Below are 85,415 nucleotides of genomic sequence, written 5' to 3'. Positions count from 1 at the left end.
CAGGCTGCGCAATCCCGCCCAAAATTATTTCTTCCCTAAAAGAAAACGTAGTGCCTACGTCTGCCTGAAATCAGCTAATTACTTATCAAATAAAGAAATTTATTTTCGAGGTGTCAAAGTTCTGTCAGGCCTAATTATTAAAGCCCCAGTATCTTGTTTGTTTTCGCCACAATTTCGTCAGGGTCAAAAGGTTTGGTGATATATTCGTTTGCGCCGCAATCCACCCCTTTCTGGCGGTCGATTTCCTGGCCTTTGGCTGTAAGCATTATGACATGGACATCCATGAGATTATGTTTTTTCTTGAGGGCCTCGCACATTTCATAACCGTTCATCCTCGGCATCATTACATCGAGAAAAATCAGGTTTGGTTTTTGGGCCAGTGCCAGTTCCAGTCCTTTTTCCCCGTTTTCCGCGATAAATATATCAACCCCTTTATCGCCTATTTCTTCAAGAGTTTCTTCCAGCAAAGACCGGATATAGGGTTCGTCGTCAACAATTAAAATAGTTTTTTTGTTTCCCATTAATATGACCTTTCTATAGAGCCTGTAACACAATTATCTTCTACTGCAAACGTATCTTTTGGGCTGTGACTGCGTCGAATTTCGCAAAAAGTGCTCAACGTAGCACCGTGGCTACGCTTCTGCGCTTTTTGCTCATCCTTCTTGTCTCGCTCCAAAATACACGTTTTCGTAAACGAACATAATTTTGTTACAGGCTCTTAAAAGCTCCCTCACGCGGATAATTAGTATAACATAAAATTTAAAAATGACAAGCAATAAGAGAACATAATTAGCTGGTGGCCTATATAATAAAAGAATTGCTGTTTTTCTTTAAAGCGGTGCGCCCGGGTATACATCAGGAAAAAAGAAAAAACAAGCCCTGATAAAAGAATCACTGTCTGGGAAAGATTAAGAAGAGAAAAGGAAAAAATTTTTTCGGTACCTAAAAGATTGGCGTCAATGTTTACTTTCGGAACAATTGGAATATATTTTAATTGGAGGCTTACATTTGCCGCCAGGGCCAGGGGAATATATGTATTTAAAATGTTTAAAAAATTATGAAAATTATTTTTTCTGCCGGGCCCGAGGAAAATGTAATTTGTAATCCAGATTATAAGCCCCATTATAACCGGAAGTGTCCAGAAGAAAACTGTAAAATTAAAAAAGGAATAGTAATGCTGAAACCTTTTTGATTCAGAGATTATAATTGCGTAAGGAACACTAAGCAAAACAGCGATTAACAGCGATGTTTTATGCCCGAGGTTTTCGCAAGATGCGATGTCCCAGCCGGGAAGTCTGAGGTTTAACTGCGGGGAATCGTTTGGGCATAAGCGGACACAGCGTAAGCAGAGTTTGCACAGGAGATTGGTATCGATGAATTGAGGATGAAGAAACATGGGGCATCCTTCAATTTTTTCGCTGCCTTTGAAGCAATCGTGGGTTTTACATTTATTGGCGCAAATATTGGGATTTGACCTTAATTCAATAACCGAAAAAAATGAAAACATCCCGGCAGCCCACCCAAGGGGGCAGATATAGCGGCAGTAGGTATGCCTGGGGAAAAGTATGTTTGTCAGGGCCGCAATTGAAAATATTGTTCCCATGATAAGTCCTGTGCGGAACGCTGAATATCGCATAACAAAAACTTCTTCGACCCAGATAATCAATAAAAACCCGATTATTATAAAATAATGAGTATTGTTTTTGATAAAAGAAGGTATTTGCAAATTGAAATGTTTCACTTTTCTTAAAAAAATTCCATATTCATTGATAGGACAGATACTGCACCAAAGCCTTGCGAAAAAGAAAAATGAAAATATAAAAAACGGCCACCAGAGCGACCACGCGAAAAATGTCCCGGGATTTTCAGTAAATTTATTCTTTGGGAAAAAAGCAAAGTAATAAATCATAAGGACAAAAAGGGAACTTATATAAACAAATGGACGCGGGAAAAACCCTTTTTTAACAAGGTAATTGAAAGGTTTAATGTTAAGAAGATTAAAACAAAATTTAGTCTGGGCGGCGGGCAGGCCCAGGAATATGTACTCGCTTGGGATAATATTTGTTTCTGTTAAAATGCACGCGCGTTCTATTATCTGTTTTAATTCCTTTATATTGCCGAGCTGGTAATGGTAATTCAAGAGTTTTTCATAACCTTTGCTGTCCACGCCTTCTATGTTTTTGCCAAGATACGCTGAATATTTTTTTATGAAATATTCAGTTAATTTAATAATGTCTTTTTTCCTTTCTCTTAAAGGGGATATAAATATGGTGTTCAGACTTAGAATTTTGAAAAGCCTGAGGTCGAATTCGCCTTTTTCAACTTTTTTATCCAGGGATATGGATGTTTCTGCGGCGATTCTTATATCTTTAGAATTAATGAATTCGCATAATTTTTCTCCAAGTTCCTTCGGGAGCCTGTCCACATTCTGCAGGAAAAGCGTCCCGCCTTCCGCGAGTTCCAGGTAGCTGAAATCAACTTCCGATTTTTTTTGTTTATAGCCTGTGTTTGATCCAAAAAGAAGCTTGTGGCTCAGCGGCGATGAAGAAAAGATTGCGCAGTCAACAGGGATAAAGGGGCCTTGGACCCTTTTGCTTTTACGGTGGATGTCCCGTGCCAGGAGTTTTTTGCCGACGCCGTATTCGCCGCAAATAAGATACGGGACAGGGTCCTCCGGTATTTTACTTGTAAATGCCGGAGTCTGGAACGACAGGCTGACATAATCTTTGTATTCTTTTTCCTGTTCCTCGTTTACTATTGTTTTAAGGGCCAATTGCCGTTTATTTCCCCAGTTGATTTTTTCAAGATAATAATTTTCTATTGCGATAGCCGCTTGTGTGGCAAGGCTGAATAAAAGCTTTTCGTCGCGCGCCGTAAAATGATTTTGCCTGCCCGAACTTAAAATTATTACTCCATAAACTTCTTCTTTTGTTTTTAAGGGAATACCTATTATTGAATTTATGCCGCATTGACAGCCTTTGATTTTTTGTTTTTCTTTTATATCGTTAACGATCTGGGGTGTCCCGGTTTTCACTACCATGCGGGCAATTATTTTATCCGGGTGCGCCTGGCCGGAAGACGGGCATGGATTTCCCAGGAAGGCCTTTGTCTGCAATATGTTTGTTTTTTTATCAAGGAGCTGGATGGCGTAAGTATCCGCGGGTATGATATTCCTGCTTTCTATCAGGACATTTTTCAGGACATCATCAAGGTCGAGGTGAGCGCTGATGTTCCCGCCGAATTTATACAATAAATTTATTTCCCTGTAATTACTGAGAATTTCCTGCAATAATTCTTTCTTTTCAACTTTTAATTTAATAATTTCATTTAAAAGATTTTTAATCGCGGCGGAAAGATTTAATATTTTTTCTTTCGGGAAAGAATCTTTCCGGATAAAAATAAATCCAAGCGGATTTTCCCGGTATTTAAATTTAAAAATTAATCCGGTATCATTTTCAAAATGATCGGCCTGATCGGATAAAAAATCCAGAGCTACATTAAATTTTGAAGGCTCTATTGAGGTAGAAGCGGCAAGGTGTATTTCATTATCATATAAAGATATCTCGCTTTCAAAAGAAAGCAATTTGGCAGTTTCTTTTAAAAGAATGGCTATATTTTCTTTTTCATCCTGAAGCAGCCGTTTCAGGTTAAATTTTTCCTTTACGGGTGTTTTTGTTTCCATGATAAAGTTCTTAAAACTATTGCATTGTTAAATTAATTATTAATAGACTCGCATAAGAGTTATGGTGGTTTGGATTTTACGGCATTAAAGGGACAAGATTTAGTATCTGTGCGAAATGAGCAGATGATATGCGGAGATACACCCCGTTCCGATTACTATCGGAATGGGGGATGGGGGGCGCATATCACTGCGAAATTGAGCTACAGATACTTAAGCTTGAACCTTAGCCGAAAAATTCAGACCACCATAACTCTACTAAAAATTAATTTAGCAGAGCGCTATTTGTCTCTAGTAAGAATAACTATATTTGATTTCTCTGTCTCCTTGAATGATTTCAGGGTTTTTAAGATTTCATAATCATTGGATTTGGAGATTAAATCGTCAATTATAATTAAATCAGGGCTTTCGATTTTTACCTTTTCGAGTCCCTCTTTACTTGTGTAAGCGGATATGACCTGGTAACCTTTTGATTTCAAGACATCATGGACGGCATTGGAAATCGCTTTATCTTCTTCAATAAGAAGGACCTTTTTATTCCGTGTTTTTTTACCTTTCCCTGACAAAAGATCGGAAACAGATTTTATTAATTTTTCAGTATTGACTGATTTGGTAATATATTCGTCCGCACCGAGTTTATACCCTTTTTCCTTGTCCTCGTATATTGAATGGATAAGTATGGGAATGTCAGAAGTGTTTTCATCTGTTTTAAGAAGAGTAAGGACATCAAAACCGTTTAACCCGGGCATTAATATATCGCAGATTATAAGGTCAGGTTTTTCCTTACGGGCCGTAAGAAGCGCTTCGTTGCCGTTTACTGCCTCCAGGACCTTGTAGCCTTCATCCTCGAGCTCCTGTCTTAACAGGTTTCTGATATGTGTCTCGTCATCAACAATCAGGATAAGATGGCCTTTTTCTTTCCTGCTGATTTTGTCAATAAATTTACTTATTGTTATAGGAGCATATTCCAGGGATGTGTCTTTTGCTTTGGACGGGGCGGTTTCTATGAGTGCCGGCAGTGTAAATATAAAAGAACTGCCTTTTGTAAAAACACTTTCGACCCAGATCTTGCCGCCAAGCGCCTCGATTATTTCTTTGCATATGGTAAGCCCCAGGCCCGTTCCCTTGGGTTTATCGCTTACAGTGTCTCCTTCCCCGACTTGTTTGAATTTTTCAAAAACTTTTCCAATATCTTCAGGCCTTATGCCTATACCGGTGTCTTTTATGCAAATCTCTATTTTATCCGCTGTTTTTCTGATGGTGCAGGTAACCGCGCCGGTATTTGTAAATTTGATGGCATTGCTGAAAAGATTAGTAACTACCTGGATTAACCTGTCTTTATCGACATTTACCATCGGGAGGTTCTCATCAGCGTCAAATTTTATGGCAAGTTTTTTATGGTCCGCGAGTGAAGAAACCGCATACATTGCTGTTTTACATATGTCCTCTATTCTGGACGGTTCAATCTTCCATTCCATTTTCCCCGCTTCTATTTTTGCAAGGTCCAGGACATTATTAATAAGGCGTGCCAGCCGTTCTCCCTCCGAAGTGATAATTTTAAGATTTTCCTGGATTTTATCAACGGATTCGGAAATTTTCGCTTCTTGAGTATTCATGGCAGGGATAATCTCTTTGATAAACCTTCTTTGAATCATCTTCGCGAAACCGAGGATAGAGGTCAAGGGGGTCCTCAATTCATGTGAAACAACGGATAAAAAATCGGATTTCATCTGGTCTATCTTCTGGACTTCTTTTATCTTCTGTTCCAGCTGCTTGTTTGTTTCCCTTAATTTTTTTTCAAGCTGTTTTTGTTTGCTGATATCTTTGCTGATGCCCACGGTACCGATAACACAGCCTTCTTTATCTTTCAACTGGGAAAGGCTTAAAGATATGTCCAGCAGTTTTTTTCCTTTTGTCCACAATTTTGTTTCATAATTTGCGACCTGCTCCTTTTTTTGAAGTTTCTCGAGGATCTTTCGTCTTTCCTCGGCATGGCGGTAGAATTTTTCAACAGATGTTCCGCACACTTCTTCTTTTTTATACCCGAGCATTCGCTCGCCCGCGGGATTAAACTCGACTATCTCCGCGTTTGAATTTGTGGTAATAATCATGTCCGCGGAATTATCGAGTATGGCTTTCATATATTCGGTGGTTTTTATTAATTCATGGTTTTTCTTTTCTAATTGTGTGAGCAGTTTGATTTTTTCTATGCCGAACGCGGCCTGCATGGCCAAAAGAGAAAGCTGGGCAATTTGTTCCGGCAGGAAATTCCTTGGTACAAAATCGTCCACATACAGGATCCCTACAATTTTTTCTTCGCAAAATAAAGTCTGGGCAATCAGTGAGCTTACTTTTTCTTTCAACATCATCGGGTTGTTAAAAGAAGGCTGGCTGGCAATATTGTTTACCACAATCGGCTCTTTTTGCTTCAAGATATGTTCGGTCATCCCGCCAGGCCGGACAGGGTATTTTTTTACCTCTGAAAATTCGGAGCTAAAACCTTTTGCGGAAACAAGGTTAAGCGTGTTTTCTTTTTCATCATACAGGCTGATACTCCCGGCGGGTGTTTTGGTCAGGGTCATAGCGCAATCCAGTATCGTTTTGGAAATTTCTTTTATATTTTTCTCAGAAGTGAGTTTTACTCCAAGGTCTGATATTTTTTTTTGGGCGGAAATACTGTTTGCGAATTCATTTTTTAACTCTTCAATCTCTTTAAGCAGTTGTTTAAAAAACTCATGGTTATTTTTATCTGTTAAGGAAATGCCCGGTGTTAAACCCGTCCCTGGTTTCCCGGGGATTTTTCCATTAAGCACACTGGATAATTTGTCAATATTGGTCATTATGTCCTCCAAAGTTAAAAAATTTGTTTAAACGGTTCAAACAGTTTAAACTGTTCTAACGGTTTGAATCATTTTATATGATACTCCTAAATTTAATTTTTACAAATAGATTTTTTAACAAAAATACTTATTAATTTTTTTGAATTTACCGATAAAAATATCATATGCGTTTTTATAAATTAAGCTTATTTATTCTTATGTTATTCAATTTTGTATTTTTAAATAAATATTATTGCAGGGAAATTGAAATTATTTATACAAATAATACGTATGGGTTTTTACAGCCGTGCAGTTGTCCCGGAGCCCCCTATGGAGGATTAAACCGCAGGGGGACAGTCCTCAAAGAGATAAGGCGGGATGTCCATGGTTCTCTCCTGCTTGACGCCGGCGATTTATTTTCTCATATTAATGAAGAAGAGAAAAACCGGGCGGTTTTGGATATATACAGGCATTTTAACTACGATGCTGTAAATATCGGCGCGAATGAACTCAATTCCGGTATTGAATTTCTGAAAGAAAAATCTGGAATACTACCGTTTATTTCCAGCAATATTGTTTCCACGCGGGACCAAAACCCTATTTTCAGAAATTTAGTTATAATTGAGAAAAAAGACGTAAAAGCGGGAATTTTTGGAATAATGGGAAAAAATTTAAATAATATTATTTCCCCGGACAAAAATATGTCCGATTTAAATGACTTGGGTATTTTTATTTTGGATCCAATAGATGTTTTAAAAAAAAATATTAAAGAATTAAAAGAAAAAGTCGATTTTATTGTAGTTCTAAGCAGATTGTCTTTTGAAGAGAACATTAAACTTGCGGGAAACGTAGATGGAATTAATCTTATTATAGGCGGTTTTGATTTTAAACCGAATGAAGAACCGTTAAAAATAAAAAATACTATTTTGGTACAGGCCGGTACCAAAGGCCATTATATAGGAAAAATTACCTTGTCAAAAGAACCGGATTTTCGCCCGTCGAATAAATTATACACGCTGGATACTTCGGTGAAAAATGACCCGGAAATCCAGAAGATGATTGATGAATGTGAGGAAAAATCAGCGGACAGGCAATTAAAAAGGCTCCAGGTCAATAATAAGCATCTCGGCAGTGTTTATTGCAAAGGCTGCCATGAAAAAGAATATAATCAATGGGAAACCACGAGGCACGCCAGGGCGCTTGAGAGTTTAAAAAAAGAAGGGAAAGACAGGGTGCTCGGCTGTTTATCCTGCCATACACTTGGTTATAATCTGGAAGGGGAGACAGGCGTGCAATGCGAGCAATGCCACAAAATATTTACAAATCACGACAAAATTCAAAAGGAGCCGGCTGGCGTCAGCAGGCATATCTGTATAAATTGTCATACAATTGAGCAAAGCCCCGGATTTGATTACATTGAATATTTAAGAAAGGTGATACATTAAAAACTTATGAAACCGCTTATAGACAATTTATTATTTTTGGCATATATAAATTAATGTAAAGGTTCGGAGGAGGGTTTAAATATAACTTTACAAATAAATAATAAAAAAATGAAAGGAGGAGGTGCGTATGTTTAGAAACAGGATATTTAAAACATTTATAGGCTTAGGCCTGGTGCTTGTGTTTTTTATCTGCGGGGGGCCGAATTGTATTCCGCAAGGCGATGACCCGGGGACAGGCCCCACAACAGGAACAGTAACAGTGACGGGAACGGGAACTTATATACCACCGCCGCCGCCGACAGGGGGAGGGACAGGTGGCAATTATAATACTCCGCCGTGGGTTACTATTATTGCAGACAGGATGAGTGTAACCACAAATGAAATGATAACTATCAGGGCTGATGCGGGAGACCCTGACAATGATCCCTTGGTTTTTGACTGGTTTGTCAGCCAGGGGGCATGGTATCCTGAGCCAGGCGGCAGGTCAATCAGATGGACCGCTCCGGGCTATGGGACAGGCGTAAATGTTGCTGTAAAAGTAAGGGATTCAAAAGGCGCGGAAAACAAGGCCGAAATATTTATTAATGTTATGATGTCAGGCTATGTCCCGCCGCCGACTATGCCGAACCAGCCGCCGTTTTTTACAGATGTTCATTCCGATATGAATACTGTCGGGCCCGGTGGAGTAGTCCGGCTGTTTGCCAATGCCATGGATCCTGATTATGATCCTATTACTTACCGCTGGAAAATGGTAGGTCCTGTGGCAGGATATTTCAGCAATCCCGGACCGGATGCTCAAAATTGCGATTGGATCGCGCCAAATACTTCCGGGATGCAGTCATACGAATTTGCCTGTGAAGCAAGAGATACAAGAGGCGGTTTTCAGGAATCATATCATATTTTTGTTTATGTGAATTCCAGTTCAGGGTATAACACTCCGCCGTATAACTTCTTTATTACTGCCTCAAAACAGTATGGCTTAGTGGCCGGTGAGGAAATATCTTTAACAGCGCTTGCGTATGATGCGGAAAATGATCCATTGGTTTATTACTGGGAATCGATACCTGAAATGGGAGGTCTGCCTATCGGTATGTTTGTCCCGTCTCCGAACGGTCAAAATATAAAATGGCAGGCGCCTTACATAAGCAAGGCGAGTGTCTGGGACAAGCCGTCGGTATGGTTTAATATTAACTGCAAAGTTGATGACGGGAATGGGCATTTCGATTTCAGGTCGCTTTCTATTGAAGTTATGACCCAGTGATATAGTAAAAGCATGTGTTGCACTGGAAAGGGAGGGGAATATTTCCCCTCCCTTTTTTATTGTGGAAAAGTATCTGGATTTTGTGTATAATTTATAAATTGAGAAAGGAAGGGCGAGGTGAACAAATTAAAACTGGGCTTGCCTGCGGGGAGCCTGAAAAATTCCACATTTGAAATATTTAAGAACGCGGGGTTTAAAATACATTGTCCTGAACGGTCATACTTCCCATCTATTGACGATGAGGAAATTGAAGCGATTTTAATACGCGCGCAGGAAATCCCGAGATACATTGAAGAGGAAGTCCTTGATATGGGCTTGACAGGGAAAGACTGGATAACGGAAACCAAAGCCGATGTTGTTGAAGTGGCTGAATTAATTTACGCAAAAGAAGGGCTTCGTCCTGTCCGGCTTGTTCTGGCGGTCCCGAATAATTCACCTGTAAAAACTGTTAAAGACCTGGAGGGAAAACGGATCGCGACTGAACTTGTGGAAGTGACAAGACAATATCTTGCGAAAAATAATGTCAGGGCTGATGTTGAATTCTCATGGGGAGCGACAGAGGTAAAACCTCCAAAACTTGTTGACGCGATTGCGGAATTGACAGAAACAGGGAATTCCCTCAGGGCGAATAACTTAAGGATTGTTGAAACCATTCTTGAATCCACAACAAGGGTTATTGCGAATAAAAAGGCGTGGAAGGACACGTGGAAAAAACAAAAAATTGAAAATATTGTTACACTTCTTAAAGGGGCGCTCAGGGCGGAAGGAATGGTCGGGTTAAAAATGAACCTGCCGGAAAAAAAGCTCCCGGAAATAATTAATATAATCTCAGCTTTAAAAAAACCGACTATTTCGCCTTTAACTGAAAAAGGCTGGATCGCGATAGAGATTATCATTAATGAGCATGAAGTCAGGGAACTTATTTTGAAGCTTAAGAGCGCGGGCGCGGAAGGGATTGTCGAGTATCCGCTGAATAAAATAATTCTTTGACAATTATCTTGTCAGACTGTATAATTATTGTATAAAAGGAGTTTTATGTCTCAAACAACACCCTTAACGGAAATTGAATTATATGAAATTTTAAAGAGCAAACTGGGAGATAAAGAAGCTAAAAGTGTAATAGAATATGTTGAAGCTAAAGTCGATAGGAAGTTTGCAGATAAAAGCGATATTTTAGCTACAAAAGAAGACCTTGCAAATTTAAAGGCTGAAATTATTAAATGGATGTTTCTTTTCTGGGTTGGGCAAATAGCTTCACTTATTGTTGTCCGAGTGTTTTTTAAATGAGAATCGGTTTAGGCTATGACATTCATGAATTAAAAAAGAGAAGAAAACTTGTTCTCGGCGGAGTGGAAATCCCTTTTTCTATGGGTCTATCAGGCCATTCCGACGCGGATGTCCTTTTGCACGCAGTTTGTGACGCCCTTTTAGGTGCCGCGGGGTTGGGTGATATAGGTATCCATTTTCCAAATACAGACAAAAGATATAAGAATATTTCCAGTTTAGTTTTGTTACAGGAAGTATTCAATAAAATAAAAAAATCCGGTTTCAAAATTGCTAATATTGATACGGTTATTATTGCCGACCGGCCAAAACTCACGCCTTATTTTTCTGAAATTAAAAAAAATATCAGTAAAACATTAAATTTATCTTCAAGTCAGATTAACATTAAAGCTACCACTTCTGAAGACTGTCTTTTTCCACCTAAAAAAAAGGCAATAATTAGTTATGCCGCTGTTATCCTCGAAAACAGACCCCAATAGAAAATTATTTAACGTGACGGAAGAAAATACATCTCCGGCTGAATTAACTGAATTACCTGAATTTTCTAACGGGGCAGGTAAACAAGGTGAAAATACATTTTCGGTTTATGAACACCTGTCGGAACTCCGTAACCGCCTTTTATGGTCGCTCGGGGCGGTAATTTTTTTTACCGCTGTTTCATCATTTTACAGCGGTGATATTCTTGGAATCCTGAAAAAGGCCGGGGGATTGCCTGAAAAATTGGTTTATTTCAGCCCGCATGAAGGATTCCTTATTTATTTTAAGATATCGTTTTTTTCCGGGCTGGTCATTGCAAGCCCCTTAATTTTTTATGAAATATGGATGTTTATCTCCCCCGGATTATACGAAAATGAACGGAAATTAATACTGCCATTTGTGTTTTTTTCCAGCCTTTTTTTTATATCGGGCGTTATTTTTTCATATGTTACCGGTATCCCGTTTTTGATAAAATTTTTACTCAAATTTGGAAGTGAGATTAATTTATCTCCAAAATTAGGGGTGGATGATTATCTAACCTTTATTTTATCAATTGGTTTTGCTTTCGGATTAATATTTGAATGGCCGGTATTTGTGTATTTCCTTGCCGAAATGGGAATTATTTCCACGTTTACGCTGATAAGAAAGAGAAAATACGCGGTTATTTCAGTCCTATTGATTTCCGCGCTGATAACCCCTGGCGATGTTTTAAGCATGTTCATTTTCGCGGTACCGCTCTACCTGCTTTATGAAACCGGGATTTTAATAACAAAATTCGTAAAATTCTAACTCCCCTTATGGATTTTCGCGTGAAGATCTTTTATTAAGTGAAACATAACATTTTACGATAATAATACAATGGCATGTATATGATAAAGGGGGAATTTTATGATTAATAAAAAAAAGATAATTTTAACCGCAGGTGTATTTGTTTTAATATTCCTGGCGGTTATTTTTTTAGGAAAAAAAACAGATTTCCCGGTTAAGAAAGAAACCTTAAAAGCAGGCGAAATCGACAAAACGAGGCCTGTTTTACGCGCCGCGGTGGCGGCGATGCTTTCGCCGAAATCGACACGCGAATATTATGATGATTTGTTGACTTTGGTCGGCAGAAAAGCAGGATTTTCCACAGAAATTGTCCAGCGCCAGACATACAGCGAAATCAATGAGTTACTGGAACATAATGAATTGGATGTGGCATTTGTGTGTTCCGGCCCGTATGTTGAAGGCCGTAAAAAGTTCGGGATGAAATTGCTGGCTGTCCCGGTCGTCCGCGGAGAAAAAGTTTACCGTTCATATATCCTTGTTAACATTGAAAGCCCTGTCAAATCCTTTAAAGAATTAAGAGGGAAAAAATTCGCCTTTGTGGACCCGCATTCAAACACGGGTTTTCTTGTTCCGAAATATATGCTCGCGAAAATGAATGAAACCCCAAAGTCTTTTTTTAAAGAGACATTTTATACCTACAGCCATGATAAATCCATGGAAGCGGTCGCGAATAATTTAACCGACGGCTGCGCGGTGGACGGGCTTATCTGGGATTTTATGAAGAACGCAGGCTCGGAAATTACCTCAAAAACCAAAGTTATCGAAAAATCTCCCCCTTATGGAATTCCTCCTGTAGTTGTAAATCCATCCATTAAGCCTGAACTGGAAGAAAAACTCCGCGGTTTATTTTTAACCATACATGAAGATATGGAAGGCAAGAAAATTTTGGCGGAACTTCAAATTGACAGGTTTGAAGAAGGTTTTGACACGATGTATGTTTCCGTGAGTGAAATGCAGGATTGGATTAACGCGCAGGAAAAGGAATAAGCCTGAAAAACGCTAAGAAACATTGAAAAAATAAAAAAGGGGACATAAAAATGAAAATTGCGAGGATTTTATCTTGTTTGTTTTTTGGGATTTATTTTGCGCAGGCAAGTTACGCCGGGCCTGCTGAGTCAAAAGAAACAACAGTAAAAAAGAAGATACTTGTTGTAAGCAGTTACCACAGGGATTACCTCTGGTCGCAGGACACAAATGCGGGTCTTTGCGATGCGATGGTAAAATTCGGGTATTTTGACAATAAAGAACAGGCGGAGGAATACACAAAAAACGATTACGTGGAAACGTCAAGGGCAATAGTCCGAAAATTATGGATGGATACAAAGCGGAAAAAAAGTAAACCCGAGATGGCAGGAGTTACAGTGGAAATAACCAAAATCGCGGATGAATTCAAACCGGACATAATCCTTTTGGGAGACGACCCCGCGGCGGAATATATCGGCGGCCAGTTTCTGGACACAAAGATCCCTGTTGTTTTCTGGGGGGTAAATAACACCCCTGTCAAATACGGGCTTGTGGACAGTGAAAAAAACCCCGGCCATAATGTTACCGGTGTTTACCAGGCGGGATATTATAAGGAAAGCCTGGAATTTTTGAAAACCGTCAAACCAGGCATAAAAACCTTCGCGCTTGTTGGAGATGACAGTTCCACTTCGAGGTCTCATATAAAAGAGGTGGAGTACCTGGCGCGGGAAAAGAAGATACCGCTGGAACTGGTTGAAACAATTATAACCGGGGATTTTGGCCAGTTTAAAGATAAAATTATGGCTGTGAAAGGCAAACCCGACGCTTTTTTTATCGCGCAGTATTCTTCTTTGAAAGATGAAAAAGGCAATTATGTGACGCCTTCCGAAGCGGCCGGGTGGTATTTAAAAAATGTGGATGTCCCCGAAGCCGTAAACCAGTCGCAGTTTGTCAGGGAGGGCATGTTATGCTGTGCCGACGATTCCGGATATAACCAGGGTTATGAGGCGGTTGTTATTGTCAATGATATATTAAGTAATGGAACTTCTCCTTCAACATACCCGTGCCGCGCGCCGGGAAGAGGCAAATTAATGGTAAACGTGAAAAGGGCGGAGGCGCTGAAAATTACCCTGGACGGGAAAATGGGGATTGAAGAGTTTGTTGGAAAATGACCCGGTCATTTGATTAAATGAAAACAAAATTAAAAAATCTATCAATTTTCACCCAATTGATTATATTGTTTCTCGGCCTCGTCGTGTTTGTTAACGCTTCGTTAACAATCATATTTTTCTTTTTTAACAGGAAAATTGTCCGGGAGCATGTTAACGAGAGTATCCAGCAAAAATATCTGTCCCTGGAAAATAATTTTGAATATGTAAAAAGTAATTTACTGGAGGAACTCGGGCTTTTATCGGAGAATCCGGTCCTGGATGATTATATTATGTCCTCGGAGGCCGAAAAAATCATTTATGGCAAAAAAGTAAAAAATATATTCCTGAACTATATCAAGAACAATAAGGAATATGAGTGTGTATGTTTCAAGGATATTTATGGGAACGAAAGAATTGACGCAAGGAAAGAAGGACGGGACGATGAAATAGTATCGGAGCAGGAAAATAAGCTTTTTAAAAGCCTTAACAATATGCCTGAAGGTAGTTTTTATTTTGTAGGACCTTATAAAGACCGCGCCGGGAAAATTTTGTTTTCCATTGAAACCGTAAAAACCGACCGGGACATCGGAAGGTTCGGCGGCGTGGTGGGAATTACTTATAATTTCAGCGTTTTCATTAATTTTATTAAAAATACAAAAATCTTCGGGGAAAATCCCATCTGGATTTTTGTTTCCGGCGGGGACATTTTATACAGGCCTGCAAACGAAAAATATACTTTTAACCCTTCGGGTTATATCCAGGATGAAATAAACACGAACCCCGGGGTATTCCCGGTGAAAGACGGCATGCTCGCTTACAAGGATTTTTTCCTTATAGAAGATAAACCGCTTTTAAGGGTTGTTTTCGCTGTTTCTTCCAAACTTATCGATAAGGGCGCGGAGAAAACAATTGGATTTTTTACCTTGATTTTTATTATTTCCGTGATTATTTCTTTCGCAGTTGTCGCGTTTATATCAAAACATTTCTCAAGACCGATTGTTGAACTGGCCGACATCTCAAAGGACATTGCCAGGGGGGATTTTTCCAAAAGAATACGGATTTATGCCGCGGGCGAACTGAATTATTTGATTGAAAATTTTAACCGTATGACGGAAACTTTGCAGAATACCACGGTATCCCGTGATGCCCTGGTTAAGGAAGTCGAGGAGCGGAAGAAAATAGAGGATAAATTAATAGAATATACCAAAAAGATCGAGGATATAAATAAGGAACTGGATGATTTCACGTATATCGTTTCGCATGATTTGAAAGAACCTTTAAGGTCGATAAACGCGTTCGCCAAATTCGTGACAGCTGATTACAAGGACAAGCTTGATGAAGAAGGCCGGAACTACCTTGAACGCATACAGGCGAACGCGGTGATTATGCAGAAACTGATAGAAGACCTTTTGGAGATTTCCCGCCTCGAGAGGAGAAAAAACCCTTTTGAAGATGCAAACACCGGAAATATGCTGAATGAAATTAAAATACGGATGGAGCACACGTTGACCGAAAAGAAAGTCGAAATGGTTATAAGCGAAAAAATGCCTGTGGTATTCTGCGACAGGGTGAGGGTGACGGAGGTTTTCGCGAATTTGATTTCAAACGCCGTAAAATACAGCGATAAAACCCATCCCCGTGTGGAGGTGGGGTATAAAGACACGGTGGCTTTTTATGAATTTTACGTGAAGGACAATGGCCCGGGGATACCGGAGGAATATCACGAGAAGATATTCAAAATATTCCAGAGACTGGGGAAGAAAGAGGAACACGAAGGGACGGGGGTGGGACTTACGATAGCCAAGAAAATAGTTGAGATGCATAAAGGCAGGATATGGGTGGAATCCAAAGTCGGCGAAGGCACGGTGTTCTTTTTTACCATACCGAAGAGCAGGGATGTAATACTTGGGAAAAAGAAGCTTGGAGAAATCCTGGTCGAGAAAAAAATCGTGGATGGGGACACGATCAAAAAAGTACTGGAGGAACAGAAAAAGCGGGAGATTTAATATGAGAAAAGAAGATTTTTTAGAAAAATGGATTGGATTTATATTGATAATTATTATCGGTTCAATCGCGTATAAAGTTGCAAAATTAAATAAGGCTTTAGACCCTTTAGTTTTGGGCATTGTGTTTGGGATGCTGGTAAGAACTGTTTTCAGTACAAAAACAAACCTTTTTATTGATTTAAAGTATTCTTATAAAATATTTATTCCCGTAGGGATCATTTTATACGGGGTTAACCTGCAGTTCCATAGATTAAGCCATGTCCCGGTTGTTGCGTGGTTTGAACTTATAATGGGAATTGTGATAGTATTTTTTGTATCGATATATTTAGGAAGAAAACTATCTCTAAAAAAGGAACTTTCGTTTTTGATTGGTATTGGAACGGCAATTTGCGGCGCGTCAGCTATCGCTATCGCTTCACCTGTAGTGAACGCAGAATCAGAAGAAACAGGAGTTAGTTTAGTAACTATTACCATCTGGGGGATGATCGGTGTGCTGGTTTATCCTGTATTTTTGACTTTCTTAAATATTCCGAAAGTTGAGTATGCGTTTCTCTGCGCGACTACACTGCATATGACAGGATTTGTAAAAATTGCCGCCGGGGCCCTTGGCGATAGTTGTGTTAACCTGGCGCTTTCGATAAAGATGGCAAGAACGGCTATGATAATCCCGATAATCTGGTTTTTATGCTGGCATAACGCGATGGAAAAAGGAACAGGGGAAAAAAATATTTTGTTTTATGTCCCATGGTTTTTATGGGTTTTTATTTTAATGGGGCTTTTGACTTCTTTTTTGCCGGTGTTAACACCGGCAATTAAACCATTGAAACTATGCGCGGAAATTATTTTTACTATCGCATTAACCAGTATCGGTTTGAATGTTGACCTTAGAAATATATTGGATATAGGCGGGGGAGCTTTAATCACGGGATTAATAACCTGGCTTTCCCTGATTTGTGTTTTTGTATTATTTAAAGGTTTTATTTTTTAAATAGCTATTAATATGGAAAATAGAGTAGGTTTGCATAATAAAATTATAACTACATTGATTTTTGTTATTTTATTTTTTGGTATATCTATTATTTTTACAATAAATACAATTTTTTCAAAAAAATATAAAGATGAAGCTATTCAAAAAAGTGTTTCTTTCGCCCAGCATTTAACGGTTACGGAAATGAATTATATTACAGAACGGGATGCCCTTACGCTGAAAAAATTAATTGATATAGAAAAAAATATGAATAGTGAAACTATAGGGTATATTTTTATAACTGATCCGCGCAATAATGTTTTGGCTCATACCTTTAAGGGTGATTTTCCGGCAGAATTAAAAGCAGCTAATTCGAATACAACCGGTAAAATCTATAATATGAAAACTATTGACATGGAGGAAGGTCTTTTTTATGATATTGCCGTTAATGTTTTTGAGAAAGGCAGTATTATTGGTATTATCAGAATAGGCCTGAAAGACAGAGGTATCCAGGGCTCTATCAATAAAATTTTAGGGGTATTGCTGATAATAATGTTTTTAAATTTAATACCAAGTTTTATAATCGGCTTTTGGCTTTCAGGTTGTATTGTGGAGCCGGTTAAAAAACTGCAGCATGTCACTGAAGAAATGGCTAAAGTGAACCTGGAGGTCAGAGTGGATATACAAACTAAGGACGAGTTAGGCCAGTTGGGCGAAGCTTTTAATAAAATGGTTAATAATTTGCAGAATACCACGGTATCCCGTGATGCCCTGGTTAAGGAAGTCGAGGAGCGGAAGAAAATAGAGGATAAATTAATAGAATATACCAAAAAGATCGAGGATATAAATAAGGAACTGGATGATTTCACGTATATCGTTTCGCATGATTTGAAAGAACCTTTAAGGTCGATAAACGCGTTCGCCAAATTCGTGACAGCTGATTACAAGGACAAGCTTGATGAAGAAGGCCGGAACTACCTTGAACGCATACAGGCGAACGCGGTGATTATGCAGAAACTGATAGAAGACCTTTTGGAGATTTCCCGCCTCGAGAGGAGAAAAAACCCTTTTGAAGATGCAAACACCGGAAATATGCTGAATGAAATTAAAATACGGATGGAGCACACGTTGACCGAAAAGAAAGTCGAAATGGTTATAAGCGAAAAAATGCCTGTGGTATTCTGCGACAGGGTGAGGGTGACGGAGGTTTTCGCGAATTTGATTTCAAACGCCGTAAAATACAGCGATAAAACCCATCCCCGTGTGGAGGTGGGGTATAAAGACACGGTGGCTTTTTATGAATTTTACGTGAAGGACAATGGCCCGGGGATACCGGAGGAATATCACGAGAAGATATTCAAAATATTCCAGAGACTGGGGAAGAAAGAGGAACACGAGGGGACGGGGGTGGGACTTACGATAGCCAAGAAAATAGTTGAAATGCATAAAGGCAGGATATGGGTTGAATCGAAGGTCGGTGAAGGGACAACATTTTATTTCAGTATTCCTAAAAGCAGGGATTACATCCTGGGAAAGAAAAAGATTGGTGAAATCCTTGTGGAGAAAAAAATCGTGGACGAGAACACGATTAAAAAAATACTGGAGGAACAGAAAAAAAAGGAGGCGTGATATGGGAAACAGCAAAGTGATTGATATCCTGCTGGCTGAGGATAATCCGGATGACATTGAGATAACAAAAAGAGCGTTTAAAGAGGCAAAACTGATAAACCGCCTTTATATTGTCCGTGACGGACAGGAGGCAGTTGATTTTCTTTATCATAAAGGCAGGTATGAGGATGTTAAAAACACGCCGGTCCCCGGTCTTATACTTCTTGACATAAATATGCCGAAATTAAACGGACTGGAAGTCCTGAAAAAGATAAAAGAAGACAAAACACTTAATAAAATACCCGTAATAATGCTTACAGTTTCCAGGAGGGACGAAGACATTGTTAAAAGCTACAGCTATGGATGCAATAGTTTTCTGCAGAAGCCGGTTGATTTTGACAATTTTGTTTCGCTTGTTAAAGAAATAGGTTTTTACTGGGGTGTCCACAATGTCACGGTGCAGTAAAACTTTGTCTAAAATTCATTAAAAGGAGATGATTATGGGGAAAAAAACTTTCCGGTTTTGTCTGCTGTTTTTGATTAATATCGGTTTGGTCTATGCATCAGGTGAAAAGGAAGGCATTGAAAAACTCCAGACGCCTGCGGTAATTTCATCAAAACAGGTAAAATCGGTTAAACTGGGCGGCAAACTCGAGATAAGATACGAAGACCCTCAAAGTAAAGCGGGGACTTTGAAAATGTATAAATTTGAACCTTTCGTTGAGGCTGAAATCAATGATAATATCACGATGAAAGGACAGGTGTTCTTCGGTACAGAGAAAACAGAGGTTAATGACGGATGGATACAGTATAAAAAATTCCCTCTTGTCGGCGGTAGTTTAAAAGCCGGCAGGTTCCGCCGGAAAAGTTTTGGATTGCCCCAGGATGAGGAAGGAAGGGTTTCCATAGACTATTCTTTAACGGGAAGGGCATTTACAGGCGACAGGCAGGTGGGTCTGGAATATTCCGGGTCTTTTGGCAGTATTGTTAATATTAATATGGGAATGTTTAACGGTTCATTGACAGGTGACCGTGAGGCGGGAGAGGTGGACACCGCTTCAACCACTGCCGCTAAATTTGTAGCGGACAAATCAGGCAACACCGATACAAACCAGAACAAGGATATCGCAGTAAGAGTTACCGTAAACCCTCTAAAAGGGCTTCAGGCAGGCGGTTCTTTTCTATCGGGGAAACTGAGTCCTGCGGACATTTCCAAAATTAACGGATATACCGCCGCCTCTTACACAAGTGACAAAAAAGAACGTATGTCCGGCGACATAATGTATAAATCAAATATTTTTGATTTTAAAGCCGAATATATTCAGGGCAAAACGAGCGATTTAAAAGTGAATTCATGGTATTCTCTTGTGATATTGAAAGGCGTGTTCGATGAATTTGATATTTACGCAAGATATTCGGAACTCAGGCCCGACATAGATTTGAATGAGGCAAAATCCTATACATGGCGTTTATATCAAACCACAACAGGCTTAATATGGAATTTAAACAGTTTCACTAAACTGCAGGGTGATTATGATTTTAACCATGAAGGATTGAGCAGTAAAATAAAAAATGATATCCTGAGAGTGAGATGGATTACAAATTTTTAAATTAGTGATAAGCAGATATATGAAAATAACCGAATTAACGTCAATATTTATTTTTCTTTTTTTTCTTTGCGCAAACAACGTGAATCTTGCCGATGAAACAATAATTATCGCGGGCACGGGAGACAGCGTGGACATCCTGCAGATCCTGTCGTTTGAATTTATAAGGAATAATCCCGGGGTAAAAATAATTTTGCCCGACAGTGTCGGGAGCGGCGGCGGGATAAAGCTGGTATATGAGGGGAAAGCGGGGCTTGGAAGGATTGCGAGAGAAATCAAGGATGGAGAAAAAAAATACGGCTTGAATCACGTGTGGTTTGCTTATTCCCCTGTTGTTTTTGTCGTAAATTTCAGCGGGAAAGGAATTGATAACATAACTTATCAAAATATCGTTGATATTTATTCAGGGAAAATCGCTTTCTGGAATGAAATGGGAGGGGGAAGCAGGAAAATTTACGTGGCAAACAGGGAGGACGGTGATTCTTCCAGGTTAATATTGGAAAAAATCATTCCCGGTTTTAAAACAATCAATACTTTTGCCGGGAAAATTTTATACAGCACGCAGGAGGCCGCGGATGTATTGGTAAAATATAAAGACACTATCGGGTTTATTCCTCTTTCTATTGCCATAGAGAAAAACCTGAATGTATTAAAAGTCAATGGAACATATCCTTCCGTGGAGAATGTTAAAAACAAAAGCTATAATTTAACGACTCTTTTCGGTATTGTGTGGAAAGGCGAACTTGCAGGGAAGAGCAAATTGTTTGTTGATTATTTATTTTCCCGGTCGGCGGGGGATATCATGGTCAAACATGGAACGGTCCCCGCCGAACGCTGATGGCTATTGGCAAATAGCTATTAGCCATTCTGTTAAGGTGATATATGCTGAAATCAATCAGGAATAAAATACTGCTTTCGGAACTCGGTCTCCTTTTTTTGATAGCGTTCATATTCGGGACGACAAGCTATCTTTTAACAGTGCGTTACCAGAAAAAAGCGCAAAAGGAAAAACTGGAGCTTATTCTCGAGGATGAAAAAAAATTTATCCAGATAGCCATGGCCACAAAATCAAAAATGATAGGGGACATGGCGGAGAGCAATGAACTGAAAATTTATTCTGAAAGATTTATAGAGCCCATTATCTTTAAATATTTTGTTTCATTTATAAAAGATTTTTCTTCTTTGTCTTACATTAACAAAAACGGGATGGAAGAAATAAAAATAATAGAACAAACAAGGTCACAGAGCCTGAAAGATATAAGTGATTCGATTTATTTTTTAAAAGCCCGGCGCAGTCCGAATAAAGTTATTATTTCCCCCGTAAAATACAATGAGGACCTGAAAACGCATGTATTAGAATTTATTGTGGCAAAATATGAATATTTCGGGGATGAATTGAATTTTATTCTTTCGGGCAGTGTGCCTGTCAGCGATATTGCGAAAAATATTTCAGACCTTAAAGTAGGGGAAACAGGTTTCGCAGTTTTAATCGATTCAAAAGGAAGTATATTGTCCCGTCCGGGTAAAGGGGAAGCCCTGGAAACAATAAAAGGAAAAGGAGCAAAAGCAGAAAGTCTTATTGAAAAAGCGAAGGCTTTGCAGAGCGGTTTTGAACGGGCGAAAATAATGGGACGGGACAGCTTAATCGCTTATTCACCGGTCGGCGGCATGGAATGGTCGTTAATGGTGGTTATGCCTTATGATGAATTTATGATTCTCCCGCATTCCCTGAGGAACATTATAATCCTGATCTCCGTGTTTATTTTTCTGGCTGGAGCTCAAATATCTTTATTCTTGTCCCATAATATCACCAAACCGATAAAACAACTTGTTTCTATCACTTTTGACGTGGCAACAGGAAATTTTTCCAAAAGGGCGGAAATAATATCGAGAGATGAAATAGGATTACTCAGTAAATCTTTTAATATTATGACTGAGAATCTGGAAAAAATTACGGTTTCAAAAGATTATTTTGACAGCATTATTAAAAATATGAGCGACATTTTAATTGTGACAGACAAAGATTTAAAGATAAGGACAGTTAATAAAGCGGGGATAGAATTTTTTGGTTACGGCATGGATGAAATTACGGGCAGGCCGTTGTTTGATCTTATTGAAAAAAATGAACTTTCCGATTCCGCGAACGCGGTGATTGTAACAAGCGACGAATTTAAAAATTTTGAGCTGAATATTAAAAGAAAAGGGAAGAAAAGCGCCCCTTGTCTTTTCAGCACTTCAGCGGTAAAAAATAATAAGGGTAAAACGCAGTATTTTATATGTACGGCAAAAGACATTACAGCGCGTAAAAAAGCGGAAGAAGAATTAAGGGAATATACCAAAAAGGTTGAATATATAAACAGGGAACTGGACACCTACACGTATATAGTTTCTCATGACTTAAAGGAACCGCTGCGGTCCATTAACGCATTTTCAAAGTTTATTCAAGATGATTATGCGGATAAGCTGGATGAATCCGGCAGGGATTATCTTGAACGCATAAAAATAAATTCGATAAGGATCCAGAGTATAGTTGAGGATTTCCTTGAATTTTCGAATATAGAAAGGAAAATAATTAATTTCGACGATGTTGATGTTAATAAAATTATGGATGACATAAAATTAACATGGGATGAAAAAATAAAAAGTAAAAACGGAGAATTAAAAATCAGCGGGAAAATGCCTGTGATATTTTGCGACCGGGCAGGTTTAACCGACGTTTTTGCCCACCTTATTTCCAACGCGGTCAAATTCGCCGACAAGGACACGGTTAAAATAGAAATAGGTGGGGTAAAAGAAAACGGGTTTTATAAATTTTACGTGAAAGATAACGGCCCTGGGATAGAAGAGAAGTATTTTGAAAAAATATTCAGGATATTCCAGAGGCTTATAAGACGGGAAGAAAAAAGGGGAACAGGGGTGGGCCTTGCGATAGCAAAAAAAATAATAGAAATTCATAAAGGCAGGATATGGGTGGAATCGAAGGTCGGAGAAGGAGCAGTGTTTTATTTTACAATCCCGGAAAACAGGCATATAATACTAAATAGCAAAAGGGCGGGGGAAATTCCGGGATAAAAAAAGGAGCAATATATGCAAAACAAAATAGTCGACATTCTGCTTGCGGAAGACAATCCCGATGATATTGAAATAACAAAAAGGGCCTTTAAGGAAGCGAAGCTTATAAACCGTCTATTTATCGCCCGTGACGGCCAGGAAGCGGTGGATTTCCTTTTTCATAATAACGCCTATAAGGATGAATCGAAAGCCCCGCGCCCCGGCCTGATACTCCTTGATATTAATATGCCCAAGATGAACGGGATAGAGGTTTTGAAAAAAATAAAAGAAGATGAATCGTTAAAGAAAATACCGGTAATTATGCTCACGGTCTCACGAAGGGAAGAAGACATAATCAAAAGTTATAATTATGGGTGCAACAGTTTTCTCCAGAAACCGGTTGATTTTGATAGTTTTGTCACGCTTGTCAAGGAAATAGGCCTTTACTGGGGAATTCATAATGTCCCTTTCCCTGCATAAGGGAGTATTATGATGAACAAAAGCCACACAAAAATATAAAGGTAATAACATGCCGGAAGAAGCAAAGAAAACAATTTTGATAGTTGATGATAATCCTGACGACAGGAAGGTTCTTGACAGGTATTTAAAGCAGGCGGGTTTTAATGTGGAAATGGCATCCAATGTCCTGGAAGGCATTGAAGCTGCTTCAAAAAAAGAAATCAGCTGCATACTGGTCGATTATCAGATGCCGGGCATGAGCGGCATTGACATGCTTCGAAAAATAAAGGCGGACCAGAAATTAAAATTTATCCCTGTTATCATACTGACGGGGCTTGAACAGGAAGAACATATACTGGAAGGCCTGTCAGCCGGCGCCGAGGACTATCTTGGGAAATCAAGCAGTCCCGAAATTATTATCGCGAGGTTAAACACAGCCCTGCGGGTTAAAAAAATACGTGATGAGCTGATAGAAGCCAATGAAACAAAGACAAAAATTTTGGAAAAGCTCGATAAGGCGGTCCTTGAATTGAAAGAAATTTCGGTAAGGGACAGTTTGACGATGCTTTATCATCATGGATATTTTTTTAAAATATTGAATAATGAGTTCCTGCGGGCTATAAGGTATAAACAGAACATCTGCTGCCTGATGATAGATATCGATTATTTTAAGAAAATAAATGACAGTTACGGCCATTTATTCGGGGACAAGGTCCTGGTTGAAATAGCGAACTGTTTGAAGAAAAACATCAGGGACATTGACTTCTTGGCGCGGTACGGAGGTGAAGAATTTGTTATTTTGTTATACAATGAGGATTATAAAGGCGGTTTTAATGTCGCGCAGAAATTAAAAAATATTATTGAAGGATATATTTTCGAAGGTGAAAGCTTTTCCGTGAAATTAACCGTCAGCATCGGAATATCTTCATTGTTTGAAGACGGTGTTCTGGAAAGAGACAAATTTTTAAACTTGGCGGATTCCGCTCTTTACGCGGCAAAAACGCAGGGACGGAACGCCGTTGTTATGTATAAAGATATTATTGACACGAACTATTTTGAAAATACGCGCCAGAAAGAACTGGAGGATAAAATACTCGGGTTAAATGAGGTCTCAAAACAGTCTTATGTGGACATGATAAAAACACTGATTACCGCGTTCGAAGAAAGAGACATCAGCACAAGGGAGCATTCCATAAATGTTTTGAGGTATTCCAATATGGTGGCCAGGGAAATGAGACTGCCGGAAAATGAAATCCAAATTATTTGTAACGCCGCTGTTTTGCATGACCTGGGGAAAATAGCGATATCCGACACTATTATTTTAAAGAGCGGGAAGCTCACGGAGACTGAATATGAAATAATAAAAAGGCACCCGGTGATCGCGGTGAATATCCTGAAAAGCGGCCATTACATCAGGAGGGAACTGGACATAATTTTACATCATCATGAACGTTTTGACGGCAGGGGTTACCCGAATAAGTTGAACGGCAAGAGCATTCCCCTGGGGGCAAGGATTATGGCTGTGGCCGACAGTTATGACGCCATGCGCTCAATACGGCCTTACAGGGAGTCAATGCCGATGGAGAAAATTATTGATGATTTGGTCGAAAATTCAGGGACCCAATTTGACCCGGAGATTGTTTATATTTTTCTCAACTGCCTTCAAAAAAATGGACTGGTTCCGTCGATTATAAACATCAATGAGAAGTTATCTAAAATAAAAAAATAAGGCGGATAATTTTAAACACCTACCCCACCTCGTCGTATTCCCTTAACCTGAAACCGACTCCCAGGTTTTTCGCAATTTCTCTGCATTTTTCAACATTCACTTCAGGCAGGGCTACAACGCTTACATTTACTTCAGGTATATATTTTTTTGCCTCTTTGATAAATTCTATGACCTCGAGATAAGTTTCTTTGCCGAATATGGGCTTGCAAAGTTTGAAATATTTATCCTCATTTTCCGTGTTTAAACTGATTGACATGGCATCAACAAGCCCCTTTAATTCCGGCAGTATGTTCCGCTTATAAATAAGATTGCCGTGGCCGTTTGTGTCGATTCTCACTTTTAGTCCCCGCGCTTTAAGATTTCCGGCGATTTTTTTGATTAACTCCAGCCGGAGCAGGGGTTCACCATATCCGCAGAAAACAACCTCGCTGTAATTTTCCGCATTTTCAAGACTGTTTAAAATCTCTTCTAATCCCGGTTCTTTTTTAAGTTTGAGGTTATGGCCTTTGACAAAATCCGTTTTGTAACGGATGCAAAAGGTACATTCGCTTGTGCAGCGGTTGGTTATATTAAGATATATGGAGTTCCGGATTGGATAAGCAATCCCGCCGCCGGATGGGTGGTTAGTACTTCCGATCGCAAAAAGATTTTTTGCGTTCAGACTGGTTATTCTTGCAATGTCTTCAAGCGAAAGACCCTTTATCTCGGCTATTTTTTGCGCGGTAAACCTTATAAAAGACGGCTCGTTTCTGTGCCCCCTTTTCGGGACAGGCGCAAGGTACGGCGCGTCGGTCTCAATCAAAATTTTTTCAACTGGTATTTTTTTAATAAGTTCCGGGTAGTTATTTTTTGGGAAAGTTATCTGCCCGGCAAAGGATATAAAGAAACCGCTGTCCATGAGGATTTTCGCGGACTCATAGTCGCCTGAAAAACAATGTATTACCCCGCCGCATTCAAAGGCGTTTTCCTCCTTCATTATTGAGATAGCGTCCTCGTAAGCGTCACGGATATGGACTATCAGCGGTTTTTTGATTTCTTTCGCCGCACGGATATGTCCGCGGAAAACATTAATCTGAATTTCTTTGGGAGAAAGATTGCGGAAAAAATCCAGGCCGGTTTCGCCGATAGCGGTTATTTTACTATTGTCGGAAAGTTTTTTAAGATGTTCCCATGTCCGGATATTCGCCTTTTCCGCCTCATGGGGATGCACGCCAAGGGCTGAATATATGAAATCGTATTTTTGTGATAAAGCCAAAACATCCGCCCAGTTATCTTCTTCCGTGCCTATATCGATGATGTAATCTATGCCTTCTTTTTGAAGGCGGCTGATCAGTTCTTCACGGTCTTGTTTGTATTGCGGAAAGCTTAAATGACAATGGGAATCAATAAACATAATTTGGCTGTTGTTATTTTTATTAAAAATTGGTATTATAATATTCAAAAATTTACAATATTTTATCACTAATCCTGTAAAATAACAAATATATAAGGGGTATGATTATGAAGAAAAAAATTATCCTGTTTAGTTTGTTGGTTTTTTTAGGAGGGAATTCCATAAATGCCGTTGAACTTAAAATAAAAGATAAATCGACAGAGATTTATACCGACCCTGACGGTCCCGCGGCGGGAATGCTTTTTAATAATATAATTATCGAACAGGTGGATGAAAGAGGGCAGTGGGTCCAGGCCAAAATTACATTCTGGGTCCCGAAAAATATGGTCGACAAAATATACCTGGAAGAAAAAGGCGATTTGACATGGGATGAAGTCCACAAGTCGCCGATTGTATACCAGGACAGGAAGATTACATGGATTTGTTATTTAGATAAAATTGGGGTTGCTGATGACGGCAGGATAAAATGGTATTTGTTGGCGAGAAATTTAAGTTCGAAAGACCTGGTAACCAGAAGAGATGGATTATTTTTTGCGTATTTTGAAAAAAAAATGGAAAGAGAACTAAAAAAATATTCACCCGGGGACTGGGTGATGATAACCGCGAAAATTCTCGGCGCCGGGGACAAATCGAACAGCGAGGAATTCGGTTATGTAATTGTTGAAGCATCCGGTGTGGAAAAGGTTGTCTCTAAATAAAAAAACGTGACTCGTGGTTCATGGACCGTGATCCGTAAACGGAACACGAATCACGTATAACGATTCACGGAAGCAGCTTTGCAGGTCAAGACAGTAGATAATGAATGATAAAAGGATCAGATTAATTTACGATAAATTGTATTCTTGTTTCGGCCCTCAACATTGGTGGCCGGGAGACACACCTTTTGAAGTGATTGTTGGAGCGATACTTACCCAGAATACCTCATGGAAAAATGTTTCGATATCCATTCAAAATCTTAAAAAAAATAAAGTCCTGACCCCGCGCAAGCTTTATATTGTTCCTCCGGAAAAACTGGGCCTGTTGATAAAATCGAGCGGGTATTATAATTTAAAGGCAAAACGGCTGAAAAATTTTCTGGAATGTCTTTTCTCCGAATATAAAGGAGGCCTTCGAAAAATGTTAGGCTGTGAGGAAAATATTTTACGTAGAATCCTTCTCGGTATTTCAGGAATCGGCCCGGAAACCGCGGATAGTATAATGCTTTACGCGGGCGGGAAATTATCGTTTGTTGTTGATGCTTATACCCGCAGGATTTTCACAAGGCATAAATTCATTAAAGATGATTTGTCTTATGATGAAATAAAAGGATTTTTTGAAAAAAACCTGCCGCCGGACATTAAATTATATAACGAATACCATGCATTGATTGTAAAGCTGGGGAAGGAATTTTGTTTAAAGAAAAACCCGAAGTGTTCTTTATGCCCAATCAAAGGGATTTAGTTAAGAATATTCCTTACATCCTGGTCTATTTTGTTTAATTCCGTAATTTCTTCCCGGGTCAGTTCATTCGGGGTTTTTTCCGGCAAACTATGTTCAGGCAAGAGTGCTGTATCTTCTTCAAACCCTTCCTCGTTTTCGCCGCCAAGATGCAGGTATATTAATTTCAGTTTTTCCCACGCGATATCCGAAGATGCCTCATTTTCCACGCATATGCTTTGCCATGACCCCAATCCCGTGTCTATCCAGAAAAACTTTTTTGCGAAACGGACCTGTCCCAGAGATTGGTCGTTAAACAATATATCAATATGGTTTTTTTCATAGTTTAAGACTATTTTTGAATCCAGTTTTGAAAGTTTTTTAAGAAAATTGTCAAGAATCGGCTTCAGCGGGGGATTGATATTTAATTCAGACGGGTTTTCCGTTTGGACATTTTTCCATTTAACGGGATTTAAAAGCAGGCCTTGCTGCTGGTAGCCTATTTTGAGATAACGATACTCGTAAAGGTTTAAAGACAGCGATAAGTAAGGGACGCATTTTTTTAAAGAGTCTGAAAAAGACGGGGCAATCAGGATTATCCTTGCGTCTTTCAGGTTAAGTTCCTTTCGTTCATTTTTCGGGAGCGTATCGTGCCATCTCTGGAGATAATGCTGGAACCATTCAAAATGGTCAACAATACGGTAAAGCCAATTTTCATCTTCATATATTTTAACCGCTATAAGGACGAATTTGCTGTTTTTATCATGTGCCAGCAGGTAAAAATTGTCCTCATCTTCAAACGATAATTTTTTTTCTTTTATGATTTTTATGTCCGGTTCGACCTGCACTAATTTTTGTTTAACAAGATATATGAGGTCTTCTTCTGAAGTAAATTTCATTTCTATTATCGGGTATTCGTTGTTTTTTTCCGGCATGGTTTCCTCCAAATTTTAAAGACAGAAGATATATCGACTAAATGCCTATTTTTCTTGACTATTTAGTTTTTTAACAATAAAATTAATAGGTCGTATATGTCTTATAAGACCTATTCTTAACTGGGGAGAAAAAAATGAAATCTGATAAAAAAATTTCAATAAGCGGCCTAGCCACGGGAATCGGGAGCCTGCCGTACTTAGCACCTAAAAAAGCGGTTGATTTAATATTCTCGTCAGTCCCCGGGATACCGTTCTGGCCCCAGTTGGTAAAGAAAGATAAAAAAGAAGATATGATATTCCAGTATCTGGACGGGATGCCGGCAATTATCTATGATTCAAAAAAAGACAAACTTGTTTTGAATCCCGGTGAGGATAAAGAAAATGCGCTTACAAAAATGTATGAGAAGTTTATCGAGGGGGATTTGGATTTTTTTAAAATAACCAGGGAACGCGCGGGCGGTTTATATTATTTTTTGGAAAATACCGGGCAGAAAGATTTAAATAAAACACTTATGATTAAAGGGCATGTTACAGGCCCGTTTACTTTTGCGTTTTCCGCCGTTGACAGCTTCGGGAAGTCTTTATTATATGATGAACCGATGCTTGAAGCAATCGCGAAAGTTTTATCCATGAAAGCAGTATGGCAGGCAGAACAGCTTAAAAATAAATCCGGCAAAAATATAATTATCTTTTTTGATGAGCCGTATCTTTCGTCTTTCGGATCGGCTTTTTGCCCGCTGACAAGAGAAAGAGTTATAACCCTCCTGGAGGAGATTTTTGCCATTGTAAAAGAAAAATCCAATGCGCTGACGGGCGTCCATTGCTGCGGGAACACGGATTGGCCGATGCTTTTTGAATCAGGTGTGGATATAGTCAATTTTGACGCCTGGAGCTATGCGGAAAAATTCACGCTTTATCCTGCGGAAGTAAAAAAATTTTTGGAAAAAGGCGGAATTCTGGCATGGGGTATTGTCCCGACTAACGCAATGGAGCTTAAAATATCAATTGAAGATTTAAAGAATAAATTTCAGGAAATCCTGAATAATTTAGCAAATAAAGGCATTGACAGAGAATTAATGATTGAAAACTCAATTTTTACCCCAAGCTGTGGGTTAGGGACAAAGAGCGAGAAAGAAGCGGAATATGTTTTAGGCCTTTTAAAACATACAAAAGAGTTAGTTGAAATAATGTCAAAATAAACATGAAAAATGAAATTATGAACTCCTCCCAACCTCCTCTTTGAAAAAAGAGGAGGTGTAAGAAAAAATGAAATTCTGCTGTTACTTTCCTCTTTTTTTTAAATTAAAAGAGGGGATGAAGGGGAGTTCTAATAGAAAAAAATTTATGAAAGAAATTATTAAGCTTGAAAATATAAGTAAATATTATTGCGTTGACGAAATCAGGACAGATGTAATTAATGGAGCGGATTTCTCGGCAGGTGAAGGTGAATTGGTAGTAATCCTGGGCGTTTCGGGCAGCGGGAAAACGACATTACTTAACCTTATCGGCGGGCTGGATTATCCAAATTCAAGTAAAATAACCGTGGACGGGGTTGAATTGACAAAACTCGACAGTGAAAAATTAACTTATTTCAGGCGGGACAAAATAGGGTTTATTTTTCAGTTTTATAATTTACTGCCCACGTTAACCGCGAAGGAAAATGTCGAGGCGGGCCTTGAAATTTTACCGTGGGACCATAATGAAATTAAATCGGCCGCGGAAAAATATCTGGACATAGTCGGACTTTCAGACAAAAGCAATAAATTCCCATCCCAGCTTTCCGGGGGCGAACAACAGAGGGTGGCAATCGCGAGGGCCATGGCTAAAAAACCAAAACTAATCCTTGCCGATGAACCGACGGGCAACCTTGATATACACACCGGCGGCAAAATAATTTCCACATTAAAAGAGTTAAATAAAAAATATAACACAACTCTTATAATTGTCACCCATAACCCGAAAATCGGAGAGATCGCGGACAGGGTGGTGCATATTGAGGACGGTAAGGTCACAGAAAAAAAATAAAGTGTCAGAATCCGTCAACATCTTCGATTTTCAATTTTATCTCATCTGAATTGGCTTTCAATTCAGGGGCATACATTGCAAAAGCTTTTGCAGGCAATGCGCTGAACCTGCCCGGGATTTCAGCCCGCATCCTGTATGCGATACTGTGCTTGCCGCGCGCAAGACCGCGGACGAAAAAGCACACACGTTCATCGCGAAGTTCCATATAAGCCCCCATATCGTTCCCTCCATAACCGCTTCTAAGTTCGACAGGTTCGAATCCGGCGGCTTTTAAATCTTCAAATACGATATATTCATAATCGTTTTTACTGTCTATTTCCAGCTCTATCTCTACTAAATCTCCGCTTTTCAGCATATCAAGGTTTTCAAGTTTTTCACGTTCATACTTTTCAACTTTTTGATCAACCGCCTGCCCGCGCGAACCGGAAACTTTAACGGTTTTATCGGCGCGATTGAGTTTATAATATTTTCTTTCCACTTTAATTTCCAGTCCTGTTTTGGAGATAAAATCTTCAAGCGAGAAATTTGTGAGATAAGCATTAAAATATAGCGGGCCGGGACCTTTCTTTTTTATTTCAATTGTGCGCCTGCCTTCTTTAATCTCGTCACCAAGCATAACAAGTTTGTTGTCAAACACAAAAAGGTCTTTCGCGGTTATTTTTACTTCCTTCATTTTTTGAGTATCGATATAAATCTGAACGGTCATATCCGGATTGTCTTCCCCGCTTGCCTTTAGATAATCCGCCATCGCCTCAATACATAAACCTGTGTCCCGCGTGGAGTTCCAATAAGTTGAATTTTTGCGGTTATTGAGCAGGTATTTAACAAGCCCGGAAGCTTTTTTACTCAAAGGATCGGTATATGACAGTAGTTTAAGGTAATAGGCATGCGCTTCATATTCACTGCCGTACCAGTACCACCAGTAACCGCCGTTGTTAAGGTTGAGCCATGCCGTCTGGTTTTCTTCATCCTGAACAAGATATTGCTCGATATTTTGCATAATCATATCAAGTTTTGCCTTTTCCTGCTGTTTATAAAGGGCTATTCCAAGCATTGATTTTGCGTATACCGCGAGGTTATTGCGGTCCCGGTATAAAAAGCCGAGCATTTCGTCATTCCTGACATTTGCGTCAACCAATACCATGTAGACAAACGCATCCAGATTATCAGCGCTTGATTTACGGGGTTTTTTTTGTTCTTCATTATTTTTAAGTTTTGTCAATTCTCCATTCTGATAATTTTCAAGCCATCTTATTCCGTTTTCAAGCACGCCGGGCACGATTGCCACCTGGTTTTCTTTCGCTGTCTGCAGGCCGTGAACAACATACGCGGTTGTATGCGGATACGAATATTCGCCCCATCCCGAAAACCATCCCCACCCGCCGTCGGACAACTGCATTTCAGCCAGACGGTTTACTCCTTTTTTAACCATATCATTAACTATATTTTTATCGAATACCGGATTACGATTCCAGCGTTTCCATTGTTTTGCCCGTTCTTTGTCATTACCGATTTCCTGTGCGTTCAGGTTGGTCTGTTTATCATAAACACTTTTAAGGTCAATTCCCATTTTGTTAAGTATCCTCTGGGTTATTACCGTCGGCAAGAAACGGTTCAGTATTTGTTCTGTACATCCATATTGATATTCCACAAGATATGGCAGGGCATCAACCATTGCTCCCGCAAGGGTCGGGGAGTAGCGGACCTCAAGGCGCGACTGGTCAATTCTCCTTTCCGCAGGGACATTAATATCAAATTTTGAGCTGTTTTCCTCCCTCCGGATAACACCGCAAAATGAATCGGTTTTCAGGATGCCGTGGACATAGACTGGAAAACTCATTTCCATCGCATCGGATTCTTCGTCAGTTAAAGCTTTCATGCGTATAACCGCTTTTCCCTCACTTATAACTTTTACGCGCCAGTCAAAACGTTTTTCTCCATTGGCAGGTATCTCATCTGTCCGTGATAATTTGTCAATGGATTCAAGACACTGCCCGTCAAGTTCCAATACCGCCTGGACGGATTTCTTGTTTTCAAGATAGTTGTGAACGTTGGTAGACAAAACAACCTCGTCTTTTTCAACAAAAAACCGCGGTGCCTGGAGCCTTAAAATCAAATTTTTTGTTGTCACAACTTCTGCTGTTCCTTCACCAACTTTTGTTCCTTGCCCCATGGCCCATGTTCTTATCTTCCATCCCGTTAGATTTTCAGGCATGTTAAATTCTACTTCGGCAGTACCGTCTTCATTTGTCATAAGCGACGCGGTCCAGAAGGCGGTGTCAGCAAATTGTTTTCTTACGGAAGGCTGGATAACTTCAGTTTCAGGTTCAGTTTGGTCTTCCTTTGATTCTTCTTCAGGCATCCCTTCTTCAGATTCTTTAGTCATAGAAAATGAAAGTGATTTAAATTTTGCCTTACCGACGCTATAACGTATATTTTTAGGTTGATTGATTTCACCTTCCGCAAATCCATCGGCTGTTGAACGGCCAAACACACCGATATCCTGCATACCGGTTTCTCCTTTGGGTATCAGGTTGTAAAAATATCTGTCCAGGCTTGACGAAGTCTGCGGATAATGATGCCTGCGCCATTTCCAGAAGAACGCCTTTATCTCAGGGACGTTTGAACCTCCGGAGATATATTCAACAGACTTGTCATACACACTCATGACAGTTGACCCGGCAAATGGTTTATTGAAGAAGTCTGTCAGCCTGATTTTTATTTTTGCTTTTTCACCGGGTTTATATGATTTGGATGACGGAATGACTTCAACATTGAGCACGCGTTTTTCAGGAGGAACTATAATTTCTTTCGTTTCGCTGAAGATTTTGCCATTGCTGATGGTAAATGCTTCAACAAAAAAGTTCGGCATATCTTTTTTCGTTATTTCAATTTCTTCCACCACACTTTTACCGGTCATCCTGATTATCTTCGGTTTGAGATAAATACTGTTTGCCGGCCGGACAAAAAGGACTACCGTGCTTCCTTTGCGGTCAGTATTTATCATCAATTTTACTTTATCACCGGGTGAATATTCACGTTTATCGGGAATAAGCTCTATCTCATTAAAACGGAATTCTTTCCCTTCGAATCCTTCCCCTCTTATACAGAATATATACCCGCCTTCAATTGTGTGTTTTTTTGAATCTGTAACCCTGTATGACAGGCGGTACTGCCCTGCCTCAGAACCTTTTATCTGGATATGTGACACACCCCTGTCATTTGTATCAAGATTCCATTTCTGGACGGATTTTTCAACCGGTTTATCATTTTTATAGCTTATTTTATAAAGCTCAAGTTTCCCTTTTCCTTTGACCGGTTTGTTATCCAGTGTTTGCGCCGAGAAATTTGCAGCAATAACATCACCTGCACGGTAATGCCCTTTATCAACCCACGCATAGACTTTAAACGGGGCGCTTGCGACAAGGACTGTCCCTGTTCCGACAATGGTCCGCCTGGATTGGTCGGTGACTTCAGCGGTAATTTCGTATCTGTGGTTGGTGTCATTGCCATGCAGTTCTTTCGCGAGTATCGTATCAATTTCAATTTTGGTTGTCCCGTCTTCCCCGATTTCCACTTCTCCTTCCGCAACGACTTCGGGCGGTATATTGCTTTTCCGCCACCACCACATGAACGGCCGTCTGCATCCCCATAAATTCCATCCCGGATACCAGTTATAATCATAAGAGAACCACCAGTAACCCCGGCCGTAAAACCAGTCCCAGTCACCTGAAGGATACCAGTTTTCGCTGTATTCAGAACGCAGGATTTTATATTTTACCTTTGCTTTTGTTACTGGCGCGCCGAAATAGTATTTTGCATTGATTTTTGCAGTAATTTTTTCTCCCAGCATGACCGGTTCAGCGGGAGCTTCTATATTAACTTCAAATTCAGGTTTTTTATATTCTTCAACGCGAAAACTGCCCCCGCCATAGCTGTTTAAATCAATATTGTAGACTCCAAGCGAGGCATCTTCGGGCAACAAATATTCACCGTCTATTCCGCCATAGGCATCGCTTTTAAAATTTTTTTCAAAGACCTTCTCACCTTTTGAATTATTTATTTTTAAATGGAAGTCCCTGTTCGCAAATGCGGAAACGTCATCCTTATCATATTGGGCCTGGTTAATCCATACCTTAAATTTTACCGGTTGGTTTGGCCTGTATACCGGCCGGTCGGTAATAGTAAAGACTTTTGTCTGATTGTATTCACTATCATAATAGCTGCTATACCAGTATCCTGAAAATCCAAGATACGCGAACCTGCCATTTTCAGTTGTTGCGGTGATAAGCCATTGATAATCTCTTTTTAAATCATCGGGTCCCGGGACAACCTGTCCATTTTCATCCGTAAATTCAGCAAAATTCGTTATAAGAATATCGTAATAATTACCCTTTTGCGTGTATTTTTGGAAATACCCGAAAAACTCAACATTTACTTTTGATAAAGGCTCGCCTGTAACGGCATCAGCGGCAAAAAAGTAGTTTTCATTATTAAGTCTTTTATTAACAATAACAGTATCATTAATCCAGATAATGATTTTAGTTATATTGCCGTCAGCCATCCTTGCCGTAAGCAAATATGCACCGGCATCTTTTAGCGGAGTTTTAATCGTTACACGTTTATCAAAATGCATTTCATTTGGTTTAAGATCGAGTTCCCACTCTGTTACTTTTTCCCCTATGTATTTTTTTTCATCTGCATTAACTAATCTATAACCAATATCCCCAACATTAATTTTATTCCAATCTAATTGGCGGGGATTGGATTTTATGTATGATTTAACATCTTTAAGTATTTGATTTACATTTATTATATGCGCCTCAAAATATACCTTTTTCCCGTTTCTGAAACGGTAATCTACTACAGCATTTTTTCCCGCGGGATGGGCCCCGGCAGGTTCGAATTGCCCCCAGTTGTTCAGTATCCGGTCAATTCTGCTTTGTTTTCCGCTGTTGTCACCATATAATTCTTTGCTCTTTTTCCAGTAATCAACCGCTTTGTCATATTGCCGGCGGTTTTCAAAAATCTGGGCCAGTTTATTCAATGCCTGCTCACTGTAACTGTCTTTAAATTTTTCAGCAATTTTTTGATATAACTTTATGTATTGAAATTCTTCGGGCAGGGTAAAGCGTTTTATGCCTGACGCAAGTTTTGCAATGGTTTCGTTTTCATTTAGAGTATGGAGGGCATAATTTGTCTGGAAAAGACGGCTGTCATAACTGATAGTTTGAACTCCAAACTGCTGAAGCAAAAAATCGGCAAACATTGTAATGGCCTGGCTGGTTTTTTCCGGATTGATTTTCACTAACCGGGCAAGCATCCAGCGCCAGCGTTCGCCGTCGTTTTTTGATGCTTCATATTTCTCCGGAATATTATAATAAACAGGGGTCCCGTCAGGATTGACCGGCGCTCCCATGACCCTGCTGTCGTGTCTCCATCCGTCTTCGTAATCCGGAAGTTTTGAAAGATCGCTCAGATACTGCAGTCGCCATGCTTCATTATATTCCCTGTAACCCATAAGTATACTCGCGAACCGGAGATAAAAATTCGATAACTCATTTGTATCTGTTTCATTTCCCGATTTTCCCAGGGCATCTGTCATAAGCTGAAGAGCTCTTATCCGGTCGCGTTCAAAAGAATTTACATATTTCCCGCCCCCGCGGTGTCCGCCGCGATGAAACTCTCCGGCTATAACGTGACCGTAATGCTGATAATAATCAAAGTAGCTATTTGCCGCCTGAAATAAAAGATACCAATTATTCTCCTGGGCTTTGATAACTTCTTCCCTGAATTTATCAATTTCGTCAATGCGGTTAAGATTAGCAAAACATGAAACAGCCATTTTCATGTCATTTGCGACAAGCTTAGGGTCATTATCTTTATCAAGGGCAAGTTTGCTGTAAATTTCCAGCGCGTCCTTATAATTCCCTTCACGCATGGTTTTTTCCGCTTTTTTTCTCTGAGAGTCAAGAGGTTGTCCATTATTGGTTGTTTGGGAAAAACTTACAGCAGCAAACATAAAAAAAGCTGTAATCAGCAAAACAGAAAATTTTGTCCGCATTGTTTGCCTCCATTTAAAATATGGATTAAAAGGCTCTAAGTTTTTCTATTCGTTAGTGACCCTTCGTCGCTGATTTATAAATCTGCTTAATAATATATCTTCTACATTCCGGCGGGAATCTATTACGGATAATACATAGACATAACTTTCCGTAATTCTATAAATAATCCTCCATGGATTTATTATTAATTCGCGATACCATAAGATGCCATAATCTTCTAGTTCGGGAATTACCCGCCCGCGATTTGGATAAAAGTATAGATTTTCGCACTTGTTTTTTATTTTATTAAATACATTTATCGCGTTATCAATACTGTCTTGTGCTATATAATCAATTATTTTATCTAAATCCTCATCCGCAGTATTTGACCAGATTACTTCATATTTCTTGCTCATGAGGTTTTCTCTTTTAATTTTATTTCGATCTTATCAAAAACTTCCTTCTGCGTTTTTGTTTTGCCTGATTGAATATCACTTTCACCCTGAGAAATTAATTTTAATAATCCAATGGAATTTCTCATATTTTCATAACTTTCAGGGTCCTGCAATATCGCTTTTGGTTCCCCGTTTTGGGTAATAATCACAGGCCTGTGTGTAGTATTTATCTGCTCTAAAAGGTCTTTCGCCTTTGATTTGAGATAAGTTACCGATTTTATATCCTTTACAATATTCATATATGTCTCCTCCAGTCTTAATATAGTATCATATTCTGACCGATTGTCAAGATATTTATGTGGCATAATAGGACCTCAATCCCGTTCTTATTAATTTCTTGACAATAAAGGCATATTTGCGTATGTTATATTTCGTATTAGTGCTAAAAAAAAGCACTTTGGAGAAATATAATGCATTATATTCAATTAAAAAACACTTAAACATCTGGCTGACGATGTCAGCCAATTTTTATTTATTCCTGGTGAGGCAAAAAAAATAGAATTGTTTTGTGAATATATTCAAAATCTAAAATGAAAAATATATTTTTAACATTATTTGTTTTGTTGTTTTACGCTGGAATATTAATTAATCCGTTAAAAGCCCAAATATTGGGAAGTAGTGGGGAATTAATAAGGCAGGATGCCGGATGTATCACTGATAAGTGCCATGTATTTCAAAACCATTTTTCCCACGCGGAACACGGCACATTGGAAAAAAATAAATGTGATAAATGCCATATTCTGCGATTCCACAAATATTAAGAATTTACTTATCAATAACGGCAATAGAATAATAGTACCATGGAAAGATGACCAGGGGTATAACGGATTGTTTTCACTGGAGAAGGTAAAAAATTGAAAATAATAAAGGTTTAAGAAATAAAAAAGGGATAAGAGAAGCCATGAATTCAAATAAATTGCTTGACAAGGAAAATTTATTCGGATAAAATTCCCTTAATAATATGAAAATTAAGAAAAGGCTGTTTGAACTTAATCTTCCCGCGGGGAAATCCGCCTTTTTATGGGGGCCTCGGAAAGTCGGTAAAACTTACTGGATTACTCACATGTTAAAGAACGACACGGTTATTGATTTGCTTAAAACCGATACTTTAGCGGAGTATGTTTCACGGCCGGCATTATTGCGCGAACGTTATCAAAATCACAAAGGACTAATTGTCATAGATGAAGTACAAAAAGCCCCAAATCTTTTGGATGAGGTTCACTGGCTTATTGAGAATAAAGAATTATCTTTTTTACTTACCGGGTCAAGCGTGCGGAAACTACGCCGCGGGCACGCGAATCTATTAGGGGGGAGGGCATGGAGAAAGACCATGTCCCCGCTGTCTTATCTGGAAGTGACAGGTTTTGACCTGGAAAAAGTCATGATCTCCGGCCTGTTGCCGTCTCATTATTTATCAAATAATCCCATTGAAGAACTACGTGCTTACGTTGCTGATTATCTGAAAGAAGAAATTATTTCTGAAGCCCTTACGCAAAACATACCGGCTTTCAATGAATTCCTGCGTGTTGCCGCGATAACCTCAAGCGAGCTTATAAATTACGTCAATATAGCCAGGGAAACCGGTGTTTCTCATAAAGTGATACGCACTTATTTTGATATTCTCGAGGATACCTATCTGGGTTTTCGGATTTCCCCCTGGAAAAAATCAAAAAAGCGGCGCATGATCATCACTGAAAAATTTTATTTATTTGACGTCGGCGTTGCAAATTATCTATCCAGGCGTCAGCCTCTTCTCGGCAGTTCTGAATTCGGCAAGGCATTTGAACATTACATACTGATGGAATTAAAAGCCTATCAAGCCTACAGAAATCCGGATGCGCCTATAACTTTCTGGAGAACAAGTACGGGAAGAGAAGTGGATTTTATCCTGGGGGAAAAAGAATTGGCTGTTGAAATTAAAGGTTCTTCCCGTGTGCACGAAGGAGATATACGTTCACTCCAGGCTCTTGTTGAAGACGGCCCGGTAAAAAAACTTTGCCTGGTCTGCCTGGAAAAACAACCCCGTACTCTTGCTAAAAATATCCAAGTCCTGCCGTGGCAGATGTTTATTGAACAATTGTGGAATGGCGAATTTCTATAAAAAATTCGCTTCGTAAAAATTGGATGAAACAAAGTAATATTAACATATTTAAATCATTTTTAGCGTTTTTAACAGTATTAATTATTTTTACGCTTGCGATTGATAAATATATTTCAATTAGCGCGAAAGATAAGTTGTTTTATTCATCCGAAAGCATACCGGACAAAAAGTCCGGGTTACTGCTTGGGACAGGCAAATATGTTTATGGAAATCCGAACCCCTTTTATGAAAATAGATTAAACGCGGTTTCCGAACTATGGAGAAAAAATAAAATCAGCGCGATCCTGATATCGGGAGATAATTCAAGAAAAAATTATGATGAGCCTTCTGAAATGAAAGAAGACCTGAAAAAAAGAGGTGTTCCTGAAGAATTTATTAATCTGGATTACGCCGGCTTCAGCACGTTGGACTCGATCATAAGGGCAAACAAGATATTTGGCATTGATGATTATATTATTATATCCCAGGCCTTTCATTGCGAAAGGGCGGTTTATATCGCGAACAGATATGGATATAACGCCATAGGTTATTGTGCCGGGGATGTTAAAACAATAAATGGTTTTAAAATCAGGATACGCGAAATTTTCGCGAGATTTAAAACATTCATTGATTTATACATAACAAAAAGAAACCCAAAATTTCTTGGGGAGAAGCAAGATATAAAATATAGAGAATCAAAATGAAAAACACTGAAATATTAGAAGAAATGATCAAGTCCCGCAGGAGTATAAGGAAATTCAAAGATATTGCCATTCTCGATGAAGATGTCAGGCGGGTGATTGAAGCGTCAGGGTTTGCACCGAGCATCACTAATTACCAGCCATGGAAATTTATTTATGTTAAAGATTCGTTTAAATGTTAACAAGTAAAGCAATAATATTTTGGAAAAAACATATTTATCCTAAAAAAATGTTTAAAAGATTATTTTTGTGTTTTTCCCTGCCGGCAATACTATTTTTCTTATTAGTATCTGATTCCTTAGCGGAAGGTATTAAAATTTATTCAAGTATAAATAATAATGAATGGATTGTAGCGGACGCTATTTATCCTTTGAAAGGCGATATAATAAAACTTAAGGTTGAAAAAATAGAGAACGCGAATATTAAATGGTATCAAATCGTTACAGACCTGTTTAAAACTTATAAAAACGCGAATCGTCCCTGGGAAAATGACCCTTATAAATGGATCGGTTTTTCAAAAATAGATTATCAAAGAAAAGAATTAACTCAATTCAGGAATAAATGGGAAATTATTCCGTACGAAAATCTAAATTATAATGAAGATAAATTTATTAATAATCCAATTTACAATAATAACACGGGCAGTTTCTGGTTCCAGGCTGAAATAGAAAAAAACGGGATAAAATACAAAACCCCCGGTATTGAAGATTCAGATAACTACGGGCTTTCTCCAAAAGTATTTAGAATATCCATCAGGGAAAAAGACAGCTATTTAGGTTATTTAACCACTTTTTTAAATGTTCCCGGCCTGTTTGGTTCAATTCCATACCAGAGTAATAATTATATCGGAGTTGATTGCGCGGATGTTTTAATGGTAAGTTATGGAAAATGGAAAAACAAAAGAATAGACAGGGATTACAATATCGGAATGATAATGAACGAATTTAAAACAGTTGTTAAATTCAAAATAAATGAAGGAAAACCGTCAGTAAATCTCAAATGGGGGAAGGATATAATCCCAGGGGATTTTATCGCTGTGAAATATTTTGGAGGAAAACAATATCAGCATATAGGCGCTTTATACTCCGACGAGAATAAAAACGGGGTGCTGGATGAAGATGATATTATAATTCACGCGGGTCCTTATCCTCTTCATAAATCATATTTAAATGAAACCAATTTTGACGGGGATGTGGTTGTAATAAGGCATGATTAAACGGTATTGAAAATAAATGAGGAGTAAAAAATACCAGGTAGAAATTTCCTACTATTTTCCCCTCTTTTTTTTAAAGAGGGGATCAAGGGTTCGGAATATTTAAAGGAGAGCGAATAATGAAAATGGAAAAGATTAGTATAATATTTATTGTGCTGGTGATTTTATTTTATGCTAATGCGCTTAACGCGTTTTATGGTAAAAGCTTAAAACCGGGGGAAATAAGCACGAATGAGGAAGGGTATAAAGTTGAAAAAGGAAGGTTTCCAAAAGATTATAGCATTAATCAGCGGATATATTTCATGGATTGCGGCGCATCCGGAGTTATATAAGAAATATGTGATGGAGAGAAATAATTTATGAAATCGCAAAACCGTAAACACGACGATAACGCGAAATATTATGATATCGGGATGAAACTCCATTGGGTCGGGTAATATAATAGATTCAGGAAGTCAATTGTCGACAATTTTGGAGATTTCAAAGATAAGGCAATCTTAGATTTCGGGTGCGGAACAGGGTTGTTATTGGAATACATAAAAGATAATTATGATTATCAGGGTTCTTATATCGGATGCGATAGAGGGGCAAAATTGGCCTGAACGAATTAGCAGGAAATGTTTATGTTAACAGTTTTAAAATATATATTTTTGCTGACAATACCGGTTATCCTATTTTCAGGATGCGGCCTCCAGCGTAAATTGTTATATTATCCAGGCGCCTTGACGGATGATGAGCTGAACGCAAGCGGTTTAAAATTCTGGCCTTCTGAAAAAGATTACAGAGGCCTGGCCAGCGCCAATGAAGTTAAGAATAAGAAGGGTGTAGTTATTGTTTTTCACGGGAACGCGGGCTCTGCGGTTCACAGGGGCTATTACATTAATTTTCTGGAACCGCTTGGATATAAAGTTATACTTGCCGAATATCCGGCGTATGGCGGGCGCGCGGGGAAATTAAGTGAGAAGTCGTTTGTGAGGGACGCAAAAGAAACCATACGGCAAGCTTATGAAAAATTCGGGGAACCGTTATTTCTTTTAGGAGAATCTTTGGGGTGCGGTGTGGTGTCGGATTTTGTAAGTGATGGATCAGTTAAGATTAATGGAATAGTTTTAGTTACACCGTGGGATACGCTGCTTGCAGTTGCCAGGTCTCATTTTTCATTACTTCCGGTTAAATGGTTTATGAAAGATAAATATAATAACATCGATAATTTGAGGTCTTTTCAAGGCAGGGTTGCTATAATAGGGACTGAACAGGATGATGTTATACCGGTAAAACATGCCGTGGAATTATATAAAACATTATCCTGTGGCAAGAAAATGTGGATAATTAAAGGCGCCGGGCATAATGACTGGCCGATGGTAATGAAACCGCCGGATTGGAAAGATATAATGAGTTTTGTTAGTGGAAATACTAAATGAAAAATTTTATTTTTGTGTTATTTTTAAATTTATCTTTAACAAGTTGTTGTTTTACTAATTCAAATTCAATGGATAATTCAAATATTAAATCTGATATACCGGTCAAAAAAGAAAGGTTATATTCTGATGTAAAAGAAATAACTTCAACCAAGCCCGCCAGGAATTATGAAAACATTGAATCTTTAAATAAGGCGGCCGGCTATATTTATGACCAATTTCAAAAGCTCAGCGGTAATGTGGAAATTCAAAAATATAAAGCTGGTGACAAAGAATACAAAAATATAATCTGTTCATTCGGGCCGATGGATTCGGAACGGATTATTATTGGTGCGCATTATGATGTTTGCGGGGAGCAGCCCGGAGCGGACGATAACGCAAGCGGGGTAGCGGGATTATTGGAAATAGCAAGGCTCATAAATGAGCTTAAACCGGATATGAAGAACCGGATAGACCTCGTTGCTTACAGCTTGGAAGAGCCTCCTTTTTTCAGGACTGAATTCATGGGAAGCTCTGTTCACGCGAAATCGCTGGTGGATTTAAAAGTTAAAGTTAAGGTCATGATAAGCCTTGAGATGCTCGGTTACTTTTCAGAAAAGCCAAAGTCCCAGCAATATCCCGTTTTTTTCTTAAAATGGTTTTATCCGGATAAAGCGAATTTTATTGCTGTTGTTGGAAAATACGGACAGGGTAAAATTATTAAAAAGATCAAAAAATACATGATACAGGGATCAAATATTGATGTCCAATCATTGTCCGCCCCGTCCTCTTTACCGGGTATTGACTTTTCAGACCATCTAAATTATTGGCGGTATGGATATAAGGCAGTGATGATTACAGATACGTCATTTTACAGAAACCCTAATTATCATTTTACAACTGATACGATTGAAACCCTGGATTTTGATAAAATGACTGAAGTTGTGAGAGGGGTTTACTGGGCAGTGGTAAATATATAACCTCTGTTATGTTTTTTACAAATAAATATAAAAATAATAACTATTGACATTTAATTTAAAATTGGTTATATTTATCCCATTGGAATATAAATACATGTATTTATAGTGTGGAGGAAATATAATGTATAAAAGGCTGTTAAACCTACCTAAGGATCCAATAAATAGCTTGTTTTTGTGGGGGCCAAGACAAACCGGAAAAACCACATTGTTAAAGCAAACCTACCCTAATGCTTTTCGTATTGACCTTTTGATGAGCGATGTTTTAATAAAGTATTTAAAAGAACCCGCTCTTTTCAGGGAACAAATAAGAGCGCTTCCTCATTCTCAGATTGTAGTTGTTGATGAAATACAAAAGGCGCCTGTACTGCTTGATGAAATTCATTACCTTATCCAGGAACAGAAGCGTATCTTTGTCTTATGCGGTTCAAGTGCGCGCAAAGTAAAAAAAGGGCATGCCAATCTTTTAGGCGGCAGGGCGGTTCGCTATGAACTCATGGGGTTAGCAAGCAAAGAAATAGGTGAAGACTTTAATTTGGAGCGTATGCTTAATGCAGGGCCTTTGCCGAATCATTATGATAACCCATCACCAGCGCAAGCTATTCGAAGCTACGTGGATGATTATCTGCGTGAAGAAGTTTTGCAGGAAGGCCTTATCCGAAACCTTCCAATTTTCTCAGATTTTTTGCGCATATCCGCCATTAGCGATACGGAGATAATTAATCTCTCAAATATAGCCAGGGAATGCGGTGTAGCGGTAACAACGGCAAGAGACCATTACGGAATACTTGTTGATACCCTGATAGGTACCTTTTTACCCGCATATACATTAAAACCTAAAAGGCGTATTATACAAGCGCCTAAATTTTATTTTCACGATGTAGGAGTTGTTAACAATCTTGCAGGCAGGGGAGAAATCCGGAAAGGTTCCGAATTATTTGGTAAAGCATTTGAGAATTGGATATTTAACGAACTATACATACATAGCAGATACAGTGAAAAATATTATGATATATCCTATTGGCGGCTTTCCACAGGGGTGGAAGTTGATTTTATTCTTGGTAACGCGCACACTGCTATAGAGGCTAAAGGAAAATCAAAAGTTACCAGTGACGACTTAAAAGGTTTAATTCAGTTTAAAGTGGAGCATCCTGAAGTAAAACATCTTATTGTTGTATCTCTTGAACAGACCGCGCGAGAAACTGATCAAGGCATCATCATTATCCCTTATCAGGATTTTATTAAGAGGTTGTGGAATGGAGAGTGGCAGGTGTAATAACCGCTCCGCTTCTAATCCGATATGATTGGCTGGCAAAAATACATGAAAAAAATTAACCTGAAAATTTTCCGTAACCTTATTAAGATGAAGCTCCACGCAATAAGTATTGCTTTGACTATCGCGTGCGGTATCGGAATTTACAGCGGCGTGGATATGGCCCTGAAAAGCCTTATGTACACCCGCGATAAAATTTTTAGCGACCTTAATTTTGCCGACCTGGAGGTTCATTTTATACCTGAGGATATTCATAACCTTCCCGACCTTTCAGGTATCCCGGGTGTGGAAAAGGTTGAAAGAAGATTAATTTTCCCGGGAATTATGTCCCTTCCGGGAGGGAAAAAAATAGTTTCCCATATGGTGTTTCTTGAAAACCCGGAACCGGAGGTGAATAAGATACAATTAATTGAAGGAAGGTTCCCTTCCCGGGACGATATCAACGAGGTTGTCGCGGAAAAAACATTAAGGGATTTTTATAATCTTAGGCCGGGCGATATCATTAAAGTTAAAGTGGGCGAAAAAGAGTATATTAACAAGATAACCGGTTTTGGGATTAATCCGGAATATGTGACGATTACCGCGAATCCGGAATATTACCTGCCTGAGAAAGGTTCGCTCGGGGTGATTTTCACGTCATTGAAACGGGTAAGTGAAAACATCGGTTTCACCATGGTAAATGATTTGATTTTTAAATTTAAGCCGGGTGTTAATCATAAAGAAGCCGAGAAGGCTGTTCTCGAAAGGCTGGAAGGGGCCGTAAATATTGAAAAAATTATGCCTTATAAAGACCATTTTGCCTATAAATATCTCGAGTTGGATTTGCTCGCGTTTAAGGTTTATGTGCCCGCGATAGTACTGGTTCTTGGGTCACTTTCTTTTATTATAGCGCTTATTAATTTCAGCAGGCTGATAATCCATGAACGGAAAGAAATCGGGGCGGTCCTTGCGATAGGTTACCACTCCCGCGATATTTTACTTTCATATTGTTTAGGCGGTGTCCTGCTTGGGATTTTGGGTATTATTTTCGGGATTCCTTTCTTATATATTTTACGGAACGCGTTTACATATATTTTTGCAAACGCGCACGGGTTGATTCTTGTTTACAACCGCACGTTTTTTTCAAGTATTTTAAAAGGAATCATTTTCGGTCTATCCACAAGCACAATAGCGTCGTTTATTCCTGTTTATGGGCTTTTAAGGCTTAGCCCTCATGATATTATGCATCCCATAGTGAAAAGGGAAGCGGGGGTCGGGAAGGCGCTGTTTAATAAATTATCCGGCATGACATCCGGATTAACAATAGGGTGCAAGCTCGGGATAAGGAATATTTTAAGAAAAAGATACCTTTCCTTCGCGACAATATCTTCTATCGCTCTTTCTATCGGCGTTGCAATTTCGTATATGATGAGCATGTCCTCGCTTGAGTCGACAATTACAAGCCGTTTTGACAAGCAAAAATGGTCTATGGTTGTGGATTTTCTTTATCCTGTTTACTTTGAGGATTACGAAGAAATAAAAAAAATTGAAGGGGTGAATTTAATAGAACCATATTTCAGATATTATGCTGAGGTGGGGAAGGAGGGCCATTTTGAAGGGACCGGACTTCTGGCAATCAGGTTTCCATCCAGTGTCCAGGTTTTCCCGATAACAAAAGGAAGGAAGGTCGAAGCAAAGAATGAAATTATTTTAAACAGCGATCTTGCCAGGAAATTAAAAGTTGAAACCGGGGATGCAGTTGATTTAAAAATCAAGAAAAAAATATATTCTTTCACAGTATGCGGAATAAAATCGGATGTGAGCCAGGGGGAATCTGTGATTGATTTTTATAAAGCGAGAGAAATTCTCGAATTTCCCGACGAGGCAACAGGCATAATGATTAATTCAATCCAGCCTGTTCCCGGTGAATTGCTGGATAAGATTCATAAATTTACTTTTGTCGGAAAAATCACAAAGAGAGAAACACTTGTGGAGGATTTTCTTAAACTTGTCCGAGAAATTACGGGTATTGTCAATATCGCGATAGGGGTCAGTGTTTTTGTCGCGCTTCTTTTTATTTTTACAAGCTCAAACATGGGAATAATGGAGAGGGAGGGTGAATACGCGGCGTTAAAGGCCATTGGTTATGATAACCGGCATATCGCAAAAAGCATTTTTTCGGAAGCGCTTGCTTTAACCGTGATGGGAGGGGCTGTTTCCGTTCCGTTAGCTTTTGTTATTTCAATTTATCTTAATCAAATTATGAGCAATGCATGGTTTGATATAGAAAATTACTTTTATGTTTTCGATTTCATGAAAGGAATCTTTCCCCTGTTGTTTCTCGGCCCTTTAAGTATAATCCCGGGCTTAAAATACGCATTCAACCTTGATATACAAAAGGCATTGAAAGTGAGAATAATTGAATGAAAAAAATCAAGAGTCAGGAGTCAGGAGCCAGAATTTCAGAAGCGGTTTTAATTTTATGTTTGGTATTTTTGGTTCCTGGTTCCAAAAAAATATTTTCAGATGAAAATTTAACCCCGCGTGAAATTATGCAGAGAGTAGTTGACCAATTCAGGCCGGATACAGAGGTCCAGGAAATTGAGATGACCCTTGTTGATAAAGACGGCAGGCAGTGGCTGCGCACAGGAACATTTTATAATAAAAAGAAGACACAAAAAGATGATATGCGCCTTTTTGTTTTCCATTCACCGCCCGATCTTGATAAAAGCGGGGTTTTGACAATTGAAAATATCTCGGGCGAGGATGACCAGTGGATATATGTCCCGGCATACCATACTGTCCGGAGAATTCCTCCAAGCAGCCGCGGGAGCCAGTATATGGGGACGGATTTTTATTACGAGGATATAATTACCCCGAGGCCCGAGGAATACGAATATACAATTACAGGAAAAGAAAAGTTTCAGGGGACGGAATGTACGATTATAAATTCCATTCCGGTTTCGGACCGCCTTAAGAAAGAATCCGGTTACGGGAAGATTATCGCGTGGGTTGACGAAGGCAAATATGTTATTTTAAAGCAGGAGCTTTATAATAAAAATAATGAATTGATAAAGATATTGGTGAATTCCGGTTTGAAAAAATATAAAAATTCATACTACTGGAACCACCGTGAAATGCTTACAATTGCCACGGGCCATAAAACTATTATTGAAAACAAGAAAATTACCATTGATGAACCGCTTGACGATGAAATATTTACTATAAGGTTTTTAAAGAGGGGGAAGTGATTTTGGCCTGAATTTCGCTTGACTAATGCAGGGCATTAAAGTATTATTGTGCTGCGAAAAACAGGATTGGCGGGGAATTTTTTAAAAAAATGAAAATACTTTTATTGGTATCGCCGTTTAAGTCTTTAAATCCCAAAACTTATAAAACAGAGTTGCTTGGTGTTTTATATCTTGGTGCGAATCTGCGGAAACATGGCCATGAAGTCATAATTTATGACCTTACACTCGAATCCCCCATAAAAAAAGAAAATGGGCTCTTTTTATACAGTGTTCCGGAAGATGTTATCAAGAATAAAATAATGTCTTTTAAACCTGATGTTCTGGGTGTTTCATGCCATTATGCTTCCAGTAAACAGGAGGCATATGATATTTTTTCATTAACTAAAAGAATTGATCCCGATATTGTAACTGTTATAGGCGGGCTTTTTGTTTCGGTTTACAAAACCAAGTCTGTTTCAGGTTGTGATGCTATTGATTACGGATTGATAGGGGAATCTGAAAATTCATTGATTGACCTTTTATCTTATATATCTTCGAAATCCCCCGCATTAAACAGCATAGATGGTTTAATTTACAGGGATGGCAATAAAATCATGGAGAATTCCAAGAAAAATTTTATTAAAGATTTGGATTCTTTGCCTTTTCCGGCCAGGGATATGGTCCCTATTGAGAAATATATGAATAATAACCTGAGATTATACGGGCTGGGAAACCGTCCAAGTTTGTCCTTATTAACAAGCCGTTCTTGTCCTAACCTGTGTTCATTTTGCAATATGTGGATGGTGCATGGAGTGGGATGGCGTTTCAGGAGTGTGGAAAATATACTGGCTGAAATTGATGGAATGGTAAATAAGTATAAAGCCGAACACATATATATTATGGATGATAATTTTTTACTCAGGGGTGACAGGGTAAAACAGTTATGTGAAGAGATAATCCGGCGAAAATACAATATCCGTTGGAATACCCCAAACGGCATATCAGTCAGAGGAATAGACATTGAACTTGTACGGTTGATGAAAAGATCGGGCTGCGCCAGTGTGTGTCTTGCTATTGAGAGCGGAAGCGAATATATAAGAAATACAGTTATGAAAAAAAACACATCCACGGATCAAATAATTCGCGCCGTGCAGTGTTTTCATCAGGAGCAAATTCCAGTTGGAGGTTTTTTGATACTTGGGATGCCGGGTGAAAATGAAAAATATTTTAAAGAGACAGTGAATTTTATTAATAGATTGCCTCTTAGTTTTATTATTGCAAGTTATGCAATTCCTTATCCCGGGACAAAACTGTACAGCGATTTGATAAATATGAAAATTATAGAAGATGGATTTCAGCCTGAGATTGATTTGCTCTCCCGCCCGGTATTTGAAACGAAGGACTTTACCAGGTCAGATTTAATCAGGAGAAAGAAAAAATTGTTAATGTCGTTTTATCTTAAAAATATTCCGCAAATAATGCGTGAATTAATAGGCGGGCGGCTTTATTGGTTAACTAAAGATGATGTCCGTCGGTTTATACATAATTCGCTGAACTTATAATGTGAATATTAAAAATTGATCCCCGTATTGTAAATCCTCTCTTAAAAAACAGAAGAGTTTTGAAGATTTTACCATATTGACTTGACAACTGGCAGAAAATAAATTGACGGAAATATTAATTTTTGTTACAATATATATTTTATTATTTCGGGGCGTAGCGCAGTTTGGCTAGCGCACCTGCCTTGGGCGCAGGGGGTCCTCAGTTCGAATCTGAGCGCCCCGACCAGTTTTTTGCCCCGATTAATCGGGGCAAAAAACAGAGCAATCGAGAATCGAAAATAGAAATTAGATTTGGAATTTCGATTGCGGTCTAATTTCGATTTTCTATTTTCAAACAACGGTGGCTGTAGCTCAGCTGGTTAGAGTACAAGATTGTGGATCTTGTTGCCGCGGGTTCGAATCCCGTCAGCCACCCCATGTCCGCCTGAGGCGGACGGCGGACGGCGGAGTGTTGTTTATGTACCGTATTACCAAACTTCTCCTGGCTCTAATTTTTACTGCCACACTGGCAGAATGTGCGCGCGCGGATGAGACGATCAAAAGAGTGGTTCTGCCAAAGCAGGTAGATCTGCGGGAGAGGCTGACACAATGGCAGCTTAAGCCGCGCAGCCAGGGCGGGCGCAAAACCTGTTCGGTCTTCGCGGCCGCGGGCGCGCTGGAATTTGCGGTCTCCAGGTATTTTCAACGAGGGGTTACCCTGAGCATCGAGTACTTGAACTGGGCCTGCAACCAGGTGATTGGCAACCAGACAGAGGACCGCGGGCAGTTCTTCTACGACCTGATAAGGGGTTATGAACGGTATGGTATTTGCTTCGATGCGGACATGCCATATCAAGATCACTTCAATCCTAATTTAAGACCCTCTGAACAAGCGATGGGGCGAGCCAGGGAGGTCCGGACGATCGGGCTTAAAGTGTACTGGATCAATTCATGGAAGGCACAAAAAGGTTTGACGGACGAGCAGCTTTGGGGAATTAAAATAGTGCTTGCCGAAGGATACCCTGTAGCCGTTGGTTCCACTCACAGCAATCTGATTGTTGGATACAGTGACGACTTGCAGCAGCCAGGGGGTGGTATTTTCCTCGTGAAGGATTCGGCGATTGCCGCGTATGACACAATCACGTATGAGTTCGTAAAGCAGGAAGTTGGCGATGTGCTCTGGATTGAAGCCCAGGAAAAGTTGGTGTCGAAGTAGAAAAAAGTCAGAAAAAAGTAGAAAACGGCAATTGCCGGAAGATGCCGCTTTTGTGATAATCTTAAGCATGACTGAAAAATTCCATTCAATATGGTCCGGACTTGTGTCCTTTGGTCTTGTGAACATACCTGTTGAATTATATTCCGCATCAAAAGAACGCCCCCTTGAACTTTCATACCTCCACAAAAAAGATTTGAGCCCTCTTGATTATACAATAAAAACGATTTATAAACGAATAAGTGAAAAAGGCGATTTGTGGAAAGGCGTTTTGGAAAAAGGCATTGATATGAAATCCTGCCTTGACCGCCTGCCTGGATTTTTCCCCGGCCATGGTCAAAAATAGAAAACAAAAAAAAGAAAACATGGAATTAAAAAAATAAAGGTGATATAATTTTTTTCACCCGAATTTAAGTTAATAAACAAATATTGAAATATTGAAAAAATAATAATTTGAGGGGCAATGGAGAAAGGAGGCAGTTATAATAACTTTGTGAGTGTGAACCGTAAGCAAGTTATCTATAAGACAACTATAGATAAACAAAAAGGGAGGAATGGTGAATGATTAGAAAAATTAAAAATAGTTTATTCACGATTTTCTTTTTTACATTATTTATCGTTTCTATTGCTCAACTGCAAACAGCAAGCGCCAGACAGGTATACTTGATTACAGATCAAAACAACGGCATATTGGCGGCTTATGATCTTGACTCCACAAGCGGTTTAGTGCTTCAACCTCAATTTCCTTTCACTGTCCCGCAGCCAATGACTGGGACAAGCGGTTTAGCCGTTGATGAGAATGACAGAGTACTGATTGTTACTTATGAAATGAGCGGCAATCCAGGTTTTGCCATTGTAGACGCGCAAACAAAGCTGTTAGCCGGGACCGTAAATGCTTCCGTTATTTTTGACGGTGTTGATATAGATGATTCCACTAATATTGTTTATTCGTGTAACAGGTTTGGCCGGCCGGTTCCTCAATTAGGTACTCTTAACTTGGATCCTGTTGCCAAAACCATGACACAAAGGCCCGGAAGTCCGTCTTTTCTCCAGAGTACCGCTCAAGGTGGATTTGGAATTGTAACGGATGAAATAAACAGACGGCTCTATATTGCGCATAGTCCTTGGGGACAGCCTGATCCGTCAGGGCAGGGGACGCACGGCCAAGGGTCGTATGTGGGAGTGTTCGATCGGGACACGTTAGCTGAGGTGGGGAGAATCAGGCCAAGCCTTCCATGTGTTGGTCTTGCTGTTGACAGGGTAAGAGGTTTTTTATATACCACTGCTCCGGATGGATACGGTCCGGTGGTACCCGGCCCAAGCAATACCCGCCTGAGCAAGATTGATCTTGCAACAGGTGTCGAAACAATTGTCGATATGGGCCATGGCGGTATGGGTATTGCTATTGATGAATCAACAGGTTTTGTATTTGTTACCGGCGGATGTACGCAAAGAAACTTAACCATATGGAATTCAGCCCTTATCCTAATGCAAAGAATTGATAATATTGGACCTGCGCCTGCGGGAATAGCGATAGCAAATCCCATGAGGCACAATACTGCCCCGTCCGCCAACGCGGGCGATAATCTGGCTATTGCCGGCGAGGATCAGAATGTAACAGTCATACACGGCACTGCCAGTGATATCGATAATGACCATCTTACTTATAGATGGCTGGAGGGAACAACCGAACTTTGCCCATCGCAGGATGTCGGGGCCAATGGCGAGGCTTATCTGGACCTTGGCACAATTTCTCCGTTCTCTGTTGGTCAGCATATTCTCACACTGGAAGTCAGCGACGGCCAGGCTGTTACTGCCGAGGAGATGATATTAACTGTAGAAAATTCATCTCCTCACGCGGCCCCGGTAGGCGCGGGAACGTATGAAATAGGAAGTGTGGTTTCCCTCGGCGGCCAGATTTCTGATTTTGATGGTGATTTGGTTACCTATAAATGGCTGGAGGGAGGTAATTTGATTTTTAGCGGAAGTATTCAAGCCATTTATGGAGGTGCCCCTGTTGCTTTACCGGAATATTTATTATACGGTTTAAGCCTTGGCACCCATACACTGACCCTGAGTGTTAATGATGGTATAAATCTTGATGTAACGGGTAATATCGTTGTTAATATAATTGACAGCACGGCCCCCACTTTATCTCCCGTGCCCGATAAGACCATTCTGTGGCCGCCTAATCATATGATGACTGAAATTACTATCAGGGCAAACGCGGGAGACAACAGCGGCCTGCCCGTGACTTTGACGGCTGTAGTTACAAGCAACGAACCGATAAACGGCCTGGGTGACGGCGACATGGCCCCGGATTGGACTGAGCCTGTGATAGATGAAAACGGAAACATTTATCTGGATCTCCGAGCCGAACGTTCAGGAAACGGCAGCGGCAGGGAATACACAATTACCGTAACCGCGGCCGATTCGTCGAACAATTCAAGCAGTGCGGTTTTGAGCATTATTGTGCCTCATGATATGCGGAAAAAATAAAAGAAATAACATAGAAATAGTAATATTGTTTAAAAGGCAAGGCAAGTCAGCCCTGCCTTTTTTACTATTTTCCCTGAAAGCAGTATTTTAAAATTTTATTCCTTTTATGTGTTATAATACAATTAAAAAAAAAGAAAGGCAAAAATGAATTCAACTCAAAATACTTTTTACGGCCTTGGTATAGCGCCGGGGCTTCTTGATGTGCTTGACAGGCTGAAATTTAAAATTCCAACGCCAATCCAGCACAAAGCAATACCAATTGCTATTGAAGGCAAGGATGTTATGGGTATCGCGCAGACAGGCACAGGCAAGACACTCGCTTTTGGCATACCGATGGTCCAGCGCCTTACCCAGAAACAGGGCCGGGGGCTTGTGGTTGTTCCTACCCGTGAACTTGCTTTACAGGTAAACGAGGCCATTTCAAAACTTACCCCGATATTCAAGATGAAAACAACAGTGCTTATAGGCGGGGAATCCATGTATTTACAGACACAGTCTTTAAGACATAACCCCAGGATTATTATTGCCACCCCGGGCAGGCTGATTGACCATGTGGGCCAGAAACATATACGGCTTGATGATGTGTCTATCCTCGTGCTTGATGAAGCAGACAGGATGTTTGATATGGGCTTTGCCCCGCAGATTGAACGAATTATTAAACTTATTCCGTCTGACCGGCAGACCATGCTTTTCTCAGCCACAATGCCGCCGGGTATCGTAAAAATCGCGTCAACATGCATGCACATGCCCGTGCGCACGGAAATCGCGCCTGAGGGTACCGCGGCTGAACTTATTTCGCAGGAAATGTTCATTGTCAAAAATGATTTAAAAGGCAAACTTTTAGGCGAACTGCTTAAACAATATACCGGTTCGGTCCTTATGTTTGTGAGGACGAAAATTGGAGCGCAGAAAGTTACCCGGCTTTTAAGGCATATGGGATATCCCGCGGCGGAAATACATTCGGACAGGTCCCAGTTCCAGCGGAAAGAGGCTTTATATGGTTTTAAAATCGGCAAATACCGTATTTTGGTCGCGACGGATATCGCGGCAAGAGGGATTGATGTAAGAGGGATTGAGCTTGTCATTAATTATGATTTACCGGATGATCTGGAGAACTATGTTCACAGGATTGGCCGCACGGGGAGGGCCGGCCGGGAAGGCCATGCTATTTCCTTTGCGACTCCCGAACAGGGAAGGGACGTGCAAAACATTGAAAAAATAATAAGAACGACAATCCCTAAATCTTCACACCCGGGGATCACGGCTGAACAATTTATCTCCATGCCGAAACCGCCTGTTTCATCGCGTTATTCTCACCGCAAAAAGTATCAGGGTTTTAGCCATCGTTCAGGGTATAATGCTCCGGCTAACAAATACGGGGCCAGGAAAACAAACAGGAAACCCAGGCCGTGGTAAAAGAATCATAAAATGGCTTTTAGGATATAGAATTTTAACCATTGTGCTGATTTCATCCATTCGTAGGCTTATGGTCGGTATTTTTATGCCGATAGTGTTAAAAGAAGTAAAACCGGTTGAAAAGGTCAGCAATACCGACCTGTTTTTCAGCATAATCGGTGTGGAAACTGTTTTTAGGATAGGTGAAGACTAGTGCCAGAGCACTATAACAATATTTTAATTGACAAAATCCGGATACAGTAGTATAAAACATGTTTTATAAATATGCTTATTTTTAAAAAGGAGATTTTATGTTAAAAAAAGGCATAATCTTGTTCTTTATTATATCCTTGCAATTTATTTTTGCGTCAAACCTGTCCGCGCAGTCTGAGATTAAAGAACCAGAAATTAATGAAGAAACCGCCGCGGAAGAAAAGAAAGAAGCGGTTAAAGAAGAAATTAATATTACAGCAAAAGAGGATATGCCGGGCAGCAAAGAAAAGGCCAGGCAGAAAGTTACAGGGAAAATAACCGAGATTGCCGCGGACGATACGTATCTGAAGATTGGGGATAAAAAAATTATTACAGACAAAGTGTTTTTAAATGATTCATTTATAGCGATGGGGGATAACGTGGAGATTATAGCGGAAGAGACTGAAGAAGGATTAAAAGCGCTGGATTATAAATATATTTATGAAGAGGGCAGTGATACATCGGGTTTGGATGAAGATTTGAGCGCGCCTGATGAATTTGATTTAGATTTATCAGGGGAGAGATAAAAAAGCCTTTTTTTAGAATAAAATAAATGTTTAAAGGTAAAAAGATACTTATTGCTGTAGGGAAAGAAGCGGTTCGAAGGAAAGATGTCCAGGATGTTTTAAGATGTAAAGCCTGCCTTGAAAAGGTTTTGTTAAAGAAAGGTTTGACTTTTAAAACACTTTTCCTGGGGAAAAAAAGTTTTAAAAAAACAGAAAACCTCAAAAGAACGGTTTTAAATTACCAGCCGGATTGTGTATTTAATCTTTTTGAAGGATTCAGCGATGATTCCCAAAAAGAAGCGGAATTCGTCCGGATACTGGAAGATATAAATATTCCTTTTACCGGCAGCCCGTCCTTTTCTTTATATGCCTGTTTAGATAAAGAAAAAACAAAAAAAATTTTAAGCAAAAACAATGTCCCCTCTCCTAAAGGTATTTTCCTGAAAAATGTAAAAAAATTGAAAGAATACGATATTAACCTTCCTGTTTTTGTAAAGCCCTGTTTTGAGGATGCCAGTTTAGGTATTGATAAAGATTCCCTGGTAACTGAAAAAAACCGGCTGCACAAAATTTTATCGAAAAAACTCGAAGAGTTTCCAAAAGGATTAATACTCGAGGAATTTATCCCGGGTAAAGAATATAATATAGGTTTTTTGGGAGAATACCCGTATAAATTGCTTGGGATATCCGTTCTGGATTACGAGAGATTTAAAGGATACAGTCCTTTTTTAACTTACAGATCAAAATGGAAAAAGAACAGTTATGAATTCAAAAGAATATTGCCGTCACTGGATTATGATATTGCAGGAGGTTTTAAAAATAAGCTTGTAAATCTGGCTAAAAAAGCGGGGAAGGTTTTAAAATGCAGGAACTATTTTAGAGTGGATATAAGGGAAAAAGACGGGAAAATATTTGTCCTGGATGTTAATCCTAACCCTGACATAAATGAGGACAGCGGATTTATGAAGCAGGGGTACAGCGCGGGCTACAAATATGGGGATATAATAGAAAAAATTTTACAATATTCTTTAAAAGAACGCGATAATAAATTATGAAAAAAGAAATATATATAAAAATAGCCGAAGAGACGTCCGCTTTTAATCCCGCGGAAATAGAGATACTGGATGAGGTCCTGGCCGACTATTTTGATAACCCAAAAACAACTTATATACTTTTTGACGAAAGAAATAATGATAGAATTTTGGGGTTTGCTTTGTTTGGCAGGTCACCGATGACAAAATTCAGCTGGGACATTTACTGGATGGTTGTGGGCAAGGAATTCCAGAGGAAAGGGATTGGAAAAAAGCTGCAGGAACGAATTGAAAAACATGTCCTTAAAAAAGGGGAAAAGGCTATTTTAATGGTTGAGACTTCTTCAAAACCTGAATATGAGGCGACGCGAAATTTTTATAGAAAGACAGGATTTATCGAGATGGGGCGGGTTCCTGATTTTTACAAGGAAGACGATTCCCTTGTGATTTTTTATAAGAAATTGGATATATCTAAATGACCCGATACATTTAAAGAAAAACCCCGATTTTTCCGAAAAGATACGTATGTCCATATCTCACGAAAAGAAAAATGAAATTTTTGGGATAATTATCCTCGCTTTCACGATTATCCTTTCGGCAAGCCTTTTCTCTTATGACCCGAATGACCTGCCGTTTAACACTTATCCGCCTAATCCAAAGGTAAGCAATTACGTAGGTATTATCGGCGCGTATTTAGCTGACGGCGCGGCTAAAGTTTTCGGCTGGGGGGCCCTATTAATCCCTTTTATTTTTGTTTATTTTGGGTGGCATAAGTTAAGAGGTGAGACGGTGGAAAGAAAATATTTAAAATACGGCGGGACAGCCGGGTTTCTTTTTACTTTTTGCTGTTTATTATGGATTCTTGGAGTTGAGGGGAAAACTTATAATTCCGGCGGGGAACTTGGAATAATCGGGGTGGGTATTTTACATAAATTCTTTGGAGTGCTTGGAACATATATTGTCCTTTCTTCTCTGCTTGCGATTTCTTTGCTTTTATTACTTGATAATTTATTGCTTTTCCCTGTGATTTTGAATATCAAGGCGTTTTTAACGGGAAAAAAGGAAAAAAGCCTGATTTTAAATGAGTTAAAACAGGAAGAAGTTTTAAAGGAAAAACCAAGGCCTGTAATTAACCTTATCCGCAAGGAAGCCGTTTCGGAAGCAAAACTTGTTATGGATAAAGAGGAAAAGGAAAAAGCCGAGCCTGAAAAGGCAAAGAAAATCCACGTTAAAAAACCTAAAGAGGAAAAAGCGGTGGAAACGGAAAAAGAAACCGGGACAATAAAGGATAATAAAAAATACAGCCTGCCGTCCCTGGAATTTTTAGAGGATTATTCAAAAGTAAGCAGTCCTAATGAAACAAAGGAGGAGATAGAGGGGAAATCGAAGGTTTTGGAAGAGGCCCTGAGAAGTTTCGGAGTTGAAGCGAATGTTATACAAGTGCACCAGGGGCCGGTTATAACCAGGTATGAGTTGCAGCCGGCGGTTGGCGTGAAAGTCAGCCAGATTGTGAATTTGGCGGACGATATTTCGCTGGTTTTGAAAGCATCGCCGATAAGAATAGTTGCCCCTATCCCGGGTAAAGCCGCGGTCGGAGTTGAGATACCAAATAAGAAATCAGTCACGGTGGGTTTAAGGGAACTGCTGGAGAATAAGACACAGGAAGAGGATTCAAAGCTTGTTTTGTCCCTGGGTAAAGATATTTCCGGGACGCCTTTTTATTTTGATTTGTGCAGGATGCCCCATCTTCTTATCGCGGGCGCCACGGGATCCGGGAAAAGCATTTGCATTAATTCAATAATTATGAGTGTTCTTTTCCAGGCTGAACCATCTGATGTTAAATTAATCATTGTGGATCCCAAAAGAGTGGAGATGAAAGGCTATGAGAATATACCGCACCTCCTGGCCCCTGTTGTTACGGACGTGAAAGACGCGATACTTGCCTTGAAATGGGCGGTATTTGAAATGGAGGAACGCTATAAGATTTTTGCATCGGTCGGTGCCAGGGACATAGACAGTTATAATAATATGCCGGCTGATAAAAAGAAAGTTAAAGAAGGCGAAGAAGAAAAAACTTATCCTGAAAAAGTATTTTATGTTGTTGTCATTATTGATGAGCTGGCTGACCTTATGATGTCGGCCGGGAATGAAATAGAAGATACCATTACACGCCTCGCGCAGATGGCGCGCGCCGTAGGCATACATCTTGTTCTTGCCACCCAGAGGCCGTCTGTGGATGTTATTACAGGACTGATTAAGGCCAATTTCCCGTCAAGAATAGCGTTCCAGGTTTCTTCAAAGATAGATTCGAGGACGATACTGGACCAGAATGGCGCGGAAAAATTATTAGGCGGGGGAGACATGCTTTTTTCGCCGCCCGGGGCGTCCAAGCCTGTCCGCCTGCAGGGAGCGTATGTAAGCAGTAAAGAGGTTGAACGTGTTACTGATTTTGTCAGGGGGCAGGCCGGCCCGGAATATAAAGAGGATGTTTTTAAGGTTTCGCAGAAATCTTTTTCCATGGAAGACGGGGAGGACGACGTTTTATTTAAAGACGCAGTCAGGATTGTTCTTGAAAGCGGGCAGGCATCAGTTTCTTTGTTGCAGAGAAGGTTAAAAATAGGTTATAATCGGGCCGCAAGGTTAGTGGAATTGATGGAGGCAGAGGGTATACTCGGGCCTTATGAAGTCGGGCGCTCCAGGGAAATACTGGTGTCCCAGGATTATTGGGAAGGTTTATAATAATGCGGCGTAAACAAATAATTTTGTTTTTTCTATTTTTTGTTTTTTATTCTTTTGCATCAATAGCAATAACTGTTGAAGAAATTACCAAACCTTTAAGGGAAAAATACCAGAATTCGAATACATTTATTATTTATTATCAACAGCATACCCAGGTAAAAGGTTTGGATAAAACAGATAAATTTAAAGGGAAAATTGTTTTTTCCAAACCTGACCATTTCCGCTGGGAAGGCGTGGACCCGGAAGGGCGCAGACAGATTATTATTATTGCGAAGCAGGATATGTTAATATACCTTACTGAAACGGACCAATTGATGAAAAGAAAGATTTTAGGATCTTTTGAAAAACAATTAAAAAACAGGTATATCCCATGGCTGAATATTTCGAATGACATGCGGACCAAATATATAGATGCCGAGGTATATAAAGGAAAGGATGTTTATAAACTTGAGATTCTGCCTGAACGGAGTGATGAATATAAAAGTATGTTTTTTTGGGTTGGTGAAAACAACCAGAATGTGGTAAAAGTGGAAATTATTGATACCGCGGAAAACCGGACAACTTTGTTTTTTGATTCCACAATATTCACTAAAGAAATACCCGGCGAGGAATTTATTTTTAAACCAAAACCCGGGACACAGATAATGGAAATAGACTAAAATAGAGGATTTTATGACTGCAGAAAATAATATTCACAAAAAAGAGGGACATATTTTTAATATTTCGGATTATTTAAAACAGCTACGGGTTAAAAAAGGTGTCTCCCTTGAGGAGGCGGTTAATACGCTTAAAATAAGTTATGACTATCTGAAAGCCTTTGAGGACGGCAATTTTAACAGTTTACCGAAGGACACTTATACAAGAATATTTTTGAGGGTTTATACCGAATATCTGGGCGGGGATGTTAAAGAAGTTATGACAGGCTTTGAGGCTCTTTCGCCAGGGAAAAAAGAGGTAAAAACCAATCAAAATACCGGGAAAAAATATAAAATTAAGTTTGATTCAAAAAATTGGGCGGAGAATGTGCCGATTAATTCAAATTTAATATTAGTATGCATAATAATCATATTGACGGTAATAATATTCGTGGGGCTGTTTTGCGGGAGGGACGAAAAAAAGCCCCTTGAAGAAACTTCTTTTCAGGAAAAGGAATTTTTGAAAACAGGGACGGCAGAGTCAAAACCAGCGGCTGAGGTGAAAAAAGAAGTTGAGCCAAAGAACCAGGAAAGTGAAAGTCTGTCTCCGGCTGAGGAAAAAGATAAACCCAAAAAACTGGTACTTAAAGCTAAAGCTGCGGAAGATGTAAACCTGGAGATGATTGTAGATGATAAGATTACGATTAAAGAAGTGATGAAAAAGGATGAATCCCGGATATGGACTGCAAAAAATAAATTTCTTATAAACACGGATAACATAGGCGCGCTGGACTGGACATTTAACGATGAAAGATTCGGGATTTTAGGGCCACCGGGTGAATCAAAAACCGGGCTGAGTTTCCCGCCGGAAAAAAAAGAATAGTAGGGGCAGGTTCTAAACCTGCCCATTTTACATGAGATGGAAAAAGAACGCATTATTGATCTTTTTGAAGAGATATCGCTTTTATTTTTATTAATAACCCTTCCTTTTATCGGAATCCAGTCGGTAAGAGGTTTTATTCTTCCTTATAATCTGCTTTTTTTTCTTGGTGTTTTTATTTTTTTTGCGCTCCAGGCGTATTCCAATAATAAAAAAACAGGTGGTTTTTTAACGTTTGGAGAGGCCCTGCTTTTTCTTTTTTTCTCTGCCTGTTTCATATCCTTTTTTTTTAGTAAATATCCTTATGGCAGCAAGGTTGAATTTTCACAAATTACAGCCTATGTATGCCTGGCATTTGCTTTAGCCGGGAAGGGAAAAGATGCGCCCTTTCAGAAGATGTTTTGGCTTTTACTGGCACTTGGTTTTCTCGAATCAATTTACAGCATTTTTCAGGTGTTCGGAATTGATGTTTTCATCTGGAGTGTTAATTTCAGGTCACGGGGATTCGGCACACTGGTTAATCCCAACCATTTAGCAGGGTACCTCGTATTGATTTTTCCCCTGAGTATTTACTTTTTTTGCTCGGGCGGTCTAAATATAATTAAGTCTGTTTCCGGTATATTTTTGGTTTTTATTGTGACAGGCATTGTTATTTCATCATCCCAGGGGGGTATCCTCGCGTTTGGATTATCTTGTGCATCTTTTTTGTTTTTTTTAATAAAAAAAAATATTCTTAAAACAGAAGACAAGATATATCTTATTATTATAACTTTTGTAATTATTATTTTGAATATTTCATTTTATAATTTTACACGCAATAAACAAGAAACTTTGCCTGGCAGGGTCTCTCAAATAATTGAGGAAGGAAATCCGTCTGTTAAAGGGAGATTATTAAACTGGTATGGGACACTGCGGATGATTGAGGCAAAACCTTTTTTAGGATGGGGGCCGGGGACATATAAAGATGTTTTCATTAAATACAGGCCTTTGGAATTCAACAAATTGGAACCTTCTGAACATCCCAGGCTTTATGCCCACAATGATTTTCTGCAGATGATTTCTGAAACGGGAATATTAAGCTTCTGTTTTTTTTCACTTCTTATAATAGTTTTTTTTAAAAATACAACCAAAATATTAAAGGAAAATGACCCGCTGTTTTATTTAACATTAAATTGTATTTTAATCGCCGGGCTTGCCGCCGGCTTTTTTAACACATCTTTTATTTTTCATTATTTTATTATGCCTTCCGCAAGTTTATTTTGGATGGTACTGGGTCTGGGATTAAGAGAAAATAGTTCAGAGGGTTTTTCCGGTTTAAAAATAAAAAGGGCCGTGGTGTATGTTGTTCTTTTACTGTTTTTGTCCTGGGGTATGTTTTTCCAAATCAAAGTCTATCGCGGAAACACCTGGAATTTAAAGGCTGACAGGTTTTCCGGCATGGGACTGCCTGACGACGCAGTGAATAATTTACGGCGGGCAACTTATATTGATGAGGAAAATGATATTTACAGGTATTCTCTTTCAATGCGGTATTTTTCAAGCTTTTTAAAAACAAGGAGCGATGATTATTTGTGGCTTGCAAAAGAGGAAATGCAAAAAGCAGCAGAGTTGAACCCCTTTTCCGCTGTTTACCGCTACCAGATGGCGTTAATCTATCTTAATGAAGACCCGGCGGGTTTAGAAAAAGAAATTGATAAAGAGCTTGATAAAGTTACAGATTTGAATCCATCCCATATTATGGCCTATCTTTTAAAGGCTGAACAGGCAGAAATAAAACAAGACATAAACCGTGCCGCAGGGATTTATAAACAGGTTTATGAAATGGAACAGGGGGACAGAAACAGCGAATTTTATTCCCGGCTTTCAAAAGAAAGCGAAAATAACAATCCTAATATTTTAGAAATTTACAATTTGATGTACAAATTTTATTATGAAAAGAAAAAATTGCAAAAAAGCGCATATTTTTATGAAAAATTAATCAGTTGTCTTCCGGAAAGAGGAGAGGCCTTTAATAACCTTGGGGTTTTATACCTTGAAATGAAAGACTTTAAAAAAGCAGAAGGGTTTTTCAACAAGGCAATTTCTCTTGAACCGGAAAATGTTGAATTTCACAGGAATTTAGCTTATACTTATAAAATTAATAATGAATTGGATAAATATGATTTAAAAATGGAAGAAATTGACAGGATAAGGAATAAAAAAGGGGAAAAAAAATGATACAAGAAGCAATAAAGAAGGTGGTAGAAAAAAATAATTTGTCCAGGCATGAAATAACTGAGGTGATGCGGGAAATAATGACAGGGAGTGCCACCCCTGCCCAGATAGCATGTTTTATTACCGCGCTCAGGTTAAAGGGTGAAACTGTGGATGAAATAACCGGTTGCGCGGAGGTAATGCGTGATGTCGCGAAAAAAATAAGTGTTAACTCAAAAACAATAGTGGATACCTGCGGTACAGGCGGGGATGGGATGCAAACTTTTAATATATCAACTACTGCGGCCTTTGTTGTTGCGGGCGCGGGGCTTTCGGTTGCCAAGCACGGCAACCGTTCGGTTTCAAGCAAAAGCGGGAGCGCGGATGTCCTTTTGGAATTAGGAATAAATATCGAAGCGGATGCCTTATGTGTGGAAGATTGTTTGAATTCTGTGGGGATTGGTTTCCTTTTTGCGCCGCTTTTTCATCCGGCAATGAAATTCGCGATAGGGCCGCGCAGGGAGATAGGTATACGCACGGTATTTAATATTTTGGGGCCCTTGACTAACCCGGCCGGTGCGGGTTTTCAGGTTCTTGGCGTTTATGATGAAAAATTAACGGAGGTTATGGCTGATGTCCTTGGAAAATTGGGTGCAAGCCGGGTGTTTGTTGTGCATGGGGAGGACGGGATGGATGAAATAACAACTACCGGAAAGACCAAAGTCTCGGAATTGAAAAATGGAAAAGTAACAACCTATTTTGTTACGCCTGAAGATTTTGGATTGAAAAGGGCGGCATTGAGTGATTTAAAAGGAGGAACAGCAAAAGAGAATGCGGAGATTTTGTTGAGTGTTTTAAAGGGTGAAAAAGGCCCCCGCCGCGATATAGTCTTATTAAATGCGGCGTTTGCGGTTACCGCCGGCGGCACGTCGAAAGATATCAAAGAAGGCATAAAAATTGCCGCGGAAAGTATTGACTCCGGCAAGGCGCTAACTAAACTTGAAAGTTTGAGAGAAAAAAGCCATAAGAAATAATATGTTTTTAGATAAAATTTTACAGCAGAGAAAGATTGAATTAGACAGAGAAAAACTTGAACTTCCTCTTGAAATCTTAAAGAAAAACCTGGATTCTTTTCCTGTCAGGGATTTCAAAAAGGCCATCAGCGCAAAAGGCAGAACAAATATAGTCGCGGAGATAAAAAAAGCGTCTCCTTCGCGCGGGATAATAATACAATCTGATTTTTATCCTGATGAAATCGCAAAAATTTATGAAAAAAATAACGCGTCTGCAATATCGGTCCTGACCGAACGCGACTTTTTTAAGGGTGAGATTGATTTCATTCCTTTGGTAAAAAAAAATACGAATATCCCGGTTCTCCGCAAAGATTTTATTGTCGATGAATACCAGATTTACCAGTCCAGGGTTTACGGGGCCGATGCTGTCCTGCTTATTGCAAGGATCCTGACTCCGCCGGTCCTTCAAAGATTTTTAAATTTAGCCGGGGATTTATGTTTAGACTGCCTTGTTGAAATTCATAATGCGGAGGAATTAAAAATTGCTGAAGATTCAGGCGCGGATATTATTGGAATAAATAACCGTGACCTTGATACCTTTAAAATAGATTTGAATACTACTTTAAAACTGGCCCCTTTGATAAAAGAAAAAGTGGTTGTAAGCGAAAGCGGAATTAAGACAAAAGATAATATTACCATGCTGAAACGTGCGGGAGTAAATGCCTTTTTAATCGGAGAGGCATTGATGGAAAGCAATGATATAGGAGCTAAAATTAAAAGTTTTTTATAGATTATGATTAAAACAATGAACCCCGCCCTTCCTAAAAATAAAATTAGAAAGAACGGGGAACATAAAAAATGATCAGTGTCTTATTGACACTAAAAAAGAAAGGAAGGGCGGGGTGAAATTTTCACAGCCGGATGGACCATTTTGCCAGAGTTGCGGAATGCCTCTTGAAGGGGTTGATGATTATGGAACTGATACAGACGGCAGTAAAAATAATGAATACTGTTGTTACTGTTTTCAAAAAGGGAAATTTATAGAGCCAAATATCAGCATGGATGAAATGATAGAAAAGGTCACTAAATATATGGTTGCGCAAATGAAGATGATGGAGTTTCAGGCGGAAAAGACGGTAGAAAAGTTTATCCCGAAACTTAAGAGATGGCAGGGAAAATAGTGAACCCAGCCCTTCCTAAAACAAAAGAAAGAATTAGATAGAGGTAGCAATTAGTTTTTATTGCAGATGGAATAATTAGGTTAAAAAAGGAAGGGCTGGGTGAATAAACTTGCTTTTTGGCCTGGATTTTGGTATAAGATATAAAAATATAAGGAGAGGTGGCCGAGTGGTCGAAGGCGGCTGCCTGCTAAGCAGTTGTACCCCCCAAAGGGGTACCCCGGGTTCAAATCCCGGCCTCTCCGCCAAAATTTGCGAATGCAAATTTTGGCAGAGCAATCGAGAATCGAAAATCGAAATTTGACCGCAGGAAAGATTCTCGATTGCGGTCTATTTTCGATTATCAATTTTCAAAATCATGGCATTCATATTCGAAAAACTTGATGTATATAGAAAAGCTGTAGATTTCGCTGATAAAATTTGCGAATTGACGAAAGATTTTGTGAAAGGGAATTATTATCTCGCTGATCAACTTAACAGAGCTTCGTTATCGATTTCGACTAACATAGCAGAAGGTAATGGCAGATATCATAAAGCGGACAGAATAAATTTCTTTAGAATAGCCCGTGGTTCAGCGTTTGAATGCGTTCCTATTTTAGAGATATGTAAGAGAAAGAAACTGATTTCAGACGAAGCGAATGAGTCGCTAAAGAATGAAGTCGAAGATATTTCCAGGATGTTATCCGGCTTAATGAACGTGTAACTATGCGCCTGTAGCTCAGATGGATAGAGCATCAGATTGCGGATCTGGTGGCCGCCCGTTCGAATCGGGCCAGGCGCACCAGTTTTTCTGCCACAGGCAGAAAAACTGAGCAATCGAAAATAGAGAATCGAGATTTGATCAGAGAGATTCTCGATTGCGGTCAAATTTCGATTCTCGATTTTCAGAAATTAGTGTAGTTGTACTTTGTATTTCCCAAAATGCAAAAAAGACACACAAATTACAGTTATATAATAATGGGAAAAACTTATGTTTTTCCCATTGTTATTTCTGACAAATGATTAATTATTAGGAGAGATGTCCGAGTGGTTGAAGGAGCCGGTCTCGAAAACCGGTAGGCTCGCAAGGGCCTCCTGGGTTCAAATCCCAGTCTCTCCGCCAGTCCGCCTTAGGCGGACAGAGCAATCGAAAATAGAAAATCGAGATTTGATCAGAGAGATTCTCGATTTTTAAAAGAAAAAAAGTTGGGATTTGAACGGGAAAACAAAAAACTTCGCTGGCTCATTTGACTTGTTTTTTCGATATTTATGTTTTAAAATAAAAAAGTAAATGATATAATTAAACGTGCTGGCCGGTAATTAATTCAGAAAGTTATATACAGCATATGATAACTATCCTGAATGTGTCAAAATAATATTTTGCAGGGCATAATGAACGGATATGTTATGAATAATGAAAGTGCTGATAATTTTATCCTTGGCTGCAGGTTGTTTTCCAAAATTGCATGTGTCATAATTGCCTTCAGCGGCATAGTAGTAATTACCGGCTGGATATTTGATATTCCGCTGCTTAAAAGCGGATACCCGGGATTAGTGGAAATGAAGGCCAATACAGCGGTCAGTTTCCTGCTTATTGGTATATCATTATGGTTTTTGCAGACAAAAATGCCGGTGGTCCAGTCAAAAAATAAACGCCTTTTTGCTCAAATATGTGCCGCTATTGTCACCTTGACAGGATTAATCACGCTTATTGAATATATATTTAAATATGACATTGGGATAGACCAGCTTTTATTCAGGGAACCGCCGGGAGCTGTCGGAACGTCTCATCCCGGCCGCATGGCGCCTAATACGGCAGTAAATTTCTTTCTTATCGGTCTTAGTCTGTTACTGCTGGATATAGAGACGAAAAAGGGTTATCGTCCCAGCCAGTTATTTATTCTTATCGAAGGTGTTATTTCTTTGCAGTCGCTTGTCGGTTATGCCTATGGACTAAGAATTTTTTACGGCCCTGTTGTTAACTGGACAGTAATGGCGGTAAATACATCATTGCTGTTTAATCTTATTTTTGTCACTGTTCTTTTGAGCCGTCCGGAATCCGGCCTGATGTTTTTGGTTTCGAGTAAAACCCTGGGCGGTGTGATGCTCAGGCGGCTGCTTCTTCCTGCAATTTCCATTTTATTGATACTTGGCTGGTTATCGATAATGGGAGAACGGCTTGGACTCTATAATTCTCTTTTTGGGGTATCATTTTTTACAGTAATAAAAGTCATTATTTTTGTGGTTCTTATCTGGTTTACCTCTCTTATTTTGCATCGCTCGGATATTCAGCGTAAATACGCGGAAGAGGAGGCACAAATTGCCAGGAGATTAGCTGATAATGCGAATAAATCCAAGTCCGACTTTTTGGCGAACATGTCGCACGAATTAAGAACCCCGCTAAACTCTATAATTGGTTTTGCTGAAGTTTTACAGGATGAACTTTTTGGTAAATTGAATGAAAAGCAGAAACAATATATGGATAATATTAACACAAGCGGCAAACATTTATTAAGCCTGATTAATGATATACTTGACCTTTCAAAGATAGAATCAGGTAAAATGGAAATGGATTTAGAAGACGTATTTTTAAAAAGAAATATACTTGAACCGTCCCTGCTGATGTTCCGGGAAAAAGCCGTAAAGCATAATATTACCCTTGCTCTCGAAACCCTCTTTCATGAAGATATCCGGGTAAAAGCTGATTTGAAGAAATTAAAGCAGGTGATGTATAATCTTCTGAGCAATGCGTTGAAATTTACACCTGACGGCGGGAAAATAAATGTGGCTGCAAAAATAAAGCAGGATGAAATAGAGATTTCAGTAGAAGATACAGGTATTGGAATAAAACCCGGGGACATACATAAACTCTTTAAAACATTTTCCCAGATTGAATCCGTGGATTCAAAAAACCACGAGGGCACAGGTTTAGGCCTCGCAATAAGCAAGAGATTGGTTGATGCCCATGGCGGAAAAATCCGGGTGGAGAGTGAATTTGGCAAAGGCTCAAGATTTATTATTAATATACCGATTCGGGATTTAGATACAAAGGCGTAAGTCTAGAATTTTAAAGATGAAAATAAATGGTATGGTTTTGAGGGTGAGAAAGAGGTGTTAAAAAAATGAAAATTCTTATAGCCGATGATAATAAAAGTGACCTGGAGCTTTTAGAGGCCATACTGGAACCGCATGGTTATGAAATCCTGAAATGCTTTGACGGCGGATCTGTTTTGGATATTTTAAAAAGAGAAAAAGTGGATTTGGTCATATCCGATGTAATAATGCCTGGGATATCGGGGTTTGACATGGTAAAAAAGATTAAAGAGGAATACGAAATCCCGGTTGTGCTTTTAACATCCCTGGGGGAAGAAGAAGATATTATCAGGGGATTTAAAAGTGGTGCGGATGAATTTTTAACCAAGCCGATTTTAAAAGAGGAAATGTTATTGCGGATAAATAATTTGTTGAAGCTTAAAAAATACCAGAATTCACTTGAAAAAGAAGTGCTGAAACGGACTAATGAATTATGGGAGGTTTTAAAAGACCTGAAACAGTTGAATAAAGAAGTATTATCCCGGCTTTTATTGGCTTCAGAATATAGAGATGACGAGACCGGAAATCATGTTATTCGTGTGGGTAAATATAGTTATATTATAGCGGAAAATATGAATTTTGGAACAGAATTTGCTGAGTCTATGGAAATAGCGACTCCTATGCATGATATAGGTAAAATTGCTGTTCCCGACAGAATATTGTTAAAACCCGGCAAACTTACACCTGAAGAATTTGAGGTTATCAAGCAGCATTCTTTGATTGGCGCAAGTATCTTACAGGGCAGCAAATTCCCTTTAATTATGATGGCTTACGAAATTGCATTGACGCATCATGAAAAATGGAATGGTTTAGGCTATCCTCATGGGAAGAAAGAAAATGAAATTCCCGTATCGGGCAGGATTGCGGCATTGTCGGATATTTTAGACGCGCTGACTACCCAGAGGCCTTATAAACCCGCGTTCTCGTGGGAAAAGTCTGTCAGCATAATAAAAAGTGAAAGCGGAAAAACTTTTGATCCGCGGGTCGTAAATATTCTTTTTGAAAATATTGATGATATGTATTCCGTTTATAATGAATTCAGATATTCAAAAGGGAAAAGGGGGGGATATAATGGCAAAAAAGATTTTGATTATAGAAGATAACGAAAAGAACCGGCTGTTAATAAGCGATATATTGAAATTTCATGGTTATGAAATATTGGAGTCGAAGGACGGGGAAAAGGGAATAAAGATGGCGGGTGAGAATAAACCTGATTTAATACTTTTAGATATACAAATGCCTGTTATGAATGGTTTTTCCGTTGTAAAAGAGCTCAAAAACCGCCCTGAGTTAAGGACCATAAAAATTATTGCAGTAACAAGTTTTGCGATGAAAGGTGATAGAGAAAAAATTCTCCAGATGGGAGCAGATGATTATATTTCCAAACCAATAGATACAAGACAATTGCCGGAATTAGTAAAAAAATATATCGGCGGGGCATAGTGCTCTGTTATTTATTACCATCCTCCAAATTCTTAAAAACGGTTTTTCTTGAAAAAGGGACAATATTCTAGTATACTTAATTACCTTAAAACCAAATTCCATGTATTACATCGTGACTTATATAATATTAACAGAAGATTAAGGGATTATTTTTGAATAATATTTGGATTTATACCATACTTAGTGTTTCAACTGTCAGTTTAATATCTTTGCTGGGTATTATTTTTGTTTTTGTTAATACGGAAAAATTAAAGCTGATACTGCTTTTTTTAGTAAGCTTTTCTGTGGGCGGATTGTTCGGCGATGCCTTGATCCATCTCGTCCCCGAATCATTCAGGAACAGCAGCAACAATTTGCTGGTTTCAATTTTTATTATTCTCGGGATTTTAATATTTTTCGTTCTGGAAAAATTTTTTTCATGGAGACACTGTCACTTGCCGACTTCTGAACATCATCCCCATCCCATCGCGATGATGAATATTATCGGTGACGGCCTGCATAATCTGATTGACGGAATGATGATAGGCGCGGGTTATCTGGTCAGCCCTTCAATAGGTTTTAGCACGACTCTGGCGGTTATTATTCATGAAATACCGCAGGAGATAGGTGATTATAGTATCTTGATTTACGGCGGATACTCCAGAAAGAAGGCAATGCTCGCTAATTTTTTATCAGCTTCGGTGGCTGTTTTAGGAGCGATAATTTCTCTTGTCATCGGCCCGAAAGTTGAAGCGTATTCGGCCTTATTGATGCCTTTGACTGCAGGCGGATTTATTTATTTGGCAGGTTCGGATTTAATCCCTGAATTGCATAAAGAAACTGAATTAAAACGTTCTATTTGGCAGTTTATCGGTATAGTTTTGGGCGTTGGCATTATGGTACTATTGCTGGTTATTGGTGAGTAGTATTTAGTGAATAGGAAAAATTTTACTTTTTTTTGCGCCTGTAGCTCAGCTGGATAGAGCGGCAGACTTCGAATCTGAAGGTAGCCCGTTCGAATCGGGCCAGGCGCACCAGTCCCGATGTAACATCGGGACAGAGCAATCGAAAATAGAGAATCGAGATTTGACAGGAAAGTTAAAGATTGCGGTCTCTTTTCGATTTTCTATTTTCAATGGAACATTAAAAAAATCAAATTATGTTAAAAAGTAAAATCGATTTTAATAAATACTGGTCTCCTGTATTTGACACTATGTCGGAATTTGTATATCTTTTGGACAAAGATTTTAATGTAATAAAAGTCAATAAAGCTGTTGTTGATTTTACAAGAAAAAAGGAAAGTTCATTAACAGGCAGAAAATGTTATAAGGCCATATACGGAGTAAATACGCCCATTGCCAAAGATTGTCCGTATAAAAGAATGCTTAAAAGCAGGAAATTTGAAACACTGGAGTTATTTATTCCAGGTAAGGGGAAGTGGCTTAATATAAGAACAAACCCGGTTTTTGATGAAAAAAATGATTTAATCGGGGGTATAACCTTTTCGGAAGATATAACAGAACACAAGAAAATAGAAGAAGAAAGAGAAAAATTGCTAAAAGCGGTTGAACATGCAAGAGAAGCTGTATCTATTACTTCGCTGGAAGATGTTTTCAGAATAATATATACGAATAACGCTTTTGATAAACTGTTTGGATGTAAAAAGGGCGAGTTGATAGGAAAGGATGTGACCCTGCTTAACGCGGTATCAAAAAGGGATGAATTAACCAGGGAGATAACGACTGCCCTTATGAAAGAAGGATTATGGGAAGGGGAGATCCCGAATATAAAAAAGAACGGCACAGAATTTTTATCTTTTGTAACAATAAGTACAATTAAAGATAACAGAGGTAAAATAACAGGCTCAATTGCGACACAGCATGATATCACCGGGCGGAAAAAAGCCGAGGACGCTTTAAGAAAATCGGAGGAAGAATTCCGGATAACATTTGAAAACGCAAAGGACGCCATTTTCTGGGCTGATTTTGAAACCGGGAGAATAGCGCATAAAAAGAAGAAAAAACGAAAAGTTTCATTGGTATCCGTGATTAATGAAATATTAAAAGGATTAACTTACCTTATATCGGGGAAAAATCTCCAGGTTAATATAGATGTTCCGGAAAACGCAAAAAATGTTATAATAGACAGAAAATACGCTTTGATTTTAATGAGTAATCTTTTGGATAATGCTGTAAAATTTACTGACAAAGGCAGTATTTCAATAAAAAGCAGGTTGAAAGGAGGTGAAATTGAGATAACAGTAAAAGACACAGGTTGTGGAATAGACCACATAGATATAAAGAGGGTTTTTGATAAGTTTTATAAACGGCACCCTGCGGTTGAAGGCACGGGTTTAGGGCTTGCAATCTGTAAAGAAATTGTTAATATATATAAAGGAACAATAGAGGTTAAGTCAAAAGGCAAAAAGCAGGGGGCCAAAATAATAGTTAATTTGCCAAAGGGATAGAAAATGGAACAGATAGATTATATGAAATTCTGGTCGCCGGCATTTGACACAATGTCGGAATTTGTGTATCTTTTGGACAAAAACTTCACCATAATCAAAGCGAATAAGGCTATCTTGTCCGCAAAAAAGAAAGATGCGGCTTATTTCCAGGGCAGAAAATGTTATGAAATTATTCATGAAACAGATGAACCGATAGAAGAATGCCCTCATAAAAGAATGCTTGAGAGTAAAAAATTTGAAATGTCCGAGGTCTTTATCCCCAGGCAGGAGAAATGGCTTTATATCAGGACGACGCCGCTTTTTGATGATAATAATAACCTTGTGGGGGCAATTCATTTATCAGCGGATATTACAAAACAGAAAAATGTTGTACAGGCTTTAAAAAAGAGCGAAAATGATAAATTGCTCATTTTAGATAATATGGTGGACCTGGTGGCTTACCAGGATACAAAAAATAGAATTTTATGGGCTAATAAAGCGACATGCATATCTTTTGGCTATACACAGGATGAATTGAAGGGTAAAATTTGTTACGAGGCTTTTCATAAGTTGGATAAGCCGTGTCAAAATTGCCCGGTGACAGAGGCGGTAAAAACCGGACGGTTTAGAGAAAGGGAAATGTTTGCTCCTGACGGCAGGGAATGGCTGATTAGAGGGATCCCCATAAAAGATGAAAAAGAAAAAGTCAAGGGTGTTCTTGATATTGCGCTGGATATCACCCGGCGCAAGAAGGCGGAAAGGGCCTTGAGGGAATCGGAAGAAAAGTTCCGGAACCTGACAGAACAATTACCTAACCAGATATTTATAAATAAAAAAGGGAAAATAGTTTATATTAATAAAATATGTGAAAAAATCATGGGGTATAGCAGAGAAGAATTTTATTCTCCTGGTTTTGATTTTAGAAAATTAATCGCGCCGGAATCCAGGGAACTTGTGGAAAAGGCGTTTATAAGGCATATGAAAGGTTATAATGTTCCGCCTTATGAATATTCTTTAATTACAAAGGAAGGCAAAAGAATTGAAGCAATATTGGCAACAAAATTAATAACCTATGAAAGAGAAAAGGCCATACTCGGCATTATGACAGACATCACGGAACGTAAACAGATAGAACATATAAAAAACACTTTAATCCGCGATATTTCCCATGATTTAAAAACACCGGTTGCCATAGCAGAAATGGCCGTGGATGTGTTTAAAGCGGGACTGGAATTTAATAAGATTGACCAGATTAAAAAAGCATACCGTATAATTTCGGAAAATCTTAAAAAATTACATAAAGATATTGATAATATCCTGGAACTATTTGCGCTTGAAACAAAAGACAATAAGATTTTAAAAAAAAGAAAGACTAAAGTTTCTTTAAAATCTGTTTTCGATAATATTATTAAAAGGAGCAGGTATCTTCTTGATAAGAAAAAGATCGGGCTTGAGATAAATATACCTCAATACGCCAATTTTGTCCGGGCGGAAAAAAATGATATATCGGTTATAATGCAGAATATTATAGATAACGCGATAAAATTTACGAATAAAGGCGGAATCTTCGTCTCAGGCAGGATTGTAAAGGATTATATAGAAATAAGTATAAAAGATACGGGATGCGGCATAGAGGCAAAGGACATATCCCGGGTGTTTGATAAATTTTACAAGCGCCACGCGGCTGTTGAAGGTTCAGGATTGGGGCTTACAATATGCAGGGAACTTGTTGAAATAAATAAGGGACAGATTGAAATTGAATCAAAAGGCAGGAACCATGGGACTACGGTAATAGTCAGATTGCCTAAAAATAAAAAAAACAATTGAGAAAAAAATATCTTACAGGAGGCGGTTATGACAAAAAACAACATAAGAAACATTTTGATTATTGAAGATGACAAAGATATGCGGGAAATCTATGAGATTTTTTTCAATGACCAGAAAGATAAGTATAATTTTGATTTTGAAAGTAACGCGGAAGAGGCTTTAAAACAGTTGAAGGTGAAAAAATATGATTTAATAATACTGGATATTATCATGGAGCCCATGTCGGGTGACGCTTTTTTTATGCATGTCAGAAAAGAAGAGGATGAAAAGATTAAAAATATTCCAATACTCGTGGTAAGTGTTTTAAGCCCAAGCATCCTGAGGCAGTTGAAAAAGATAAATCATGTGGATTTTGCCCAGAAACCTGTCACAAAGGAACAGTTAATGGATAAAATTAAGGCGATTATAGGATAAAATTCGGAGAGGTGCGAGAGCGGTTTAATCGGCACGCCTGGAAAGTGTGTGACCTCCTAAAGGGGTCCCAGGGTTCAAATCCCTGCCTCTCCGCCATTTTTGCGAAGCAAAAATGGCGGAGAATCGAAAATCGAAAGTTGAGAATAGATTAGAACAAATCTTCGATTCGGTCAAATTTCGATTATCGATTTTCAGTTATTCAAATTTTAAAGGAGGAGAACATTTCATGAGAAAAATTGCTATGTTATTGGTGTTTGGGATTTTTTTAACAACCAATCTGATATCAGCAGAAGAAGGAGGTAAAGTGGAAAGTAAAGCCCAGGAAAAAACTATGGAGGTGGCAGTAATCCAGACAAAAAAAGGAAATATTATTTTTAAATTTTTCCCGGACGACGCGCCAAACACTGTTGATAACTTTAAGAAGCTTGCAAATAAGGGTTTTTACAATGGGCTAAAATTCCATAGAAGAGAACCCGGTTTTGTTATCCAGGGGGGAGACCCGAAAGGAAACGGGACAGGCGGGCCCGGCTATACTATTAAGGCTGAATTTAATATGAAGCCGCATCTTGAAGGAACAGTCGCGATGGCAAGAAGCAATGCCCCTGACAGCGCGGGCAGCCAATTTTATATATGTCTTGCGCCGGCGCCTTTTTTGGACGGCCAATATACAGTTTTCGGGCAGGTGATAGAGGGTATTGACGTTGTCCACAAAATCGCGGTTGGCGATGTTATGGAAAAAGTTACAATTGAGAAGAAATAAAATTTGTTTTAAATTTGTATTTTGTGTGTGTAATTTGTATTTTGGGAAAAATTTTCACTGATGTTTCCGATACAATTAATCTTACTTTGAACAAATTACAAAATGCAAATTACTAATTACACAAAATTTTTGAGAAGCAAAAATTTTTGGCGGCGCCTGGAAAAGGCGATAAAATATTTATGAACCTCGCCAGGTCCGGAAGGAAGCAGCGATAAATAGAGATTTTATGTGTTTTGACCTTGCGCCGCCATGCACCATATAAGGTGCATGGCAATGCCATTTTGTGTAGGGGCGATTCGGTGAATCGCCCTATTTGGGCGAGCCAACGGCTCGCCCCTACATTAATTATTGGAGCGACATGTCATACATAGTACTTGCCCGGCGATACCGGCCGCAGAATTTTGATGAATTAATCGGCCAAAACCATGTCGCGCTTACTTTAAAAAACGCATTGGCTTTGAATAGAATCGCGCACGCTTATCTTTTTTCAGGGCCGCGGGGAGTCGGGAAGACAAGCGCGGCAAGAATTTTAGCAAAAGCGCTTGATTGTGAAAAAAGAAAAGATTATTCCCCTTGTAATACCTGCATAAGCTGTGAAGAAATTACCAGGGGTGTCTCGATGGATGTTATTGAAATTGACGGCGCTTCAAACCGTGGTATAGATGAAATCAGGAATTTAAGGGAAAATGTTAAATTCGCGCCTGTCAGCGGGAAATACAGGATTTATATAATTGATGAAGTCCATATGCTGACTAAAGAGGCTTTTAATGCCCTTTTAAAGACGCTGGAAGAACCGCCTCCCCATGTTATTTTTATTTTTGCGACAACTGAACCCTACAAAGTCCCTTTAACAATTCTTTCCCGGTGCCAGAGATTTGATTTCCGGAGGGTAAATGTGCCTGAAATTGTCAAACATTTAAAATATATTGCAGAAAAGGAAGGCATGGATGTTGAAGAAGAAGCTTTTTATATGATTGCGCAGGCGTCAGAAGGGAGTATGCGTGACAGTCAAAGCCTTCTGGACCAGGCAGTGTCTTACAGCGGGAAAAAAATTACAAAAAAAGATGTCCAGGATTTTCTTGGGCTGACAGAAGAAAAGATTTTGGAGGAATTTTGTGAGATTATCGTTAAAAGAGACCCACCAGGCGCGTTGTTTTTTTTGAACCGGCTTTTGGGAAAAGGTTATGATCTGAACCAGTTTATTAAAACAATGCTTGATTATCTGAGGCACATCCTGGTGGTAATTATTGTCCCGGGCTCTGATACCGGTGTTCTGGCGGATTTGTCCCCTGCTCAAGTAAAAAATATTGCAAAATACCGCGACGCCTTTACAAAAGAAAGATTGCTGGAGATAATGAAAATTTTAAATGAAACAGAATTGGAAATCCGGCGTTCCAGTTACCCCAGAATTCTTATGGAAATGGCACTGGTGAAGATAACGCAGGCAGAAGGAGAGGTAAGGGTCAAGGGGCAAGAGGCGAAAAGCATAGGGCAGAGAGCAGAGGGTATGGAGCAAAGAGGGACCACCAGTTTCCAGTCACCAGTCAAGAGCAATGCAGGGGCAGGTCTTGTGCCTGCCCAAACTGCAGGGGCGGTTCATGAACCGTCCAAAAAGCAGGAGGATGAGCAAATCGTAAAGGGTAAGTCCCGGTTGATGGACAGCGAACAACGGATCACGGATCACGAGTCACAAACTGCGGATGTCAAGCCTCAATCCGGGGAAAAACGCCCCATTAAATCTTGCTGGAGAGAAATTGTGCATTTGGTAAAAGAAAAAAAGGTCATGCTCGGGAACTTACTGGATCATTGTGAAGTAGTGGATGAAAAAAACAATGAATTTAGTTTGGGCTTTTATCCTGATAATGTGTTTTACAAAGAACGTGTGGAGGAAAACAGCAACCTTAAATTTATATCTATGGCGGTTAATGAATTGACGGGAAAAAGTATGCAGATTAAATGTGTTGTCAGGGAAAACACAGGAAAGGCGAAAAAAGAAGAAAAAAAGGAAATGGATTTTTTAAGTGAACGAAAAATGATTTTATCAGACCCTGTTTTGAAATCGGCGTTAGACACTTTCGGCGGTGAGATTATTGAGATAAAAAAATCAAAACATAAAAAAGGGGTCCCGGATGAACCCGGCCCCTCATAAGTATATGGGAAGGATTGGGGTGAATCCAGCCCTTCCTAAAAAGTAAAAAAAAGAGTTAGGTGATAAAAATAATAAGTGTTTTATTAAAAAAAATATGTTAAGAAAGGAAGGGCTGGATGAATAAAATGGCATCGATGCTTGCGCAGGTTCAGAAAATGCAGTCCGATATGAAACGGATACAGAAAGAACTGGAAAATAAAACTGTGGAGGCTTCAAGCGGGGGCGGTATGGTAAAGGTAATATTTGATGGCAGGCAGCATCTCCGCCAGATAAAAATTGAACAGCAAGTCGTTAATCCGAACGATTTGGAAATGCTCGAGGATTTAGTTCTCGCGGCAATTAACGAAGGTTTAAAAAAATCGCAGGAGATGGTTTCTTCTGAAATGAGCAAGTTAACCGGGGGATTGAATATACCGGGACTGAACGGAATGATGTAGCCCCGCTCTGAATTGACAATTGAGCATTGACAATTAGCAATTGACAATTTTAATTGTAAAATAAATATAATTGTCAATTGTCAATAGCCAATTGTTAATTGCTAATGAAAGAAGGAGGGGTTGTATTTAAAATGAAACTTTATTCAGACAGTTTTGAAAGATTAATAAATGAATTGAATAAACTTCCGGGAGTCGGCCCGAAGACTGCCCAGCGCCTGGCATTTTTTATATTAAAGACGGAGAAAGACGAAGCTTATGCATTGGCAAATGCTATTCAGGAAGTAAAAAATAAAATTCATTATTGTTCGATTTGCAATAATCTGACAGAATTTGATGTTTGTAATATCTGCAGCGACCAAAACAGGGATACAAAAGTTATTTGCGTAGTAGAAGAGCCAAGTGATCTGATCGCGATTGAAAAAACAAGGGGGTTTCACGGAGTTTATCATATTTTACTGGGTAGAATTTCACCATTAGACGGGTTTGGCCCGGATGATATTAAAATTAACAGTTTAGTGGAAAAAGTTAAAAAAGGCGGGATTAAAGAGGTAATTCTTGCAATTAATCCTAATGTGGAAGGTGAGGCAACGGCCCTGTATATCGCGAAACAGTTAAGACCTTTTAATCTAAAAATAACGCGTTTGGCACATGGTCTTCCGATGGGTGCGGACCTTGAATATGCGGATGAGGTGACCCTCGTGAGGGCTATGGAGGGCAGGAGTGAAATAACTTGACATGATGTTGGGAAGTATAATATAATTATCATTTTAATTGACAATTGAGCATTGGGTATTGACAATTAACAATTAGTTTTACAATAAATGCTCAATAGTTAATGCTAAATTGTCAATTGTTAACAGGAGAAGTTTTATGTTAGAAATTCGTTGGCATGGGCGGGGCGGCCAGGGAGTAGTTACAGCGGCTAAACTTTTAGCTGAATCAGCAATTACAGGCGGCAAATATGTTCAGGCGAACCCTGAGTACGGCGCTGAACGAATGGGGGCGCCTATCAGGGCTTTTACACGCATTGATACTGTGCCCATTAATATACACAGCAATATAGAAAACCCTCAGGTAGTGGTAATTTTAGACCCTTCCCTGATTGGTACTATTGATGTGCTGGAAGGTCTGAAGGAAGACGGGATTATTATTATCAACACGCCTCATTCCCCTAAAGAAATGCGGGAAAAACTGAAATTACAGGGAAAAAAGATTTTTACTGTCGACGCAACGAAAATTTCCATCGAGACCATAAAAAAACCGATCCCTAACACCCCGATGGTCGGCGCGCTGGTCCGGGCGACAGGAACTTTAAATATAGAGGTTGTTGTGAAAGATTTCAAGGAAAAATATTCCAAGAAATTCCGCCCTGAGATAATCGAGGGAAATATTTTATCCATAAGACGGGCATACCAGGAGGTTAAAGGTGAGCAATAAGAAATGGAAGGAAATACCTATTGGCGGTTTGATTCTCGAGCCTGGTAATTCCGTTAAATATAAAACCGGTGGATGGCGTGTGTTCAGGCCGGTCCACGACCCTACAAAATGCTCTAATTGCCTTATCTGCTGGATATATTGTCCTGATTCATCGATTATTGTGAAAAACGGTAAGATTGAAAAGTTCGATTATGATCATTGTAAAGGATGCGGTATTTGTGCCAGAGAGTGTCCGCCTAAGATAAAGGCGATTAAGATGGTGAAAGAAGAGTAAGAAACTGAAGAACCAAAAACTGAAAAACTTAAGAACCGAAATCTTTATTGGTTTTTTTAGTTTTTTCGTTTTTAGTTTTTTTGGTTTAAAAAGATAGGAGATGAAATAATGCGCCAAGCAATGACGGGTAATGAAGCCGTGGCATACGCAATGAAACAAATAAATCCGGAAGTTGTGGCCGCGTACCCGATTACGCCTCAAACCGGTATAATGCAGAAATTCGCCGATTATGTGGCTAATGGACAGGTGGACACTGAGTTTCTCACGATGGACAGTGAACACAGCGCCATGAGCGCTACCATCGGGGCATCAGCCGCCGGTGTCCGGGCAATGACAGCAACTTCGTCAAACGGTCTTGCTTATATGTGGGAGATAGTTTATATCGCGGCGTCATACCGCCTGCCTATTGTTATGCCCGTGGTTAACAGGGCTTTATCAGGCCCGATAAATATTCATTGCGACCACAGCGATACGATGGGCTGCCGCGATTCCGGGTGGATACAGATTTTCAGCGAGAATTCGCAGGAAGCTTATGATAACGCGGTGCAGGCTTTAAGGATTGCGGAGCATCCCGATGTGATGCTCCCGGTAATGATTACGCTGGATGGTTTTATAATAAGCCACGCGCTGGAAACACTTTCGACTTACGAAGACGATAAGGTCAAAAAATTTATAGGGAATTACATTCCGAAACACCCTTTGATCAATCCTTCACAGCCCGTGACTTATGGCCCTCTTGATTTTTTTGATTATTATTTTGAACATAAAAGACAGCAGGCTGAGGGAATGGTTAACGCGAAAAAAGTCATCCAGGAAGTAGGCAGGGCTTTCGAAAAAGAATTTAACCGTTCTTATGGATTATTTGAAGAATACCGTATGGCGGACGCCGAGCTGGCTTTGATAGTTTTAGGTTCAACTGCCGGGACAGCTAAAGCGGTTGTGGATATGGTCAGGGAGAAGGGGTATAAGATAGGCCTTATTAAGATAAGATGTTTCCGGCCGTTTCCCGAGGAAGAACTGGCCGAGGCTTTAAAACGAATAAAGGTCCTTGCGGTAATGGACAGATCCCTGGGATTTAACGGAGTGGGCGGGCCTTTATTTAATGATGTCCGCGCGGCCCTTTTTGGAAGGAACGCGGAGATAAAAGTTGTAAATTATGTATATGGTTTGGGGGGCAGGGAAATAACCCCTAATGATATATGGAACATATGCAATAATATCAGGGATATTAACCTTACAGGGAAAGTGCAGAGTTCTGTGAATTATGTGGGAGTGAGGGAATAAATAAATTTAGCGGTTCAAACTGTTTAAACGGCTTAAACAAATTTTGGGAGAATTATGGCTTCTTTAAAAGAATTATCAGCCAGGGAAGAAATTGTAGCACCGGGGCATAGGTTATGCCCGGGCTGCGGCGCGGCGATTGTCAGCCGTATGGTCACGAAAGCGGCTAAAAATCCTTTGGTTGTGGCGTGTGCCACAGGGTGTCTGGAAGTTTCTACAACTATTTATCCTTATACATCGTGGAAATCTTCTTTCCTTCATGTCGCGTTTGAAAATTCCGCGGCTTCCCTGAGCGGGACTGAGGCCGCTTACCGCGCGTTAAAGAAAAAAGGAAAAATAAAGGAAGATATAAGGTTTATATCCTTTGGAGGCGATGGCGGGACTTATGATATTGGTTTCCAGAGCCTTTCCGGCGCGTTGGAACGCGGGCACAGAATGCTTGTGATTTGTTATGATAACGGAGCGTATATGAATACCGGGATTCAGCGTTCAAGCGCTACGCCGCGCGGCGCGGATACGACTACGTCGCCTGCGGGAAAAGAGGCCTATGGTAAAAAGGAATACCCGAAGGATTTAACAGCCTGTGTTGTGGCTCATGATATACCTTATGCCGCGCAGGCATCTCCCAGCCATTGGAATGACCTGATGAAAAAGGTTGAGAAAGCTTTAGAAGTAGACGGCCCTAGTTTTATTAACGTTCTATCCCCGTGCCCGCTTGGGTGGAGGTATCCTGGAGAGGAATCCATTGAACTCGCGAGGCTCGCGGTGGAAACAGGTTTCTGGCAGCTTTATGAAGTTGAAAACGGCGTGTATAAGATGAACTATAATCCTAAAGAAAGAAAGCCGATTAGAGAATGGCTGGAGAAACAGGGCAGGTTCCGCCATCTTTTTACTCCTGCGAATGAACATATTTTGCAGGAGCTGCAGGAATATGTGGATAAAAAATGGGACAGGCTTTTGAAACTGTGTTCTATTACTGAAGAAGCAAATAAAACAAAATAAATTTGAATATTTTATTAATTCTTATCCTGCCATTGGATAAGTATTAATAATTGTGTTAAAAAAATAATTCCTCGGTAGCTCAATGGTGGAGCATTCGGCTGTAAAAAAGTTGCAGCTTCCGCGAGAAATCGTGGTTGAAAAAGTGGGTGAATTCAGGAAAACCTGATTGCCGCCAAGGTGTAAGGTAATCCTGAGCGAAGTTCGCTGATGTGAGTCCGTAAGCGAAAACGTGCAGAGACTATCCCGCAAGGGAGTACTCCGATGGAAATCGGGGGAAGCGCCCACTCCCTAAACCCGCCCAAGGCGGACAAGGGAATGAGATAGTCCAAGCTTTGAAGAAATTCAAAGGATACTTGTAACCGAAGGGTTGCTGGTTCGAGCCCAGCCCGGGGAGCCACTTCGACTCGGCCTTCCGGCCTCGCTCAGTGCAAGCTAGAAGGCCGTTTCATTTTGATTCACAGGCTGTTTCGATTTCACTCACCACAAGCGAGGAGAAGTGTCCCGAGCGAAGTGGTTCGATTTTTCTCACCACAGTCGAGGGACAAAAATTATGTGGTTTGTTTATATTTTAGAATGTAAGAATAAATCTTTATATACAGGTGTAACTAATAATATAGAACGCCGTTTCAAAGAGCATCTTAATAAAAAAGCGCATTATACCAGCTATAATGCCCCTGTAAAACTCGCCTATAAAGAAACTTATCAAACCAGATCAAAAGCTCTGAAGCGTGAAGCACAGATCAAACGATGGACAAGAAGAAAGAAAATAGCATTGATTAATGGAGATTTATTTTTACTAAAGCGGCTATAAATTGAGGAACGTAATCGGTGTTTAATTTAGAATACATTTTAAGTTTTCATAAATTGAACGGATAATTTTAGCTTCATCTCCATTGATTATCAGCTTCTTATTTTCAGCTTTATAGCCAAAGGGCACAATCCCGCCGTTCCACATGCCTTTTTGGGCGCGCTCCAGCATTTTGTCTTTTGTTCTTTCGCTGGTAAGCTCTCTTTCAAATTGAGCAAACGTAAGCATAATATTACGGAGTAATCTCCCTGATGGTGTCGAAGTATCAAACCTTTCAGTAACCGAAATAAAATCTACACCGTGTTTATCAAATAATTCTATAAGCTGATAAAAATCCTTTGGCGAACGGGTTAGACGGTCAATTTTATAAGAGACAACAAGGTTGATTTTATTTTGTTTAATATCATTTAGCAATTCACTTAATGCCGGACGGTTAATATTAGCCCCTGTCCAACCCGCATCAGAATAGACTTTAAAAAGTTCCATATTTTCCTGGCTGGCAATAAAGGATTTGATTTTTGCTTCCTGAGCCTCGCAGGAATTAAATTCGACTTCGGCTTGATTATCTGTGCTCACTCTTGTATAAATTGCGCATTTTATTTTCGGTGATTTATCTTGCATAGTAACTCCTTTAAGATTAAAATATGCATATTAGGAAATCATATTCTATGTATTAGAATAATATGTATTGTAATATAAGTCGAGAGAATTTATGTATCTTAAAAATTTGGCAAAAATAAGGAAAGAAAAGAATCTAACCCAGGAAGGACTGGCAAGAAAAGCAAATATTTCTTATCATACGGTTATAAAATTGGAAAACGGTGGGATTAAAAACCCGAAAATTGAAACACTTATTAAAATAGCTAAAGTGTTCGATATATCTCTTGATAATTTAATAAAATGAAGACACAGTTTATAACTGGACTAATTTATAGTAAATGTTTATGGTTATAAGAAAAATATAAGATAATGAACCGATCAAAATATTATAATTATATTGAAGAAAAGCCAAACTGTACTTGCTGTAAGAATAAATTCCAGAGGTAAATTGAATATTTTGGATTTTCATATTCACTCTGAAAATTTTTATATGTATTTTTTTAACCAACTCTACAACTGGAATCTCAATAATTTAAATAGTAAGCTTCAAAATGTAGAAGCTATTGATTTGATTGATAATTCAAACAAAATTATTGTACAGGTTTCAGCTACTAATACAAAAGAAAAAATAGAAGCTGCAATAGAGAAAGAAATTATAAAAAGACATCCTGATTACAATTTTAAATTCATTTCAATTTCAAAAGACGCAAGCAATTTAAGGAACAAGACTTACAAAAATCCGCATAATGTTATTTTTAACCCTTTAAATGATATATTTGATACTACATCGATATTAAAATTTATTTCAACTTTAGAAATCAATAAGCAAAAAAATATTTATCGTTTAATCTATGAAGAATTGGGTAATGAAGTCAACGTTATTAAATTAGATTCAAACCTAGCCGCAATTATAAATATTTTATCGAAAGAAGATTGGATCAATCAAGATCAATGTAGCACAACGGACAGTTTTGAAATTGAGCGTAAGATTACCTATAATAATTTAAACAGTGCAAAATATATAATAGAAGATTATACAATTCATTATAACCGGCTTGATAAAAAATATGCAGAATTTGATACCCAAGGATTAAATAAAAGCAGTTCTGTATTAGCTAAAATAAAGCAGGAGTATTTAAAAGCAAAAAATACTTTTAAAGATGATGAATTATTTTTTGCCGTAATAGATAAAATCAAAGAAATAATAGAAAAAAGTGCAAATTTTGTTCAAATTCCTATTGATGAATTGGAACTTTGCGTAAATATTCTTGTTGTAGATGCATTTATTCGATGCAAAATTTTTGAAAATCCTAAGGATTATAATTATGTTACTACCTGATAATATACATCCAGAACACAGTGTTTACTACAATGGAGCATTTGTATTACAAGCCTTACAAAAACAAGCGACACAGAATCTTTTGGATTTATATCAAAATGTAAAACAAAATCGGGACATGACTTTTCCTGTTTTTATATTGTGCCTAGATTGGTTATTTTTATTAAATGTTGCTGTTTTAAATAAAAATGGAGATGTTGAATTATGTTCTTAAGGTTATTAACTATCTCAAGTGGGGGGCGAATAATTCGTGAAATTTATTTTAGAAAAGGTATTAATTTGATTATTGATGAAACACCGGATAGTAATGAAAGAGCAACTGGGAATAATGTAGGCAAGACAACCGTTTTAAAGTTGATAGATTTTTGTTTGGGAGCCGATCACAAAAGCATTTACATAGACCCTGAAACAAAGCGAAATGAATACAAATTAGTAAAAGATTTTCTTATAAATAATAAAGTATTGATTACACTTGTTCTTACAGATAACTTAGATATGGACTGCACCCCTAAAACTGTAATTATATGTTAGACTATTGATAGGACCTAAAGCCCAAAACGGGCAGAAAGGAACCTATCATGAAACCGAAACGAACCTTTACCAACGAATTTAAACGCCAA

The 85,415-nt window shown here is 39.1% G+C and carries 78 protein-coding genes, 7 tRNA genes and 1 other RNA gene; 77 read left to right on the top strand and 9 right to left on the bottom strand.

Annotated elements, in window-relative coordinates; all coding sequences use genetic code 11:
* Window positions 1–137 precede the first annotated feature (137 nt).
* The 3 genes from AB1498_02760 to AB1498_02750 form a co-directional block, all read right to left on the bottom strand.
* Window positions 138–521: a response regulator gene (locus tag AB1498_02760; GenBank protein MEW6087203.1), complete on the bottom strand. Its 384-nt coding sequence runs from the start codon at window positions 519–521 to the stop codon at window positions 138–140.
* Window positions 522–742: 221 nt separating this feature from the next.
* Complete coding sequence (locus AB1498_02755; GenBank protein ID MEW6087202.1) at window positions 743–3,682, bottom strand: sigma 54-interacting transcriptional regulator; 2,940 nt, start codon at window positions 3,680–3,682, stop codon at window positions 743–745.
* A gap of 278 nt (window positions 3,683–3,960) precedes the next feature.
* Complete coding sequence (locus AB1498_02750) at window positions 3,961–6,519, bottom strand: response regulator (GenBank protein MEW6087201.1); 2,559 nt, start codon at window positions 6,517–6,519, stop codon at window positions 3,961–3,963.
* Between the two features lie 197 nt (window positions 6,520–6,716).
* Between AB1498_02750 and AB1498_02745 the strand changes: the two genes are divergently transcribed.
* The 17 genes from AB1498_02745 to AB1498_02665 all read left to right on the top strand — a co-directional run bounded on the left by AB1498_02745 (window position 6,717) and on the right by AB1498_02665 (window position 25,334).
* Window positions 6,717–7,943 (top strand): multiheme c-type cytochrome, encoded by a 1,227-nt coding sequence (locus tag AB1498_02745; GenBank protein ID MEW6087200.1) that lies wholly within the window; start codon window positions 6,717–6,719, stop codon window positions 7,941–7,943.
* Window positions 7,944–8,070: 127 nt separating this feature from the next.
* Window positions 8,071–9,204: a hypothetical protein gene (locus AB1498_02740; GenBank protein ID MEW6087199.1), complete on the top strand. Its 1,134-nt coding sequence runs from the start codon at window positions 8,071–8,073 to the stop codon at window positions 9,202–9,204.
* 117 nt (window positions 9,205–9,321) lie between these two features.
* The gene (gene hisG, locus AB1498_02735; GenBank protein MEW6087198.1) at window positions 9,322–10,194 is read left to right on the top strand and encodes an ATP phosphoribosyltransferase; all 873 of its coding nucleotides are present in this window, start codon (window positions 9,322–9,324) and stop codon (window positions 10,192–10,194) included.
* 45 nt (window positions 10,195–10,239) lie between these two features.
* Window positions 10,240–10,491, top strand: coding sequence for a hypothetical protein (locus AB1498_02730; GenBank protein MEW6087197.1), 252 nt, complete (start codon window positions 10,240–10,242; stop codon window positions 10,489–10,491).
* Window positions 10,488–10,967 (top strand): 2-C-methyl-D-erythritol 2,4-cyclodiphosphate synthase, encoded by a 480-nt coding sequence (gene ispF, locus AB1498_02725; protein ID MEW6087196.1) that lies wholly within the window; start codon window positions 10,488–10,490, stop codon window positions 10,965–10,967. The genes AB1498_02730 and ispF overlap by 4 nt, the downstream gene beginning before the upstream one ends.
* A complete protein-coding gene (tatC, locus tag AB1498_02720) occupies window positions 10,933–11,754 on the top strand; it encodes a twin-arginine translocase subunit TatC (protein ID MEW6087195.1) in 822 nt (273 codons plus the stop codon). Before ispF ends, tatC begins: the two co-directional genes overlap by 35 nt.
* 99 nt (window positions 11,755–11,853) lie before the next feature.
* Window positions 11,854–12,780 (top strand): phosphate/phosphite/phosphonate ABC transporter substrate-binding protein, encoded by a 927-nt coding sequence (phnD, locus tag AB1498_02715; protein MEW6087194.1) that lies wholly within the window; start codon window positions 11,854–11,856, stop codon window positions 12,778–12,780.
* Between the two features lie 50 nt (window positions 12,781–12,830).
* Window positions 12,831–13,928 (top strand): ABC transporter substrate binding protein, encoded by a 1,098-nt coding sequence (locus AB1498_02710; protein ID MEW6087193.1) that lies wholly within the window; start codon window positions 12,831–12,833, stop codon window positions 13,926–13,928.
* Between the two features lie 17 nt (window positions 13,929–13,945).
* Window positions 13,946–15,913, top strand: a complete 1,968-nt coding sequence (locus tag AB1498_02705; GenBank protein MEW6087192.1) for an ATP-binding protein — start codon at window positions 13,946–13,948, stop codon at window positions 15,911–15,913.
* A 1-nt stretch (window position 15,914) separates the two neighbouring features.
* Complete coding sequence (locus AB1498_02700; protein ID MEW6087191.1) at window positions 15,915–16,901, top strand: putative sulfate exporter family transporter; 987 nt, start codon at window positions 15,915–15,917, stop codon at window positions 16,899–16,901.
* A gap of 12 nt (window positions 16,902–16,913) precedes the next feature.
* On the top strand, window positions 16,914–18,509 hold the full coding sequence (locus AB1498_02695) for an ATP-binding protein (GenBank protein MEW6087190.1): 1,596 nt from the start codon (window positions 16,914–16,916) through the stop codon (window positions 18,507–18,509).
* A 1-nt stretch (window position 18,510) separates the two neighbouring features.
* A complete protein-coding gene (locus tag AB1498_02690) occupies window positions 18,511–18,954 on the top strand; it encodes a response regulator (protein MEW6087189.1) in 444 nt (147 codons plus the stop codon).
* Window positions 18,955–18,988: 34 nt separating this feature from the next.
* On the top strand, window positions 18,989–20,098 hold the full coding sequence (locus AB1498_02685; GenBank protein ID MEW6087188.1) for a hypothetical protein: 1,110 nt from the start codon (window positions 18,989–18,991) through the stop codon (window positions 20,096–20,098).
* Between the two features lie 19 nt (window positions 20,099–20,117).
* Window positions 20,118–20,933: a substrate-binding domain-containing protein gene (locus AB1498_02680; GenBank protein MEW6087187.1), complete on the top strand. Its 816-nt coding sequence runs from the start codon at window positions 20,118–20,120 to the stop codon at window positions 20,931–20,933.
* 44 nt (window positions 20,934–20,977) lie between these two features.
* Entirely contained in the window at window positions 20,978–23,167 is a 2,190-nt protein-coding gene (locus AB1498_02675) for an ATP-binding protein (protein ID MEW6087186.1), read from the top strand.
* 15 nt (window positions 23,168–23,182) lie between these two features.
* On the top strand, window positions 23,183–23,626 hold the full coding sequence (locus tag AB1498_02670; GenBank protein ID MEW6087185.1) for a response regulator: 444 nt from the start codon (window positions 23,183–23,185) through the stop codon (window positions 23,624–23,626).
* Window positions 23,627–23,675: 49 nt separating this feature from the next.
* A complete protein-coding gene (locus tag AB1498_02665) occupies window positions 23,676–25,334 on the top strand; it encodes a diguanylate cyclase (protein ID MEW6087184.1) in 1,659 nt (552 codons plus the stop codon).
* Window positions 25,335–25,353: 19 nt separating this feature from the next.
* On the opposite strand, the gene AB1498_02660 is transcribed toward AB1498_02665, so the two are convergent.
* A complete protein-coding gene (locus AB1498_02660; protein ID MEW6087183.1) occupies window positions 25,354–26,727 on the bottom strand; it encodes a YchF/TatD family DNA exonuclease in 1,374 nt (457 codons plus the stop codon).
* A gap of 107 nt (window positions 26,728–26,834) precedes the next feature.
* Here AB1498_02660 and AB1498_02655 point away from each other — a divergent pair, with 107 nt between their 5' ends.
* Both AB1498_02655 and AB1498_02650 read left to right on the top strand, forming a co-directional pair.
* Entirely contained in the window at window positions 26,835–27,425 is a 591-nt protein-coding gene (locus AB1498_02655) for a hypothetical protein (GenBank protein ID MEW6087182.1), read from the top strand.
* A 100-nt stretch (window positions 27,426–27,525) separates the two neighbouring features.
* Window positions 27,526–28,167 (top strand): endonuclease III domain-containing protein, encoded by a 642-nt coding sequence (locus tag AB1498_02650; GenBank protein ID MEW6087181.1) that lies wholly within the window; start codon window positions 27,526–27,528, stop codon window positions 28,165–28,167.
* Here the strand turns inward: AB1498_02650 and AB1498_02645 are convergent.
* Window positions 28,164–29,078, bottom strand: a complete 915-nt coding sequence (locus tag AB1498_02645) for a hypothetical protein (GenBank protein MEW6087180.1) — start codon at window positions 29,076–29,078, stop codon at window positions 28,164–28,166. The two genes, AB1498_02650 and AB1498_02645, sit on opposite strands and share 4 nt — an antisense overlap.
* Window positions 29,079–29,212: 134 nt before the next feature.
* Between AB1498_02645 and AB1498_02640 the strand changes: the two genes are divergently transcribed.
* Together AB1498_02640 and AB1498_02635 are read left to right on the top strand one after the other, a co-directional pair.
* Complete coding sequence (locus AB1498_02640; GenBank protein ID MEW6087179.1) at window positions 29,213–30,277, top strand: uroporphyrinogen decarboxylase family protein; 1,065 nt, start codon at window positions 29,213–29,215, stop codon at window positions 30,275–30,277.
* 145 nt (window positions 30,278–30,422) lie between these two features.
* Window positions 30,423–31,103 carry an ABC transporter ATP-binding protein gene (locus tag AB1498_02635; protein MEW6087178.1) on the top strand — a complete coding sequence of 227 codons (681 nt, stop codon included), beginning with the start codon at window positions 30,423–30,425 and terminating at the stop codon, window positions 31,101–31,103.
* A gap of 4 nt (window positions 31,104–31,107) precedes the next feature.
* Here AB1498_02635 and AB1498_02630 read toward each other — a convergent pair whose 3' ends face one another.
* From AB1498_02630 to AB1498_02620, 3 genes are read right to left on the bottom strand one after another with little or no spacing between them, the layout of a single operon-like run.
* Window positions 31,108–37,167, bottom strand: a complete 6,060-nt coding sequence (locus tag AB1498_02630; GenBank protein ID MEW6087177.1) for an MG2 domain-containing protein — start codon at window positions 37,165–37,167, stop codon at window positions 31,108–31,110.
* A 45-nt stretch (window positions 37,168–37,212) separates the two neighbouring features.
* A complete protein-coding gene (locus AB1498_02625; GenBank protein MEW6087176.1) occupies window positions 37,213–37,563 on the bottom strand; it encodes a type II toxin-antitoxin system RelE/ParE family toxin in 351 nt (116 codons plus the stop codon).
* Window positions 37,560–37,841, bottom strand: coding sequence for a type II toxin-antitoxin system Phd/YefM family antitoxin (locus AB1498_02620; GenBank protein MEW6087175.1), 282 nt, complete (start codon window positions 37,839–37,841; stop codon window positions 37,560–37,562). Before AB1498_02620 ends, AB1498_02625 begins: the two co-directional genes overlap by 4 nt.
* Before the next feature lie 400 nt (window positions 37,842–38,241).
* Between AB1498_02620 and AB1498_02615 the strand changes: the two genes are divergently transcribed.
* The 52 genes from AB1498_02615 to AB1498_02360 all read left to right on the top strand — a co-directional run bounded on the left by AB1498_02615 (window position 38,242) and on the right by AB1498_02360 (window position 82,859).
* Window positions 38,242–38,460, top strand: a complete 219-nt coding sequence (locus AB1498_02615) for a hypothetical protein (GenBank protein MEW6087174.1) — start codon at window positions 38,242–38,244, stop codon at window positions 38,458–38,460.
* 103 nt (window positions 38,461–38,563) lie between these two features.
* Window positions 38,564–39,703: an ATP-binding protein gene (locus AB1498_02610; protein MEW6087173.1), complete on the top strand. Its 1,140-nt coding sequence runs from the start codon at window positions 38,564–38,566 to the stop codon at window positions 39,701–39,703.
* Window positions 39,704–39,726: 23 nt separating this feature from the next.
* Window positions 39,727–40,386, top strand: coding sequence for an ElyC/SanA/YdcF family protein (locus tag AB1498_02605; GenBank protein ID MEW6087172.1), 660 nt, complete (start codon window positions 39,727–39,729; stop codon window positions 40,384–40,386).
* On the top strand, window positions 40,383–40,565 hold the full coding sequence (locus AB1498_02600; GenBank protein MEW6087171.1) for a nitroreductase family protein: 183 nt from the start codon (window positions 40,383–40,385) through the stop codon (window positions 40,563–40,565). Before AB1498_02605 ends, AB1498_02600 begins: the two co-directional genes overlap by 4 nt.
* Entirely contained in the window at window positions 40,559–41,599 is a 1,041-nt protein-coding gene (locus tag AB1498_02595) for a hypothetical protein (GenBank protein ID MEW6087170.1), read from the top strand. The genes AB1498_02600 and AB1498_02595 overlap by 7 nt, the downstream gene beginning before the upstream one ends.
* Window positions 41,600–41,721: 122 nt before the next feature.
* A complete protein-coding gene (locus AB1498_02590; protein MEW6087169.1) occupies window positions 41,722–41,928 on the top strand; it encodes a hypothetical protein in 207 nt (68 codons plus the stop codon).
* A gap of 291 nt (window positions 41,929–42,219) precedes the next feature.
* Window positions 42,220–43,017: an alpha/beta fold hydrolase gene (locus AB1498_02585; GenBank protein ID MEW6087168.1), complete on the top strand. Its 798-nt coding sequence runs from the start codon at window positions 42,220–42,222 to the stop codon at window positions 43,015–43,017.
* Window positions 43,014–43,973: a M28 family peptidase gene (locus tag AB1498_02580; GenBank protein MEW6087167.1), complete on the top strand. Its 960-nt coding sequence runs from the start codon at window positions 43,014–43,016 to the stop codon at window positions 43,971–43,973. Before AB1498_02585 ends, AB1498_02580 begins: the two co-directional genes overlap by 4 nt.
* Window positions 43,974–44,094: 121 nt before the next feature.
* Window positions 44,095–45,246, top strand: coding sequence for an AAA family ATPase (locus tag AB1498_02575; protein MEW6087166.1), 1,152 nt, complete (start codon window positions 44,095–44,097; stop codon window positions 45,244–45,246).
* Between the two features lie 45 nt (window positions 45,247–45,291).
* Window positions 45,292–47,649 carry an FtsX-like permease family protein gene (locus AB1498_02570; GenBank protein ID MEW6087165.1) on the top strand — a complete coding sequence of 786 codons (2,358 nt, stop codon included), beginning with the start codon at window positions 45,292–45,294 and terminating at the stop codon, window positions 47,647–47,649.
* Window positions 47,646–48,473 (top strand): outer membrane lipoprotein-sorting protein, encoded by an 828-nt coding sequence (locus tag AB1498_02565; GenBank protein ID MEW6087164.1) that lies wholly within the window; start codon window positions 47,646–47,648, stop codon window positions 48,471–48,473. The genes AB1498_02570 and AB1498_02565 overlap by 4 nt, the downstream gene beginning before the upstream one ends.
* An 89-nt stretch (window positions 48,474–48,562) precedes the next feature.
* Complete coding sequence (locus AB1498_02560) at window positions 48,563–50,014, top strand: radical SAM protein (GenBank protein ID MEW6087163.1); 1,452 nt, start codon at window positions 48,563–48,565, stop codon at window positions 50,012–50,014.
* A gap of 148 nt (window positions 50,015–50,162) precedes the next feature.
* Window positions 50,163–50,240 (top strand) — tRNA-Pro (locus tag AB1498_02555).
* Window positions 50,241–50,354: 114 nt separating this feature from the next.
* A tRNA-His gene (locus tag AB1498_02550) sits at window positions 50,355–50,431 on the top strand.
* A 40-nt stretch (window positions 50,432–50,471) separates the two neighbouring features.
* Complete coding sequence (locus AB1498_02545; GenBank protein MEW6087162.1) at window positions 50,472–51,209, top strand: hypothetical protein; 738 nt, start codon at window positions 50,472–50,474, stop codon at window positions 51,207–51,209.
* A 31-nt stretch (window positions 51,210–51,240) separates the two neighbouring features.
* On the top strand, window positions 51,241–51,552 hold the full coding sequence (locus AB1498_02540) for a hypothetical protein (GenBank protein ID MEW6087161.1): 312 nt from the start codon (window positions 51,241–51,243) through the stop codon (window positions 51,550–51,552).
* A 215-nt stretch (window positions 51,553–51,767) separates the two neighbouring features.
* The gene (locus tag AB1498_02535) at window positions 51,768–53,705 is read left to right on the top strand and encodes a hypothetical protein (GenBank protein ID MEW6087160.1); all 1,938 of its coding nucleotides are present in this window, start codon (window positions 51,768–51,770) and stop codon (window positions 53,703–53,705) included.
* A gap of 144 nt (window positions 53,706–53,849) precedes the next feature.
* A complete protein-coding gene (locus AB1498_02530) occupies window positions 53,850–55,121 on the top strand; it encodes a DEAD/DEAH box helicase (protein ID MEW6087159.1) in 1,272 nt (423 codons plus the stop codon).
* 70 nt (window positions 55,122–55,191) lie between these two features.
* Window positions 55,192–55,314, top strand: coding sequence for a hypothetical protein (locus tag AB1498_02525; GenBank protein ID MEW6087158.1), 123 nt, complete (start codon window positions 55,192–55,194; stop codon window positions 55,312–55,314).
* A 97-nt stretch (window positions 55,315–55,411) separates the two neighbouring features.
* Window positions 55,412–55,879, top strand: coding sequence for a hypothetical protein (locus AB1498_02520; protein ID MEW6087157.1), 468 nt, complete (start codon window positions 55,412–55,414; stop codon window positions 55,877–55,879).
* A gap of 26 nt (window positions 55,880–55,905) precedes the next feature.
* Entirely contained in the window at window positions 55,906–56,913 is a 1,008-nt protein-coding gene (locus tag AB1498_02515) for an ATP-grasp domain-containing protein (GenBank protein ID MEW6087156.1), read from the top strand.
* Window positions 56,910–57,368, top strand: a complete 459-nt coding sequence (locus AB1498_02510; GenBank protein ID MEW6087155.1) for a GNAT family N-acetyltransferase — start codon at window positions 56,910–56,912, stop codon at window positions 57,366–57,368. The genes AB1498_02515 and AB1498_02510 overlap by 4 nt, the downstream gene beginning before the upstream one ends.
* Window positions 57,369–57,414: 46 nt before the next feature.
* Entirely contained in the window at window positions 57,415–59,628 is a 2,214-nt protein-coding gene (locus AB1498_02505; GenBank protein MEW6087154.1) for a DNA translocase FtsK, read from the top strand.
* 2 nt (window positions 59,629–59,630) lie between these two features.
* Window positions 59,631–60,287 (top strand): outer membrane lipoprotein carrier protein LolA, encoded by a 657-nt coding sequence (locus AB1498_02500; GenBank protein ID MEW6087153.1) that lies wholly within the window; start codon window positions 59,631–59,633, stop codon window positions 60,285–60,287.
* 13 nt (window positions 60,288–60,300) lie between these two features.
* Window positions 60,301–61,146 carry a RodZ domain-containing protein gene (locus AB1498_02495; protein ID MEW6087152.1) on the top strand — a complete coding sequence of 282 codons (846 nt, stop codon included), beginning with the start codon at window positions 60,301–60,303 and terminating at the stop codon, window positions 61,144–61,146.
* 36 nt (window positions 61,147–61,182) lie between these two features.
* Window positions 61,183–63,360 carry an O-antigen ligase family protein gene (locus AB1498_02490; protein MEW6087151.1) on the top strand — a complete coding sequence of 726 codons (2,178 nt, stop codon included), beginning with the start codon at window positions 61,183–61,185 and terminating at the stop codon, window positions 63,358–63,360.
* Window positions 63,357–64,370, top strand: coding sequence for an anthranilate phosphoribosyltransferase (trpD, locus tag AB1498_02485; GenBank protein MEW6087150.1), 1,014 nt, complete (start codon window positions 63,357–63,359; stop codon window positions 64,368–64,370). The genes AB1498_02490 and trpD overlap by 4 nt, the downstream gene beginning before the upstream one ends.
* Window position 64,371: 1 nt before the next feature.
* Window positions 64,372–65,139, top strand: a complete 768-nt coding sequence (gene trpC, locus AB1498_02480; GenBank protein MEW6087149.1) for an indole-3-glycerol phosphate synthase TrpC — start codon at window positions 64,372–64,374, stop codon at window positions 65,137–65,139.
* A 112-nt stretch (window positions 65,140–65,251) separates the two neighbouring features.
* Window positions 65,252–65,530 (top strand): zinc ribbon domain-containing protein, encoded by a 279-nt coding sequence (locus tag AB1498_02475; protein MEW6087148.1) that lies wholly within the window; start codon window positions 65,252–65,254, stop codon window positions 65,528–65,530.
* A gap of 152 nt (window positions 65,531–65,682) precedes the next feature.
* Window positions 65,683–65,775 (top strand) — tRNA-Ser (locus tag AB1498_02470).
* 110 nt (window positions 65,776–65,885) lie between these two features.
* The gene (locus tag AB1498_02465) at window positions 65,886–66,230 is read left to right on the top strand and encodes a four helix bundle protein (GenBank protein MEW6087147.1); all 345 of its coding nucleotides are present in this window, start codon (window positions 65,886–65,888) and stop codon (window positions 66,228–66,230) included.
* Between the two features lie 4 nt (window positions 66,231–66,234).
* Window positions 66,235–66,311: transfer RNA gene (locus AB1498_02460), tRNA-Arg, on the top strand.
* A 228-nt stretch (window positions 66,312–66,539) separates the two neighbouring features.
* Window positions 66,540–66,629, top strand: a tRNA-Ser gene (locus AB1498_02455).
* A 284-nt stretch (window positions 66,630–66,913) separates the two neighbouring features.
* A complete protein-coding gene (locus AB1498_02450) occupies window positions 66,914–68,563 on the top strand; it encodes a HAMP domain-containing sensor histidine kinase (protein MEW6087146.1) in 1,650 nt (549 codons plus the stop codon).
* A 65-nt stretch (window positions 68,564–68,628) separates the two neighbouring features.
* Entirely contained in the window at window positions 68,629–69,702 is a 1,074-nt protein-coding gene (locus AB1498_02445; GenBank protein MEW6087145.1) for an HD domain-containing phosphohydrolase, read from the top strand.
* Complete coding sequence (locus AB1498_02440; GenBank protein MEW6087144.1) at window positions 69,671–70,042, top strand: response regulator; 372 nt, start codon at window positions 69,671–69,673, stop codon at window positions 70,040–70,042. The genes AB1498_02445 and AB1498_02440 overlap by 32 nt, the downstream gene beginning before the upstream one ends.
* A 152-nt stretch (window positions 70,043–70,194) precedes the next feature.
* Complete coding sequence (locus AB1498_02435; GenBank protein ID MEW6087143.1) at window positions 70,195–70,947, top strand: ZIP family metal transporter; 753 nt, start codon at window positions 70,195–70,197, stop codon at window positions 70,945–70,947.
* A gap of 34 nt (window positions 70,948–70,981) precedes the next feature.
* Window positions 70,982–71,058 (top strand) — tRNA-Arg (locus AB1498_02430).
* A 122-nt stretch (window positions 71,059–71,180) separates the two neighbouring features.
* Window positions 71,181–72,488: a PAS domain-containing sensor histidine kinase gene (locus tag AB1498_02425; protein ID MEW6087142.1), complete on the top strand. Its 1,308-nt coding sequence runs from the start codon at window positions 71,181–71,183 to the stop codon at window positions 72,486–72,488.
* 3 nt (window positions 72,489–72,491) lie between these two features.
* Window positions 72,492–74,294, top strand: a complete 1,803-nt coding sequence (locus tag AB1498_02420) for a PAS domain-containing sensor histidine kinase (protein MEW6087141.1) — start codon at window positions 72,492–72,494, stop codon at window positions 74,292–74,294.
* 27 nt (window positions 74,295–74,321) lie between these two features.
* The gene (locus AB1498_02415) at window positions 74,322–74,708 is read left to right on the top strand and encodes a response regulator (protein MEW6087140.1); all 387 of its coding nucleotides are present in this window, start codon (window positions 74,322–74,324) and stop codon (window positions 74,706–74,708) included.
* Window positions 74,709–74,713: 5 nt separating this feature from the next.
* Window positions 74,714–74,804, top strand: a tRNA-Ser gene (locus AB1498_02410).
* A gap of 130 nt (window positions 74,805–74,934) precedes the next feature.
* Window positions 74,935–75,468 carry a peptidylprolyl isomerase gene (locus AB1498_02405; GenBank protein MEW6087139.1) on the top strand — a complete coding sequence of 178 codons (534 nt, stop codon included), beginning with the start codon at window positions 74,935–74,937 and terminating at the stop codon, window positions 75,466–75,468.
* A gap of 159 nt (window positions 75,469–75,627) precedes the next feature.
* An RNA gene (gene ffs, locus AB1498_02400) (signal recognition particle sRNA small type) lies at window positions 75,628–75,709 on the top strand.
* A gap of 117 nt (window positions 75,710–75,826) precedes the next feature.
* Complete coding sequence (gene dnaX, locus AB1498_02395; protein ID MEW6087138.1) at window positions 75,827–77,617, top strand: DNA polymerase III subunit gamma/tau; 1,791 nt, start codon at window positions 75,827–75,829, stop codon at window positions 77,615–77,617.
* Window positions 77,618–77,733: 116 nt separating this feature from the next.
* Window positions 77,734–78,054 carry a YbaB/EbfC family nucleoid-associated protein gene (locus AB1498_02390; protein ID MEW6087137.1) on the top strand — a complete coding sequence of 107 codons (321 nt, stop codon included), beginning with the start codon at window positions 77,734–77,736 and terminating at the stop codon, window positions 78,052–78,054.
* Window positions 78,055–78,185: 131 nt separating this feature from the next.
* Window positions 78,186–78,788 (top strand): recombination mediator RecR, encoded by a 603-nt coding sequence (recR, locus tag AB1498_02385; protein MEW6087136.1) that lies wholly within the window; start codon window positions 78,186–78,188, stop codon window positions 78,786–78,788.
* Between the two features lie 136 nt (window positions 78,789–78,924).
* Window positions 78,925–79,491 carry a 2-oxoacid:acceptor oxidoreductase family protein gene (locus AB1498_02380; protein ID MEW6087135.1) on the top strand — a complete coding sequence of 189 codons (567 nt, stop codon included), beginning with the start codon at window positions 78,925–78,927 and terminating at the stop codon, window positions 79,489–79,491.
* Window positions 79,481–79,765, top strand: a complete 285-nt coding sequence (locus AB1498_02375; GenBank protein MEW6087134.1) for a 4Fe-4S binding protein — start codon at window positions 79,481–79,483, stop codon at window positions 79,763–79,765. The genes AB1498_02380 and AB1498_02375 overlap by 11 nt, the downstream gene beginning before the upstream one ends.
* Before the next feature lie 108 nt (window positions 79,766–79,873).
* A complete protein-coding gene (locus tag AB1498_02370) occupies window positions 79,874–81,049 on the top strand; it encodes a transketolase C-terminal domain-containing protein (protein MEW6087133.1) in 1,176 nt (391 codons plus the stop codon).
* A 54-nt stretch (window positions 81,050–81,103) separates the two neighbouring features.
* A complete protein-coding gene (locus AB1498_02365) occupies window positions 81,104–82,048 on the top strand; it encodes a thiamine pyrophosphate-dependent enzyme (protein MEW6087132.1) in 945 nt (314 codons plus the stop codon).
* Between the two features lie 550 nt (window positions 82,049–82,598).
* Window positions 82,599–82,859: a GIY-YIG nuclease family protein gene (locus AB1498_02360; protein MEW6087131.1), complete on the top strand. Its 261-nt coding sequence runs from the start codon at window positions 82,599–82,601 to the stop codon at window positions 82,857–82,859.
* Window positions 82,860–82,880: 21 nt separating this feature from the next.
* Here the strand turns inward: AB1498_02360 and AB1498_02355 are convergent, their stop codons facing one another.
* On the bottom strand, window positions 82,881–83,477 hold the full coding sequence (locus tag AB1498_02355) for a recombinase family protein (GenBank protein ID MEW6087130.1): 597 nt from the start codon (window positions 83,475–83,477) through the stop codon (window positions 82,881–82,883).
* Between the two features lie 91 nt (window positions 83,478–83,568).
* Between AB1498_02355 and AB1498_02350 the strand changes: the two genes are divergently transcribed.
* The 4 genes from AB1498_02350 to AB1498_02335 all read left to right on the top strand — a co-directional run bounded on the left by AB1498_02350 (window position 83,569) and on the right by AB1498_02335 (window position 85,326).
* The gene (locus AB1498_02350; GenBank protein MEW6087129.1) at window positions 83,569–83,760 is read left to right on the top strand and encodes a helix-turn-helix transcriptional regulator; all 192 of its coding nucleotides are present in this window, start codon (window positions 83,569–83,571) and stop codon (window positions 83,758–83,760) included.
* 144 nt (window positions 83,761–83,904) lie between these two features.
* Window positions 83,905–84,795, top strand: coding sequence for an ABC-three component system protein (locus AB1498_02345; protein MEW6087128.1), 891 nt, complete (start codon window positions 83,905–83,907; stop codon window positions 84,793–84,795).
* Window positions 84,782–85,009 (top strand): ABC-three component system middle component 6, encoded by a 228-nt coding sequence (locus tag AB1498_02340; GenBank protein MEW6087127.1) that lies wholly within the window; start codon window positions 84,782–84,784, stop codon window positions 85,007–85,009. The genes AB1498_02345 and AB1498_02340 overlap by 14 nt, the downstream gene beginning before the upstream one ends.
* Entirely contained in the window at window positions 85,000–85,326 is a 327-nt protein-coding gene (locus tag AB1498_02335; GenBank protein ID MEW6087126.1) for a hypothetical protein, read from the top strand. The genes AB1498_02340 and AB1498_02335 overlap by 10 nt, the downstream gene beginning before the upstream one ends.
* The last annotated feature ends 89 nt before the right edge of the window (window positions 85,327–85,415 follow it).

It is taken from the genome of bacterium, from assembly GCA_040754625.1.
GTDB lineage: Bacteria > JACRDZ01 > JAQUKH01 > JAQUKH01 > JAQUKH01 > JAQUKH01.
The sequence above is the reverse complement of the archived record's forward strand: the minus strand, read 5'-3'. Positions and strand labels throughout refer to the sequence as shown.

Excerpts from the sequence above, each read along its gene's own strand:
- AB1498_02350 (MEW6087129.1), top strand. The coding sequence starts at position 83,569 with ATGTATCTTAAAAATTTGGCAAAAATAAGGAAAGAAAAGAATCTAACC.
- AB1498_02575 (MEW6087166.1), top strand. The coding sequence starts at position 44,095 with ATGTATAAAAGGCTGTTAAACCTACCTAAGGATCCAATAAATAGCTTG.
- AB1498_02755 (MEW6087202.1), bottom strand. The coding sequence starts at position 3,682 with ATGGAAACAAAAACACCCGTAAAGGAAAAATTTAACCTGAAACGGCTG.
- AB1498_02445 (MEW6087145.1), top strand. The coding sequence starts at position 68,629 with ATGAAAATTCTTATAGCCGATGATAATAAAAGTGACCTGGAGCTTTTA.
- AB1498_02335 (MEW6087126.1), top strand. The coding sequence starts at position 85,000 with ATGTTCTTAAGGTTATTAACTATCTCAAGTGGGGGGCGAATAATTCGT.
- tatC (MEW6087195.1), top strand. The coding sequence starts at position 10,933 with ATGCCGCTGTTATCCTCGAAAACAGACCCCAATAGAAAATTATTTAAC.
- AB1498_02750 (MEW6087201.1), bottom strand. The coding sequence starts at position 6,519 with ATGACCAATATTGACAAATTATCCAGTGTGCTTAATGGAAAAATCCCC.
- AB1498_02685 (MEW6087188.1), top strand. The coding sequence starts at position 18,989 with ATGGGGAAAAAAACTTTCCGGTTTTGTCTGCTGTTTTTGATTAATATC.
- AB1498_02620 (MEW6087175.1), bottom strand. The coding sequence starts at position 37,841 with ATGAATATTGTAAAGGATATAAAATCGGTAACTTATCTCAAATCAAAG.
- AB1498_02450 (MEW6087146.1), top strand. The coding sequence starts at position 66,914 with ATGAATAATGAAAGTGCTGATAATTTTATCCTTGGCTGCAGGTTGTTT.
- AB1498_02705 (MEW6087192.1), top strand. The coding sequence starts at position 13,946 with ATGAAAACAAAATTAAAAAATCTATCAATTTTCACCCAATTGATTATA.
- AB1498_02515 (MEW6087156.1), top strand. The coding sequence starts at position 55,906 with ATGTTTAAAGGTAAAAAGATACTTATTGCTGTAGGGAAAGAAGCGGTT.
- AB1498_02360 (MEW6087131.1), top strand. The coding sequence starts at position 82,599 with ATGTGGTTTGTTTATATTTTAGAATGTAAGAATAAATCTTTATATACA.
- AB1498_02355 (MEW6087130.1), bottom strand. The coding sequence starts at position 83,477 with ATGCAAGATAAATCACCGAAAATAAAATGCGCAATTTATACAAGAGTG.
- AB1498_02590 (MEW6087169.1), top strand. The coding sequence starts at position 41,722 with ATGGAAAAGATTAGTATAATATTTATTGTGCTGGTGATTTTATTTTAT.
- AB1498_02570 (MEW6087165.1), top strand. The coding sequence starts at position 45,292 with ATGAAAAAAATTAACCTGAAAATTTTCCGTAACCTTATTAAGATGAAG.
- AB1498_02655 (MEW6087182.1), top strand. The coding sequence starts at position 26,835 with ATGAAGAAAAAAATTATCCTGTTTAGTTTGTTGGTTTTTTTAGGAGGG.
- AB1498_02615 (MEW6087174.1), top strand. The coding sequence starts at position 38,242 with ATGCCGGATGTATCACTGATAAGTGCCATGTATTTCAAAACCATTTTT.
- AB1498_02440 (MEW6087144.1), top strand. The coding sequence starts at position 69,671 with ATGGCAAAAAAGATTTTGATTATAGAAGATAACGAAAAGAACCGGCTG.
- AB1498_02730 (MEW6087197.1), top strand. The coding sequence starts at position 10,240 with ATGTCTCAAACAACACCCTTAACGGAAATTGAATTATATGAAATTTTA.
- AB1498_02545 (MEW6087162.1), top strand. The coding sequence starts at position 50,472 with ATGTACCGTATTACCAAACTTCTCCTGGCTCTAATTTTTACTGCCACA.
- AB1498_02425 (MEW6087142.1), top strand. The coding sequence starts at position 71,181 with ATGTTAAAAAGTAAAATCGATTTTAATAAATACTGGTCTCCTGTATTT.
- AB1498_02465 (MEW6087147.1), top strand. The coding sequence starts at position 65,886 with ATGGCATTCATATTCGAAAAACTTGATGTATATAGAAAAGCTGTAGAT.
- AB1498_02390 (MEW6087137.1), top strand. The coding sequence starts at position 77,734 with ATGAATAAAATGGCATCGATGCTTGCGCAGGTTCAGAAAATGCAGTCC.
- AB1498_02510 (MEW6087155.1), top strand. The coding sequence starts at position 56,910 with ATGAAAAAAGAAATATATATAAAAATAGCCGAAGAGACGTCCGCTTTT.
- AB1498_02580 (MEW6087167.1), top strand. The coding sequence starts at position 43,014 with ATGAAAAATTTTATTTTTGTGTTATTTTTAAATTTATCTTTAACAAGT.
- AB1498_02380 (MEW6087135.1), top strand. The coding sequence starts at position 78,925 with ATGTTAGAAATTCGTTGGCATGGGCGGGGCGGCCAGGGAGTAGTTACA.
- AB1498_02520 (MEW6087157.1), top strand. The coding sequence starts at position 55,412 with ATGTTAAAAAAAGGCATAATCTTGTTCTTTATTATATCCTTGCAATTT.
- AB1498_02745 (MEW6087200.1), top strand. The coding sequence starts at position 6,717 with ATGTTATTCAATTTTGTATTTTTAAATAAATATTATTGCAGGGAAATT.
- AB1498_02525 (MEW6087158.1), top strand. The coding sequence starts at position 55,192 with ATGGTCGGTATTTTTATGCCGATAGTGTTAAAAGAAGTAAAACCGGTT.
- AB1498_02610 (MEW6087173.1), top strand. The coding sequence starts at position 38,564 with ATGAAAATTAAGAAAAGGCTGTTTGAACTTAATCTTCCCGCGGGGAAA.
- AB1498_02700 (MEW6087191.1), top strand. The coding sequence starts at position 15,915 with ATGAGAAAAGAAGATTTTTTAGAAAAATGGATTGGATTTATATTGATA.
- AB1498_02680 (MEW6087187.1), top strand. The coding sequence starts at position 20,118 with ATGAAAATAACCGAATTAACGTCAATATTTATTTTTCTTTTTTTTCTT.
- AB1498_02495 (MEW6087152.1), top strand. The coding sequence starts at position 60,301 with ATGACTGCAGAAAATAATATTCACAAAAAAGAGGGACATATTTTTAAT.
- AB1498_02370 (MEW6087133.1), top strand. The coding sequence starts at position 79,874 with ATGCGCCAAGCAATGACGGGTAATGAAGCCGTGGCATACGCAATGAAA.
- AB1498_02500 (MEW6087153.1), top strand. The coding sequence starts at position 59,631 with ATGCGGCGTAAACAAATAATTTTGTTTTTTCTATTTTTTGTTTTTTAT.
- phnD (MEW6087194.1), top strand. The coding sequence starts at position 11,854 with ATGATTAATAAAAAAAAGATAATTTTAACCGCAGGTGTATTTGTTTTA.
- AB1498_02600 (MEW6087171.1), top strand. The coding sequence starts at position 40,383 with ATGAAAAACACTGAAATATTAGAAGAAATGATCAAGTCCCGCAGGAGT.
- AB1498_02665 (MEW6087184.1), top strand. The coding sequence starts at position 23,676 with ATGCCGGAAGAAGCAAAGAAAACAATTTTGATAGTTGATGATAATCCT.
- AB1498_02650 (MEW6087181.1), top strand. The coding sequence starts at position 27,526 with ATGAATGATAAAAGGATCAGATTAATTTACGATAAATTGTATTCTTGT.
- trpC (MEW6087149.1), top strand. The coding sequence starts at position 64,372 with ATGTTTTTAGATAAAATTTTACAGCAGAGAAAGATTGAATTAGACAGA.
- AB1498_02530 (MEW6087159.1), top strand. The coding sequence starts at position 53,850 with ATGAATTCAACTCAAAATACTTTTTACGGCCTTGGTATAGCGCCGGGG.
- AB1498_02710 (MEW6087193.1), top strand. The coding sequence starts at position 12,831 with ATGAAAATTGCGAGGATTTTATCTTGTTTGTTTTTTGGGATTTATTTT.
- AB1498_02595 (MEW6087170.1), top strand. The coding sequence starts at position 40,559 with ATGTTAACAAGTAAAGCAATAATATTTTGGAAAAAACATATTTATCCT.
- AB1498_02690 (MEW6087189.1), top strand. The coding sequence starts at position 18,511 with ATGGGAAACAGCAAAGTGATTGATATCCTGCTGGCTGAGGATAATCCG.
- AB1498_02415 (MEW6087140.1), top strand. The coding sequence starts at position 74,322 with ATGACAAAAAACAACATAAGAAACATTTTGATTATTGAAGATGACAAA.
- AB1498_02605 (MEW6087172.1), top strand. The coding sequence starts at position 39,727 with ATGAAACAAAGTAATATTAACATATTTAAATCATTTTTAGCGTTTTTA.
- AB1498_02675 (MEW6087186.1), top strand. The coding sequence starts at position 20,978 with ATGCTGAAATCAATCAGGAATAAAATACTGCTTTCGGAACTCGGTCTC.
- AB1498_02625 (MEW6087176.1), bottom strand. The coding sequence starts at position 37,563 with ATGAGCAAGAAATATGAAGTAATCTGGTCAAATACTGCGGATGAGGAT.
- AB1498_02585 (MEW6087168.1), top strand. The coding sequence starts at position 42,220 with ATGTTAACAGTTTTAAAATATATATTTTTGCTGACAATACCGGTTATC.
- AB1498_02695 (MEW6087190.1), top strand. The coding sequence starts at position 16,914 with ATGGAAAATAGAGTAGGTTTGCATAATAAAATTATAACTACATTGATT.
- AB1498_02660 (MEW6087183.1), bottom strand. The coding sequence starts at position 26,727 with ATGTTTATTGATTCCCATTGTCATTTAAGCTTTCCGCAATACAAACAA.
- AB1498_02365 (MEW6087132.1), top strand. The coding sequence starts at position 81,104 with ATGGCTTCTTTAAAAGAATTATCAGCCAGGGAAGAAATTGTAGCACCG.
- AB1498_02670 (MEW6087185.1), top strand. The coding sequence starts at position 23,183 with ATGCAAAACAAAATAGTCGACATTCTGCTTGCGGAAGACAATCCCGAT.
- AB1498_02560 (MEW6087163.1), top strand. The coding sequence starts at position 48,563 with ATGAAAATACTTTTATTGGTATCGCCGTTTAAGTCTTTAAATCCCAAA.
- trpD (MEW6087150.1), top strand. The coding sequence starts at position 63,357 with ATGATACAAGAAGCAATAAAGAAGGTGGTAGAAAAAAATAATTTGTCC.
- AB1498_02535 (MEW6087160.1), top strand. The coding sequence starts at position 51,768 with ATGATTAGAAAAATTAAAAATAGTTTATTCACGATTTTCTTTTTTACA.
- recR (MEW6087136.1), top strand. The coding sequence starts at position 78,186 with ATGAAACTTTATTCAGACAGTTTTGAAAGATTAATAAATGAATTGAAT.
- AB1498_02340 (MEW6087127.1), top strand. The coding sequence starts at position 84,782 with ATGTTACTACCTGATAATATACATCCAGAACACAGTGTTTACTACAAT.
- AB1498_02740 (MEW6087199.1), top strand. The coding sequence starts at position 8,071 with ATGTTTAGAAACAGGATATTTAAAACATTTATAGGCTTAGGCCTGGTG.
- AB1498_02635 (MEW6087178.1), top strand. The coding sequence starts at position 30,423 with ATGAAAGAAATTATTAAGCTTGAAAATATAAGTAAATATTATTGCGTT.
- AB1498_02760 (MEW6087203.1), bottom strand. The coding sequence starts at position 521 with ATGGGAAACAAAAAAACTATTTTAATTGTTGACGACGAACCCTATATC.
- AB1498_02490 (MEW6087151.1), top strand. The coding sequence starts at position 61,183 with ATGGAAAAAGAACGCATTATTGATCTTTTTGAAGAGATATCGCTTTTA.
- AB1498_02640 (MEW6087179.1), top strand. The coding sequence starts at position 29,213 with ATGAAATCTGATAAAAAAATTTCAATAAGCGGCCTAGCCACGGGAATC.
- ispF (MEW6087196.1), top strand. The coding sequence starts at position 10,488 with ATGAGAATCGGTTTAGGCTATGACATTCATGAATTAAAAAAGAGAAGA.
- AB1498_02645 (MEW6087180.1), bottom strand. The coding sequence starts at position 29,078 with ATGCCGGAAAAAAACAACGAATACCCGATAATAGAAATGAAATTTACT.
- AB1498_02405 (MEW6087139.1), top strand. The coding sequence starts at position 74,935 with ATGAGAAAAATTGCTATGTTATTGGTGTTTGGGATTTTTTTAACAACC.
- AB1498_02420 (MEW6087141.1), top strand. The coding sequence starts at position 72,492 with ATGGAACAGATAGATTATATGAAATTCTGGTCGCCGGCATTTGACACA.
- AB1498_02505 (MEW6087154.1), top strand. The coding sequence starts at position 57,415 with ATGTCCATATCTCACGAAAAGAAAAATGAAATTTTTGGGATAATTATC.
- AB1498_02565 (MEW6087164.1), top strand. The coding sequence starts at position 47,646 with ATGAAAAAAATCAAGAGTCAGGAGTCAGGAGCCAGAATTTCAGAAGCG.
- AB1498_02630 (MEW6087177.1), bottom strand. The coding sequence starts at position 37,167 with ATGCGGACAAAATTTTCTGTTTTGCTGATTACAGCTTTTTTTATGTTT.
- dnaX (MEW6087138.1), top strand. The coding sequence starts at position 75,827 with ATGTCATACATAGTACTTGCCCGGCGATACCGGCCGCAGAATTTTGAT.